We start from the raw sequence: 113,548 nt of genomic DNA, 5'->3' as shown, positions 1-113,548 counted from the left end.
GAAGGATGATTTAGATTTAGAGAATCAATTGGATCAAGAAGAAAATCGAGATGAACTGCATTTTATTTTGCTTTTGCTAATTCTGCTGATACGTCAATTGTCTTTTGAAGGAAATCTATTTGATCTCAGACGCCAGCTTGTATTTGCAAAAGAACATGGTGTACCGGTTTCAGCGGTTCATCTGTCGAATGGAAATATGCTTTAAAGCGTCATCGCAAAAGAGGTTCTGACAGATGTGGTTGTTTTTCAAAACCCGTTAAATAACATGGGATCTAATCTCGCACTCTCAAGTGGTAAGCTGGGGTGCTTTTTAAATGATGTCAGATGCTCTGCTTACAGCAGAGCTGTTTTTATGTTTGACGATGGGGGGCTGTATAGGTGGGAGAGAAAGTGTCTATTATTTTAACAAGTTACAACAAACCTGATTATCTGCAAAAAGCGATTGAAAGCGTCATGAAGCAAACTCATGATCTCTGGGAGCTTTTTATTATGGATGATCATTCTAATGAAGAAACGACTGCGGTGATTCACAAGTACCTTCATGACCGGCGCATTCGTTATCAAAACAGTTTTATACATCCTGCTGAACGATTAAAAACAACCCGTTATGCCACATTAATCAATGCCGCACTCCCATTTACTGACGGCGATTACATTTCCTATCTCACTGATGACACTGTTTATCATCCAGAGAGGCTGAGCCGGATGGTGCAGACGTTTTCAGATAAGCCTGAGGCACAGGCAGTCTATTCAAAACAGAAAGTTGTACATGTAAACGAACGGGGAGAGGAAATCTCATATTTCTATAGAAATGCCAATACAGTGCTTCATCAGGCTGCATTTCAAGTCGATCACTGCTCAGTTATGCACCGTCGTTCGTTACTTGATCGTATTCACCATAAATATGGAAACTATTGGGATGATGATATGAAGCATTGGAATCATGGGGACTCAATTTTTTGGTCCAGGATCAACAACTTTGCCCCCTTTCTGCCGATAAATGAAGTATTAGATATAACCTATAAAACCCCTGATTCATTTCAAAATGCTTATCGGTTTCTGCCCGCCGATTTGATTGACGGCTCTTTTGTAAAAGGTTCAGATCAACATGTGTATTTTTTTGATCAGGGTGTCAGGCATCCTGTCGGGGAAAGATGGGGTTCATTGTATCTAAATCGGACTGTGGCAGTTCCAGATCCATATTTATTCCAATATAGGATCGGGAAAATTTTAAACATTCCGAATTATATTGTAGTGAAGGAAGCTGACCAGCCCGCAATATTTTATATCGAAGCCGGAAAAAAAAGGCGGATTGCCGGTCAGTATGCTTTTCAGTTTTATCAATTTAAAAGAAAAGACATACTGACAATTGAAAAAGAAGAACTAGCGGCGCTGCCGGAAGGGCTGCCAATTACGCGGGAACGCTCTGAATTGATTGAAAATCCGCCTGGACGAAGGCTGTTTTTCATAGAGCGTGAGCCGTTTTTATTTTTAAACGGCGTATTTCACCCGATTAGTAAACAAGTAGCAAGGAAGTTCTTTTTACATCATAAGCCAATCTCCGCTTCTTTCCGAAATATTCAGCAATTTCCAATTGGAAAGCCGTTTGATCCGGTGTACGATGAGATTATAAAGAAATTAAATATTGCAACTGAATAAAGGGATAGGTCATAAAAAGGAGACGTTCATGACAGGACATTATTCAAAAACGGAACATCAATATATATTGTTAACGTCTGAATTAGAATCGTTTGATCATTACAGTGTTTATAGAGATTCGAAGCTTCCGCAAATTTTTTCTCATAATTTTGTGCAGCTCCATGATACGTTTCCGTTGGAGCGGCTACTGGATTTTTTGCCATCCGTACCAAAGCTGCTTGATGCGAATTATCTCCATTTAAAAGCGTCGCCAAAGCATGTTTTTCCGCTCGGTTTGAAGCAATCGCTAGTGAAAAACGGGTTTGTCGTCGAGGATGAGCTGTTATATGACATGAAGCTTATTGACTGGAAGGAGCAGGTGGGTCATCCGATAACGGCATGGGGGACAGCAAAAAGCCTTAGTGATGGATCTTCTATTATGAAAATTTACGATTCGATTTATATAGGAGAAGCGATCGCTCAACAAAAATTAAAAAGAAAATATCCTTTTTACGAAGCGGGAACGATCATCCTTGTTGTTTGTTACAGCGACGAGGCTCAGAAGATTCCCATCGGGTGCGGCGAGCTGTTCATTCATCCACAAGAGAAAACAGCTAAAATCGAAGAAGTGGCCATTTTGGATCAGTTTCAAAGGAAGGGCTATGGCAGTATCTTAGTGAAAGAAATGCTGTCCATCGCCAAGTCACTAGGAATGGAAGCAGCCTATTTAGTGGCTACAAGTACTGATGGCGCTACCCATTTTTATGAAAAGCTGACGTTTAAAAAATATGAGCGGGTGCATACTGTTTTTCATTATTTCCTTACATGAAATAGGCGATTGCACAAACCATTTGGGACTTGGCCCGCATAAAATGCCGTATATCGTGATAAGAAAGGATGAAACCAGCATGTATGGATACCCTGGATACGGTTACGGGTGTGGCTGCGGGATAAATACATTTGTATTGATTGTTGTCTTGTTTATTTTACTAATTATTGTCGGAGCCACTTTCATTTGCTAGATGATGATATTCAAAAGGAGTCTTTCTATTCAGGAGGGCTCCTTTTTGTATGAAAAAGTTTTTGCGGGGAACGTCATGACGCAATTTGGACACTCATACAATAGATCAAAATGGTTTTTGAGGTGGGAACATGAGCAGTTATTTGATTAAGCCCGAGCTTAGTTCGGCCTATCCGGTTGTCAGTTATGCAAAGGGTTCATATGTTTATGACCAGACCGGAAAAAGATATCTTGACGGCTCATCAGGTGCGGTGACATGCAATATCGGCCACGGGGTTCGTGATGTGACTGAGAAGCTGAAAGAACAGCTTGATCAGGTGTCTTTTGCTTATCGCTCACAGTTTACGAGCGAGCCTGCCGAGCAATTAGCCGCACTCTTGGCCGAGGAGCTGCCGGGAGACGTGAATTGGTCTTTTTTTGTCAACAGCGGATCGGAAGCGATAGAAACAGCTATGAAAATCGCCATTCAGTATTGGCAGGAAAAAAAGCAGACACAAAAATCCATCTTTTTGTCACGATGGAGCAGTTACCACGGAATAACTTTGGGAGCGCTTTCATTATCGGGCTTTTATGAAAGGAGATACCGGTTCACCCATCTCATTGAGCGGTATCCAGCTATCTCAGTTCCACACATGTATCGGCTGAATCATGGGGCAGAAGAAAACCTTGTTCAGACTGCAGCTGATGAACTGGAAACTGCGATCAAAAGAATCGGGAGCCAATTTATCGCCGGCTTTGTGGCTGAGCCTATTATTGGGGCAGCTGGAGCAGCGATCACTCCGCCTCCGGGATACTATGAAAGATTAAGTGAAGTATGCCGCACGCATGATGTGCTCTTTATTGCAGACGAGGTGATGACAGGGGTTGGAAGAACAGGAAAAATGCTCGCGACAGAGCATTGGCACACTGTTCCTGATATTGCTGTACTGGGGAAAGGGCTAGGCGCCGGGTATGCGCCTATTGCTGCTGCCGTTGTATCTGATCCTATTATTGAAACGATCAAACAAGGTTCAGGTGTGATTATGAGCGGCCACACGTATAGTGCACATCCCTATTCGGCCAAAGCTGCTTTAGAAGTTTTGCGGTATGTGTTAAAGCATGGCTTGATCAAACAATCAGAAAAAAAGGGAGCTGTGCTGAAGAAGAAGCTTATAGATGCGGCTTCTCAAAGCGAAATCATAGGTGATGTGCGCGGAAAAGGTCTGTTATTAGGCGTTGAATTTGTTGCAGACAAGAAAACGAAGAAAGTGTTCCCGCCAGAACGGGCAATTACCCAGTTTATTGTCGGTGAGGCGAAAAAACGCGGACTGATAGTATATCCTGCCAAAGCAGGAATAGACAGCGGGGAAGGAGATGCTGTTATAATTGCTCCTCCTTTTACGATTTCAGATGATGAAATGAAAGAACTTATATCTATTTTTTCAGAAATAGTTGCAGCGGTCGAAAAAAAACTGAAAAAGGGTTGAAATGAAATGGCGCCATTTCGAAAAACGATCAGCATCGAAACAGCAATTGCGGATGTTCAGGACGGATCCGTCCTGATGTTTGGCGGTTTTGGGGGAGTCGGCTCGCCTCCTTCATTGATTGAAGCTATATTGGACAGCGGTGTAACAGATTTAACCGTCATTTGCAATGATGCCGGTTTTCCGGAAATAGGGATCGGTCCGCTTATTGTCAATCAACGGGTCAAAACCCTGATCGCATCGCATATCGGTTCTAATCCTGTAGCCGGAAAACAGATGACAGACGGAATATTAGAGGTCCAATTTTCACCGCAGGGAACGCTTGCAGAACGGATTCGCGCCGGCGGAGCGGGACTCGGCGGCATTTTAACCGATGTCGGTATTGATAATCAAATGGTCTGTGAAAAAAAGGACATCGTGACTGTGGCAGGAAAGCGATACTTGGTTGAAGAGGCGCTGACGGCAGATTTTGCCTTCATCAATGCGCACATTGCCGATGAATTCGGCAATGTGACGTATGACAAAACAGCGCGCAATATGAACCCGCTTATGGCAATGGCCGCCAGGAGAACCTTTGCCGAAGCTGAGCGTATCGTCCCGATGGGAGAAATCTCCGAAGAAATGATTGTTACACCGGGGGTTTTTATCGAGGGGGTTGTGAGAAGCGAAGGAGTGAAGTGGAAATGGGCTTGGGAGTAACAGAGAGAGAACAGATTGCGAAAAGGGCCGCTTCTGAAATCAAGCAGGGCATGATTGTGAATCTCGGCATCGGCATCCCATCCTTAGTGCCGAACTTTTTGCCGTCTGATATGCAGGTCATGCTTCAGGCGGAAAACGGTGTGCTCGGGATTGGCGAAAGCCCTCATCAGGGGGAAGAGGATAAACATTTATGCAACGCCGCAGGATATCCTGTCCGTGCTGTAAAAGGGGCATCTTATTTTGATACAACGATGTCTTTTGCGATGATCAGAAAAGGCAAAATCGACATTACGATTTTAGGAGCCCTGCAGGTGAGCCGCTCAGGCGATTTGGCAAATTGGCTCGTCCCGGGAAAAAAGGTGCCGGGCATGGGCGGGGCGATGGAACTGGCCCAAAAGGCGAAAAAAGTGGTTGTCGTCATGAGTCATACTGATCAAAAGGGAAGACCTAAATTAACGGAGACATGCACGCTTCCTTTAACTGCAGCAGGCTGTGTAGATTTGATCATTACTGAAAAAGCGGTTTTTGAGGTTGACGGCTATCATTTTATTTTAAAAGAGCTGATGAACGGCTCGACAATCGACGAGGTGACGAAGCTGACTGAAGCTGAAATCAAAATAGATATGCCTTTTTCTTAAAAGGGGGAATGAGGATGGAAGAGATTGAGAGAAAAGTAATCGGGTGGCTTGATCAGCATTCAGCCAAAGCCATTCGTCTTCTCAAAAGGCTGATCGGAGAAAAAAGCACATTGGGCTCAGAGTTTAACGCTCAAGCAGTCGTGCTTGAAAAGCTCCGGCAATTTCAGATGGACATTGACGTGTGGGAGCCAAGCCTAAAGCAATTAAAACAGCATCCCTACTTTAAATCGGATCGTTCTGATTTTCATGAAAGCCCGAACATTGTTGCCAAAAAAACGGGAGCGGGCGGGGGCAGGTCACTGATTTTAAACGGTCATATCGATGTTGTGCCTGAAGGCAGTCTAAAGGATTGGACGTATGAGCCATTTCAAGCTGTCGAAGAAAACGGTAAAATATACGGCCGCGGCTCAACGGATATGAAGGGAGGCAATACAGCCCTTCTTTTTGCTTTAGAAGCTCTGCACGCCTGCGATGTCAAATTGAAGGGGGATGTATTGTTTCAAAGTGTTATAGATGAAGAGTGCGGCGGTGCAGGAACACTGTCTGCCATCATGAGAGGCTATCGTGCTGACGGCGCGCTGATTCCGGAACCCACGAATATGAAACTTTTTATAAAGCAGCAGGGCTCAATGTGGTTTCGGATCACAGTGAAGGGATTGGCGGCACATGGAGGCACACGCTATGAGGGAGTAAGCGCGATTGAAAAAAGCATGCACGTGATCACAGCCATACAAGAGCTGGAGAAAGTCCGCAATGCGAGAATATCAGATCCGCTGTATGACAATGTCCCCATACCAGTACCGGTGAATATCGGCACTATCTCAGGCGGTGCATGGCCATCTTCCGTTGCAGACCGTGTCGTTATTGAAGGAAGATGCGGAATTGCTCCCCATGAACAACCAGAAGCCGTAAAACTTGAATTGGAAAACTGGCTGAAGGATTTAGAATACCGTGACGAATGGTTTAAACGCCACCCGGTAAAAGTGGAATGGTTCGGCGCTCAATGGCTGCCAAATGATTTACCTGATGATCATCCTTTAATTTCAGTGCTGCAATCAGCCTATCAAAAAATGAAACGGACAGCGCCAATCACCGAGGCCTCGCCATGGGGAACGGACGGAGGGCTTTTATATCATGCGGGAGATACGCCAGTGATTGTATTCGGGCCTGGGGAAACAAAAACAGCCCATCAGGCAAATGAATACATTGAGGTTGAAGCCATGATAGAATCTGCTAAAATTATTGCGCTTTTTGTTATGGATTGGTGCGGGGTTCATACAGACGGGGAGGATGCGGATGCTAAAGTCGATAAAGAGTAACGGGGTCACAGCTGTTCTGGACCATGACGGATTTAATAAACGAATCAGAGTGGTTCATTATGACGGAGCCATTGAGAAGGCTCTGCCTGAAATCGTGGCAGCAGCAAAAGAAGAGGAGGCGGAAAAAATCATCGTCTATGCGAAACAGCATGATGAGACAGGGCTTGCCAAGCAATTGTTTGCGCCGGAGGGTTTTCTCAAGGGCTATTATCTCGGCCATCCGGCATGTGTCATGGTCCGTTATCTCACAGAAAACCGGAGGCAAACAGATTCTTATGTAAAGGAACATGAGATGATAGAAGCTTTATATCGCACAGCGCCTCGCCTCCGAAGTGAAAATAAACCGGATTTTACGATAAGAAAAGCAGAAGCAAATGACATGTATCAGCTATCGATGCTGTATAAAAAAGTATTCCGTACGTATCCGACCCCAGTATTTGATCCAGCTTATATTGAACAGACGATGAATGAAAATACGATATATTATGTCATGTTTGATCATGACAGTCTAATCAGCGCAGCAAGCGCAGATATCAATCCAGAGCTGGGTCATGCTGAAATAACCGACTGCGCTGTGCTTCCGGAATATCGCGGATGTTCGCTGACGAGCTTTTTAATCGAAGCATTAGAAAAAGAAATGGCAGAGCAGGAAATCTTTAATGTGTTTTCTCTCGCCCGTGCTGCGTCTTTTGGGATGAATGCTGTGTTGTACCATTCCGGTTATCAATACGGCGGAAGGCTAATCAATAACTGCTATATATCCGAAGGTCTTGAAAACATGAATATATGGTGCAAGCACCTGTAAGTGAAAACGTTGCGCGAGGAGGAATTCATTTGGAAAGCAAATGGTATAAACCGAAACGGCATTGGAAGGAGATCGAGTTATGGAAGGACGTTCCGGAAGAGAAATGGAACGATTGGCTTTGGCAGCTGACACATACGGTAAGAACGTTAGATGATTTAAAAAAAGTCATTAATTTGACCGAAGATGAAGAGGAAGGCGTCAGAATTTCAACCAAAACGATCCCCTTAAATATTACACCTTACTATGCTTCCTTAATGGACCCCGACAATCCGAGATGCCCGATCCGCATGCAGTCTGTACCGCTTTCTGAAGAAATGCACAAAACAAAATACGATCTGGAAGACCCGCTCCATGAGGATGAAGATTCACCGGTGCCAGGTTTGACGCACCGCTATCCCGACCGTGTGCTGTTTCTTGTCACGAATCAATGTTCCATGTACTGCCGCTACTGCACAAGAAGGCGTTTTTCCGGACAAATCGGAATGGGTGTCCCTAAAAAACAGCTTGATGCTGCGATTGCTTATATCCGCGCAACACCCGAAATCCGTGATTGTTTGATTTCAGGCGGTGACGGGCTGCTAATCAATGACCAAATTTTAGAATACATTTTAAAAGAGCTCCGCAGCATTCCGCATCTGGAAGTCATCAGAATCGGAACAAGGGCGCCTGTCGTCTTTCCGCAGCGCATTACCGATCAGCTGTGCGAAATACTGAAAAAATATCATCCGGTCTGGCTGAACACCCATTTCAACACAAGCATCGAAATGACAGAGGAATCCGTTGAAGCCTGTGAAAAGCTGGTGAACGCAGGAGTGCCGGTCGGAAATCAGGCCGTCGTGTTAGCGGGTATTAATGATTCGGTCCCCATCATGAAAAAGCTCATGCACGACTTGGTAAAAATCAGAGTCCGCCCATATTATATTTATCAATGTGATCTGTCAGAAGGGATCGGGCATTTCAGAGCCCCTGTTTCCAAAGGTTTGGAGATCATTGAAGGGCTGAGAGGCCATACCTCAGGCTATGCGGTTCCTACCTTTGTTGTTGACGCACCGGGCGGCGGAGGGAAAATCGCCCTGCAGCCAAACTATGTCCTGTCGCAAAGCCCTGACAAAGTCATCTTGAGAAATTTTGAAGGTGTGATTACGTCATATCCGGAGCCGGAAAATTATATTCCTAACCAGGCTGACGCCTATTTTGAGTCCGTTTATCCTGAAATCGCTGACAAAAAGGAGCCGATCGGGCTGAGTGCTATTTTTGCTGACAAAGATGTCTCATTCACACCGGAAAATGTAGCCCGAATCAAAAGAAGAGAGGCATATATAGCGAATCCGGAGCATGAAACATTAAAAGACCGGCGTGAGAAAAGAGACCAGCTAAAAGAAAAGAAATATTTGGCGCAGCAAAAAAAGCAGAAAGGCGCTGAAAACGGAGGCGATTCTTCATGAGAACATGCGAATGGTGCGGCGAGCTTAAAGCGGTACCCGGCAGGAACACGGTATACTGGGAGCTCCCTGATGGAACAAGAGCTATAGAACTGACAGACACCCCCGCCATGGTGTGTGCTTCCTGCGGAATGACCTATCAGGAGGAAGCCACAATAAAGGAGGTTGAGGATCAGCTGCTTTTGATTCAAACAAAAAAACTGCCCGAAAGCCTGACGTATCAGCAGCTCATGGAGACAGAAAAGATTCTGAAACGCAATTATTTTGACTTCTCCTGAATGATTGTTCGGTATTCTTTTGTTGTAATTTTACACTTGAATTGTATAATAGAACAACAAAAGACAGACACCAGGAGGGGAAACCCATGAAATCCTTTTATCACTATTTATTGAAATACAGACACCCGAAGCCGCAGGACAGCATCAGTGAATTTGCCAATCAAGCTTATGAGGATCACAGCTTCCCAAAAACCTCAACTGATTATCATGAAATCAGTTCATATTTAGAGCTGAACGCAGATTATCTTCATACGATGGCCACGTTTGATGAAGCTTGGGATCAATACGAGGCTGAAGTGCACGGCAGATAGTAGCTGGTTCATCCGCAGATCACTGCGGATTTTTTTATGCCCTCACCCATATATAATTGGATATTTCCTTTGGTTTTCATGCCCATGCGAATCGGAGTCACCCGGCATACGATAGCGTATGAGAAATGTTGCGGCGAGGGGGAGACACCATGAAGCAAAATAAACCGAAATTCCAAGTAGGGGATGTTGTAGTCGTTATAATGTATGGAACAGTCGGCACCATTACAAAAGTACACCAAATTGATAAACACTATCTTTATGAAGTGAATCATAATGAAGTCCTATACTTTGAATCGTCCATTCAGCTTTATAAAGATTATGAGGGTGTCATTGTCGACATGGAAAAACTTGATATTGAGTATGAATTCCTTATTGGAGACGTTGTTTATGTAAAAGATTATGGAAAAGAACTCTTTCGCATTATCGGCCACAGAACAGAAATTTGGAGATATTTAGAAGACGGATGGGAAGATATTATTTATGAGCTGACCCGTTTAAAGGATGGAGAGTGGCTTGAAACGGAGGAAGAGGATCTCACGCTGGTTCTAAGAAAATATGAAATGGACCAGTTTGTACATCAGCTGTTGTTTGTCCACTATGTCGGAGAAACTGGCCATGAGATCGGCGAAGATATCGCATCGTCTGCTCTTCTTCAGTTTGAAGGCGATGATGAAGATCAAGATACCCTTCACATCCTTGCTGTATCAATTGTTGATGAGCTTCTGGATATTTATAATGACTACAAAATTTTGTACGAAATGTTTCAAGATGAAGAGTATAAAGATATGATGATGTTTGTTTTGGAAAGTTTAAAAGAGCATTTCAGTTAGTTTGTGAACAAACGGATTAAAATATATAAAAAATAAGGCAGACAGCCCCATATCATGACATGCGTCATTCCTTTGAGCGTTTTTTCCATTATGATATCAAATCGTTCTCCGTCCAGTGCTTCCATCATTTTAGCAATCATTGGCGTCAGCCTCCTATGGCTTGTTTTTTATTCAATGTATATGATTGAAAGAATTGTTTAGAACACAGGGTATAATTCAGCCTGTTTTTTCATAAAACATAAAAAAGGAGGCGGTACGGAGATGAAAGAAATAGATCTTGTAATTGATACGGAAGAAATCGCTGAATTTTTTTACAGAGAGCTTGCAAGACGGGGCTACATACCGAGTGAGGATGAACTGTTTGAAATCGCTGATATTACCTTTGATTATTTGATAGAAAAATGTATGATAGATGAAGAGCTGGATGAAGAGGATTGAGGCTTAAAACCGGAGCGGTCAGCTCCGGTTTTATTATTCGTGTTCTATGACTTATGTGAAAATCGAGGTGGTTACATGTACAAGCCCTTTAGTCTGTTTCTTTTCTTTCTTTTTCTCGCTGCAGCCATTCATGCAAATGCTGTTCAATCAGCAGATGAAACGATAAGCAAGGCAGCTATTTTAATCCGTCAGCCATGGCTGAATGATGTCATGACAGGGATCACGTATCTTGGTACTTCTTCTTTTTTGCTTCCTCTTATCGTAATGATTGGGGCTGTGCTGTTTTTTTACAGAAAAACATGGGACGGGCTTTTGATGCTCTTCGTATTCGGCGCCGATCGGCTGTTAAACAAAGTCTTAAAAGAATGGATCGAACGAGTGAGGCCTGATTTTGCTCCGCTGGTTCATGAATCATCCTTCAGCTTTCCGAGCGGCCACTCCATGAACACTGCCTGTGTCTATCCTGTCATTGCCTACTTTTTAGTGAAACACCTCCCGTTTTTCTCTAAATATAAAAAAACGGTATACACCATAGCTGGAGTCATCACAGTTTTGGTCGGCATAAGCAGAGTCTATCTGGGCGTTCATTTTGTGACCGACGTGCTGGGAGGCTTTAGTCTCGGCTTGCTTCTGTTTTTCCTGGTAAAAGGTTTTGACGAAAAGATAAAGCGGTTTCGACAAAAATAGAGAGAGGAAAACGTGGCAAAAACGCCAATATGTAAAAGAAATAAAAGGGAGGGGATCTTGATGATGTTATCCGTGTTTAAAAAGAAGTCTTGTTCCTATGACGTGACAATATTCCAAACACCCCGGTTTGGCGAAAAAAAAGGCTACAGAGCCGTCTATCGAACTGAACTGAACGGGAGCGATCATCAAGACGTGCTGAAAAGAGCATTCTCTGTGTTTAATGTATTTGACACCGTTCCAAGTGATTATGATGCGAGATTTATGGCCACTGGGGACGTGATTCTGATTGATGAAGGCAGAAAAGGGAAAACATACTACAAACTGCTCCCCGCCGGATGGAGAAAAATCAATCGTCTGATTGTACAAACGACATAACGAAAAGAAAACTGCGGATTTCCGCAGTTTTCTGCAGTTTAAGGCTTGCGCTTGGCAGCAGAATACTCTTTCCCGTGCGCCTCTTCAGCTGCAATGACATCTTTTGCGGGTATATGATTGTTCTTTTTTTGGCCGGTGATCCTGTTGCGCTGTTTTTTACCCATGTCTCATCCCTCCTTCCTGCGGTTAGGTTTTCAAATAAACACCTCGATTATCCCGTTTTTCTCAGGAAGTGCCCAAACGGCTCCGGAACATTTCTTTTTTGGCGATATTCCTTTATAATCAATGACTGAAGTTTGTCTCATTATGACTTTCGTTGTAAAATGAACGGACTGAATGATAATTTAGATTTACAGGAGGATATGAGATGAGTGTACATATAGGTGCTGAAAAAGGACAAATTGCAGATACAGTGCTTTTGCCGGGAGATCCTCTCAGAGCAAAATTTATTGCTGAAACGTATCTTGAAAATGTAGAATGCTACAATGAAGTCAGAGGTATGTATGGATTTACGGGTACATATAAAGGCAAAAAAATCTCCGTGCAAGGCACGGGAATGGGCGTTCCGTCTATTTCGATTTATGTAAATGAATTAATACAAAGCTACGGCGTGCAAAATCTAATAAGAGTAGGTTCTTGCGGGGCTATCCGTAAAGATGTTAAAGTGAGAGACGTCATTTTGGCGATGACTTCCTCAACTGATTCACAAATGAACAGAGTCGCTTTCGGAAGCATTGATTTTGCGCCATGCGCCGATTTCGAGCTTTTGAAAAATGCTTATGATGCCGCAAAAGATAAAGGTGTGCCGGTAACGGTAGGAAGCGTATTTACAGCTGATCAGTTTTACAACGACGATTCGCAAATTGAAAAGCTTGCAAATTACGGAGTGCTTGGCGTTGAGATGGAAACAACTGCATTGTATACATTAGCAGCGAAGCACGGAAGAAAAGCGCTGTCAATTCTCACCGTGAGCGATCATGTATTAACAGGAGAAGAAACGACAGCGGAAGAGCGTCAAACCACATTTCATGATATGATAGAAGTGGCTTTGCATTCTGTGTCACAATAAAATAAATCAAGAGGCGTGCTGGGTGCCGGCAGCCTCTTCTTTATGGATGCGGAAACGATTGATAAAAGGAAGGTAATGTATGTATGATGAAAAAGTCTGGTAAATGGTTCTCACTGGCTGCCGCTCTGAGTGTAACGGCAATAGTCGGAGCCGGCTGCAGCATGTCAAATGGAGATGCTCAAAAAGATACGAAAACCACAGCAGAAACTAAGCAATCAGAACAAAAAACAACTGATGCGAAAAACACAAACACCCAGAACAGTGAGTTTTCATTGGAAAGCAAGTATTTCAATGATATTAAAAAAGTGGATGGTCTGGAAACCATTCAAAATCCAGAAAATATACTGGCGCTTGTCAATAAACAATACGCGCTGCCCGGAAACTATGAACCTAGCGATCTTGTCATACCTGATGTAGAGTTTTCTTTTGAAGAAAAGATTCAAAAACGTTACATCAGAAAGGAAGCGGCCGACGCATTAAAAACGATGTTCGATGCTGCGAAAAAGGAAGGCTATGAACTGGCAGCTGTCTCAGGCTACCGTGCGTATGACAGACAGAAAGTCATTTTTGACAATGAAGTAAGCCTTAAAGGGGAAAAGAAGGCAAAAGAAGCGGTCGCTTATCCGGGTGAAAGCGAGCACCAAACAGGCCTTGCGATGGACATTTCCAGCCGAAGCAACGGCTTTGAGCTAAATGAAGCGTTCGGAAGCACGGCAGACGGAAAATGGGTGCAGGACAATGCTTATCAATATGGCTTTATTATTCGCTATCCGAAAAATAAAGAGGATATCACGAAATATGAATATGAGCCATGGCATCTGCGCTATGTCGGCAAAAAGGCTGCAAAAGTTATCCACGATAATGATTTAACGCTGGAAGAGTATTTTGAAAAAGTGAAGAAAATTTAAAAGGAAAAGCCCGCTTACTCTAGATAAGCGGGCTTCATTGTGTCTGGTGAATCTAGTGCTGGTTCTTACCAGAAGAATAAACCAGCAAGAGCGACCCCTGTAATTAAACCGAGGGAAATACCGTAAGCTGCTCCAAATCCCCAAGAACCGCCCCAATATCCGTAACCGAAACCTCTTGGCCCTCCGCCGGTCGGAGCTATAAAAACTCTGTTTCTGGTTACATGGGTAATTCTGCCGACGTGAACTCTCCCGCCTCTTTCTGTAATTCTGACGACTTTACCTTGATGGTTTCTGCAAAGGTGGTAATATCTTTCCAATATTGTTTCCCTCCTATACTGACTTTCTATCAGCATATGATAGATGGGAGAAAAAGGTTGGACGAAAACAGGGGGCAAAACGCCGTTTTACTTATAAGCAATAAAGATACAATGACCCATGTACTCTCTATACATCTGCATGAGTTCATAATGTGTTTGAAGCGTATCGTAATACATAGGGTCAATCGTTTGCGATAAATCCATCTCTGTGGTTGGCTCAAATTCCATGTCATCAGGGAGAAGTGACATCGCTTCCGTTTTATGGAACCCGTATGATTTCAGGAGCTTATGCCACTCGGATTCTTCATGTAAACAAGTAAAACCGTAAAAATCCAGCATTTGCTTCTTTTCTGCAGGCGGCATCGGTTTTTTTAAAGCCGCTTCGATACCAATCAGCATCCCGCCGGGCTTCAATACTCTTGCAATTTCTTGAAGAGAGGATGTCAGATGGGAAAAACTGAGGACGGATTCTGACAAGACGCAGGAAAAGGACTCAGAAGAAAACGGGAGGTGTTCTAGTTCCGCCTGATATGCAGGGATGGCAAGCCCTTCATTTGCAAATCTTCTTTTCGCTTTCTCAAGCATGATAGGATCTTTATCAACGACTGTTACAGGATACAGCAAATGTCCTAAATAAGCCGCTGTTTGCCCCGTTCCGCATCCGGCATCAAGAATCGGCTGATTCGGGGAGGGCGCAGCCTTTTGCAGGACCGCTTTTGAAAAAGCCAAACCGCCAGGATGCGCTCCTGCGACACCGAATAAGGACAGCATTTCTAAATATCGGCTCAATATCAAATCCTCCTTTTTCTTTATCATATGTCGTATAAAGACATAGGTTTATGAAAAGCGAAAGAAGGGCGTTTCTCTTTCATTTCTGCTCCGAGTTGACGAATAAGAATTCGTCCATGATAATAATGTAAGAAGAAAAAGGTGGTGTTTAATTGAAACGGCAATTAAAACTGTTTTTTATTGTGCTGATCACTGCAGTTGTCGCTTCAGCGCTTACTTTATTTATTACGGGCAATTCCAGCATCCTGGGCCAAAAATCAGCAGGCGCGGGAGACAGCAAGTTCGACAAATTAAATAAAGCGTATGAGCAAATCAAAAGTGATTATTACCAAAAAACAGATGATGACAAATTAGTAGACGGAGCAATTAAAGGAATGATTCAATCTCTGGGTGATCCGTATTCCACATATATGGATCAAGAGGAAGCAAAATCATTCGACCAAACGATCTCTGCTTCCTTTGAAGGGATCGGAGCCCAAGTAGAGGAGAAAGACGGTGAAATCCTTATTGTGTCGCCGATTAAAGGTTCACCTGCTGAAAAAGCCGGAATCAAACCGAGGGACCAAATCCTTAAAGTGGACGGAAAAAGCGTCAAGGGCATGAATGTAAATGAGGCCGTCGCTTTAATCCGAGGTAAAAAGGGCACAAAAGTGAAGCTTGAGCTGAACAGAGCGGGAGTCGGAAATATTGATCTTTCCATTAAGCGCGATACCATCCCTGTAGAAACCGTCTATTCAGAGATGAAAGCCAATAACATCGGTGAAATTCAAATCACTTCTTTCTCTGAAACCACTGGTAAAGAGCTGAAAGATGCGATTGACAGTTTAGAGAAAAAAGGCGCCAAAGGCTATATTTTAGACTTAAGAGGCAACCCGGGGGGCTTAATGGAGCAGGCGATTACAATGAGTAACCTGTTCATTGACAAGGGTAAAAACATCATGCAGGTTGAATACAAAAATGGTACTAAAGAAGTTATGAAAGCTGAAAAAGAACGAAAAGTCACGAAGCCGACCGTCGTTTTAGTCAATGACGGAACAGCCAGCGCCGCGGAAATTATGTCTGCTGCCCTTCATGAATCGTCAGGCATACCGTTAATCGGCGAAACGACATTTGGCAAAGGCACAGTGCAGACAGCAAAAGAATATGATGATGGTTCCAACGTCAAACTGACAGTTGCCAAATGGCTGACTGCCGATGGTGAGTGGATTCACAAAAAAGGCATCAAGCCTCAAGTGAAAGCAGAGCTGCCTAATTACGCAAAGCTGCCTTATTTGGACGCGGATAAAACGTACAAATCAGGTGATTCAGGCACAAACGTCAAAGTAGCTCAACAAATGCTCAGAGCACTTGGCTACAAGGTAAAGGTCAACAGTACATATGACCAAAATTTCGTATCTGCCGTCAAACAATTCCAGAAAAAAGAGAAGCTGAAAGAAACAGGCGTACTGACTGGCGATACAACAACGAAATTAATGACAGAACTTCAAAAGAAGCTGTCTCATAATGATACACAGATGAAAAAGGCTATTGAAACGCTGAAAAAACAAATGTGAAAAAAACCATACGCGGCAGCCGCGTATGGTTTTTTTATGCACCCTTTTGATTCGGGTTAGCGTCTTGTTTTTTACCAAATAATCCTTCAATGACAGGATTGGATCCTGCCTTTTTGACGAACAGCGGATTCAGAATAACCACAGCAATGATGTTTGCGGCCAATCCCCAGAATCCTTCATAAATGCCATGTGCGGATTGAGTGGTATACACAATAAACGTAACCGCAAGGCCGGCTAATAATCCGATAACTGTCGCTTCTTTCGTTTGGCGCTTCCAGAATAGACTGACAGCAATCGCCGGGAAGATTTGCACCATGCCGGATACACCTAATAGCTGGAGTGTCACTAAGGCAGTCGGGAACAGCATTCCAAACAGAAGCGCGAGACCGATCACAACAAACACCATTGAGCGTGTGATAAGGGTCAGCTTGCTTTGAGACACATTTGGATGAATCAAATCCCGATATAGGTTGTTAGCGAATAAATTCGATGCCCCAATTGCCATAATGGAACATGGTATTAATGAAGCAAGAGCGATCGTGGCATATGCAAAACCTTGTGCCACGCCGCCGTAAGATGTTTGAATCAAATGCAGCAGCGCCAATCTTGGATTTGTATCTTCCGGCAGGACAAGAAAGGCGATAAAGCCAAGAAAAATGACCAAAATTAATACAATATTATAAAGCGGCAAAAACATGCTGTTTTTTCTTATTGCATCCGCGCTTTTCGCCGTGAAAACACCTGTGGCGGCATGTGCCCACATAAAAAGTGCGAGAGCGGAAACGATAGATGCTGTAATAAACCAAGGAATGCCTTTTGGCCCTTCTGTTGGTATTGTCAGCATTTGCGGCGCTTCCTTCACTAACGTGTCAATCATCGGTGTCCAGCCGTTAAAATGAATGAGAGGGAGGGACACCACCATAAATAGCATAATCACCCAGACTAAAATGTCTTTAATGATCGCTGTAAATGTAGGACCTTTAATCCCGCTGAAGAATGTGTAAAGAGCAACTAGAAAAAATGAGATGATGACAACGAATTTTACATTAATATAGCCGGTGCCGGCAACCTGAAGCGTATCTTGAATGCCGCTCAGCTGAAGGCATATGTACGGAATCAGCATCAGCACACCGATGATGGCGACGAGGCTGGCTAAAAGTTTACTGTCAAAACGTTCCCGGGCATAATCCGCAAGTGTTGTTAATTTGTGAATTTTCGCAACTTTCCAAAGTTTCGGCAAGAAGAAGTAGGCGATAAAGTAAGCCAGCACAGAATAAGGAATGGCGAAAAATGCAACACTTCCGCCCGTATATGCGGTACTGGTTAACCCTAAGAAAGTATAAGCAGTATAGAGGTCAGCGCCTACTAAAAACCAGACGAGAAGACCGCCGAAGCGTCTGCCGCCCACTGACCATTCTTCTACTGAGGTTCGTGAAGATTTGTCCCTTCCGGCGAGAAATCCGATACAGACAACGGTTAAAACGATAATAGCTGTAATAAGAAGTGCAGTGAGATTCCCTTGCATTATTCAAATCCTCCATCTTTTTTTTGCATCTGATAAATCCCAAACGAGCAAAATGGCGTAATGATAACCCACAACAGCAGCCAAAAGTGGAAAAACGGAAGACCGAACATAATCGGATCGATTCGATTCACAAGCGGCAATAGCGCAAGCTGAGCGAATGGCAAAAGAATGAGAATAACAATAAGTGCTTTTTTAACCATTTACTTTCCTCCTGAAACATGATAATGCTCACTATAATAGCAGTTGTTAGAAAAGATCACAAGATAATTATTAGAAAAAAATGATTTTTTCAATTATTTAATGCAAACACATGGTTTGCATCCTTCTCAATAAAGGTTTAAAATAATAAACATCTTGAAATCGAGATAAATAGGAGTGGGAAAATGAAAACAGAAGGATTGCACCATGTCACAGCATTCGCCAAAAATCCGCAGGAAAACTTGCGGTTTTATACAGAAGTGCTTGGGCTCAGACTTGTCAAAAAAACAGTAAACTTTGATGATCCCGGAACGTATCATTTTTACTTCGGGAATCAAAATGGAGATCCCGGTACAATTATAACCTTTTTTCCGTTTCAAGGAAGCGGACAGGGAACGGTAGGAAAAGGCCAAGCGGGCCGGGTGTACTTTTCAGTTCCTAAGGGCTCCCTGTCTTTTTGGAAGGAACGTCTTGAGACAAACGGACTAAATCTTGAGGAGATAACGTTATTCGGTGAAAAGGCTCTTATGTTTGATGATACGGAAGACCTTCCGCTAGCGATCATGGAGGATGCAAAAAGCGGCAAAAGCGAGTGGACGCCTGAGGGCATTTCCGAACATGAAGCAATTATTGGAATGAAAGGCGTGCTGCTGTATTCCTATGACCCGCAGGCGACCATACAATTTTTAACCGAAAGCTTTGGATACGTCAAAGCGGGGGAAGAAGACCAGATTGTCAGACTGACATCCTCAGCTGCAATCGGCAATGTCATTGACGTACATTTACACACTGAAAAAAGAGGTGTGGGAGGTTATGGAACTGTACACCACGTAGCATTTCGGACAACAAAAGAGGAACAGGCGAAATGGCTGCCGGTTATTGCGGAAAACCATCTTCCTTCGTCAGAAATCCTTGATAGAGAATACTTTACATCCGTTTATTTTAGAGAGAAAGGCGGTATCTTATTTGAAATCGCCACAGATGAACCGGGCTTTATGACAGATGAAATGTTTGATGAGCTTGGGACTTCATTAAAACTGCCTGAATGGCTGGAGAAACATAGACGACAAATTACAGACGTTTTGCCTGAACTTTAGAAAGGGGAATTTATAATGAAGCATATTTATGAAAAAGGAACATCAGACAACGTACTTTTGCTGTTACATGGCACTGGCGGAAATGAACACGACCTGCTTTCGTTGGGGCGGTTTATAGACCCTCATGCCCATCTGCTTGGAGTCAGAGGCTCGGTGCTTGAAAATGGAATGCCGCGTTTTTTCAAACGTCTGAGTGAAGGTGTCTTTGATGAAAAGGACCTCGTGGAACGGACAAGGGAATTGAAAGATTTTATCGACGAGGCTGCAGAAACACATCAATTTGATCGCGACAGAGTCATTGCGGTCGGTTATTCAAACGGAGCAAATATTGCGGCAAGCTTGCTTTTTCACTATAAAGATATCTTAAAAGGGGCTATCCTGCATCATCCAATGGTTCCGCTTCGCGGTCTTAAGCTGCCTGATATGTCGGGACTTCCCGTTTTTATCGGTGCCGGGAAATACGATCCTCTCTGTACGAAGGAAGAATCAGAAGAGCTTTACGGCTATTTGCGTGACAGCGGGGCAGCAGCCTCCGTATTCTGGCAGGATGGAGGCCATCAGCTGACACAGCATGAAGCTGAACAGGCTCGCGATTGGTACAAAACTGCGATTGTATAATAAAAAAACCTTAGTCCGACATACGGACTAAGGTTTTTCATATCCTTACAGCCAAGTTGACATTTTTGAAAGCGGCAAACGGTTGCTTTGGTGGGCTGGTTTTACGGCTTTTCCGATTGAAATAAGCATAACAGGAACGTAGCGCTCACTGATATCAAATTGTTTTTGGAACTGCTCTTTGTTAAATCCGCCGATTGCGCAAGTGTCATAACCTTTTGCTTTTGCGGCAATCATAAGCTGCATAGCGGCTAATGAAGCATTTAAGAAAGCGGAATCACGCGCGAATTGTTCGCTTTGGTAAGCACCGTTGATTTGGCCGAGCAATGTTTGTTTGATTTCATCTGTAACATAGCCTTGGCTTACTAATTCAGCGTAAACTTCTTCACCGTTTTCATTTGCTTTTAAATCGCCTAAAATGGCAACAACAGCAGAAGACTCAACGATTTGTTTTTGATTATACGCTACAGGGAGAAGCGACGCTTTTGACTCATCGCTGTGGAATACTGTGAAATGCCAATGCTGAAGGTTCCAAGCTGAAGGCGCTTTAGCGGCCAGGTCCAATAACTCAGTCAGTTCCTCCTTAGAGATGGGGGCATTTGTGTCATATTCCTTTACAGATGCACGTGCTTTTAAAACATCCAGAGTATTCGTCATAGTGTTTCCTCCTTCGGATAAACGTGGTATGATAATAGAAAAGTTAGAAACTTACTAAATGTAACTTGAAAGATTATTGTAATGGATCATTGAATACATGTCAATCAATAGATGAAGGGATGGAGACTTGTGGGAAATACAATGTGTCCTAAAATGGAATCCGCTTTCTCATTGCTGGGAAAACGATGGAATGGTCTGATCATCCACGTGCTGATAGATGGACCGAAACGGTTTAAAGAGATAACGGAAACAATACCGATGATCAGCCAAAAAATGCTGGCGGAGCGCCTGAAGGAGCTAGAGCAAAACAAGATCGTCGAACGGCAGGTTCTCCCTGAAACGCCGGTCAAAGTCATCTATACGCTGACTGAAAAAGGAACAGCACTTCAAGCTGTTTTTCAAGAGATGCAGGCGTGGGCCGATCAATTTTGCGAGCCGGGTGAAACGATGTGTGACAAAGAGAAATAAGAACAAAGGCGTCCGGGAAAGAGCCTTTGTTTCGATGATAAAGTCATGTAAATGGTGGATCATACCGTTTACATGACTTTTTATGTTTAACAGAGTGAGCCGCCTGAGCTCGCGGTTCTTTTACGGATTTGCAGCAATATGAAGAGAAGGTTATTTGTGGGAAATAGGAAATGGTGAATCCGTGAAAAAGTGGAGGATAAATAAGAGAACCTCTGATAAAGCTCTCTTTTTTTACTGTTTTATGGTTTTATCGTTTTCTATTCCATGACTCAGTGCGTAGCCCAATCGTTTTTCGTGCTTGTTGAATACTTTACGTATAGGCAGACATAAAGGAGGAAAAATCATGTACCCTCATTTTTCATATTATCGCGGGGATCCAGGTCCAGCGGGATACCCGGCGCGCAGTCCTTTCTTGTTTGGCGCTCCTTTAGTCGGCGGTTTAATAGGCGGTTTTCTTGGGAGTGCTCTCTTTAACTATGCCCGTCCCTATGCCTTTCCGCCTGGCCCCTATGGATATGGAGGCGGGCCGTATGGCTTTGGTGCCGGCGTGCCATACGGGGGATATCCCGGCTTCTATTAATAAAAAACGGCCTGCCTCAGTGCAGGCCGTTTTTTATCGGATGATTTCTACCTCGGACATATTGTAATCTTGCTGCTTTTGAAACATGATTTCCAAAAGGCCATCCTTATAGACGGCTTTTGTTCCTTTCCGTTTGACTAAACAAGGAAGGTTTACTTTTTTTGGATGATCTGAATTCGGGAAGTTTTCTAACAATAATTCGTGCGATGTGTGTTTGATCCTCACCTGTTCGAGCTGGCCTTCGCTGATTGGCATCTTTACAAACACATGATCTGCTGTTTCGATTATATCTATATCAGGTTTAGCGTCTGGTTTTGCATCAGGTTTGGCGGGCTGTTCTTTTTGGGGAAGCGGATCTCGAAAAGGAAATTGAGCCGCATAATCACTGCCGAATACACTTTCCATCACACGATTTACATAGGTCTCTACTTCTTTTGGATCAGCTTTTTTTAACGCTTCCTTAGAAAATTGATTGTGGAAAGGAAAGTACTTGTTCCACTCAAACATCGTCGTCACACCCTTTCTTCATGGACAAAATAGTATATGCCCGCCAGATCTTTCACGTGATATAATATAAGATGCTCTAAAGAAAGGCGGGATTTACATGCAATATTCAGAAACAAAAAAAGGCGTTCTTTATACAGCCGTTTCCTTTATCTTGTGGGGGCTGTTTCCTCTTTATTGGAAGCTTCTTGAACAGCTGCCGGCTCTTGATATTTTGGCTCACCGTATTATATGGTCTTTTGTTTTTATGTGTATCGTTCTTTTTTTCTTGCGGCAATGGAAAACAGGATGGCAGGAGCTGCGATCTTTGAAACAGAAAGGCGGCATCCTTTCTTTATTTCTCGCTTCAATCCTGATTTCGGTTAACTGGTTTGTATACATATGGGCTGTCAACCATGGCTTTTTGCTTGAGGCTAGTCTTGGCTATTATATTAATCCGCTTGTATCAGTGCTCCTTGGGATATTCTTTTTAAAGGAAAAACTGAATCGCCTGCAAGTGGCGGCGGTTTCGATTGCGGCGGCCGGCGTCATCATTTCGGCGTTCCAATACGGCTCCATTCCTTATATTGCGCTTCTGCTTGCATTCAGCTTCGGGCTGTACGGGTTTAGCAAAAAAAGAACAAGCTTGCCGAGCGCTATCGGTTTAACACTGGAAACATTTATGATTACGCCGATTGCGTTGGGATATTTGCTGCTGAGCGGCCATGTTCAGCCCGCGGGTGCAGAAAGCGGAGGGACGTGGATGCTTCTCTTTTTTGCCGGTGTGTTTACGGCGCTGCCGCTATTATTGTTTGCGGAAGGAGCGAAACGGCTGCCGCTGTATCAAGTTGGTATCTTGCAATATATTGCACCGACTATTACTTTGCTGATCGGGCTCTTTGTTTATCATGAGCCATTTTCAAGCTCGAAGGCTTTTACATTCAGCTGTATATGGGCTGCATTGCTCTTGTTTACGTTTTCACAAGTGAAGTGGAAACGGGCGTCAAAAAGCCACTGAGGCCTTTGGCTTTTCAGTTGAAGCATATATTATGTATAATCATTTCATGTATGTAAGACATAAAGGAGCAAGACGATGGACAATGATAAAGAGATAGTGAAAGCCTATGCTTCACTTTGGAACAATCGATCTTTCGCAAGTGATGACGCAGAAGCGGTAGCGGAGGCGATAGATCTTGAGCTCTTGGATAAACGAACACATCCGAGGCTCCGAAAACCGATGCTGGAAAAATATTTTGCCGCGGTCCAGCGTATTGTGAATTCACAGCTCGAACCGGCAGTGAAATACCGGCTGGTCAAATTACATACAGAACGTGCAGAGCATTTAAAAGAAGAAAGAGGGGAGCAATCATGAAAGCAATCATAAAAGAAGATGTGCAAGCATCTTTAGAACGATATGCGGACCGCCCTGTATATATCCATTTAGAAACCACAACAGGTTCTTATTCAGCGCACTTAAATGAAAAAAACATGACGGTTGTTGCGTACATCCGCAATGCAAAAGTCACCTATCACCAGGCAAAAATCAAAGGCAGCGGACCTTACCGCGTCGGTTTGAAAACAGAAGAAGGCTGGATTTATGCTGAAGGCTTGACTGAATACACTGTAGACGAAGAGAACCGTTTGTTAATGGCGGGACACCTGCCGGGCGGTAAACTGGCTATTTCTCTGCAAATCAGTGAAAAACCGTTCACAGTTTAAAGAAAAGGGTGAAAATCGAATGAAAGAACATGTACTTGTAATCCTGCCTCACCCTGATGACGAATCATACGGAGTGGCAGGCCTCATTGCCTTAAACAGAAAAAAAGACATTCCCGTTACGTACGCCTGCGCGACGTTAGGTGAAATGGGCAGAAATATGGGCGATCCATTTTTCGCGAATCGGGAAACGTTGCCGCTCTTAAGAAAACAAGAGCTCATTAACGCTTGCAAAGAAATGGATATCAACGACCTTCGGATGCTTGGGCTCCGTGATAAAACGCTTGAATTCGAAGACGATGAGTATTTAGCTGATATCATGGAAGAGATTATAGATGATGTAAAACCAAGTTTAATTGTCACATTTTATCCAGAGCACGGCGTACACCCTGACCATGATGCATGCGGAGAAGCGGTTATCCGCGCATTGTACCGCAAAAAGAAAGAAGATCGTCCGCGCACAATCTGTATGGCCATTACGCGCAACAGAGAAGAGGTGCTCGGTGAAGCAGATGTCGTCCTTGATATCAAAGAAGTAGCGGATATTAAAATGAATGCGTTAAGAGCTCACCGCACTCAAACAGAAGGCATGCTTAGAGAGCTTGAAGAAAAATTGAAAAACAATGAACCTGTTATGGCAACATGGTTTGAAGAAGAACGCTATTGGACGTACCAATGGAATGATTAATCAAAAAGGTATAAGGCCTTTAAGCCTTATACCTTTTTTAATTTTAAATCAGATGCAATTGCTGAAGCGAGGGTGGACCTCAAGGAAATATCTTCGAAAGACAAACCAAGCTGAACCGCGGTTTGCGCAATTTCGGGTCGGATTCCCGACAAAGTTGATGAAACGCCGATTAAACGCAGCGCCTCAATTAAACTGAACAGCTGGTGGGCAACCATCGTATCAATAACAACTACCCCCGATAAATCAATATACAGCTGCGTCACTTTTTTCTTCGCACATTGATGCAGTGTGTTTTCCATAATCAGTTTTGCGCGGACCGTATCAATATCGCCGATTAAAGGCAGCAGCCCAACGCTGTGAAACAGGACAATGACCGGTGCGCTTAATTCAGTAATCATATCTTTTTGAGCCTGAAGCTGAAGACTTGTGTTTTTGTACATTTCTTCTATAAAAATATGAATGACAAGATCGAATGCTTTTATAAGGGAGTGATATAGATCTTCGGCTTCTTCGCCTTTCACAGTCTCATGATTGAGATGGACAAATTCTTTCACATAAGAAATATATAGATCTCTCACTCTGACAAACTCACGGATAATATAGTGGATAGGAGTCTTTAAATGCTCCGGATCCTGTGTCACTTCAAAGGCCCATTCTTTCAGTATAGGCAGGTACACATCTTCGTCCTCTATAAAAATACGGTTAATCTTATAGTTGAAGGCAAGATTCTGGCTCTTTAAATTTTGAATGACAGCAGGGTCTGTTGATGCATAAATGGAATTCGGATCTGTCTCCTCGATTGTTTCATACCATGTTGAACTGATGGTCTCCGCATGCTGAGACAGATATTCGTATAATTTCTTGTTTTTTGCCATGATTGATCACCTCTTTTAGATGTATTGTTTTTGTGAATAACGTTTTTGCAGTTTTGCCAGCCTGAAAAACAGCCCAACTGCTCCGGCAGCAAGCCCTGTAATTAATCCGATCCAATAGCCGAACGCTCCGAGGCTTGTAAAGGTGCCGACCGCATAACCGACCGGCAGCCCGATGACCCAGTAAGAGACAAAAGCGGCAGCAAGCGTGTAGTTCACATCTTTGTACCCTCGAAGCGCTCCCTGAATCGGCGCGGCGACAGCATCAGAAAGCTGAAAAAACAGCGCGAAAATTAAAAAGTGCTGTGTCAGCCGAAGCACATCGGGATCAGAAGTGTACATGCCGGCAATTTGCTCTCTGAACAAAAGGATACAGGCAGCAGTTAATAAAGAAAAGCCGATCGCCATCATGATCCCGATTAAGCTGTATGAGCGCGCATCCTTAAAACGGGCTGCACCGGCTTCAAAACCGACCACAATAGTTAAAGCCATGGATACGCTGAGCGGCAGCATATATAAAAGCGAAGCAAAGTTCATGGCTGCCTGATGGGATGCGATGGTCACTGTATCAAAATGGCTCATCAAAAGCGTGACAGCTGCGAAAATGCTCGTTTCAAAAAATACAGCGAATCCAATAGGCAGCCCGATTTTGAGCATATTTTTGCATGCGTTCCAGGAGAATTTATACATTGTACGGAAAATCCCATATTCGGAAAACGGCGTGGATTTACGAATAATGAAAAAACTGATGATGCAGATACACCAATATGTAAGCGCAGACGCTAGCCCGGCACCGACGCCGCCAAGAGCCGGCATTCCGAATTTCCCGAAGATGAAAACGTAATTCAATACAAAATTGATCGGCAGAGAACTGAGTGTAATCATCATTGTGACTTTCGTTTTCCCTAATGAGTCAATGAATGATCTCAAAACAGTGTAAACAAATAAAGGGAAAATCCCTAGCGATAAAAAGCCTAAAAAGTGTTTAGCAATCTGGTGTACGTGTATCTCAAGGTGCAATCGCCCGAGAATAAGGTCCACTGCAGCATATCCAATCGCTAAAACGGCGATGCTAAGAAGCGCGGCCACGTACACAGCCTGTAAAACAGTAAAGGGAATTTTTTGTTTTTTTCCAGCGCCTAATAACTGAGCGACAATCGGGGTGACTGCCATTAATATGCCTGCAAGTCCTGTGTAAACAGGGGTCCAAAGACTCGAGCCAATAGCCACACCGGCTAAATCAGCGGGGCTGACTTTCCCTGACATTACGGTATCTAAAAACGTCATCAGGGAAAGCCCCGCCTGGGTAATAAATATTGGAATGAATATGTGCAAAAGCTGTTTGATCTTTTGCCTGGCGTTTTGAGTTTCTTTCATACATTGATCTCCGTTTCTTTTTCATAACGAGAGAAATTATAACATTTTATGTATAAAAAGCAATGAACGCCGGACCTATTCTTTTTTTGTCGGTTTCGTTTTTCGAAACATTTGGGCATAAATAAAAGAAAGTGAGATCACGCCTAAAAAGGTGCAAACATACTGAATGATTCTTTCGATTTCCATTCTTTACATCCCTCCTTACCAATAGAATGTGCATCATTAAGACAAGCATGCGTGAAAAGTTGGAGAAATTTGAATAGGAGATGAAGGGCTATGCGTTATGAGCAAATGTCAGAAAATGCATTCAAGGGAAAAATACAAGTGTATTTAGAGCAAATACTAGGTGATGCGTCACTCATCTTAAAAACGCTTCACGAAAAAGACCAGTGCCTTCTATGTGAATTAGATGATTTAGGCCACATTTTTCAAGATATGCAGGGCATCGCATCGTCCTTTTATTTGCAGTCATACATTGAACAATTCACGCCGGCATTTATTGAATTGGCCAAGGCGATCAAAGCACTTTCGGAACATAAACATGGTGCTTTAATAGTGATTGAAAGAGCAGATCCGGTTGAACATTTTATACAAAAAGGGACTTCCCTTCATGCAGAGATCAGCGCTTCATTAATTGAGAGCATTTTTTTTCCGGGAAACCCTCTTCATGACGGCGCTTTATTGGTTAGGGAAAATAAACTTGTGTCAGCAGCCAATGTACTCCCGCTGACAACAAAAGAAGTGGATGTCCATTTGGGAACCCGGCACCGCGCGGCTCTTGGTATGTCGGGTCATACAGATGCGCTTGTGCTCGTTGTTTCAGAAGAGACGGGGAAGATGTCGTTTGCGAAAGACGGCGTATTATATCCGGTGATTTCGCCAAGAACGTAAAAATAATGAAAAGGACCTGACTAAAAATCCTGTCATGCGACAAAATGACTACATTCGGATCTTTTTTAAAGCATTCACTTTAAGCTGAATGCTTTTTGTTTTGAAGACAGGAAATATAAACCGGTAGAAAAGTTATATTAAATTAATATTCATAAAGTTAAATACTTTACCTGATTTTGTATTTGTAGTACCGTATAAAATATTACATAAATTTTAAAGGAAGGGTGCTGCCGCATGGCTAATGTATTAATGATTGGGTTTCCCGGTGAGGGACATATTAATCCATCTATCGGTGTGATGAAAGAGCTGAAATCCCGAGGAGAAAACATTACTTACTACGCAGTGGAGGAATACAAAGAAAAAATCACAGCTCTTGATATTGAGTTTCGTCAGTATCATGATTTCAGGGGAGATTACTTCGGCAAAAACGCAACCGGAGATGAGGAAAGAGATTTCACAGAAATGATCTGCGCCTTTTTGAAAGCCTGTAAGGATATCGCGGCTCATATTTATGATGAGGTCAAGCATGAATCGTATGATTATGTCATTTACGATCATCATCTTCTGGCCGGCAAAATCATTGCCAACTTGCTGAAGCTGCCGAGATTTTCAATGTGTACAACCTTTGCGATGAATGAGGAATTTCTAAAGGAAATGATGGGCACTTACATGAATGGCTCATTTGAAGATTCGCCTCATTATGAAACTTATCAACAGCTTGCAGAAACATTAAATGCTGATTATCAAGCAGGGATTAAGAAGCCGTTTGATGTTTTTTCTTCAGAGGGGGACTTGACGATTGTCTTCACATCAAGGGAATTTCAGCCAATGGCTGAGCAATTCGGCGAGCGGTATATATTTGTCGGCCCTTCCATTACAGAAAGAGCCGGAATCAATGATTTCCCATTTGATCAGATTGATAATGAAAACGTGCTGTTTATTTCGATGGGAACCATTTTTAACAATCAAAAACAGTTTTTTAATCAATGTCTCGAGGTATGCAAAGACTTTGACGGCAAAGTTGTGCTTTCCATCGGCAAGCATATTAAGGCAAGCGAGTTAAACGACATTCCGGCAAATTTCATTGTGCGCCCTTACGTCCCACAGCTTGAGATTCTAAAAAGAGCCAGCTTATTTGTGACCCACGGCGGAATGAACAGCACAAGTGAAGGTTTGTATTTTGAAACCCCGCTCGTTGTTATTCCGATGGGAGCTGACCAATTTGTCGTCGGAAACCAGGCGGAAAAAATCGGTGCAGGAAAAGTGCTGAAAAAAGAACAATTATCTGAAAACCTTTTGAAAGAAACGATTCAAGAGGTGATGAACAATTCAGTGTATGCTGAAAAGGCGAAAGAAATTGGGCAATCACTGAAAGCGGCAGGCGGTTCTAAAAAAGCGGCCGATAGTATTCTTGAATTCTTGAAATACAAAAAGAAATCAGTTAACGCATAGGGAAAAGCCTGTTCTGATCAATAGAACAGGCTTTATATTTTTTCGTGAAGGGATTTGGCATGCCGATAGAGAATGATAAGAAAAACAGACAAGAAAGGAGGAAAATCTGCTCCATTCATCAATAGAAAACCATCATTTTTACCCCTGCTTAAATAGTGCCTTAGACCTTCGAAAAATACATACGGCTTATGTAAAATGTTAGGTGTTTATTTGAAAGTTTAAGGTCGAACATTGCTGACATATAATGCCGAATGATTGAAAAGGGTGTAACTCGTTAAAAAAGTGACGATAAAATTGATGTGTGCCATTTTTGGAAACAAAATACTAGCTGTTTATGCAAAAAACGGTTTAGGAGGTTGAATGAATGAAAAAGAAGATTGTAGCCGGTTTGGCAGTTTCTGCAGTTGTTGGGTCATCGATGGCCGCAGCACCCGCGGAAGCAAAAACGATAAAAGTAAAAAGCGGTGACTCTCTTTGGAAACTTTCCCGCCAATATGATACGACAATATCCAAACTGAAATCCGAAAATAAATTGAAATCAACGGTGCTTTATGTCGGTCAAAGCCTTAAGATTCCTGAACAGGGCAAAAAAAGTACGCCATCCTCATCAAGCTCAAGCAAAACGTCTACATACACGGTTGCATATGGTGATTCGCTATGGATGATTGCGAAAAATCATAAAATGAGTGTATCCGAGCTTAAAAGCTTAAACAGCCTGACGAGCGACCTGATTCGTCCCGGACAAAAGCTTAAAATCAAAGGGACAAGCAGTTCACGCGGTACAAACGAACCGAAGAAAAATAGCGGCGGCTCCGATTCTTCCGGCTCTTCGAAAAGTACATATACCGTTAAGCTTGGTGACTCATTGTGGAAAATTGCAAACAGCTTACATATGACTGTAGCTGAATTGAAAACCTTAAATGGTTTAACATCTGATACGCTTTACCCTAAGCAAGTACTCAAAATAAAAGGGAACAGTTCATCTAAGACCGGGAACAGCGGTTCCAAGAAGCCGTCAAACGGCAATCCCTCAAAAACAACTGCATACAAGGTGAAAGCAGGCGATTCGCTGTGGAAAATCGCGAATCAGCTCGGAGTCACTGTGCAAAGCATCCGGGATAAAAACAATTTATCATCTGATGTGCTGCAAATCGGACAGGTTCTGACGATTTCGGGAACAACAAAGTCTGACAATTCGAAACAGACAAAGCCAAAAGACAACTCAGGATCAAACGTTCAAATAGGATCAAAGATTGACAGAATGATAACAGAAGCGAAAAAATATGTCGGGGTGCCGTACCGCTGGGGCGGAAACACGCCTGCAGGGTTTGATTGCAGCGGTTTCATTTATTACCTCATTAATAATGTATCATCTATATCAAGATTGAGTACGGCGGGGTATTGGAATGTCATGCAAAAAGTCAGTCAGCCTTCAGTCGGAGATTTTGTCTTCTTTACCACATATAAATCCGGCCCGTCTCACATGGGGATTTATCTAGGCGGAGGAGACTTTATTCATGCAAGTTCATCGGGTGTTGACATTTCCAATCTCAGCAATTCTTATTGGAAACAACGCTACTTGGGCGCAAGAAGTTATTTTTAAAAATGAGTATGATGAAAAAGCCTTTTATATAGGCTTTTTTGTTTATTTCGGACAATGATTGACCACACTGTTAGAAAAAACAAGGGGGAGACAGTATGTACCGTCTCTTGCTGTTGATGATGCTGACGGCACTGGGAGTTGCGGGATGCGGACAAAAAAAACCTCCGGACCCTCCTAAGCGGGTGCCGGAAAAAAAGGCGGTTGAAACATCCGCATTTGGTCATCATGTCCAGCTGGTCAATCGTGAAGGCAAAGCAATCGGTTTTATAGAAATTAAAGAATCAGATGACGAAGGCCTCGATATTCACATCTCCGCAAACAGCTTGCGCCCCGGCGCTTCTCTCGGTTTTCATATTTATGAGAAAGGGTCATGTGTCAGGCCGGATTTTGAATCAGCCGGAGGCCCCTTTAATCCGCTGAACAATGAACACGGCTTCAACAATCCGATGGGGCATCATGCCGGAGATTTGCCGAACCTTGAAGTCGGTGCTGATGGAAAAGTAGATGTGATTATGAATGCGCCGGATACCTCTTTGAAAAAAGGAAGTAAACTAAATATTCTCGACCGAGACGGGAGTGCGTTTATTATTCATGAACATGCCGATGATTATTTGACAAACCCAAGCGGCAATTCAGGCGCGCGTATCGTCTGCGGAGCCCTTTCCGGCAATCATGAGAAGCAGTAATATCATCCAAGCCCTTTTGTATTGAGCATACAAGGGCTTTTTTAGTATACTCGTTAATGGAATACGAATAGGAAAGGGAACCTGTCTATGACAACTCAATTACAGCACTTAACATTGCCGGAAGATATACAGCAAAAGCTTTTAGCATATAAAGACCAGCCAATTTCTCCAGAGTTCCAGTCGCTCATCGGGACGTCAGGATATGAGGCGGAGGATGAAGCGATTTTATTTGACGCCATAATCGCATTAGCCATGGGAAAAAATGTCCTGCTGAAAGGGCCTACAGGCTCAGGAAAAACAAAACTGGCAGAAACATTATCCGGTTATTTCCATAAACCGATGCACAGTGTCAACTGTTCAGTTGACTTGGACGCTGAAGCCTTGGTCGGCTATAAAACGATTGAAAACCAATCTGGCCAGGCGACAATCGAGTTTGTTTCAGGGCCAGTCACAAAAGCAATGAAGGAAGGCCATTTTCTTTATATAGATGAAATCAATATGGCAAAGCCGGAAACACTGCCTATTTTAAACGGTGTATTAGATTACAGAAAAATGATGACAAATCCGTTTACAGGCGAGGTTATCAGGGCAAAAGGAGGATTCGGGGTCATTGCAGCCATCAATGAAGGCTATGTAGGAACTGTTCCGCTGAATGAAGCATTGAAAAACCGTTTTGTCATCATTGATGTGCCTTATATTAAAGGCGAGCTGCTGAAACAAGTGCTCATGTCTCAGTCAGCCCTGAAAGACGAGAAATTGATCGACAGATTTATCACGCTTTCCTCTGACTTGATCGTTCAGACCAATAACGGACAGGTGTCTGAAGAAGCAGCATCCATCAGAGCTTTAATCGATACATGTGATTTAGCCGCTTATATTCCGCCGCGTCGTGCTATTGAGCGGGGAATTGTAGAGAAGCTTGATGATGACCGGGAAAAGGCGGCCGTCCGAAATATCGCAGAAACTCTGTTTGAATGAGGGAGCTGCGATGAAATTTATCAAATTTAACGACAGCACAATTGATTCGTTTTTATTTATGATGCTGACTGACTTGGCCAAAACACTCACCAAGAGTGAAGCGGTAGAAGTGGAGTATGGCGTTCAGTCCTATTACAATCCATTCGAAAAGAAAATCTATATGAGCCACTTTTGGAAAGACAGGGTTGCTGAGGACATGGAAGCGGGTTTGAAAAGCGATGTCTACCTGCGTTCAGTCGGAACGAGATATAGTTCACTGCACGAGTTTGCGAGCTTTTTGAATGATATCCATCGGCGTCTTCGTTTTAAAAGCTTTGCCAAGCAGCTGTTTATGCTGCTTGAGGACATCAGAATTGAGGAATGCATCAAACACGAGCGCCCGGGTACGAAACATGTATTTGCGAAGAGAAAAGACATGTACAGAAAATATTTCTCCACCCAGCTGACCTTAAATTTGGAACGGAGCATTTTTACGGATGCGCTCTTTTGCGCGATTTATGTCAAACTGACTGCGGAATCGCCGCTCGAAACCCTTCCGTCTATGCGTGAAGATATTGATCTGATGCGCCCGTATATTGAGCAGCAGCTCCTGCGTGTGTATGAAGCACATTCGACACGGCAGGTTCTGAAAATTGTGGAAGACATCATGGACGGGCTTGAAGAGGTGCTCGATAAAGACATGCTGAACGCCTACTTCTTTTTGCCTGAGCTTGATTACGCAAAAGCTGCAGAACAGCCGTTATTTGAAGAAGAGAAGAAAGCGCCGAAGCTGAGTGATGACATCACGCTTCCTAAAAAATCAGACGGTGATGAGGACATACATGAGGAAGACATGCCGACGTGGCACCGGGAAACAGAAGCACCGGCTAAAAGCTTCCTGCAATTTGATATTGAACACGGGGCGAAATCAGATTTAGGGAAAGACGCTTCAAGGGAAGGCGACGATGGGGACCAAGCTCTTGGCTCTGTCCAAGGATCAGCCAGACAAACAAAACGGAAAGATTATTCCAAGCTGGAGGCGCTGGAGTCCCAGAAAGACCAGCCAAACGGAGCGGGTATGGCTGACGGCAAAGAAAATAAATACGCATTTCCAATTTACAAAGAACCGCAGCCGGCAACAGGAGAAGAAGAGTTTTCTTATAAGCAGCAGGCAAAAACGATTGAATCGTATCAAAAGCGATTGAAACAGATGATTCAAAAAACGCTGGAGCATAAAAAAACATCGCCAAGAACAGACCTTCATGCAGGACGGCTGAACAATAAGCTTCTCCGCTACTTCACTGAACGAAATCCGCGTCTTTTCTACAAAAAGCAAGAACCATCTTCAGAAATTGACGCGGTTTTTACATTGCTGGTTGACTGTTCTGCCAGCATGTTCGACAAAATGGACGAAACAAAGCGGGGAATCGTGCTGTTCCACGAAGCGTTGAAATCGGTAGCAGTTCCGCATCAGATTGTCGGCTTCTGGGAGGACACAAACGATGCGACAGAAACAAGCCAGCCAAACTATTTCAATATGGTTATTCCTTTTCAATCATCATTAAGACAAGAGGCAGGGCCGGCAATTATGCAACTTGAGCCTGAGGAAGACAACCGTGACGGCTACGCGATCCGGCAAATGACGAAAACAATGCTGCGACGCAGCGAGGCACAAAAGTTCCTAATCGTTTTCTCAGATGGAGAGCCGGCAGCATTTGGCTATGAACAAAATGGGATTGTCGATACAAGTGAAGCGGTTATTGAAGCCCGAAAAAGAGGAATTGAAGTGATCAATGTTTTTCTCTCCAATTCAGAAATTGAAGAATCGCAAATGAAGACCATCCAGAATATGTACGGAAAATTCAGTATATTTGTTCCGGATGTCGATCAGCTCCCGGATGTTTTGTATCCGCTGTTGAAAAAACTGCTCCATAAAAGCATAGGATAGCCCTTTATCCTATGCTTTTTGGCGTTTCTTTTTTTAAATGATTAAATTTTTTGTTTTTTATAAAGGTTTTTTACTGTTTTGCGAACAATCAAGGTAGAATCAAATTGAAAACAGTGGTAAAATATCGTTGGAAGCGTTTTTATTACATAATTTTGGACACAGCGTTCGAAAGTTATTTTAAGATAGTGAATCATTCACTTGATTATCTAAGTTGGGGGTAATATTCAAATGTTTCAAAATAGTATGAAACAACGAATGAATTGGGAAGATTTTTACGGTCCGAACCTCGGCTATGCGCTGGAGCTTTACGATCAGTATACCCAGGATCCGACTAGCGTTGATCCGGATCTAAAGGAAATGTTCGACGAGCTCGGTGCTCCGCCAAGCGATATAAAAGAGGCCTCGGGAACAAAAGAAAAGGGACATGTTACAGCCGATCTGATTCAAAAGATCGCATCCGCAGTCAGACTTGCAGAAGATATCCGAACCTATGGCCATTTAAACGCTTCCGTCAATCCGCTCAGAAAGGATGGGGAAAAGAGCGAACTCTTTCCATTATCCGACTACGGGCTAACAGAAGAGGAAATAAAAACAATACCTGCGTCCGTGATTTGCAAAGACGCTCCTAAAAACATTACGAACGGTTTAGAAGCCATTCAGTATTTACGAAATACGTATAAAAGAACCATCTCATTTGAATTTGACCATGTGCATGACTTCAAAGAGCGCGAGTGGCTGACGAAAATGATTGAATCCGGAGAGCTGTTCCTGAAAAGCTCAGCTGAAAAGCTGTCGGCTGTGCTGGAAAGGCTGACAGAAGTAGAAGGCTTCGAGCAGTTTTTGCACCGCACGTTCGTCGGACAGAAACGTTTTTCCATCGAGGGCTTGGACGCTCTTGTTCCAGTGCTTGATGACATTATCGCGCAATCTGTTAAATCTGGCACGACGAGTGTCAACATCGGGATGGCGCACAGGGGGCGCCTGAATGTCTTGGCACACGTCCTCGGCAAACCGTATGAAATCATTTTCTCTGAATTCCAGCATGCGCCGAACAAAGATCTAGTCCCGTCTGAGGGATCAATCGGAATCAGCTACGGATGGACAGGGGATGTCAAATACCACCTCGGGGCGAATCGGGAGCTTCAAGACGCTGAAACAAAATCAGCGCGCATTACGTTAGCAAACAACCCGAGCCACTTGGAATTTATCAATCCGATTGTCGAAGGAAGCACAAGAGCGGCACAGGAAACGAGAACACAAAGCGGATACCCGGTGCAGGATGAAACAAAATCGCTAGCTATTTTAATTCATGGAGACGCTGCATTCCCTGGGGAAGGAATTGTCGCTGAAACATTGAATTTAAGCTCTTTAAAGGGGTATCAAGTAGGCGGCGCGATCCATATTATCGCCAATAACATGATCGGATTCACAACAGAAAGCGCTGAATCAAGATCAACAAAATACGCCAGTGACCTGGCAAAAGGCTATGAAATTCCGATTGTCCATGTGAATGCGGACGATCCTGAAGCTTGTCTTTCAGCAGTTAAGTTTGCGGTCGAATACCGAAAAACGTTCAACAAGGATTTTCTGATTGACTTAATCGGGTACAGACGCTACGGGCACAACGAAATGGATGAGCCGTCAACCACTCAGCCGATGCTGTATGACGCTGTCAGAAAGCATCCGACCGTCAAACAAATTTTCGCCGAAAAGCTCGTAAACGAAGGTATGCTTACCGAGGAAGTTGTTCAAAACATCGAAAAATCAGTAACAAAGCGCATTGAAGATGCTTATCAGAAAGTGCCGGCTAAAAAGGAACAAGTCGCAAGTGAAATTGAACTTCCAGAGCCTGTTTCAAACGGTTTTCCTGATGTCGATACATCCATTGATTTTGATGTGCTCCGCAAGCTGAATGGCGAATTGGTCAACTGGCCGGAGTCATTTAACGTTTTCGGCAAGCTGAAGCGCATTTTAGAAAGACGTGCCAAGGCATTTGATGATGACAGAAAAGTGGAATGGTCTTTAGCAGAATCACTTGCCTTTGCGTCAATTTTGAAAGACGGAACACCGATTCGTTTAACAGGACAGGATTCGGAGCGCGGAACGTTCGCCCAAAGAAACCTCGTGCTCCATGACAGTGAGACGGGCGAAGAATTTGTGCCGCTTCATCACTTATCTGACTGCAGCACATCATTTGCTGTCCACAACAGTCCGCTGTCCGAAGGATCGGTTCTCGGCTTTGAATACGGCTATAATGTGCATTCACCGGAAACGCTTGTCATGTGGGAAGCGCAGTACGGAGATTTTGCCAACGCAGCACAAGTGTATTTTGACCAATTTATTTCAGCCGGCCGCGCGAAATGGGGGCAAAAATCCGGATTGGTTATGCTTCTTCCGCACGGTTACGAGGGACAGGGGCCTGAGCACTCAAGCGGAAGAATCGAGCGGTTTCTGCAGCTTGCAGCGGAAAACAACTGGACGGTCGCCAACCTGACAAGCGCCGCACAATATTTCCATATTTTAAGAAGACAGGCGAAAATGCTGCTTCGTGAAGAGATCAGACCGCTCGTCATCATGACGCCGAAGAGCCTTCTTCGCAACCCGAATACAGTTTCGGAGGTGCAAGAGCTCAGCGAAAGCCGCTTCCAGCCTGTATACGAACAGTCCGGACTTTCTCATAACTATGAAAAAGTAACCAGACTGGTATTGTCCAGCGGTAAAGTGTCCATAGACATCAGCGATCATTTCAATAAGTTAGAAGACGATAAAGAGTGGCTTCACATTGCGAGAATTGAACAGCTGTATCCATTCCCGGCAAAAGGAGTCAAAGAATTATTTGCAAAACTTCCGAACCTGAAAGAAATTGTTTGGGTGCAGGAAGAGCCGCAGAACATGGGGGCGTGGAGTTATATCAGCCCGTATTTGACAGAAATTGCACCAAAGGGAGTAAGTGTTCAATATATTGGACGAAGAAGACGATCCAGCCCTGCAGAGGGTGATCCGACAGTTCATAAAAAAGAACAGGAACGTATCGTATCTGATAGCTTGACTCGCAAAAACTAAGGGGGAAATGAAAAAATGGCGGAAATTAAGGTACCTGAATTAGCAGAATCAATCTCAGAAGGAACAATAGCCCAATGGTTGAAGCAGCCTGGTGATTATGTAGAACAGGGTGAATATCTGCTTGAACTAGAAACGGACAAAGTAAATGTTGAATTAACAGCAGAAGAATCGGGTGTACTTCAAGAGGTATTGAAAGATTCGGGTGATACCGTCCAGGTTGGAGAAATTATCGGCACGATTTCAGAAGGCGCGGGTGAAAGTTCTGCCCCTGCTCCTTCAGAGAAAGCAGAAAGCAAGGAAGAAAAGCAAGCTGAACCAGCGGCACAAGAGGTGAGCGAAGAAGCGCAAACTGAAGCAAAATCACGGACGATCGCTTCTCCTTCAGCACGTAAGCTGGCGAGAGAGAAAGGAATAGATCTGTCTCAGATTCCAACGGGAGATCCGCTGGGACGCGTGCGCAAGCATGATGTCGAAGCGTATGAAAAACCAGCGTCAAAACCGGCTCATCAACAAAAACAGCAGCCGCCTCAGGCTCAAAAAGGACAGCAAAGCTTTGACAAACCTGTAGAAGTGCAAAAAATGTCACGCCGCAGACAAACGATTGCAAAACGCCTTGTAGAAGTTCAGCAAACATCAGCGATGCTGACTACATTTAATGAAGTAGACATGTCGGCTGTCATGAATCTCAGAAAACGCCGCAAAGATCAATTCTTTGAGCAAAACGAAGTGAAGCTCGGCTTCATGTCTTTCTTTACAAAAGCGGTCGTCGCTGCATTGAAAAAATATCCGCTCTTAAATGCGGAAATTCAAGGCGATGAGCTGATTGTTAAGAAATTCTACGATATCGGAATTGCTGTTGCGGCTGATGAAGGTCTTGTCGTTCCGGTTGTACGGGATGCGGACCGCCTGACATTTGCAGGAATCGAAAAAGAAATCGGCGAGCTTGCGAAAAAAGCAAGAAACAATAAATTGACGCTTAGCGAGCTTCAGGGGGGCTCTTTCACCATTACAAACGGAGGGACTTTCGGTTCACTGATGTCAACTCCGATTTTAAACAGCCCTCAAGTCGGTATACTGGGCATGCATAAAATTCAGCTGCGCCCTGTGGCAATTGATGAAGAGCGTTTCGAAAACCGCCCGATGATGTATCTCGCTTTATCTTATGATCACCGGATTGTAGACGGGAAAGAAGCGGTTGGTTTCCTAGTGACAATTAAAAATTTACTGGAAGACCCTGAGCAGCTTTTATTAGAAGGTTAATAAAAAAGGTACATCACGATAAAGTGATGTACCTTTTTTGATGCTTATTTAAAGAGGGAGATTGCTGCTTTCAGATGCTGCTGCATTCTTTTTCGCTTTTTTTGACCAATATGTCGCAAGCATAGAACCCGAAAGGTTATGCCACACGCTGAATATCGCGCTTGGTACAGCGGATAGCGGTGAGAAATGAGCCGTGGCAAGTGCCGCCCCAAGTCCTGAATTTTGCATACCGACTTCGATCGCAATCGCTTTTTGAGAAGGGTAATCCATTTTTAAAAGCTTTGCGCAAAGAAACCCAAGCAAATAACCGAAACCGTTATGCAGGATGACAACTGAAAAAATGAGCAAACCCGATTGAAGCAGATTTTCCCGGTTGCCGCTGACGACAGCTGAGACAATCGCAACGATGCCAATAACAGAAACAAGCGGAAGGGCATGCACGGCTTTTGCCACTTGTTTTTTGAAAAACATTTTGACGATTACGCCTGCGAGAATTGGAAATAAAACAGCCTGTAAGATTGAAGTAAACAAAGACCCCGGCGAGACAGGAAGCCATTCCTTGGCAAACAGCATAATCAAAACCGGAGTCAGTACAGGTGCCAATAAGGTAGAAATGGTTGTAACCGCAACAGAAAGAGCCGTATTTCCTTTTGCTAAAAATGTCATGACATTAGATGCAGTTCCTCCGGGGCAGCAGCCCACAAGAATAACACCCACTGCAATTTCAGCTGGAAGATGCAGCCCAAATGCCAATCCAAAAGCAACGAGCGGCATGATGGTATACTGGGCAATCACCCCAATAATGACCTGCCAAGGTTTTCTGAGCAGCTCTTTGAAATCAGCGGCTTGCAGTGTGAGTCCCATCCCAAACATGATAATACCAAGAAAAATCGTTATATAAGAACTGATCCAAGTGAAAAAAGACGGGAAAGAAAATCCCAGCACAGCAAACACAATGACCCATATGCCAAAGGTTTGTCCAGCGAAATGACTTATTTTTCTAATGATGTCCATAAAAACACTCCTAACACATTAATCAAGAACTTCAGCAGAAATTCTCACAGATGTTAAACATTCTTTTATTATAATTAATTTTCAGAATAATTCAATATCATCATTGAACTAGCTTTTTATCATAGATGATAAATATATTATGTAAACTAATTAAAATGTTCTTGACTATATAGGAAGATATTCTTACAATGAATCTTTATAATGGTTAGATCAAATAGGAGTGATAGGGTGAAGGAAGCGAATCAATGGTCTTCGAAGCTGGGCTTTATTTTAGCCGCGGCAGGATCAGCTATCGGGCTTGGCGCGATATGGAAGTTTCCATATGTAGCGGGAACCAGCGGAGGAGGCGCATTTTTACTTATTTTTATTTTATTTACGGTTTTAATCGGCCTGCCTTTATTGTTAGGTGAATTCATCATAGGCAGAAAAACACAGAAAGATGCCGTACAATCCTATAAAGCACTTGCTCCAGGAACGAAGTGGCATTGGATCGGTTATTTAGGCATGGCGACGTGCTTTATTCTATTATCTTTTTACAGCGTCGTCGGCGGGTGGATTTTAATTTATATTATAAAAGGCTTCACTGGCGGTTTATCGCAAACATCTGGTTTTGATGCGATATTTACAAGTACGATTTCAAATCCTTATTTGGCTGTAGGAGGCCAGCTGCTCTTTATGGTGGTGACCATTTTAGTAGTTGCAAAAGGAGTAAGCAGCGGAATTGAAAAAGCAAGCCAAGTATTAATGCCGGCGCTCTTTATATTATTTATGATTTTAATGGTGCGTTCCGTTACGCTTGATGGCGCGATGGAAGGGCTCACATTTTTCCTGATGCCTGATTTTTCAGCGATTGACGCCAATACGATTTTGTACGCGATGGGCCAGTCCTTTTTCTTATTAAGTGTGGGTGTATCCGTCATGGTAACGTATAGCTCTTATTTAGAGAAACAGGAAAATCTGGTGCAGTCCGCTGTATCAGTGACTGTATTGAACGTGCTTGTTGCTGTTATGGCAGGAATCGCGATTTTTCCAGCTGTCTTTTCATTTGGTCTCAAACCAGACCAAGGGCCGGTCCTGTTATTTAATGTGCTGCCGACCGTGTTTAATCAAATGCCGTTCGGAATTATCTTTTTATTAGCATTTTTACTTCTATTTTTATTTGCAGCGCTGACATCCGCTTTCTCTATGTTGGAAATTTTGGTCGCGGTGCTTTCAAAAGGTGATGTCAATAAGAGAAAACGATTCGCTTGGATAGGCGGTATTGCTATATTTATTGTCGGGGTGCCGTCTGCATTATCATATGGTGTTTTAAGTGATGTCTCTATATTTCACTTGTCCATTTTTGACGCGGCAGACTATCTTGTAAGCAATATTTTAATGCCGTTAGGCGCGTTATTGATTTCGATTTTTGTTCCGTTAAAAATACCGAAACAGGATTTGTTCGACGAGCTGAAAAGCGGTTCCAATCTCAAACGAAAGTGGTTTGCGGTTTGGCTGCTCCTCATTCGTTATCTATCTCCTGTTGCCATCATTATCGTGTTTTTGCATGTGGTAGGCATTTTTTAAAACACAAAGCCCCCGGGGAAAAGGGGGCTTTTTTTAATAGAGTTTCCAAACGACTTCTTTTGCCTGATCGAAACGTTTTTCTGCTTCACGCCAATCCACAATATTCCACCAATGATCGACATAGCTTGCCCGGTCATTTTTATATTGCAAATAGTAGGCATGTTCCCATACGTCAAGCGGTAAGAGGGGGATCACATCCCATTGGCTGAAGAACTGGTGCTTCTCTGCCGTTAAAATCTCCAGTCGTCCCGATCGAGGAGCCCACACCAGTATGGCCCAGCCGACACCTTCCACTTTTTTAGCGGCCTGGGTAAAGTGTTCTTTAAAGGCCGAGTAGCTTCCAAATGAAATTTCAATCATGTGGAACAATGGACCAGTAGGACGCCTTTTTCCGTTTGGATGCATCGAAAACCAGAAAATACTGTGCAAATAATGGCCTGCTCCATGGAATGCAAGTTCTCTTTCCCAATGAGTGATGAAATCAAAATTTTTTGAGGCTCTCGCTTTTTTTAGCTCTGTTTCTGCTTTGTTTAGCCCGTCAACATAGCTCTGGTGGTGCTTCGTATGATGAAGGACCATAATGTCCCGAGATATATAAGGTTCTAAGGCAGAATAATTGTATGGAAGCTTTGGGAGCACGTGTTTCCCAATAGGAACATAGGCACGTCTTTCGCTTGCATCACCTGATTCTGTCACATCCCGATAAAGGGCAGCGGCCTGTTTATACCAATCTTCTTCTGTTGTTTGATCATCTTCCAGTGCTTTCATCATCTTGTCAATTTGATCTTCAAATTGTTCAAGCTGCCCACGCTTTTGAATCTGATTCTTCAGGGCTTCACACCAATTGAACATCTCTGTTTGATAAGATTCACGTTTCATTTGCTGTCTCCTTTTCAATAGAATTCAAATACTTTCCGACAGCCAGCAAAGAGAAGACATATGGATAACTGTGATAGCGGATATAAAACTGCTTTGGCAATCCGATTCCCGCTGGATAGGCCAAATTTTCGGCACGATGAGAACTGCTGTCAGTAAGGTATTGCATACCTTTCACAACAGACGGGTGTTCGGGATTTTCGTATGTGAGCAAAGCGTCTAAAGCCCACGCTGTTTGCACAATTGTTCCTGTATGCAGAGGTACGTACGTTTTGATTTCAGCGCTTTTGCAGGATTCTCCCCAGCTGCCGTCATCATTTTGTATAGATTTGAGCCAGCGCAATGCCTTTTGTATAGCAGGATGTTTTCTGTCGACTCCGCAGGCATGCATACCTGTAAGAGCAGCCCATGTGCCGTAAATGTAGCAAACACCCCATCTCCCGTACCATGACCCATTTTGTTCTTGATGTTTGAATAGCCAGTTCACTGCGCGCTGAATAGGTTGATGTTTTTCAGTGAAACCGGCTTTCTCGCCTAAAAAATGCAGTACACGCCCGGTGAGATCGGCGGTTGAAGGGTCAACTGCCGCGTCCTCGGCGGATTCAAGAGGGAGAAGGCGAATCAGTGGGTGGTTCACATTTTTTTCAAACGCAGAAAATCCTCCGTCACTGTTTTGCATCGATAAAAGCCAAGACACCCCTCGCTCCCAAGCTGAAGGAGAAAAACGGCGGGGAATCGCTTTTAATACGGCGGCAGTGTCGTCACAGTCAGGATTATTTGTATTGATGTTTGAAAAACCCCAGCCGCCGGGAGCTGCATTCTGATTTTTGACAGACCAATCTGCTATTTTGGTATGCTGGCGTTCCAGCAAAAAGGCGGCTGCTTTTGTAATAGAGCCGTCTGTTTCGGTTACGCCGTTTTCCTGAAGGGCATAGCTGATCAGAGCCGTGTCCCAAACAGTTGAAGTAGAGTTTTCCAAATAAGGCACCCCGCTGCAATTTGTCACTAGCGATTTCATGCCGTAAATGGCTTTTCTAATGACAGGAGAGTGTTGCGACACACCAAGTGACAGAAGGCTGTAAACCATAAAAATGGTCGCGCTCGCATAGCTGTATAATGTTCCGTCTTTTTCAATCCGGTCCAGCATATATGTTTTAGCTGTCTGTAAGCCAAGCTGCTGAAAAGCAAATGGTGCATGAAAAACGCGCTTCCAATGTGACCAAATAGGTGTCAGGTCTCTTTCTTCAAAAGCATCAGATCGAAGCCAAGTAAAAGGGTTTTTTGTCATGTGCGGATCGAGATGGCGAAGAGATGGAATATTGCGGTTTTTAAGAACGAATCGCCGATTGAGTGTTACAGCCATAGGAGCAAAATGAATTCGGGCATATGTGCTGAACTGATAGAAATGAACCGGCAATGTCGGGGGGAGCGCCATAAGTGCTAATGGTAAATACAAAACAGGCCAAGGATACAGCCCGTTCGCGGCAAGCATCCATTTTGTCATGAAATGAACATGTCTCAAACCGCCATGTGAGATGATAAATTGTTCAGCTTTCTTCATGTGAGGGTCAGATCTCTGAAAACATCCTGAAGCCAGCATTCCTACATATCCTTGGACGGTAGCGGTTATATTTCCGCTCGTTTCATCAGGATAGTTGATGAATGAGCCATCTGGCAGCTGTTTTTCGCGAATGCCGGCTGCAAGCGCTGATATCAGTTCTTTTTCATTCTCGCGCTCATCTAGTGAGGTAAGAAGCAAAATAAAAAAGGAATTTGTCATGATTGGTCCTTCAAAGCAAAATGTCCACGAGCCGTCAGCATTTTGCCTGGCTTTTAATTCTGCAATGGTTTTGTTTTGATAACGCCTCACTTTCTCCTGAAGTGTGCTCACCACGCTCAACTCCTTCAGAAACATATATATTCAGCATCTTTTGCCGCCATTACAGAAAAAAACTGCTGGCAGGCAGCAGTTTTTTTGACATGCAAATTAATCCTCGAGATTAATCCATACACTTTTGACTTCTGTGTAGTTATTTAAGGCATATGATCCCATTTCTCTTCCGAGTCCTGACTGTTTATAGCCGCCAAACGGTGACGCCGCATCAAACACATTATAGCAGTTCACCCAGATGGTTCCGGCCTGAAGACGGTCAGCAATATAGTGGGCATGCTTGACGTTTTCGGTCCATAGCCCGGCTGCGAGTCCATATTCCGAAGAATTTGCCCGTTTAATGACTTCATCGACTGTTTCGTACGGAATGGCAGTCAGTACCGGTCCGAAAATTTCTTCTTTTGCGATGGTCATCTCGTCTTCAACATGCGCAAACACAGTCGGTTCGACAAAATATCCTTCTTCAAAAGGACAGCTTCCGCCAGTCACTGCTTTTGCTCCTTCGTCTTTTCCTTTTTGAATATAGGAAAGAACGCGTTCGTGCTGTTCCTTGCTCACGAGAGGCCCGATTTGTGTTTCCTTATGAAGGCCCGCTCCTTGGCGGAGTGATTTGGCATAAGACACCATCTCATTGACCACTTCATCATACTGGTCTTTATGAATAAAAACGCGCGATCCCGCACAGCAGACTTGGCCTTGGTTAAACATCACTCCGTTTAATGCGCCTGGGATCGCTTTTTTCAAATTCGCATCCGGCAGAAGGATATTAGGCGATTTTCCGCCAAGCTCCAATGTAACACGCTTCATGCTTTTCGCAGCGGTAGACATAATTTTCTTTCCGATTTCAGTGGAACCGGTAAAGGCAATTTTATTAACCGCTTCGTGGTTTGTCAGCGCTTCTCCCGCATCTCCGCCGAATCCAGGAATGATATTGATGACGCCGTCTGGAAAACCGGCCTGGTCAATTAATTCCGCCAAATAAAGCGCTGAAAGCGGTGTTTGTTCAGCAGGCTTGAGCACGATTGTACAACCTGTTGCAAGAGCTGCGCCCATTTTCCACATCGCCATCAGGAGCGGGAAATTCCATGGAATGATCTGTCCGACGACGCCGACAGGCTCATGGCGCGTGTAATTGAAATAAGCGCCGGAAACCGGGATCGTCTGTCCTGTTATTTTTGTACACCAGCCGGCGTAATAGCGCATATGCTCAATAGCCAGCGGAATATCTCCATTCGTCGTTTCATTGATCGGTTTTCCGTTATCAAGCGTTTCAAGCTGAGCAAGCTCAGTTTTATGCTCCTCCATTAAGTCTGCCAGCTTATACATCAGTCTGCTTCTTGAAGCTGGAGACATTGTTCTCCATTCGCCTTGGTCAAAGGCTTTCCGGGCAGCTTTAACCGCTTTGTCCACATCCGCAGCCTGAGCTTCATACAGCGACATCAAGGTTTCGCCGGTAGCTGGGTTGGGCGTGTCAAAGGTAGCCCCTGAGGCACTCGGAACAAACTTTCCATCAATATAAAGCTTCTTTGTTCCCTGTAAAAATGTCTCCAGCCTATTCGTCACTTGCATCGTTAAAGAACTCATCTGTAACAAACCTCCAGTCAATTTTTATGGTCTGTTCTGAGATTCTGGGTGATGATACATTCATTTTTTGATTGAATAGCAGAAATAAGCTGTGTGAATTACTGTAGAAGTAAGCGCATACAAACATTCTATAATAGAAATCATGGTAAAATCAATGAATAACTGATATTGCAATTTACAAAAGAAAAAAGCTACAATAAGCTTATAGATAAGTAAAGGAGATTTTATCATGATTCATAACAATTGGCTTGAAAAAGAAACAATCAAAAAGGTGAAATGTGTGCAGACAAACGCTAAAAAATATATCGTGAACCGCGTGCTAACGCCGGGAAAAGAATATGAAGTGAAAAATGAAACAGAGGAGTTTCTTTTTGTGATCGACAATACGAATAAAGTCGGCGGCTACTATAAAGAATACTTCGAAGAGGTTTAACCCCTGAATTCTCGCAGCAGGCATGCAAAAGGTTCTCTAAGCAAATGATACAAAAAACCGCACCGTGAGCTGCGGTTTTTTGTATGGTTAAAACAGAAAAAATAAAACAAAATCAATGATAACATTAAGAATCCTCTTTTTTAAAAAAACATTGCTGAATATTGAAACTTTTTTCTCTGTACGTGCGTATTACTTGATGACAACAGCACAAAAGACGAAAAACAACTAAAAATTTGAAAAATGTAATCTGTTCGTAATGGTTTAAATGTCGTCTATGTCGTATTCTTATATAGGGATAAAGGACTTATTTTTATATAGTGAATGATATAACAAATAGATAAATGCAGAAAGAGGGGTTCTTCATTGGGTATTTTTTCTGTTAGCAGATCAACGGACGCCAAGAAGCTTGAAGCTTTGCTCGTTGAGGGGGAAAGAATAGAATCGATTTATAAGCTCCGAGTGGACCAAATTTGCTTTACAAATAAGCGGATCATTTTCTTTGACAATAAAATGTTTTCTAAAAAGAAGGTTCGTGTATTTCTTCCATATAAATCCATTGAAAGCTTTGCGATCCAAGAAGCGGGAATGTTTGATCCGGACACCGGGCTTTTATTGATGACCAGGAGCAAAACGTTCGAATTAGAATTTGCGAAAGACACCGATTTAAGCGAAGTTCAAGCGGTGCTGACAAAGCACTTGTGCAGCTGAATATTTGATGAGCCAGCCGTTCAAAAATGGTTAGGCTTTTTTTATATACAAAAGAACAGGGCATATGCGCCCTGTTCTTTTTACACGACACTGTTTTTCGCTGAGTTCGAATCAACAACATCAGCATCTAACACATTCGAAATGGGTATGACAAGCGGGGCAAAGTCACCATTTTCTTCTCCGAAGCCTTGATTTATTTTAGCTGATAAAAAATAATCGACCTGCTGATACGGACCGAGCGTTAAAGAGGAGCCGCGGTCCATTGTATTGATTTTAAATCCGCCGACATTCACGACGGAGGGCGAAAAGAACATCTCATCACTTCCTTTTAATCGAGTTGACCGCATCACTTTCAAAAGATGCAGGAGAATCAATTTGGTCCCTGTCATCCACGTGGCTTTTCGTGCCCATAAAGCCGCTCGCATCTCCAAAGTTCTGGCCGTAGCCTTGATTTTTTTTATCTGAATTTTGCCAGTCTGCCAGTAAATTTTGTCCTACGTTTACCGCTGAAGCATTTTCAAAGGAATTAATTTTCAGCATGAAAATATTAATATTGATATACGGAGTTGGTTGAACCACAGGAAAACCTCCTTTCTATAGTTGTATGCGGGTGGTTGTAAAGTATGTTAAGACAGGGGGCTTCAAATGGATTTCGAAAAGATGAAGCAGTGGATGGAATTCGCGCAGCAGATGTACGGCGGTGACTTTTGGAAACAGGTATTTGATGAAGATCAGAAAACCCCTTTTATGACAAATGGCCAATCTCCGTTTCCGTTTTCGCAGCAGGATCAGCGAGGGAAAGAAGAGAGTTCATTTCCAAGCATGGATATTGTAGATACTGTTACGGAAGTACAGTTTTTAATTTATCTTCCAGGCTACCGTAAGCAGGATGTTCACATCTTATCTTACGGAGATTATTTAGTGGTGAAGGGGCAGCGCTTTTCCTATTTTAATGAACAGGATTTTCGCCAAAAAGAAGGGAAATACGGAAGTTTTGAAAAGAAAATTCCGCTTTCCGACCATTTACATGGAAAGATGGGCGCCATTTTTAAGGACGGAATCTTATACATCACCATTCAAAAAGACGAGGGTCAAGCGAAGACCATTGTTATTGATGATTGATTTTCATACTAAGTGCATCAGCCCCATCGCGATCATCAATTGATTCAATTGGAATCACCATGACAACAAAATCTGCATTTTGTTCCCCAAAACCGTTATTTCTTTTAATCGCAGAGCACCTGTTTCTCACCTCCGCAGAACCAAAGGTAAGGGATGAGCCGGTGCCTATTGTGTTATTTTTGAAATGCGATATGTTGATGTAAGTCGGAAGCATGAAAACCTCTCCTTTCCAAGGGATATACCTCATTATATATGTAAACGAAACAGGAGTATGCAAAGGTCGTGATGTCATGAAAAAAATGCTCCGATCGCTGATCAGGCATTGTATAAAACCAGAACTTGACAAATTGCATAAATATGAAGAAAGACTTTCACTGCTTGAAAAACAGAAACAAAGCTGCAAACACGAGTCTGAAGAAACCTATATACATATTGAAACGCTGAATGTCGAAAAAATTGATTATCATCTTGAATTCGGCGAGCTGACCATTGATGAACTGAGCGGAAGATTAAATATAGGAGCAACATATTATATACCGCCAGAACAGAAGGATAAAAAGTGCCAAAGAAAGCCCGATACCCCATCATCGCCGACGGTCACGATTCGTTCAAAAAAAGAGTAGCTCATCTTTCTATCAAAGTTCCCATGTTTGACAGGGTGCAAAACGGGAAACAGGATAGAAAGGAGAGGATACACATGGCACTGACAAAAGAACAAACACAACATCTCTATCATAAATTGCTTGATATGCAAAAAGAATTGTCCGGCGAAAAAAAAGAAACAGAATCAATGACAGAAGAAGTGGGAGAGCTTTCAAATGGAGTTGACAACCATATGGCAGACCACGGCACGATCGTCACCGACCGGATGACAGACCAAACGGTGAGAGAGATTGACCGAGAGCTGTTAGAAGAGGTCAACCACGCATTACAAAAAATGAAAGACGGGACTTACGGCGTGTGTGAAAAAACAGGCCGAGACATTCCTTACGAAAGGCTTGAAGCTGTTCCCTACGCAAGAATGACAGTTGAGGCTCAAGCTGATATGGAGGATGATCTGGAGACAGATGCTCCTTCATATGAAAGAGAGTTTCATCAACAGGTAAAAGATCTATCCAATAAAGAAACGATTGATCAAAAAAGCTCACAGACGTATGAAATTTTAGATCGTGAACAAGATTCGAAGTAAAAATGGCAAGCAAGTACACCGATATTAGGTGTACTTGCTTTTTTTTGAAAAAAAATCTCATATTCAAAATAAAGTGATTGACTTTGAGTAAAAAAGAAAGTAACATACTATTTGTAAGTAAATATAAAAAGTTTACCGGGAGGAATACAAATGTCTACAGTTCTATTTGTAAAATCAAGCGACCGTACAGCTGAAGAAGGCGTTTCAACTAAACTTTACGATGCTTTCTTAGCTGCTTATAAAGAAAATAACCCTAGTGATGAAGTGGTTGAATTAGATCTTCATAAAGAAAATCTTCCTTACCTTGGAAGAGATATGATTAACGGAACATTTAAAGCAGGCCAAGGAATGGAAATGACTGAAGAAGAGAAAAAACAAGCGGCAATTGCCGACAAATATCTGAATCAGTTTGTAAAAGCTGACAAAGTTGTTTTCGCATTCCCGCTTTGGAACTTCACAGTGCCAGCAGTGCTTCATACTTATGTTGATTACCTGTCTCGCGCAGGCGTTACATTCAAATACACACAAGAAGGTCCAGTTGGTTTAATGGGCGGCAAAAAAGTTGCGCTTCTTAACGCTCGCGGCGGCGTTTACTCTGAAGGACCAATGGCTTCACTTGAAATGTCATTAAACTTCATGAAAACTGTTCTTGGTTTCTGGGGTGTTCAAGACTTGCACACAGTTGTCATCGAAGGACATAATGCAGCGCCTGACCAAGCACAAGAAATCATTGAAAAAGGTTTACAAGAAGCAAAAGATCTTGCTGCAAAATTCTAATGAAACAAAGACTCCTATCATTGGGCGATAGGAGTTTTTTTGTATACATATTATAATAGAAGAAAGTGATGAATCCTCTTTGCGAAAAAAGGCTGTTTTTTTATTGTAATATATTTTTGACTTGTCGAATCTCCAGATATAATAGCGAAAAATCGTTTTTATCGGCTGGAAAAAGTTTTTCTAAACAATTGTTCTGGTCTCTTGATAAAAAGCCGCTGATGGTGTACTATATAAAAGAAGCTACTTTGTGCGTATTGTTAATTAAGTTTTAACCTTTAAGCTGTAATAGGGAGTTTTATATCGAAGCCGGAATGTCATGCCTCCATTGCAGAGGACGACAGGAACGTTTCTGCAAACACCCACTTTGAGGAGTGGTGGTTTAAAACTTTCTTACTTGTATACGGCAAGACGTAGCGAAAGCCATTTCCTTTTGGGAATGGCTTTTTATTTTATTTAAAAAGGTTTGGTATAGCAAAAATTCAATTTCTGTATGGAAGAAATAAAGACCGTTTTTTTATGATATGATGGGAGAAATTCAAGGAAAAGCGAGGTTTATACGTTATGTTACATAGAGCCCAATCCCTTCTGGCCCATTATTTCGGCTATGAAAAGCTCCGCAATGGCCAAGAAGAAGCGATCCGCTCGGTGACGGAAGAAAGACGAAATACCGTCTGCATTATGCCGACGGGAGGAGGCAAATCAATTTGCTATCAAATTCCGGCACTCATGTTCGAAGGGACTACGATCGTTATTTCGCCGTTGATTTCCTTGATGAAGGATCAAGTCGATGCGTTAGAAGAAGCGGGGATTAAGGCCGCGTACATTAACAGCACACAATCGAGTCAGGAAATATATGAAAGGCTGACTGGGCTTAAAGAAGGGGCCTATAAGCTATTTTACATTACACCGGAGCGATTAACGTCACCGGAGTTTATTCGGATTTTGCAGGGCATTGATGTCCCTTTGGTTGCAATCGACGAGGCGCACTGTATTTCTCAATGGGGTCATGATTTCAGGCCAAGCTACAGAAATATTGAAATTTTATTTCGTGAATTACATGACAATCCTGTCATCATGGCATTAACAGCAACAGCAACCCCTGAGGTACACGAGGATATCTGCAAACAGCTGCACATACAAAAAGAAAACACCGTATATACCGGATTTTCCCGAGACAATTTAACCTTTAAAGTAGCAAAAGGAGAAAATAAGGATCGTTTTATTGACGAGTATGTTCAAAACAACAAACATGAAGCTGGCATTATCTATACAGCGACCAGAAAAGAAGCTGACCGGATTTATGAGCGATTAAAAAGAAATCGGGTCAATGCAGGGCGGTATCACGGAGGCTTGGCTGATGATGTGAGAAAAGAGCAGCAGGAAAGGTTTCTTAATGATGAGCTGCAAGTGATGGTGGCAACCTCTGCTTTCGGAATGGGCATTGATAAATCAAATATCAGATTTGTTCTGCATGCACAAATTCCGAAAGATATGGAAAGCTACTATCAAGAGGCCGGACGAGCTGGACGGGACGGTCTTGACAGCGAATGCATTCTCCTGTTTTCACCACAGGATATTATGGTGCAGCGTTTTTTAATTGAACAATCAGAACATGAAGAGAAACAAAAGCAGGATTTAAAAAAGCTGAGGCAAATGGTCGACTATTGTCACACGGAAGACTGTCTGCAGCGTTTTATCCTTATGTACTTCGGAGAAAAGGAGCCTGATGCGTGCGGCCAGTGCGGAAACTGCACTGATACAAGGATGGCTCATGACGTGACACGGGAGGCGCAAATGGTCTTATCGTGTATGATTCGCATGAAGGAGCGCTTTGGCAAGATGATGGTTGCCCAGGTGCTCGCCGGATCTAAAAATAAAAAAGTTCTTGAAAACGGCTTTGCCGATCTCTCAACATATGGGATATTAAAACATCAATCCGTAGGGGAAATCAGTGATTTTATCGAATTTCTTATTTCTGACGATTTCATCAGGATGTCAGACGGAACGTTTCCGACTCTTTTTGTCAGCAGTAAAGGAAGGAATGTGCTGAGAGGAGAATTATCAGTAACGAGAAAAGAAGCGCTAAAAGCGGCCTCGATTACTGAAAATGACGAGCTGTTTGAACGATTGCGTACGGTTCGCAAAGAAATTGCGGCAGAGCAGGGGGTTCCGCCTTTTGTCGTTTTCTCTGACCAAACGTTAAAAGAAATGTCAGGAAAACAGCCCGTCAATGATGAGGAACTTTTGTCTATAAAAGGAGTCGGAGAACAAAAAAGAGCAAAATACGGCCGGCTTTTTTTACAAGAAATACAAGCTTATGCAAGGGTCACAGACTAAAAAAAAGAAAATCAAGCTTTTTTTCTATAAAAAACACATTTTATTTTCTCTTTTTTGTCTCAAAATAAAAAGACTTGTGAAGCCTTTTATATCAAGGGTTCAGCAAGTCTTTCCAACAGAGAGAAATCCTTCATGTAAAGGAACTGTAATCTAAATCATATCTTTTTGTTATTGATTTGACATTTGCGTGTGTTACGATATCACCTGTTAGCCGCCAATAAAAAGCTAACAAGGGAGGATTTACTTATGAAGAAGACGATTATGTCCTTTGTAGCAGTTGCTGCACTTTCATCAACTGCATTCGGAGCTCACGCTTCTGCAAAAGAAATCACGGTGCAAAAGGGTGATACGCTCTGGGGAATCTCTCAGAAAAACGGAGTGAACCTAAAGGACCTAAAAGAATGGAACAAGTTAGCTTCTGATCAAATCATTGCAGGAGATAAACTGACCATTTCTTCAGAAGAAACAGCCACTACTGGGCAATATACAATTAAAGCGGGAGACACGCTGACAAAGATTGCTCAACAATTCGGAACAACAGTCAATAACTTGAAAGTTTGGAATAACCTAAGCTCTGACATGATCTATGCTGGATCAACACTTTCAGTAAAAGGTCAGGCAACAGCAGCAAACACAGTTACTGAGAATACGCAAACTAGCGCGCCTCAAACTGAAACAAAACAAGAAGCTGTGCAAAAAGAGCAACCTAAACAAGAAACAGCTCAACCACAACCAAAACAAGAAACAAAGGCTGCAGCAGAAACTTCTGTTCCTACAGAAGAAAAGGCTGTTCAATCAAATACAAATAATCAAGAAGCATCAAAACAACTCACAGTTACTGCTACTGCTTACACTGCTAATGACGGCGGCATTTCCGGCGTTACAGCAACAGGCATTGACTTAAATAAGAACCCGAATGCGAAAGTCATCGCGGTTGACCCTAATGTGATTCCGCTAGGTTCTAAAGTCTATGTTGAAGGTTACGGTGAAGCAACAGCAGCAGACACTGGCGGCGCTATTAAAGGAAATAAAATCGACGTATTTGTACCAAGTAAAAGTGATGCATCTAATTGGGGCGTCAAAACTGTAAGTGTAAAAGTTTTAAACTAATAAATTGTGATGAAAGACGCGAGCTTTTGGCTTGTGTCTTTTTTTGTTCTGTTTAGAGATGTATATATGATATGCCTGATTTAAGAAAAGTGATCGCGATGTTTTTAAATGTGAAAAAAGGTTTTTTTGGAGGTAAGGTTATCTATCGGAAGCTCGCAGCTATAGAGGCAGAGCTGTACAACAGCCGGCTTTACATACTCGGATATCAAGAGGTCGGATGAATGTGCCGGTGCGGGAGATTGTAACTGAATCATCTTTTTATTGTTCAGCCGGCATGAGGAGCGAAAACGCCAAGCGGGGAATATGATCCAGTCCGATTGTGGTGTAGCGAGGCTCTTCATTAGGAATTGCTGGTTAACAAAAGGATCCTGGCATTTGCCAAGATCCTTTTTATTTAAACCAGCCTTTTTCCTTTGACCGAGTAATAGCTTCTATTCGGTTTTTCACTTCAAGCTTTTCTAGAATCATTGAGATATAATTTCGTACCGTCCCGCTTTTGATGCTGAGTTCCTGAGCAATTTCTTTTGTGTTTTTACCGTCAGCCACAAGTTCAAGCACTTCTTTTTCTCTATCTGTAAGAGGATTAGCCTCGCTGTATATGTCCTCCATCAGCTCAGGTGCATAGATGCGTTTTCCGTTCATGACGCTTCGGATGGCGCTTGCAAGCTCTTCGCTCGGACTGTCTTTTAACAAATAGCCTTTAACGCCTGCTTTAATGGCTCTCTGAAAGTAGCCGGGCCTGGCAAAGGTGGTTAAGATGATAATTTTGCAGCCTGTACCCTTTAACTCCTCAGCAGCTTCGAGCCCCGTTTTTCCGGGCATTTCAATGTCCATCACACATACATCAGGCTGATGTTTTTTGACAAAATCGACAGCATCTTGGCCGGTTGTACCTTTGCCTGTGACTTCCATATCGTCTTCTAGGTTTAGAAGTGATCCTAAAGCGCCTAATAGCATCTGCTGATCTTCTGCAATAAATATACTAATCATGTAAGCCATCCTTTATGTTTATTTTGAATTATTAGGAATTGCCATGGTAAGCTTGGTGCCGTTTTCGGTATTGATGTGAAGGCTACCGTTTGCAAATTCAAGCCGTTCTCTCATCCCGAGTAAGCCATGGCCTTTTGAAAAGAATTTTTCTTCTCCTTGAAATGTTCCATCGTCAGACACAGTAATGACAACTTCCTTCCACAGCTGCTGAATGTCAATCCGGCAAGTTTTAGCCTGACTGTGTTTGACGACATTTGTGACAGCTTCTTTTAAGCACATGCTTAAAATGTTTTCATTAAGCAATGAAATGTTATCAGGCCATTTCTCTTCTTCATAGATAAACGTGATGTCAGCTGCTTCGAGAATTTGTTTAATGTTGATCAGTTCATCCTTGAGCCGGATGCCTTTCATGGAGGATACGATCTTTCTTACTTCATTTAAAGACGTTCTCGCTGTTTGCTGAACACTTTTCAGTTCACGCGCTGCTTGGTCGGGATCCTTGTATATCAATTTTCGCGCCAAGTCGCTTTTTAAACCGATGAGAGAAAGCTTTTGCCCAAGCGTATCGTGGAGGTCGCGGGCAATTCGCTGCCGCTCTTCTAATTTCACCAGCTCGGCAATCCGTTCATTTGCATCCTCGAGTTTTTCTTCCAGCCGTTCGCGCTCCTTACGGCTTCTTATACTAAAAGGCAATAAAATCGCGCTGATGAGGGTAATGACGACAAAAGGAATTTGAGTCAGAAAAAATTCCTTTTTTAATACGAGACTGAAATTAGCTGCAATGGCTGCGCTTATTAAATGGACGTAATATAAAATATGAAAGGGGACGCGTTCCTTTATGTTTCCAATAAAATAAGCGATAAAAAAAGCAAAATAAATATAACTGTACATAGTAATGGAGGCGGTTGAAATGCCAATTAACAAAAACGCCCACAAATAAATGGCCCAGCCTTTTGAGACAAACGCAAATCGATATGCCAAAAAAAACAAAAGCGTCAAAATGATACCGACAATAATAACAATTGTTGATGATGATTTCCAAATAAAGTAGAAGGGGAGGATGAAAAATATCGTCCATATATAGGGTGTAATCCCGTTTAGTTTTTGAAATGTAAAAGGCTTTTTAATCATGATCTTACCTCGTTTTCAGCTTTTCATCTTACTTGTAACTTTATCATTGTGACAGCCAGAATGCATCCTCCAACAATAAAAAGGAAGCCTTCTAGTATGTTAGAAGACCTCCTTCATCATCAGGCGTTCTTCCGCAGATTCTGTTTTTCTGGTGAATCAGGCGGAAGGATTAAAGGTATATGTTTGATATCCCGAAATGACACAAACTGTTTGTTCTCTTCATCCCATAGACGGAATGCGAGTGATTGCAGGCTTGTTTTTAAGGTGATTGTCGGTACGTTTTTTAATGGTTCGTGATGTTCATGAGCAACTTCAAGCTTGTAGTTAGGCACCTTTGGACTCAAATGATGAACGTGGTGGTAGCCGATATTGCCTGTCAGCCATTGAAGCAGTTTCGGGAGTTTATAAAATGAACTGCCTTCAACAGCAGCCTGAACGTAGCTCCAGTTTTCATCTGCTTCAAAATAAGAATCTTCAAATGTGTGCTGAACATAAAACAGCCACACCCCGATTGAACCTGAAATCAGAAAAATGGGGCCTTGCACCAGCAAAAACGATTGCCAGCCAAAGATCAGACAGCAAGCAGCAGCCAAAGCGGCAATTGCCAGATTCGTAAGGTATGTGTTTATACGCTCCTTGCGTCTTGCACCTTTTTTGTTAAAACGGTTGGTGATCAGAAAAACATAAATCGGTCCGAGAATAAACATAACAAACGGGTTTCTATAAAGTCTGTATGCAAGCTTTGTTCGTCTGGATGCAGCTTTATATTCGTTAACTGTTAACATCCAGATGTCTCCTGTTCCGCGTTTATCCAGATTGCTGCTTGTCGCGTGATGGATCGAATGGCTGTGCTGCCATTGAAGATACGGAAATAAAGTCAGAACACCTGTCAGAAAGCCGAGAATATGGTTATAGCGCTTTTGTTTAAAAAATGATTGATGACAGCAGTCATGAAAGATAATAAAAATTCTTGTCAAAAACCCTGCAGCAATCACAGTAAATGCTAACGTAAGGAGATAGGAGACGTTGAGGCTGAGAAAAGCCAAAAACCACAGTCCGAAGAAAGGAATAAACGTGTTCAAAAGCTGAATCAGGCTGTTTTTTGTTTCGGGCTGAGCAAAAGCAGCGACTTGCTTTGTCAGCTGTTTTTGTTTTTGCGCAACGGTTTGTTCAGTCATGGTAAGTATCCTCTCATTGTGTGTCTCAGTTAAGTATACGCGAATGAGAGAAGTTCTTTGTAGTAGCACACATCATACACCGTACATGACATTTGTCATGTCGAACAGCTTGCATCACTGTTTGCGCTAAAAAAGCTTGTAAAAAAAATTTACAAGCTGGTTAATGTTTATCGATCCATATTTGTGATACACCTGAAACAGCTTCAATCCTGCATGTTCCCCCTATGGGAAAGGTGGCAATTGGGGAGGTGTGTCCGGCATTTATATTTGCGATGACCGGAAGTCCGGATAATTCTTTTTTTGTTCCAATCATGGCTTTCACAAGATCGATTGATACGTTTGATGCTTTTTGAAATCTGCCGATCAAAATCGCTTTCACATCAGAAAAAGCGGGGAGGTGGATGAGTGATTGCAGATCGCGGTCAAACATGTGGATGTCTGACATATAATCATCTTCAATCAATAAAATAGTATTTTCTGTTTCTGGAAAATACTCCGTTCCCTGCAGCAAATTAAGCGTGCATAGGTTTCCGCCAATCAAGGTCCCTTCCGCATAACCCTCCTGGATCACAACAGGGCCGTTATTAGGGTGGAAGCTCCTGTTTTCTTGATCCGAAAACCAGGGGTCATCGCTCCACTCGCTAGAAGGATGAATCTCAAACGGGTCGTCCGAAGTGCAGCAAGAAAGAAAATATTCTTCTGTATAATCAAGTCCTTTTTTCATTGCAAATGTTGAAAAGTGGGGACCTGAATACGTAACAAGACCCGTTTTTTGATAAATGGCGTTGCAAAGAGCCGTTATATCCGAATAGCCGCATAGAATTTTTGGATGCTGTTTGATTTTTTTGTAATCAAGATAGCGCAGCAGCTGATTTGAATTGAAACCGCCCAGTGTCGTTAAAATTGCTTTGACATTGGGGTCGAAAAAGGCAGCGTGCAGATCATGGACTCTTGACTCAATAGAAGAAGAATCAAATTCGTTACATTCATTTGCGTGTTCAGAGATGGTTACTCGATAACCTAAGCGTTCTAACGCCGTTTTTGCTTGGATTTTTGCTTCATTTGATAATGTAGACATGCTGGTCGCGGGAGACACGATCCGGATTTCGTCTCCCTTTTTCAGTTTTGAGGCGAACATAGAACCCTCCATCAATGGTTTTATACCATTACAGCATATCTTGGCTCTTTCATCCAGACCTTTTTACAAATCAACCCACTTTATGCTGCCTGACTGTGTATCATGATCGATGCATACTTCGAATTGATGTTTTTCATAAAAATGAATCAGCCGGTCTACATGATTCCAATCACGTTTGGCGATATCGCCGGTGACTTTCGGAATATTGCGGTCTCTGGCGATATCTTTTAAATATTTCATGCAAATGGAACCAAACCCGTGATTCGGAGGGCCTTTGATGTCTCCGATATGAATGGCATCGTCCTTATAAGACGCTACAAGTGAAAAACATCCTATTCCTCGGTATGCCGTTTTACAATCAGTAAGCATAATTTTGCATGTTTGGCCATCATCAATCGAGGAGACAATCAACCACTCTTCATGTTTCGATTGATCAATACCAAGCACTTTTGCATCTTTAGATAGATCCTTCATATTCTCCTGCATGCGGTACATTTGAAATTCCAAATCATTTAATTCTTCCTCAAGTTCTTGACGATTTTTTTCTTTAACAGTAAACAAGATCAAACTCCTTTCAAAAATCAGCTTAGAAACACAGTTTCCAATTGTATTAGATGAGAGGAGCAATGTAAATAACAAATCCAATATTACTAGAAATTAGCGTAAAGGAAGGTTTGATCGTTTTTAAGAGAGGAAAAAGAAAACTAACCTGTGAAAAAGGAGGAATCGGAATGGCGATTGATTCATTGATTAACAAATTACAGTATGTCCAATTGGAACCGCCGGATAAAATTCTCTCCCTGTATCTCAATACAGACATGAGAGATCCAGATCAGCAGGGGGGAGAATGGAAAATTGCCCTAAAGTCAGGATTCGGCCGATTAAAGGAGTATCTGGCTGCAAGTGATCCAGAGGAAGGGAAGTGTCTGGCCAGGATTAAAATGAAAATTGATCAATACGTAAATGAAATGGGAATAGACATGCCCCGCAGTCTCGTATTTTTTGTTTCAGACAGCGGCATATGGGAACCGATTAAGCTTCAAATCCCTGTCGAAACAAGATTTTACTGGGAAGAAGCAGCTGTACTGGATCAGTTGAAGGGTTTGCGCCAAACGTACCCAAGCACGGCATTTATTTTAACTCAGCAGCATGAAGTGAAAATTATTGAAACCATTTTAGGCAAAATAGAGGCGGTTGAGCATTATGAATACGATATGATCAATGAGTCTTGGGAGAATTGCCATTCCTCCGCAAACAAAGCAGCACCATTTGATGAGAACCGAATGAGGGAACATGTTACAGAGAACCAAACAAGACTGTATAAGCGGCTGGCTGCCAATCTTGATCAAAAAGCTGCTGTGAAAAAATGGGAACGAATGGTCATTGCCGGTGATAAAGAAACAGCCGATTTATTGGATCAGCATATGAATAAACCGATTTACTCGAAAATCCAAAAGAACCTGCTGAATGAAAACGAACATAAGGCTGTTGAGCATTTGATCAAAGAGGCGTAAAATTACCAGGGCCGGGGCTAAAAGCCGCCGGCCTTTGAAGTGTGTCTAATTTCTGACGAAGCAATCGAAAACGTTGACATCTTCTTTGAATTTGCATACGATTTGGATAGCCAGTACAAATTAGGAGAGGTCACCAAATGAATCAAACAGAAAATAAACCGAAAAATTATACGGGGATTGTCCTTACACTGACAGTTCTGATTAACGGTTTAATCGCAGTGCTGTTTTTTATGCCTAAATTAGATCAGTTCAGCCATGCGAATATTCACATTCTGCCAATGCTGAATGCGATATTCAACAGCTTTACGTTTATCTTCTTATTGGCCGCGCTGATTATGATTAAACAGAAAAATATTAAAGCTCATAAACGCTTTATTTTAGCCGCATTCACAACAACTTTGCTATTTTTGATTTGTTATGTGGTTTACCATTCGATTGCGGAGAACACGCTTTATGGCGGAGAAGGGATTATGCGCCCGATTTACTTCTTTATTTTAATAACGCATATCTGCCTTTCCGCGATCATTGTGCCGCTTGCGCTTTTTACGCTGATCAGAGGCTTCAGCATGCAGGTGGAGCGCCACAAAAAAATTGCCAGATGGACAATGCCTCTATGGCTGTATGTAAGCCTTACAGGCGTTATTGTATATCTGATGATTTCACCGTATTATTAAAAGCCATACTCTGTATGGCTTTTTAGCATGTAAACATGACAAAAGCCCAAATTCATTTTTGGGCTTGTCAGTAAATTGATAGACTCCTAATTACGAGTCTTAGGTTCCATGGTTTCAAGTGTTGCAACCTGCAAAGATTCTTCAACAGTTTTTGTTTTTTCTTTTACTTTTTCTGCATACGTGTAATCGCCGTAGCAATAAGGATAGCGAAAATTGTTCGCGTTTCCCCCGCAAGTATACAGATCAGGATTTTTTTTGACTTGCTGCTCGGAGTATTGTTTTGCCAATTCCTCAGTATGCGTTCCTCCATGTTCAGCTACAAAATCAATGTAACCTGCCCCCATGTTGTAGCTTTGAATAATGGTATCCAAATCCACGCCTTTTTCCTTGCCAGTCTTGTACATGAGGGTAAATTGCTTGACGCCTTGTTTAACACTGAGTTGAGGGTCTGTTATCTCATTGCGTTTTAACCCCAGAGATTCAGAGGACTGCATGGGATCATTGCCTTTTCCTTTTGACTCCTGATACATCATGCCAAGTATGAGTGATGTATAATTAGAGAGTCCTTGATTATCTAGCTCGTCTTCCACCAGCGGTTTATAATCGGTTAAACGTTCCAAAACAATCGTTTTCGTATCGATCGGAAGTTTTTTGATTAAATCCCGGTTGGAAAAAAGCAAGACTAATAAAAAAGAGGCGATGACAAAGACAAAAATCATCATAAAACCCGCAGCAGCGAAACAGCCTTTTCTCTTTTTCTTCACTGTGTTTCACCCTCAATGTTTGGAGCAGTATGACTTTTTTATTATGACACAGAACCATATATCAGACCAAGTAAAAACCTGATTTGAAACATAAATTTAAACTATGAGATTGAATTGGAACACAAGCAAGCTGGTTTGCACCCAAGCATAATTGTTATATGATAAAAGTATGTATAAAGAAAGGTGATACAGATGACTGAATTTAAAGAAACGGAACGGACGGCTGCTGACCTGGACGAGGAGACGCTGTTTTTAGTCGCGCAAACATTCAAAGCGCTTTCTGATCCTACCAGAATCAGAATTCTCCATTTGTTATCTCAGGGTGAACATGCAGTAAACGGAATTGCAGAAAAGCTGGATTTACTGCAATCCACAGTGTCCCACCAGCTCAGATTTTTAAAAAATCTCCGGCTTGTCAAATCGCGGAGAGAAGGAACATCCATATATTACTCACCGGAGGATGAACATGTTTTAGATGTTCTTCAGCAAATGATCCATCATACACAACATGATTAAAAAAAGACATCCTTGCATAATCGCACTTAGCGGGCAAGGATGTCTTTTTCTTTATTGTGTCTGATCTGTTCGCGTTCTTTTCTGCTGAGCTTGATGACAAAAGAAGAAAAGCCGATATAATAAACAGCTATCAGAAAAAAGACGCCAACTGTCAGAGGGTCTGTGCCGATTGACTGACTGTAAGATTCAAGGCTGTTTAGATCAGGCGAGGTAAGATAAAGCTCTGTTACTCGATACAGAAATCTTGATAAAAACAAGGTTAAGAGAATCACTTCTACCCAAATATGAGTCCGAAAATAAATTTTCCCTCTGCGTTTTTCAAAGGAGATGTTCTTCTTAGCGAAAAAGACAAGTAACCATCCGCCAAGAATGCCGAAAATGAGATATCCATATAAAAAAGGGTGAATCACGCTGAATATCGAAAGTCCACAGGCAAACAGCGAGAAAAGAATCATACGGGTGAACAGCCAGCGGGGCTTCAGCGGCTGGTATCCGATGGACCTTTTAATTTTTTTATACAGAAAAAAGATGATAATCATGGCAGGATAAACGCTCTGAAGTGTAAGATGCATGATGTGAAATCCCCTCCGTTGAGAAGTGTATGCTTATCCGGTTTGAAATAGTAGCTGAAATCAATACTGAACACAAAAAAGAAGGGGAAACCCCTGTAACCATAACATATGCAAGAGGTATTTGGGCCGCATAATAGATATGCCCAAGCTTTATCAAAATGTTATGATTATGCTGTTGGAAAATTAAAGAAGAAAAGGTGCGAAGAATGAAACTGGAACGTTTATTGGCGATGGTTGTATTATTAATCAGCAAAAAACAAGTGCAGGCCGCTGAACTTGCTGAGCTGTTTGAAGTATCAGTCAGAACAATTTACCGTGATATTGAGACGATCAATAGAGCAGGTATTCCGATTGTAACCTCACAGGGCTCCGGAGGCGGAATTGGCATTATGGAAACGTATCGGCTTGAGAGAGAGTGGCTGAAAGAGGAGGAGCTGTTTGCGATCGCTTCCGCTTTGCAGAGTGTCTCATCCATGTATGAACCCGTTTCTCACAGCACAGCCTATCAAAAAATCAAGCACCTCGTACCGGAACAGTCTGCTGAAGCATTTAAGCACCAAACAGAAAAATGGTTTATTGATATGACGGCTTGGGGCCATTCTGAGGATCAAAAGGCGCTTCGTGAGAGAATCAGTACAGCCATCGATCAATTGTCAACGATATCATTCACATATACAAACGCAAGCGGAGAAACACTTTATCGTGAAACGGAGCCTTACACATTGGTTTGCAAAACAGGGCACTGGTATTTATACGCCTATTGCCTGGTGAGAAACGATTTTCGCTTTTTTAAACTTACCCGAATGAAGGATATGACCATCTTACATCAGTCCTTTATCAGAAAAGACATTCAACTGGAGACTTTGCCGTGGGAAAAGAATTGGTACCAAAAAGACCGTTTAACTGAACTGGTCATTCTTGTTCAGCCGGCAGCACGTCAGCGCATATGTGAATGGTTCGGAAATGAAGTTCTTCATTGTGATGAAGATGAAACCTGCTGGGCAATGATTTCTCTTCCGGAAGATCAATGGCTGATCGGCTTTTTGCTGCAGTTCGGAAAGGATATTGAGGTTCTGAAGCCTCTTCATATACGGGATAAAGTAAAAGATACCATTCATCAGATGCAAAAAGTTTATGAAACCTGACATACTGCTGTCAGGTTTCTTTTTTTATAATCTAGGTAAAAAGGAGGGATCGTATGGGTTTTTCACATATGACACATTTAGAACAGAAACGGTTTGCCGGACTGTCACAACGGACCAGCAACGCATTGGAAATGGCGGGAGAACGGCGGATCCCGGCTCTGTGGAACCAATTCTGGAAGCAGGATATGAGCGCTCTAGTTTCGCAAGCTGAGAAAGATCAAAGCATTATCGCTTTATATTCCAATTACGAACAGGAGACGAATGGGCTTTACACGTTTTCAATCGGAACGTTTCAGGAGGAGAGCGGCACTCTTCCGGAACTCTATGAAAATATTGATTTGCCTGCTTCCGATTATGCCGTTTTCACTTCCAGAATCGGCCCTATTGAAGAAGTTGTGCTTGAAACGTGGAAGGAAATTTGGACGTGGGATAAACGTCATCTGCGTACCTTTACAGGTGACTTTGAGATGTATGATCAAAGGGCAGCAGTACCTCAGCGGGCACAAGTTAATATTTATATAGCCATAAAAAAATAATAACTCTTGATAAACTAATGGTGTTAGTTAATAATGAAACTAACGCCATTAGTTTTTATTAGGAGGAATGAAAAGATGAGAGTTACTCAATACCAAACCGTTTGGCAGCTGACTTTTTATCCAGCATTGTTTCCGGTTAATTGCTATTTAGTCGAGGAAGAAAACGAAGTCACCCTGATTGATGCCGCACTTCCGGGCAGCTATAAAGGAATCATTCAAGCTGTCAATCAGCTGGGAAAACCGCTTCAGCGTATTTTACTGACCCACGCCCATGGTGATCATGTCGGATCACTGGATGCATTGACACAAGCATTTCCTCACGCAAAGGTGATGATCTCAGAACGGGATTCTCTCCTGCTGCAAGGCGATACATCCTTGCGTCATGATGAGCCGCAGACACCTATTAAAGGAGGCATTCCGAAACACGTGCAAACAAAGCCTCACCAACTGCTGAGGGGAGGCGAAACAATAGGTTCACTGCTTGCAATTTCTACACCGGGCCATACACCGGGCAGCATGTCATTTCTTGATACGAGAAACGGAACTGTAATTGCAGGAGATGCGTTTCAATTGCGCGGAGGAATCGCTGTATCAGGACAGATAAAATGGTCATTCCCTTTTCCAGCCTTCGCGACATGGAATAAGGAGGAAGCCATTAAAAGCGCACAATTGCTCGCCGACAAGGCGCCTTCGTGTCTCGCGGTCGGACATGGACATTTCCTGAGATCACCCGCAGAGCGGATGAAACAGGCGATCCAAAAAGCAAAGAAAGGATGATGAACATGTCACCGAGAATAGGGTTAAGCCAAAAAATGATTGTAGATGCAGCAGCGGAGATTGCCGATCAGGAAGGCTTGAATCGTGTTACGCTTGCTGCACTGTCTAAAAAAATGAATGTTCGCCCTCCATCGCTGTATAATCATATCAACGGGCTCAAAGCGATCAGAACAGAGCTTGCTGTCAGCGGACTGACAAAGCTTTATGAACAAATGGCAGTCTCCGTAACCGAACAAAAGGGAGATGCCGCTCTGCTTGCTTTAGCCCATGCTTATGTTGATTTTGCAGTTGAAAATCCGGGATATTATGAGGCGTCTTTGCTTAAGGTTCAGGACGAAAGGGCAGAAATCGTCTCAGACCAAATTGTCAGGCTTGTGACGAAGCTGCTCATTGAAAACGGCTATGCAAGCGAAAAGACTGCCATTCACGCGACAAGGGGGCTCAGAAGCCTGTTGCATGGCTTTACGGCTTTAATGGCAAAAGAAGCATTTGAACGTCAAGAGGATATTTCAGAAAGTCTGTCATACTCAATCCGCACGTTTTTGTCAGGCTTGATAATAAACAATAAAAATATTATGTAAACAAATAAAAAGATGTCCTATATTTCTGAATATTGATATAATATTACGGTAGTATACATAGGGGAGAGACATTAGGAAATGAATGACATTCACAAAATTGAGCGGTTAGCGGCAGCTTCATGGCCGTCATATATTCAGAAACGCTTGGGACAATGGCTTCTCAGAGCGAATTTTGGCGTAACCAAAAGGGCGAACAGCGTGTGGACATCAGCGGAAATGCCTGAAGGAGACTTCCGGGAAGAAGCCGAGCATTTTTATAAAAGCTTGGGCTTGCCCGTTTGTTTTCATATCAGCAATGCAACTCCGAAAGGACTAGATGCTGCATTGGCAGACAGCGGTTATGAAAAGGCGGACGAGTGCTTTCAAATGACAGCATTATGCCGGGATATTATGAACCATACTGAAGAAAACAGCAGCTTTACATACAAATGGGAGCATGAGCCGTCATCTGTTTGGATTGATGAATTTATTCGATTGGAAGGATTTTCGCAGGAGCGGCATCAAGGCTACACAAACATTTTCAAGCGCATGCCGCCGTGTAAAACCTTTTTCACGATGTATGACCAAGGAAGCCTGACAGCGCTTGGAACGGTTTCTGTCATTGATGGTTATGGCGGACTTAGTAATATCGTTGTAGCCGAGGAGCACAGAGGAAAAGGGGCAGGAACCCAAGTCATCAGACTGTTGACTGATTGGGCAATAAACAACGGAGCGGAATGCATGTTTTTACAAGTGATGAAAGAAAATCTGGCGGCAGTTTCTTTATATAAAAAAATTGGATTTTCGCCTATATCAGAACACCATTACCGGATCAAAAGATAACCAAAGGAAGGTGCTTGACGATGGACTCGCTTCAAGAGATTATATGCGAAAAACGGACATATACACGCCTTTATCATTCACATAAGCACGCGTACAGCCAATTTCTTTTTCCGCTTGAAGGGAGTATTGATCTTGAGACGGAGGGGCGCGAGGTGAAATTAAAGCCGGATCGGTTTTTATATATTCCGCCTGAATGCGAACATCGTTTCCGTTCAATCGGCAGAAATGAATGTCTTGTGCTGGATGTTCCGCTTGATGCGATGAAAATTGATGAATATGATGCAGGGGCGGGAATCGAAGCTGGACTTGATCCTTATTGGTCTTCAATTAAGTACTTATTGACGGAGGAAGCAAAGGCCGGCACAGCAAACTCGCTGCATATGCTTGTTCAATACATAAAAGAAAAGCTGCAATCCCATACCTACGCCTCAATTGCCTACATTCACAGCCATTTATTTGAGCGGCTGACGATTAAAAAGCTGGCAGAAATCGAGCATTACCACCCAGCCTATTATTCAAACTGGTTCAAGAAGCAGACGGGGAAGTCGCCGCAAAACTATATCGCTGACCTTCGGCTTGAGGAAGCGAAACGAATGGTGATAGAGAAAAAGGAAACCCTTACTGTCGTGAGTGAGGCGCTGGGTTTTCAAAATCTTTCTTCATTTACAAGATGGTTCACAAAAAATACAGGCATGCCGCCCCGCCTCTATCGAAACACCTTATATTCGGATAAAAAGTGATGGTCCTTTGGTTAAAACGAATCTAGGATATCTCTTTTATAATAGAAGAAAAAGGAGTTATTGATATGGCAGTCATTGAGGACTTTGAGAAATTGGATATCAGAACAGGCACTATTGTAAAAGCGGAGGAATTTCCTGAAGCAAGAGTTCCGGCGATTAAGCTTGTGATTGATTTTGGAGCAGAAATCGGCATAAAACAATCAAGCGCGCAAATCACGAAGCGTTATCAGCCAGAGGATCTTATTAACAAACAAATCATAGCAGTCGTCAACTTTCCGCCGCGCCGGATCGCGGGGTTCAAGTCAGAAGTTTTGGTGCTTGGAGGCATTCCCAGCCATGGTGATGTCGTCCTATTGCAGCCGGGTCAGCCCGTTCCAAACGGCACAAAAATCGGATAACACAAAAAAGACGTTTGCCCTTAGGCAAACGTCTTTGCGTATTGAGGCGATGCACCACACGCCACATTCGTGTGCGCCCAAAGGCACGTACATCGGCTTACACAATTCAGCTCATCGCTATATGAATATAGCATGGCGGGTGAAGGAATGCAAGGATAACTTTGTAAATGTGAGTGAGATAGTTATAAAACTTATCTTATTTTGTCTGTTTTTGTCGAAAATAAGTGAAAACACACAATTCCAATTATAATATTGTTAATTTGTATGACGATAATAAGTTTGCGTTTTATCATTCAAACTTAGAAAAGTGACTTATCTGTGGCCTAAGTGTGACCTGAAACACCGTTTTGTGAATGTGAATAAATGCTGTTAAATCAACGAAAACCTAGTAAATAATAAGGTGAATACAGGATGGTGTGCTTATCTATGAAACGATTCGTACTGAAGCATAACAACGCTAGAATGTGAATAAAGGTGTTTCACAGACATTGAAATCATATCACCTTGTAGGCCAGGCTTTAGACTTTGTTGCCAACTAGTGGTTATTCTAAATCTGATACTAAATGGAGCGGCTATTGTGCTGCAGATATTAAGAAATTTATTGCTTATGCAAATCAATTGGATTTGAATAGGGAGGAGACTAGAAAGGATTTGTTGATCAGCCACACCTTCAATTTAACACAAAGGCTATAGCACAGATACCTTTGTAAAAAAGCATCCTCTAAACCTTCAAAATCACAAATTCAGGTATAAAACAATCAGTCGGTAAGATCAAAATTGTCGGTGTATCAAACGCTGCAATTATCATGGACAAACCAGATCGAATTAACGCTAAGAATGTTGGTACAAATGGGCTTGGAAAGACAAAATTGATATCGCTGGTCTGTTAGAGGTTCAAATAATTCTAAGGGATACTGGGGGATTATTCATATCGGTAAACGCCGATATGTGTCTGGTCAGCACGGCAAAATGGTTTAAGTAAATAAATAGTTCCCTTAAAAATTTTCGAGGGAATTCTTTTATTTACTTTTTAATTAAACCCGATTAAAACAGTTCTCTAAATAATAGGTGTACCGGGAGTTTTTGTGTGAGATGTTTTTTTGGTGTCAAATCCTTCTTCAATGATTAGTTCTTTTTCCTTTTTAGATAAGTATTTATGGAATATAGGGGCTGAAAAATCATAAAATTCTTTGCTGCCTATCACCTCATCAACCCATTCTTGTACTTCATCAGTTATTTCAGTTGTTACCTTGTAGTTTTCTCTTTTTTCAAGCTTACGTCCTGGCATACGATAATCCTCCTTGCTAGATTATCGTTTATAGTTCTTTTGGAATCCATGCTTAAATTATTCCAATCAAAGGAAAGTATATCTGAAGACGGTATTAAGGTTCAGATCTTGGAGTTCAATAATCATCCGTCACACCATAAAAAAGACCCCCTCACAACTGTGAAGGGGCCTTTTTTAATACTCGCATACTTTATCTTCGCACTCAGGCTTCTCGGTTGCATCCACAGTAAATACTCCAACTTCATCATTTGCCTTATCGTATATTCCCCAAATTTTTTTGTCTTTGTTTTCGTTTAAATAGCCATTAATTGAAATACCACCCATTGGATTTATTTCATAATCATTGGTGTATTCAATTGACTGGATATCTTTATAGTTTGTTTCAATAAAATCATTCATTCTTTTTTTAGCCAAAGAATACAATTCTTCTTTTTTTGCTTCTTGCGTTTCGATTTTTCTGTCATGTTGTTCTTTCATGTAAAGTCCTGCAAGTGTTATGAGAGCCAGAGTAGTAAGTATAATTATGGCTTTCTTCATTAAATCATCCTTAAACGCTTTAGCATTTTTAGTATCGTTTTGTCTTCCTTTTAAGAAGGAGATAACATAGCTGCATATTCATGGTTTTCTGGCTCAGTGATTTGAAGCGACTTATAAAAGTGAAAAAATGCTTTATCAAGTTCTACCATTTGATTATAACATAATCCAATATTAAACAGTGCTGAACGTATCAAATGCCCACGATTCTTCTCATTTTTATTCAGTTCTTCTGCTTCTTGATAAGCTTTATATGCTCTTTTTAACGCCTCATCAAACTTCATGATATCCAGTAAATTCCCAAATATGACGAATTGGCAACATACTTTTTGTACCCCGTATGTAGAGTTTCCATGAACAACAGGTTGCTTTTTAAAAATATTATAGGCTCTTATGGCATAATTCATTGAAAAATAAGTCTGTTTCATGTGGTAATACACTTCTGACAATTTAAAATAAAATTCAGCTTTTTCAACTTCAATATCTTCGCTATCGATTGAGTCCAAATATTTCTCCGCTTGTCTATAGTGGCTAAGGGAGAACGTTAAGTCTTTTTGTCTAAAATAGAACATGCCCATGAAAAAATAATAGTAATATTCGAGCATTCCTGTTAAGTTTTTATGACCTTCATATTCTTTTAACTCACCATATTTTTTCTCAATGTTCTTTATGACGTTAGGATACATATACGACAGCATTAATTTATGCCTAAATTCGAGTAGGGAGTAGTTTAGCAAGACATCTTGATTCTCTTCCATATTCTTTATTTCTTGCATAACTTCTTTTCGCATTTTTCTGCTCTACCGACCCAATTCTTTTTAATTGCCACATACCAATGATTCATTTTTGTCGCTACTAAGTCATAGGGGATGACTTTTTCCGTTTTCAAGTTTCAAACTCCTTGATCTCGACTGACTAACCTTATATGCAATATAAGATATGGCAAAGTAATGGTTATTACTCAGCGGTAACAGAAGAGAAGGAATTAGGGAAAGCATTTGATTTCATACATAAGAGACTACAAGGCAAAGAGTTAAAACTCTTTACCATGAGGTGTTTTCCTTAACCGGTTCGCAATTAACTTCATTAAATTTACTGCAATAGACACCAAAGCAATAATCAAAGCGATTTCAAGTAAGATGATAAGTCCGATATTTAAGTTAAGCCTATCAAAGTAATCACCGGTAAAGGAAATGAGTTGATAAATACCTAGCATTAGAGCTATAAAGATTGCTCCTAAAACAATTAGAGACTTTTTAGAAAAATCTTTAGCATGTTCAAAATGATAAATGATTAAGAATACAAATAGACAAGCCATAGCAATCTCATGAGTCAACGAATCACTTGCTGAAAATTCTTGCACAATTAAGGAAGTGATTATTCCGATCATTCCGATTATTTTATTCAAGACACCACCTGCTTTGCATTTTTCTAGGTGTCAGCTTACCAATTAAAAGAGAATTTCTCAAGACGATGTACTTTAAAGTTAACTTAAAATCGTGAATTTATTTAAACCCCAAGGAGTTGAGTTAATGAGTACATATGTAGTCGACAACAGTAAATATAAATGCATTTATGCGGGAACTAACAAAGAAGCTGCTTTTGACAATGATTTTGAAGATGGAACAAGAGTAAGAGTTTGGTTCGAAGGCCATCACATAAAAACATTTGAGAAAGAATAAAAGGAAGTCTGTGGAGCGGAAGAATGGATCCTGAAGTATGATGCTGCTACTGAATTGCAAAAGGAAGTAGATCGTTTGGAAAAGACATACTTCAAGAAGAAAGAGTTGTTAGATACTATTAGACAAGCTGTACAAGTCTAGATAAAAGATAGTTTTTAACTAAACATATAAGGATGGATCGTTATCGGTAAAAGTACACGTATCGATAACGATCGCAGAAGGGGATGTTAATCTCTATAGCGGCGTCTTTTCTGAAATAATCTGGATAATTATTCTGCTTTGATCTGAATTTAAATACAAACCAAATTGCAAGAGCAAACATATAAACCAGGACTTTATCAAAAGTCCAGTTTGTGAAAAGATCCAGAAAAAAATTCATTAGTTTCCACCTCCGAGACAAAAATGTCCTATCTCTCTTAGATGGCATGTGTATGACACGCCTCTATATATAAAAGAGTGAATCCAATATGAAAATCAAAAAAGAATTGAAAAAAACATAAAAAAATATAAAGGGTGCAGTAAATGAGGGAAACTAAAGCGAACGCAAATGTAAAGATTCACGTACTGGCTGACGAAACACTTAGCGGCATCAAGCTCGAATACGTAGAGGTCGATCGTAAAACGAAGGTTGGCGAGAAGATCATTATTGTTGATAAAAATGATCCAGATGATGAGTACGAGAAAGGAGCTAATTTAATATGGATTTTCAATTTTCAAAATTGTAAGGTTAACTTATCTACCCGGAGGTGATGTTATGTATATAGGAAATGGCCATTACTGTTATTCAAATTCAACTGCAATGTTTCTTTCATCAATAGGAGAAAATGTATCTCCTCAACTTGTAGAAATATTAACTGGTGTTGGGTTAGGTGCCATGATAGAAAATGAAAAAAACCTTTATTTTAGTATGAGAGATCCTGATGATGGTATCAATTATGCTTTAAACATCCTTGGATTTACTGCAGAAGAACATCAGCAAGCTAGTGACTTAGATGACCCATTTCCGTTATTAAAACAGCAAATCAAACAAAACCCTGTCATTCTAGGCCCTTTAGATATGGGGGAGCTAACATACCATCCGAATCATAAAAATTTAAATGGTTCTGACCATTTTGTTCTAGGTTACCAAATGGATAATGAAAATATTTATGTGCAAGATCCAGCTGGCTTTCCATTTGTTCCATTATCACTGGACCAATTTAAGAAGGCTTGGATGGCGGAAAGGATTCCGTATAGGAAAGGGATCAATAAATATTGGTCTACAGCAAAAAAGGTTGTCACATTAGACAATAACGAAATATACGAGAGAGCAATTGATTATTTTAAGAGAACTTATCGGAAATTCGAAAAAGTGGATATAGGGTTAATTGGAAGGGAAGCAATTTGTTTTTATGCTGATCAATTATTAAATGCCCCTATTACAGCTGATACTATAGGGCATACAACATTCTTCCTTTTCCAATTAAGTGCAAGAAGGGCCAACGATTATGCAATGTATTTTAAAGATAGGCATTCACATTTATCAGTGTTGAAGACTGAACAGGCTAAGGTGTTTGGGATGTGTCATTCTATGTCTGTAAATAAAGATTGGAAAGGTATATCGGAGAAGTTAATGAAGCTAGCCGATTTAGAGGATAATTTTAGATTGGAACTTTTAAAAGTCGGCTATTAATTATAGAGATTTCCACTTTAACAAACGGGGCGTTTATTAAATAAAGGTCTCAATACATATTATAAATATCAACTATGTATGAGCCCTTATTTTAATTTTAGCCTTGAGAATTTGAGCTCAGTGATATAGTTCTCGTCGCCACGATAGCAATCCAAACTAGTGGGTACCAAGATGCATGTACTTCTGCAGTATTCACATTAAACTCTTCCCCAGTTTTCGAATCAGTTACAGTTGCAATGAAATCTCCATCATCATTTATATCTTGTAAATCAACATTAAATTTGCCATTAAAAACTTCTGCAGAAACAACCATACTACTCGTGTCTAAATCTAGTTCTAATTCACCATCGACAGATAGATCATCTATTTCAATATTTGTTTGGATTATTGCTTCATTACCAGTAATCTCGCTTTCTAATTCGACATTACTGTCATCATTTGATTCCCCAAAAATCTCTTTTGTTTCTGAATCAATTTGGTCATTATCAAGTATTTCTGTTGGTGTTCCATTAGTATTGATTAATTCTTCTTCATTGATGTTTGTTTGATTTGTTGTTGCAGAAACAAACTCTGTTCCTACGCTATAAAATACAAATACTGCGAGTAAAAAGCTAATAAGATATTTAATTTATTTCTCCCTTTTATTGTGAGTGTAATTGTATTAAACCATAATTACATCTTCATGTAAGTAAAGAGTGTAAGCCAATGAAACGATGAATAAAAAATACGAAGTATAAGAAATTGCTTTTGAAGAGATTGTTTTATGTCTTTGGAATGTATAGATAAGTGCAAAACCTAGGAAGAAAAGTGTTACAAACCAAGAAGTGTATTGTGGAAAGATAGCAACCAGCAAAACCATGATTGTTGAAAAAACAAATGAAGAGTAATGAGTAACTTTATGTTCATTATTCAAAGAAATCACCTCTACAGATTTTTACCCAATTCAGTGTGTATTAAAACAAAAAGGAGATTGGAAACATGCCAAACATTATTTCTAAAGAACAGGATGAAGCGATTAAATACTTTAGAAACAAATTAAATTTATCAGACAAAGATTTATACATACCATTAATTAATTTCGAACTACTTAGAGACAAAAACGAACAATATGCAAACATTCTTTATGAGCTGTATAAAAATGATCCTTATTTGTTTATTAGGGCTTTAAAGGAAGGTTATGATGGTTAATCAACCTATTGAATTTGATGAGGCCATTGTACATTTCTTTAATGGTGAAGAACTAGCTATTGTACATAAAACAACCGGCAGAAGATACAATGTAAATGTGAAAATGAAGCAGCTGCCTGATGGCTTTACATTGCAAACAATGGATATGTGGTTGTGGAGTGAGATTGTATAATTATAGCAAACTACTTACCTATATAATGAAAATATGATAGAATATAGAAGAACTTTATAATTGAGGAGATGTTTTTGTGGAATTTAAAGTTGGACAAGACGTGTCAGAAATTTGGAATATTCATGGATCGATTCTTCCGGAAGTTTTAATGTATATGTTCCCCAATTCAGACGAAACTGATGATTGGGAATTTGTAAATGATAACGGGAGACATATGTTTACTGCATGGAGAAAAAGTGAACCTATTCCTACAGTAGAGGAAATTGAAAAAGCAGCAATTGAGCTTGAAGAGAAGAATAATGCACCTAAGCCAAAAACTCTCGAAGAAAGAGTTGCTGAATTAGAAAAACAAGTAGCTTACTTAACAAGTAAGGTTGAAGGCACAAACTAACAAAGAGTCCCTTATTGGGGCTTTTTATTTTAAATAAAACAACAATTTTAATCAGAATGGAGAGAGTGAAAAATGACTGAACAAGCATTTATTGGTGTAATAAATGTGATCGAGTAATTCAGTTTAATAGAGATAAAGATTATGAAATACATAATGAAGCCCTAAAATTTAAAGAAGAAACAATTGTAGTAGAGGTTAAGAAACCTATTTGTCCAAATTGTAAAGCAGAAGTATATTATGAAGAGTACGCTAATGAAGTCATGCAAAAAGCTGTAGACCTCTGGTTGCATAATTAAGGTAAGATGAACGAAAGAAGGCAATATTTTTTTGTTCTAAATACTTTGATAAGGAGAAATAATTATGAAGCAATTTCGATTTAAGGGTACAGTGGTGTTATTAGATAATGAATTGTGGTGTCTAAAAGATGAAAATGGCGTAATTCAAGATGCAGGTGAGTTATTAACCGGAATAGATATATTGATGGAAAACAATGTACCAGGCAGCTTTGAACCCATTGTTGGTGATGAAGTTGAAGTCATTGTTAAAAGAAAATAGAGTTGAATTTTCATATTAATCAATAAAACATGTATTTTAGTCTAAAGAAAGAGATGTAAACAATGGTAAATATCTTAACTAATATCTTGAAAAGTGACAGATCGGATGAATATCCATTATTTCAAAAGTTCTGCTCCCTCAAAGAAAAAGGGTTACGTAAGGAATCCTTTAAAGAATTATCTTCCTTTATTGATGAAGCAAAGACGTGGGATAATAATGCACAACAGAAGTTTGCTTGTTGGCTATTTGCTTTATTTGAAACTTCAGATGATATTCACCATGTACTCGTTCATCCTTTGGAAGAGAAACTTTTAAAGCCTTTACTTGAGGGATGGATGAAGAGTAATCCGGAAGATTCAAGACCATATAGGTGGTATGGCGTGTTTTTGAATACTGAGAAACGTGTCGATTACTTACAAAATGCGCTTAGACTTGGTGGCGGCAAGGAACAATTATCCTTATTAACGCTAATCGATATTAATTTGAACGCCCTTTGGTATTCATTTCATCATATATCTGAAGATTTGTATCTTGGCGATATTAAAGAAGATACAGCACTTATTATTAAGTCACTGCAGTTAAACAACAAGGTAGAATGTCAACAAACAAGAAATAATAATAACGAAGCACTTAACTATTATCAAGACCTGTTGAATGACTGGGTGTTGTTTACAGGAAAACAATCAAAGGGATTTATTGAATGGTGTAAAAATAAGGGTAGAAATTATCATTGGGTCAAATCCTATTATTACGAAAAACATTGAGCTCAGCTAGTGAAGCTCGTTATGAGTCGAAAAGAATCCTGATTGTGGGGACGTAAAAATCAAAGGCAAATATGGGTTTGGCCCATGATGAGCCTGAAGATTATCCATTTTAAGCTACTTTAGGGTCAAGGCAAATTGAAAGCCTTGGCCATTACTAAAAAATTAATGATCATTTTAAATGATCAAGACTGAGGTGAGAACACTGATTAAATCGAATTTAAAGCTCATAATAGACGAAAGAAAGATGCAGCTATCCAGAGATGTTGTTCATGAATATCCGACTGTCAGAAAGCTTTATCATGACGAAATGGAGCGGTATCAAAGAGATCTGTTAGATAAAGTCTGTACATACCTAAACATTGAGTTGCAGGAATTGCTGATATTCGAAAAAGGTCATAATCATATCGATCACTCAGGATGAAAATGATATACTAAAGTTACAATAATAGGAAGTAATTACAAGTTTTCTAGGTCTGCATAAAATCGTATTTTTATTGAAATGGAGAAATACATGGAGATTAATAGAGGAAATGTAAAGCTGATTAGGTCCCATAATAATGGTTTTAATACAACTCCTTATAACTCATCAACCTTTTGTCACTCACTCCCGTGGTCTAATGCTGTTATTTCTCAATTATAGCCCTCAAGAAGCAATTTTCTAAGATTATCTGCTGGCTTGTGATTATTTTTTTGGTATTCTTAATCAAAAAGCTGCCGTTTATACTTACGCAATAAGAAGGAAGGTAAATTAGGGTAAATTAGAAGCCATCTTATTTTTTGGGGAAACTTGTGTTCTAAAAGCAGGAGATGCGAAACATGAGCGAAAGGAGGACAACACTGTGTGGAAAGCTCTAATACAGTTACTCAAGAATCAGAAAAATCAAAGTCCAATCGATGATGGTTATATACAGATTCCAGAAAAGGATTTTAATTTAGAATTAAAACAAATGATATTTGAGCTGGAGAGTCTGGGGGAAGCAGTGTCTGAAAAGCTGCAAAATAAGTATATAGATGTTTTTGAAGCTCAGGGTAAACCAAATCTTAGCATCAAAGTTTGTAGAGACATAGATGGAGATGTAATAAATGATTTAACAGCTGAGAGATGTTTGGAAAAAGAATACCGTTCACAAATAACAATGAATTATGATCAATTTGCAAAAGCCTATGATAAAGATATAGACTGTTGCACAATGGATTTGTGGTATTACTACGGTGGCTTTATAGGGAGCGGTTGTGGAACATTATTCGATTTAAATAATAATGACTTAGAAAAAGAAATTGAAGAGACGCTACTTTTTATACTCAATGATAAACAATCCGATAATTAAAAAAGAAAGCCACAATAGTTGTCATGGATCCCTGCCCATTTTAGATTGATAATAAGCAGGGCGGGAGTTAGGAACACCATTCGGATATGTCTTTCTTAACTCTGTACAATTTTGAAATGTTTCAGTTTCTCCGATGACGCTTCATTTTCACTTGCAGCAGAACGGTCATTCATACCTTAGAAGTTGCCGGCTGCGTTGCACTCGCATGTGATTCTATCATTTTAAAGATTGTGTTAAAATTTCACATAATCCATTGTTAAAAGGGAAGTTATTATGCTGGGGAGTAAAATTGAAAAATCAAATGAAAACTTAATTATTAATTAGCAACTATCCAAAATTGAAATCCCAATCAAAGACATTAACGATGTGCTCCTTGACCCAAACTATGGCGGAGAGGAAAAAAGCGCAGTAAGGATTGGATTTCCTTATGGCTCTACCACAGGGTAGTGATTAAAACAGCTAATACCAAATATATTTTGTTCACTACTAATGCTGCTTCAATTATGAGTAAAATTGTTAATACTTAAACATTAAAGATCATTTGCCATGTGTTTCGTGATAATAAAAAGCATTTATATATGGGGTGATTTATTTGACTAACTTTGTTCATAAGACAGTCAACGGTTTAAAAAGTCTCTTAGATGAAAAAGGGGCCATTAAATTATTTTGTTCTGAAGGATATATCATGGAGTTCCTTGTTACATTTTCAGAGGACAAAGCAACCCTAAATGACCTCCAAAGCTTTGAGGCTAAACACCAGCTTACCCTTCCAAAGGATTATCAGAAGTTCATGACACTACATAATGGTGCGAAAATTTTTCAAATTCTTTCTGATGGGGAGAATATAGGTGGAGGACTTTATTTATTTAGCCTTGAAGAGATTGAAGAGGAACTAAAATATGAGGCTTTATTTGAAGGTATTAATGGCATCCCAATTGGTCATTTATTAGAAGGTTGTCATTTGATGATCGACAAAGATAAATTGGATAAAGGTGATCCCAACTATCTGTTTATATTACAATTAGGAGAGTATACACCATTAAATTTAAACTTTGAGATATTTCTAGATCGGTATATAGAATCCAATGGGGCGACTTTTTGGGAATGGCGCTACTATACCGCAGAAAATTATTATAGAACACGATCGCACGATGTATAAGGCAGTCACTTTTCGGCTGCCTTTTTCTGTTATTCAAGCAAATGGTTGTGGTAAAATTCAACAATCGGTTTTAATCCGATTGTTTTGTTGCTTCATAAGGAGGAAAAAATGAAAAGACTAAAGGCCCTTTTTATTCTGATGTGTAATCTTATAGTCACATGCTCTTGTGATTTACAACCGACAGGGAATAAGACAGAAAGGAACAACAATAAAACTGAATTAAAAAATATAAGTAAAAGGAGATTTTATTGTTGGATTTTCACACACATTAGACAGAGGTTCTGAGTTAGCAATATATAAAGATGATGGATCAGTAGAGGATAGCATTATGTTAAAGGACGGAATTAATCTTAAATTTTATTAATTTTAAATTCTTACACAAAAAATTTTGATTTAGTAGAAGCAGCTCAGAGCCATCAGAAGGCTGCTGATGCATTGTGGATAATAAGAGAGGAATATGTATCTTTACTAACAGATTTTGAATTACTTGATTCATCAGTAATAAGAGAAAGAAGAGACGAATTACAAAAAAGGACTGCTGAAATATATACACATTCACCAAAAACAGATACGAAAAGCTACAAGGCAGCTCAAAAGGCACTTAAAACAGATGAAGAGCAAACTTTTTCAGATAAAGAAATAGATGTAATGCTACCAAATTCAATTAGAAGAGAAAATAGAAAAATTACTAATTGATTAACAATAGTTTTAAGGGATGGCTTAGTTACATGAACGTTTTAAAACCCTTCTCTATGAGAAGGGCTAAACATTAAACATTAAACTTGGCCGGTTGAATATAAGTAATATTCCTTTTAGCCTCATGGAACTCTTTGTCATTCGAGGATGAAAAGCCACTAAAAATTGCTAATCCAACGACAACTGACAAGGTGGCTAATGCAAGTTTAAATTTCATATAAACACTCTCCTCTTTGTATTTGGATTCGGGCATCCACCATAACGTCAAAAAAGGTGGTTGAGTTTTCAAATTGCCCTATCTCCTTACAATAATTAGCCGTGTCGAGTGCTAATTCCTCTAAATCTGGATACATTACATTATCTTTTAGTACAGAAAAAGTTCGAAAAACTGTGCGTTTATCTATAGAGTCGATATATAAAGCCTTTAAGTAATTAAACTCAGCAACCAAGACATCATCGTTAATGGCTTGTGCTTTCTCGATTCCTTTTTTATAAATAATAAAGGCTTTTTCAATATCCTTCATTTTGAAGTAAATTTGTGTCAGTGTAAATAACGGATGAGGGAGAAGATCACTTTTATCGTTTTCGTACAATGAAACTGCTTGTTCAATATATTCAGCAGCTTTGTCATACTCTTTCATTTTATAATAACAGTTCCCTAAATTATATAATGATGCCCCAATTAGCTTGTGCTTGTTTATAGCTTTCGAGTCTTTTAATGCTCTTTGAAGATGTGGAACTGCTTTTTCATGACTTTACAAATCATCAAAGTTCCCAGCTACAACAAAAGCACATTGAATTCGACGAACAGTATAAGTTTTTTGGTCTTTATAAATATTAAGCGCAGCTTCAGCATAGTGCATTGATACATGGGTTTGTTTCATGTGATAATACACTTCAGCCATTTTGAAATAAAACTCAGCACGTTCAATTTCGTCTGTTACTAGAGCGAGCTTTTTCAGCAATTTTATATGACCTTATTGCTTTTATATATTCCTTTTGTGATTTTTGGATGTCATTCACTTATGAGTAAATGATATTACCTTAAAATCGCTAAAATGCATGGAATTGGATATATAATATGTGTTATGGTTCTATTGAAAGGAGGGACATATTATAAAATGCCTACAACAGGTTTAATCAACATAGAAGGCTCTATTATCAATTAAAAAAGGAGCTTTTACTATGGGAAAATTTAAAAAATCACTCTTTTCTATTTTAGGTTTCGTGTTAATTCTGTCATCTTTCACATTTGCCACTGAAAGTAAAACAGCAAGTGCGAGCGAAAAGAATGAGATCAATTCAATTCAGGAATATCAAGATTTGCTTTTAGTTACCCTTAAAATCTCTAATCCTCAAGATGAAGAACAATTAGAAAATGCAGTAGATCAATTCAATTCTAAAAACGAATTCACTGAAAATGCTTTGACAAAATATTATGTTGAAACTAACAGCAAAACAATACTACCCAATGTTGACAACACAAAAAAAGAACTTGATATGGATAAGTACATCCAATCAAACGTTGATATAGGTCAATTCACCACACACAAACTTAATGAAAACATCTCCGTTACATTCACAAATACTCCAGTTTACTTCATTGAGTCAACCACCGAAGAAGACACACCGCCAACTTCATCTGATGTAGAAATCGCAGCAGCAAAATACAAAAACACAAAAACATACACACATAGCTATACTGCCAAAAACTTTTTAAATATGAAGCTTTTCACTGTTAAGACAAAGGGATATTTCCAATATAATGGTACCGATGTTAAACCGAAGCTAAATGATGCATGGTATACGAGAGGCTTCTTATCCATCTGGCAAGTTTCTAACTGGCAAAAGAGCACATATAAAAAAGGATCTAATTACGCTGAGGTATACGGAAGAGGAAATTTCCACTTTGGTCTCGAAATTAATGGTTATGGCTTGGTAGTCCAAGATCAATATATCAAAGTTTATTTAACAGGCAATAAAAAAGGAACAGTTTATAAGAAAACAAGCGTAAAATAAACAAAGGAGGTGATATTTTATGAAACAGTTTTTTCTTTCTAAATCCTTCACAGTGTCTTTTCTGTTTTTCGCTTTGTTTTTTGGGTTCCAATTAAACACTGATGGATTACAAGCCATTTCAATTTTGAATTTGTTGTTGGTCAGCTTGATATGTTCATCGGTGTTCACCTTTGTCATACGATTATTCAAAAGTAAAAGGCCCATAGCGAATTAGCAACCAAAGAAAGGGGGATGCATTAAACGTTCCTCTTTCTTATTTTATGTCTGGAGATAATTTTTTTAGAGATTTTAAAAGAAGTTTTAAATTTAATGGATTGAAATCTTGACCAGACAAGGGGAATTCTTTTCTTATGAATTAAATATACTCGGTCATGGGAAAGTCTCTGCAAGAGTTGTGACAGTTACTGAGGAATATAGAAGTCATTATGATTTAAGTGACGGTATGATAGTAATAGAGTACATTGATGAATTTTCTTATTGTCTTGATAAAACAAAATGGAAAACGGCGAATGTCCAGTAATTGTTTGGGCAAATGAAGCTGGTTATGGAGACACATTTGCAGATGATTTTTTTCAGTTTTTCATGGAAGAGCTTGAAGAAGCAAAAGAAAACTGGGATGAGGATTTGGAAGATTAAAACGCAAGAAAGTCTTTATTGAATGAGATGATGACTTACTAAACGGTTAAGGCAAAGTATGGAGATAACTGGAGGAGAGGTTAAAATGGCAGTTACTTATTGGACAGGGGAAAATCTTACACTACGAGCAATTCAACCTGAAGATATCGTTATATTTGATTCATTAGATGATGAAATTCTGCGAAATATGGATTCGCTTCATTTTCCTCGTTCGGCTAATAGCATGAGAGAATGGGTAGAAGAACAATTAGAAAAAGATGAATTCCGTTTTATTGCAGTTGATAGAGATAATAATATTGTAGGTATGATTGAAACCTTTGATTGTGATAGGAAAAATGGAACCTTTGATTACTATTTGGCTGTATTTGAGCCATATAGGGGGAAAGGGTATGCCAAAGAAATGATCCTGATGGTTCTTCGCTTCTTCTTTTTGGAACTTGCTTATCAAAAAGTAAATACAACTGTTTATTCTTTTAACAATCCATCCATGCGATTGCATGAAAAATTAGGTTTCATGAAAGAGGGACAACTAAGAAATATCATTTTCACTAAAGGAGCCTATTATGATGGTATTTGCTTTGGGATGACAAGAGAAGAATTTGAACGGAATCATGGATAATATCACTTGTGCACCGATAAAGTACTGCGTTCCGATATGGGGGATGAGTAAGATCCCCTTGAGTGAGCAAACTTAATATGCAGGAAATATTGTTTATACATAAATGCCCTTATCGTTAAAAACTCTCAATAAATTAACAACGGGAAAGAAACTTGCGAAATGCAGGTTCTTTTTTTGTATTCTGTTGTTAAATCATTCGAGTGATTGTCGATATTTAACATGTGTATAAATGGAAAAGGTGCTACATCATAAAAAGCTCTGAGAGGATTGTGATGATCGGTGGTAAATGTAAACTCAAGTGATCTTATTTATGATCCAAAATTCTTAGCATTTTGCAGCTTGGCTACAGAAGGGTATGGAGGAAATAACTCAGCGCCAAGTAGATCTATAGGTTTTACTGAATTCTGTGAAAAACTTGAGAAAAATGAAGTAGTTAAACCTGAGAACAAAAAAAGCTCACTTGACCTAAATAAGTCTTTAGATTATTGGAAATCAAGATTTAATCCAGGAGGCAATCTTTCTGCGTTAGATTCGCAGGTATTAGATATTATCAAAAAAGCTTACAACTTAGGCATGGTTAACAAAGATAATATGCTGTTGCGAAATGAAGCAATTAACGCTTATAAAAATTCAATCTAAATTAAATTGATAAAACCCCTTTATCCAAAAACGGAAAGGGGCTTTATCAATTGTGTGGACCTATCATCAAGGGTTAATCTAAAATCAAAAAGTCTTGTACTTTTGTTGTTTCTTCAGGTAAATTGAATTCCTTAAGTTTCTTTTTAGTACGTATATCAAAAATCCCCATATAACCTCCAATACCTTTTTTGTTTTCCTCTTGCGAAATTACATAAAGTTTTTGATCTTTAAATTGTGCATTCATATATGGAAATTTCAAATCGTATATTTCAAAAGAAAAATCTTTATTAATCTCAAGTAAACCTGTGTTACCAGACTTATTTATATATGTAACGTAAAATTTTCCGCTTATTTTGTCATAATGCACAGCGTCTGCTTGCTCAAGATCATCAGGGTATTTTAGGAATTTTGATTTCCATGAGCCTTTTTCAATTACGGTCAGTTCATGGTCTGAGCTTGCTACAATATCATTGTCAGAGTGATCAAATAAATCTGCATAGGAGGCTAATCCTAGGTTTTTAATAATCTCCTCTGTTTTTCTATCAATAACATAAATAGACATGCTTTGAATTACATAAATGTATTTACCATCGTTTGCACCCATTGTCACTAGAGAGGGTAATGTTAAGCTATATTTTTTGTTAAACTGTTTATCCTTAATTTTCAACTCATTCCCATTAGTGTCGACATTATAGGCTTTTACAGAAACATTCTTTCCTTCATACCAAAAAGCGAATGGATTAGATAATCTATGTTCCTTAATTTTGTTGTTATTTAATGTATAATAGTATGGTTCGTGTTCTGCTAATAAGACAATATCGTTTGAAGAATCGGCTTTTTTCTGGATATAAGGTATATCTGGAACGTTAAAATATCGTTTGTTGAATTTTTCTCCTTGTGACGTGGATATCAGTGCACTTTTCTTGATGAGTGGATTTGAATAGATAAAGAAGATTTTATCCTCGATTGGGTCAATTTTAGAAGCATTTACAGATTGCTCACCTTTATTAATAAAGAAAATATTGATTAGCAATACCGCAGCGATACCAATTAGAATACCCGAACCTCCATATAAAAGATAAGACTTTTTCATACGACTCTCCTTTCTTATAGAGAATAAAAAGACATTTGCAGAAAAAATCTGCAAGTAAGTAAAAATATTTTAGTAGCTAACAGTTTTTGATGAAAGATCATTATCACAGTAGCAATTTATTTATACATTTGCAGGTATTCCGCTTCACAGAGCATGATGACTGGTGGATACAAATCATAAAAAATAACCCCCTTCAAAATATGGAGGGGGATAGAAAAACGTATTAAGAAGTATGACCTCTACTACCTGCAACTTCATACGAATGGCCATCAGTATAACCAATACTGGCTGTATGTCCTCTGCGTGCTTCTTGGACATCTTTTTGCGTGTTAGTTAAATAAATGCTAACAAATCCAATTAAAACAATGGCTAAAATAAAGACTGACGCATGCTTAAGTTTCATAAAGACAATCCCCTCTCTGAATTTGTTTACGGGCATAAAGCACTTTCTCATAAAAAGTAACAGCCACTTTATGGTCTTCTATTTCATCATAATACTTCGCCGCATCTGATGCTAAATCCTCCACATCGGATAACATTGACTTAAACTCTAAATAATTTAGAATCGAATGTAATTTTTCTTTGTCGTTATCTACATATAAGACATGAATGAATTCAAACATTTTTGCCATCATCTCATCGTTTAAAGTGTTGGACAAAGACAAACCATGTGCACACCAAGGAATTCCTTCTGATTCATTCCTCATTTTGAATGTGGTTTTTGTCAACATCAGTAAGATGTCTAATAAACGATTTGAGTGCTCATACCCATTATTCTGGTATACTCTTATTCCCTCCTTAAAGTACTCAGCTGCCTCTTCATAATTTTCCTCAGCAAATGAACATAAGCCAAGATTGTACAGAGATGATCCGATTAATCGTCCCATATCGATTTCTCTGGCCTTGTCTAGAGCATCCTTAAAATGAGGGATCGCTTTTTCAGGGCAGTCCATATCTAAATAGTTTAGACCGATAACAAACGAGCATTGAATTACTCTTACAGTGTAGTTTTCATGTGCTTTATAACTATCGATTGCTTGAACAATGTGATGCATCGACATATGTGTTTGCCTCATATGATAATAAATTTCTGCAACTTTGTAGTGGAATTCTGCGCGTTCAATTTCATCTGCAACAAGTGATAATTTTCTCTCTGCTTGCTTATAGAAGCTTATGGCCTTAAGATATTCGTATTGTTCAAATTCATGCATTCCGCGGAAAAAGTTAAAATAATATTCAAGAATCCCTTTCAAATCAGTTTGGCTGCTTTCGATCTTTTCTAATAAGTCAGAAATTTTAGGGCGCTCTTCACTCAAGGACTTAGGTTCAAGGTAATCCAGCATTAACTCATGGCGAAAACACATGAGAGAATAGTACAGCAATAAATCTTGATCTTCTTTCATATGCCTAATTTCTTTCTCAACCTCAGCTTTCAATAGTTCTGAATCTGGGACACTAAATAATCTTATGTATTTATACCACTCATTTATTTTCACTCCGACTTTAGAAGAAGAGATCATTTGCTCCAACACAAGCCCTCCTATATTAAATATCAAAATATGTAATATTTTATCATATTTAAGGGAATAAGGAAGATTAATGTTTTCTTAAAAAATACCCTCCTCAATTAAGAGAAGGAAAGGGGTTTTATCGCGGTGAACTATAATCCATTGCTTGTTCGCTATCAAAAATGAGTTGTTGGGACGATACCCCTTGCTGTTAAAAAGGTTAGAAGTGCATTAAAGTTCTCTGTCAAATTGTCAATCTTGTCTTTAATAATAAAGGTGGAGCATCCATTGTTTTTTCAGTATAAGGAGTCTTTTATTTTAGACGAATTTTAGAAGGAATTAGAGAAAGTTGATATCGCAATTGATTGCCTACATAAGAGACCACATAGAAAGGGGTTGTTGGCATAAGGTAAATAATTAAAACTCTTTACTGTGAGGGGTTTTCCTTAACCGATTCGCAATAAACTTCATTAAATTTACCGCAATAGATACCAAAACAATGATCAAAGCGATCTCAAGTAAGATGATAAGTCTCATATTTAAGTTTAGCTTGTCAAAGTAATCACCGATCAAGGAAATGAGTTGATAAATCCCTAGCATTAGAGCTGTAAAGATTGCTCCTAAAACAATTAGAGATTTTTTAGAAAAATCTTTAGCATATTCAAAATGATAAATGATTAAGGATACAAAAAGACAAGCCATAGCAATCTCATGAGTCAACGAATCATTCGCTGAAAATTCTTGCACAATTAAGGAAGTAATGATTCCGATCATTCCGATTATTTGATTCAAGACACCACCTGCTTTGCATTTTTCTAGGTGTCAGCTTACCAATTACAGAGGAATTTCTCAAGATGATACACTTTAATGTTAACTTAAAATAGTGAATTTATCAGGGAGCGGAGGTAATGAAAACCTATGTATCAACTAAGAAACGGATGACTTAACTTCTGAATCAGGAAAAGAGATAATCTATGTGGTCACTAATAAAATGCTTTCAGCTGAATTAGTGAAGATCCAAGCATCAGGATTTAAAACATATAGCAGAGCCTATACGGAATGGCGATTGGCTTTAAATAAATTAGGAATCGCCAAGAAAGAAGTTGAGAACTACAGAAGAAAACTAAAAAATCACAAGACCTTGTAGAAATGCTGGAGAGAGATGAATAAGTCAAAAATAGATCTTCATTTCACCTTTATTAATGAAAAACAGCTTGTCGTACGCATGCCATATAAAATTTCAAACTTTACTTGTTTCATAGAGTGGAAGAAGGAATTTTTGGTGTGCCGGTCATCAGAACTTCGATGTAATCATAAGTGATTATTTACAGCAAATTATGTGAATGTTAATTAATTTCATAAGGGGAATCGGCTTTCTTGAGCACGATTCTCTCTGAATTTTTTTCTTTAGCCAAGTCAAAGTAGAGCTAGTCCGTTGCTATGAATTTCTTCGATTACAAAGGCATAAGGATGATTCAGTTCAAGTGAGCCCAAAACTATCTTACCGCCAGTCAGTTGAGTTGACTGGTCGTCTTTGAAGATAACATCAACGACACAGTAAACGATCTTATGAGCTGATTTTTTGGACATGAAACGTCCATGACAGCTTCAAGGTCAGGAGCACCATCTGGGGCAGCTACAATGACTTTACTATCTGTAGTATATATAAAATGGTTCGAATGGGGTATTACTCCTTCAGAATTAGAAACAAGCATTCTGATTCTATGAAAAAAGGATCAGACTATAGCAGGACAACACCACTTATCATATGATCTTTAGGTATTTGTAATTAAATTACAAATATTATTAATGTCCACTCACAGATTCGTGATAATATATTGAAGGGAACGATCAAAAGCTTTGGTCATTAGTCATTAAGAATGTAAGAATGTTTTACATGTATACGAGTGCTACCTCATGTCAAAGTCAGAAAAAATATTATAGGAGGTAACATATGTTTAAGTTTAAAAAGAACTTTTTAGTTGGATTAACGGCAGCTTTAATGAGTATTAGCTTGTTTTCGACAACCGCTTCTGCAGCTGGCACAGACTACTGGCAAAATTGGACTGATGGGGGCGGAATCGTAAACGCCGTCAATGGGTCTGGCGGGAATTACAGTGTTAATTGGTCTAATACCGGAAATTTTGTTGTTGGTAAAGGTTGGACTACAGGTTCGCCTTTTAGGACAATAAACTATAATGCCGGAGTTTGGGCGCCGAATGGCAATGGATATTTGACATTATATGGCTGGACGAGATCACCTCTCATCGAATATTATGTAGTGGATTCATGGGGCACTTACAGACCTACCGGAGCGTATAAAGGTACTGTAAAAAGTGATGGAGGTACATATGACATCTATACAACGACACGTTATAACGCACCTTCCATTGATGGCGATAACACTACTTTTACGCAATACTGGAGTGTCCGTCAGACAAAGAGACCAACTGGAAGCAACGCTACAATCACTTTCAGCAATCATGTTAACGCATGGAAGAGCCATGGAATGAATCTGGGCAGTAATTGGGCTTATCAAGTCTTAGCGACAGAGGGATATCAAAGTAGCGGAAGTTCTAACGTAACAGTGTGGTAACAGATCATCTGTAATCATGGGTAGCTAACGGGCTGCTGATCGTTCCTTGAGCCATTTTATAATCATTAGTAATGATTAAAGGCCATTTCAACTGGGCAAACGGCCTTGGCTTTGCTGGAGATAGGGTATCCCTATCAGGTTTTATAACTTTCCGTATGAGATTAACGGAGTAGTAATGAGAATGCTAGCAATTTATTGTTTAATAGCGATATTTTTTGTCAGCAGCGCTTGCTCACAACAGACACCTTCACATAATCCTTCTTCTTAAAAACTTAGTACCCCATTTACTTTACTCGTTTGGTTCTGGGTTTCACTATTTCTAGAGCGATAGACTTGAGCAAGCTAGAGCCGCACTTGTTGCAGCTCCAACAAAGCATTTTGAGAATAAGAAAACATATTCCTTTAATTACCAATCCCTATTATAATTGAGGAAAGGGGGAGTATTGATGAAAAGGTTAATCGTATTGACTTTAGTTTGCTTTGGTTTACTCTCAGGTTTTAATGTTCAAGTTGCCGGCGCCAAGATTACTACTGAATCCACGAAAGTAAGCTTCACTATGACCGAACAATCCACGGAGTTTTCAATGTCTGATGATAATAATTGGCAATATTACCCCACTGAGCTGTGGTACAAGTTCACTATATTCAATGCAGAGGGCTGCACTCTAAAAATGACAATATACAGAATAACACTCTCTGGCTGGGAATTTCCACGAAGTGTAAAAGAATTCACAGGAAACCATTTTGATTTTTCTGCAACAGATCGAGCAGAAGGAGATCCATATAGAAATCATTCGTTAGTGATTGAAAAAAATCCTGGATGTGGAGACGTAAAAATCAAAGGCAAATATGGGATTGACCACGACGAGCCTGATGATTATCCTTTTTAAGTTTTTAAAAAAGCCAAGGTTATTTGTAGACCTTGGCCCTTTTATAGATGTTAAGTAATCAAAAGTAACCAGAGGTAACAACACTGATTAAAGCAAATGTAACACCCATATTGGCACAAACTGAGGAAATTCTACATAGCTGTTATACAATTTAATGAACCGGGGGATGGAAATCCGCTAAGCTATAAAAGTAGCTTTTTCGGCAAAAAGAACAGCTGAGAAAATAATGATTTATTTGATTGCACTTTAAACGGCATCATCACTGCCATTTGTTTGCTCAATATACCTTTTTGAATCATTCTTCTTATGAACGAGCTTAATTGCTTTCTTCTTCAGTTCTTCGTCACACCTTTCTTCATCAGACAATTTAATTCACCTCTTAGCCTCAATACTTTAGCTGCAGATTCCAGTCAAATCTTAATCTTTCTGATAATTATCATTGTTTTTTATTTGAATTATTCCGCGAAAAAAGAGCCTTAATCTGGTTCTAACGAGAGAATTCTTCCGCCTCTTGTCCTGTCGAAATTTCTTTTATTGATTTTACAGCTACTTGTCTATAAATTTATGTAAGGGTTTTCAAAAGTGAATAACTGTGCTAAATTGTAACATGAGGATTAATTTCCCAGAGGTTCTGAAAGGGGTGTATGTTTGTGAAGGCAGTAGTAGCAGCGAAAGGCAAAAGTATAGCGATCGTACAAAAAGAATTGCGTCCTTTGCAACATGGTGAAGCCAAAGTGAAGATGGAATACTGTGGTGTATGTCATACTGACTTACATGTTAAAAACGCTGATTTTGGTGATGTTACAGGTATCACTTTAGGGCATGAAGGAATAGGCATTGTAACCGAGCTTGGTAAAGGTGTAACAAATCTGCAAAAGGGAGACCGCGTTTCTATTGCGTGGATGTTTGAAAGCTGCGCTCGCTGTGAATATTGCTTAACAGGCCGTGAAACACTGTGCCGTGATGTGAAAAATGCTGGTTATACAGTCGATGGAGCAATGGCTGAAGAAGCAATCGTAAAGGCTGATTATGCAGTGAAAGTGCCTGAAAATTTAGATCCAGCAGCAGCAAGCAGTATTACTTGTGCAGGTGTAACAACTTATAAAGCAGTAAAAGTCAGTGAAATTAAGCCTGGTCAATGGATCGGTGTATTTGGTGTCGGCGGTTTGGGCAACTTGGCTGTACAATATGCTAAAAATGTATTTAACGCGAAAGTTATAGCTTTCGATATTAGTAATGAAAAATTAGATTTTGCTAAGAGCTTAGGCGCTGATATCATTGTAAACAGTTTACATGAAGACCCTGTAGCCAAGGCTAAGGAAGTGACAAACGATTTAGGTCTTGATGCTACGGTCATTACCGCTGTTGCTAAAACCCCTTTTAACCAAGCAATTGATGTTGTAAAAGCTGGTGCGCGTGTAGTTGCTGTTGGTTTACCGATAGACAAGATGGACTTAGAAATTCCTCGCCTTGTGCTAGATGGAATTCAAGTTGTAGGATCTTTAGTAGGTACGAGAGAAGACCTGAAGGAAGCTTTCCGATTTGCTGCAGACGGTCAGGTTGTACCTAAAGTGACAAAGCGCCCAATCCAAGATGTTAATGATATTTTTGAAGAAATGGAGCAAGGCAAAGTTACCGGCCGTATGGTTATAGATTTTACTGAGTAATAGATAAAGAATAAGAGTCAAATCAATATCGGCAGCCTTTGAGCTAAAAGTTAAAGAGCTCTTTAAAGGCCTCTTCGTGACTTTATTTTTTGCTTCAAGGACTCCTCACAAGATCTCAAGCAGGATCTAAGCTAAACGATTGACTTCATACGCGGCACGGATTGCTGATTCGATCGCGCCTTCCATCCACGCGTGAGTGAGTGAGACATGTTCTCCAGCGAAATGAATTCTTCCCTCGGGGACAGGGATATAGGGATTCAGCTCTAATTCCTGTCCGGGTTCTAAAGCAGTAAAGGCACCCGCCGAATAAGGGTTTTGACTCCAACTAAAAGAAGCGCCGGACACAAATTCAGACCATACAATATCGCCATATATTTCAGATAAATTCAGTAAGGTATACTGGATACGCTCTCCTTCTGAAAGACTATCCCACTTCAATGCCTCGTCCGCCCATGTATAACTCGCCAAAACAACAGCATGTCCATCTGCTCCAATATCAGTGCTTGGATAATACGAAAATCGAATCGGAAGATCAGTAATAGATTTGCCGCCGCGCTGCCCGGTTTTTTCCCAAAATCGGCTTTTAAACTCTATGCCGGTTTTTGTTGCGCTCATATAGTTTAGTTCGCGGATTGCCCTCCTTTTATAGGAGGAAAAAGAATGGTATGGTTCGATTTTTACAAATCGCAATGTTGAAAAAGGAATGGTTACAATAGCCAGATCAGCTGTGAACGTTTCATGCGCTGCTGTTTGTTGATGCTGACAATGAATCGTTACATTGTGCTCATTTTGAGAAATTTTCATCATTTTTTGATGGTATAGCATATTCGTTTTTAATTGAGGAAGAAATGCATGAGGAAGCCGATCCATGCCGCCTGTTATCTCATAAAAGTGAGAGGGTGATATATAATAGCCAGATTCCCGTAACACTTCAACAAGCGACATACCCATATATGCTTCCATATCAAGGAGTGTACCAATCATGTCGATCGCACCGTATGAAAAGAACGTGTTTAAAAAAGAGCTTAACGAATTATTCTTGTATTGTTTTTCAACAATTCGCCAATTTTTTGCAGGATCTTGATTAATAAATTGTAATATGGGCTGCAATACAGAAAGCATTAGCTCTTCAGCCGATTTCCCTTGTTCGTTCGGTGCAACGGGGTACCCTAGTACCTGAGGATTTCGTTCGAAAATGTGGAGACGTGTTTTGATTCCATTCGTATAAATGATGTCCATCGGGGTTCTGTTGATAAATACATTTGTCGGCAGCCTGAACTGTTTTATATATTCCAAAGTAAGCAAATGGTTATTCGGTATGCGCATCGGACCAACATTAAAATACAACCCGTCGCTAAAGGGAGACCTCAAAGTGCAGACACGGCCGCCTGCTCTGCCGCTCGCTTCGAGAATCGTTACCCTATGACCGGCACTCTTTAGCAAAGATGCTGATACAAGCCCGGCCAATCCAGCTCCAACAATCATAATGTGCTTTGGACGATGTATTCGGTGAAGGCCATTCCTAATGATCTTCAGCATGTCATCATTCATGAGAGAATTCACTTGTGTGAGGCACCTCTTTTTTGAATTTATTGCATTATATTCAGTGAAAAGGGCAGCTATCACGATCTCTTCACATCTTTTGGAATTTTACTCACTTTACAAGAACAATAGTGGGGTGATGGAAACGACTAACTTTGTTTATAAGAGTGTAAGGGTTTGAAGAATCTCTAAAAAAAGGCGCTGTTCAATTGTTTTGTTCTGAAGGGGATATCGTGGATTGCTTTGTTACTTTTTCTCCGGACAAAGCAGCCTTTACCGAAATTCATAACTTTGAGCTTGGAAATTTTTGAGCTAGATTCTTTAAGATGATGAAAATATCAGTGAATGACTTCATTTATTCAACCTTGAAGAGATTGAAGCAGAATTGAAATGCGAGGACTTGTTTGAAGGCAACAACAGCATCCCGATTGGCGACTTACTGGAAGAATGACAGACAGGGGAAAAGTGGATCAAGTGACCATAATTGATCTCTTTATATTAGAAAGCGGCATAGAATATAAACCACTAAACCTAAACTTTGAGAAAGTTTTAGGCCGATATATATACTGGCCTATGAAAGAGCCTTTTTGGGATTGGCGTTATACACCAGAAGATGATCACAGAACACGATAGCTTATGTATAAGAAGTTAGATTTGGCAGTCTTTTTATTTTTCCAAATCAATGATTAGTGAAGTTTACATAGAGTGAGCTTGGAAGGAAAATGATATGAAGGATTCCTATATCTAAACCATTCTGAGTCTAAAGGTCGGGACATAAAGAACCCAATCTTAGAAATCCTTAGGTGATTATGCAGGAAGGGCGGGGGATCGGGAAATTAAGAAAGAACCTGATGAAAATGTTCAGGTTCTTTTTGAGTTGCACAAAAAAAGACGCAATGATATAATCAGATCACGTCTGCTTTCCCTTATATAAAGTTATAGTTACCCATCTTATAATTTTATTATATCAAGCTGGAAAGCTCTTGTCAAATTTTTTTTCGAAGGAGAGATGTAGAATGGGTTCTTTGGTGCTCGGTTTTCACGAAATGGAAAAAACACAGCTTTTGCTCGTTGGGGGAAAAGGGCTACATTTAGGGGAATTATCAAAAATTCAAGGGATACAAGTGCCAGAAGGATTTTGTGTGACAACAGTGGGGTACCAAAAAGCAATTGAACAAAACGAAACGTATCATGTTTTGTTGGAACGATTAGCCATGCTAAAAATAGAGGATCGAGATCAAATTGGTGAAATCAGCAGGGAGATTCGGCAAATCATTATGAAAGTGGAAATTCCTTCTGACGTTGTAAAAGCAGTTACTCAATCTCTCTCTAAATTAGGCGAGGAACATGCCTACGCAGTGCGGTCCAGTGCGACGGCTGAGGATTTACCACATGCCTCTTTCGCCGGTCAGCAAGACACCTATTTAAATATTATCGGCAAAGATGCGATCTTACAGCATATCAGCAAATGCTGGGCTTCCCTGTTCACGGAGCGCGCGGTAATTTACCGTATGCAGAATGGTTTCGATCACAGGCAAGTTTATTTATCAGTTATCGTTCAAAAGATGGTCTTTCCGCAGGCTTCGGGGATTTTATTTACCTCTGATCCAATCACCTCCAATCGAAAGCTTGTATCCATCGATGCCGGTTTTGGTCTTGGGGAAGCGTTGGTCTCTGGTTTGGTATCTGCCGATAATTATAAAGTTCGTGATGAGGAAATCGTTGAGAGGAGGATAGCAACCAAAAAATGGGCTATTTATGGACGTAAAGAAGGCGGAACAGAGAGAAGGCAGATTGATCCTGATCAACAAATAACTCAAACCCTTACTGAAGAACAAATTTTACAATTGGCATGTATCGGAAGGCAGATCGAAGCTTATTTCGGTCAGCCGCAAGATATCGAATGGTGTTTGGCTGATGATACATTTTACATTGTCCAGAGTCGGCCAATCACGACTTTATACCCTATCCCTGAAACGGAAGATCAAGAAAATCACGTCTATATCTCTGTCGGTCACCAGCAAATGATGACAGATCCCATAAAACCATTGGGATTGTCTTTTTACCTGTTAATTACTCCTGCACCTATGCGTAAAGCCGGTGGGAGGTTATTTGTTGATGTTGCACATTGGCTGGCTACAACTGTCGGCCGGGACACTTTATTAAATACCATGGAATCCGATCCGCTCATAAAAGGCGCACTCATGACCATAATAGAGCGGGATTTTATAAAATTGTTACCAAATGATAAAAAGGAACAAATTCCTGGTCAAAGCCGTAAAGGCATTCCGTTTGCGGGTTCTCAAGCACAAATCGAGAACGATCCGGCCATCGTCTCTGATTTGATTAAGCGCAGTCAAACATCGTTAGACGAGTTAAAACAAACGATCCAAACGAAATCGGGAGCCGATTTATTTGATTTTATCCTGACAGATCTCCAGCAATTAAAGAAGATTTTATTTGACCCGCAAAGTTCGGCTGTGATTAAGTCAGCTATGGATGCATCAATATGGATTAATGAACACATGAACAAGTGGTTGGGCGAAAAAAACGCAGCAGATACGCTTTCTCAATCTGTGCCAGGCAATATTACTTCAGAAATGGGTCTGGCGTTATTGGATGTCGCAGATGTGATTCGCCCTTATCCGGAAGTCATTGAGTATTTACAACGTGTAGAAGAGGATGACTTTTTAGATGAACTGCATCAACTAGAGGGTGGACAAGAGGCTCAGGATGCTATCTATGATTATCTCAGCAAATATGGAATGCGATGTGCCGGAGAAATTGATATTTCCAGAGCTCGCTGGAGTGAAAAGCCAATTACACTTGTCCCTATGATTCTTAATAATATTAAGAACTTTGAGCCTCATGCCAGCCATCAAAAATTTGAGCAAGGGCGGCAGGAGGCTTTGAAGAAAGAACAAGAGTTATTAGACCGATTGAAGCAATTACCGGAGGGTGAACAAAAAGCCAAAGAAACCAAACGAATGATCGACATTATCCGGAATTTCAGCGGTTACCGGGAATATCCAAAGTACGGCATGGTTCAGCGCTACTTCGTTTATAAGCAGGCTTTACTGAAAGAAGCCGAACGACTCGTACAAGCGGGACTTATCCATGAAAAAGAAGATATATTTGATCTTACGTTTGAAGAACTTCACCAAGCTGTACGCACCAATCAAATGGATGACCAGATCATCAGAAAACGAAAAGAGGAGTACAAATTATATGAAAAACTGACTCCGCCGCGTGTGATCACTTCTGACGGTGAAATCATTACAGGGGAGTATAATCGAGAAAATCTCCCAGCTGATGCCATGGCAGGCCTGGCTGTTTCTTCAGGAGTGATTGAGGGGCGCGCGCGTGTCATCTTAAACATGGAAGATGCTGTTCTAGAGGACGGAGATATATTAGTCACCTCCTATACTGATCCTAGCTGGACACCATTGTTTGTATCCATAAAAGGCCTGGTTACCGAAGTTGGCGGATTGATGACCCATGGAGCAGTTATAGCGCGTGAATATGGTTTACCGGCAGTTGTTGGAGTTGAAAATGCTACCCAGCTGATAAAAGATGGGCAACAAATTCGCCTTCATGGAACTGATGGCTACATTGAAATATTATAATAGCCGGTGGAGGGTAGGGAGCCAACAGAATTCTCCCATCAGCCCCTAACTGGGAGTGGCGGGCTGACGGGATTAGCAGTTCCCATTGATTCAACAAAAATCGATAGCACAATAAGAAAAGCTGGAACCTCTTAGAGGAGGAATCCGGCTTTTTTAGTAAGTGAATAATGGATCTTAAAAGGTGAAATCTTGATTATAAAGGGGGCTGAGATACAGAACACATAGGTGGCAGACGACATTATGATAAACGTATGCTGGAACAAAATATGAATTGAAAAACGGAACAAGAGTAAGGATATGGTGCGTAGGCAACCACATACAAACATTTGAAAAAAAGTTTTGGGTGGGACTCTAAAGTATGATGCTGACTGAAAAGAAAGAGAGAAGTAATACTGAGAATATAAAAGAACCGTTCAAAAAGAATGAACGGTGGGTTTAAAAGCAGAGTTTTTTCCTTCGGGGCAAAAGGCTGAACATCAAAGCTCAATATGGTGTTTCAAGCTCTTTATTTAAGATCGTTAAGGACGGCTTTTGCTGCCTCTGCGATAAGAGCATTATCATAATTAGCATCTTTCGTAAACCGATTTGATAGGATGGCCAAAACAATAGGAGCTCTGTTAGGCGGCCAAACGATAGCAATGTCATTTCGTGTCCCGTAACTTCCGGCTCCGGATTTATCGCCGACTTCCCATCCAATTGGAGCACCTGCCCGAATCAGTTCGTCTCCGGTCGCATTGCCCCTCATCCAATCGGTTAAGATCGTGCGCTTGTCAATTGTGAGAGTGTTGTCCAAAGTAAAAGCTTTAAGATCGGTTGCCAGTGCTTTTGCAGTGCTTGTGTCACGAATATCACCAGGAATCGCAGTGTTTAAATCAGTCTCGAATCGATTTGCTTTCGTTACATGATCGCCCATTTGTTTCAGTGACTTTTCAAAACCTTTAGGGCCGCCAAGTTGCTGCAGCAATATGTTCCCAGCGGTATTATCGCTGTAACGGATAGCCGCTTCAGAGATTTCTTTTAGACTCATGCCTGTATCTAGGTGTTTCTCTGTGATTGGAGAATATGTAACAAGATCGTCTTTGCTGTAGTGGATGACTTCATTAAGTTTTTCAATTGAGTTTTTCTTCAGGACAGCAGCTGCGGCCAGAACTTTATAGGTTGAGGCGTAAGCAAATCGTTCATGCGGCCGATAAGAGATTGTCTTGTTTGAACCTGTATCAATTGCATAAACGCCAAGCCTCGCATCAAACTTTTTCTCAAGCTGAACAAATTTTTTATTCGTTATACAGCTTGTCACTTTTGTGTCTTCTATGGATTTTGCTTCAGCATGTGTTGGGCTGTATAAAGGATACAAACCAGCAAAGCTTAGACATAAAAGTCCAACACATATTCCGAATTTTATTGACGCTGCGTTCTTCAACGTAACCACGCCTCCTCATCCAATTAACATCATAAAATCAGGAAAAAATTGATGACGTTTCCCATGAGAGTTAGTGTAACAAAACCTATTAAGCTCGTAAACATAAAATCAAATTCATCTCACTTTTCGATTTTTAATCATAAACAAGACAATTTATTTTTAGAATGAACAATACGCAGAATATTACATTACTTTTAATAGGAAAAGGTTCAGGGTGTATTTCTATAATTGTTTTGCTGCCACCCATATGTCATTATGAAAAGGGGTTTAATATGACATATCAAACCAGTAAATCCAAAAATGAACTGATGCAGCTGTACGGAAGTCATCTGTTAGAAAGCTTTATCAATTGATTGTGATAGGAGTGTTAATCAATGAAAACAAGGAACGTTTATCTTTATGTTTTTCATACAATGTCAGATTGGGAATATGGATATTTAATTGCTGAACTAAACTCAGGGAGATATTTTAAAAAAGATCGATCACCATTAAAAGTAGTTACAGTAGGAGCTAATAAAGAACCGGTTGCGACGATGGGAGGAATAAGCATCAAACCAGATATTTCCCTTAATGAGTGTACTCTTGAGAGTCATGACCTTGTCATTTTACCCGGAGGAAATACGTGGGGAGAAGATATTCATCAGCCGATCTTGAAAAAAGCTGGCGAAGCTTTGAAGCTTGGCACGATTGTTGCTGCTATTTGCGGTGCAACCCTTGGTCTCGCGAATGAAGGAATCTTAGATTCTAGAAAGCATACAAGCAATGACTTAGAGTATTTGAAAATGGTCTGCCCTGCTTATAAAGGAGAAGAGTTATATGAAAAGGGACCTTCAATATCTGATGAAAATTTGGTAACTGCTTCAGGAATAGCTCCCCTGGAATTTGCGATGGAAGTACTGAAAAAATTGGATGTGTTTGCACCTGATACATTGCACTCATGGTATAAGCTAAATAAAACTCATAAACCTGAATATTTCTTCGAGCTGATGAATACATTAAATGGAAATTAAGAACCATTTAACTAAGTGTCCCTGAACTTATGGGGCATTTTTTTATGCAATTCTAATAACCTGAGATACTCGTTTGTCAGAAAGAAAGCGGTGCAGCAGATAGCAGATCGTTTTTTTTGTACTGAATTTCATCAGAAGGCAGCAAGTTGATGCATAAATGTGAAACAATAACAACATTTGGATCGTAATGTAACCATAAAGTTGAATCAAGTTGCACAATTTATTTTCTTGTTTAGTGCATATTTTCATGAGATGAAAGGGGTATCCAAATGGCACAGATTCATCATATCCAAAGCGGGCATAGCAATCATCCCAAATGGTCAGTCACTATTTTGCTCAGCTGGGGATCATTCGTATTCGCTTTGTTTTTTGCTACATTAGTCGGTACAATGGCCAGTCAAGCAGGGGCTTCCAAGCTCTTGCAGCACAGTATCCAAGCAGGTTTAGTGACTTTAATTAATGTCCCGTTGCTCTACATTCTGCTTAAACGGTCGTCTAGTAGACCATTCTGCTCTATCGGACTGTCTGGGTGGCGGCAAGCCATTCCTAAAGCCATGATGGGGGCAATATATGTGATTGTTCTATCCGGATCTGGATTCACGATCGCCCATTTATTGGGCTGGATTAAAATTACACAATTTCACTTTTCTGGACATTTAGTGACATCATTGCTCTTAAATATGATGATCGCTTTCTTTTATGAAGCTTTTCCAGAGGAATTAACGTTTCGAGGGACGGTGTATTCAGCTCTAAACAGGCGATTTAATGGTTTCACAGGCTTACTCCTGCAGCCGATCCTGTTTGTCCTTGCACCATTAACTGTAAGCGGGTTGCAATATATAGCTGGAATTGAAACATCCGCTATTACATTAGGTTACATCATTTTATTGTTGTCTTTTGGAATTATCCTTCAACTTTTGCGAATGGTAACGGGAAGCCTATGGACGTCTATCGCCTTTCATTTAGCCTTTCTCGAAAATTCTCGGTTTTTCGTCCGGCAGGGGGAGGAACGCTTTATTACCTATGAAGAAATTGTGCCGGGTACTGGAACTCTGTTTGTGATCTTTTTTATGTTGCTTATTGTTGGCACGCTCCTATTAATACCTGCAGTTATAGCTCGCTGGCGGGGTAAGAATAAGAGAAACGAGAAAGATGTGGAAGTATGATAAGTGTGACGCTTGGGCTAATCTTTGGTCCGTATATATTTGTTCCTCGGGTTTTATGGCAGTCATTCCATTTAATTCAAATCGTGTATTTTACTATGTTCACACCAAGAATAAAGGCTGCTGAACCAAACAGTAAATATCCAGACCATTTTTGTTTACTTGATATTGCTTGAAATCCGACTAAAGATAAGAGGATTGCAACGAATAATTGCGTGATCAGCATGAATAATTCATTTTGATTAAATAGCGAATATACACAAAAAATCAATGCGATGCAAGAGACCGAAATTTTCGCGATTTTTAACAAAGTACCACTCCTTATGCAGTCATAAAATAACGTTAACATACCAAACATCTTAATCGGAGAGCAATAAGAATCAAGGTTAAAGAAATATTTTGAATAAAATGTAAACAGAGCAAATGAACCTAAATGCCCTGTTCTATTCCGCATTGCCGGCGTGAATGGCAGAATCCAGCCTTTTTACAGACTTATAAACTATAAACCAATTGTCGTAGTGTTCTTCATGAGAGAAAGGTTAATATTGACTTGGATAAAAATATTTAGTAACTCTAGAGTGGGGATACGATACTTGAAAATGAATGAAAAGGATTAAAAGGGGTGATAAGCTATAAAAAAACGAATCGTGCTTTCCAGTATGATAGGCATCCTGTTATCCATCCTTGGCCAATTATTCGGAATCTTATCTGATTTCTTTCTTTCGGGTAATGCTCGGTTTATAGGCATTTTAGCGGGATTTGTTGTGTTATTCAGTTTAAAGGCAAGAAGTATAGATATGCAATCCTTTATCGTAGGTTCAAGTACGGCGATAGGAATAATGGGCGCAGGGATTTTATACTTTCCTGCTGCGCTTATCAATATCTCCATTGGTTTTGAACTTAACAAAAAGAGACGAGAAGAAAACAAACCGATCTAAGCAGACTGCTTTTGTGTAGGAATATCATAGAAAATGACAGTATTAATATAACAATTGTTTGGTGAGGCTGATATGGATATAAAATTTTACAGGCTTCTTAGCACAAATGAAGTCGAGTTTTTTCAGGTCATTGCTTAACTGAAGAAAGATATCATGAACACTTCATAGCTGATACCTATTCTTTTATAGATGATCTGTTAAACATGAAACCTGATTGCAACTTCTTTATTAAATAACAGATGTATAAATCAGATTCTGAGTTGCTGGAATTTGATTTTCCATTTGATACAAGAGGTAAACGAAGACATTAATCTAAATAACATGAGCAATAGTGATTTTAATTACCTATCACAAAAATAATTTTTGAAAAAGAAGATGACATTTTTACTCATTCAGAATTACTCGGTTTTATTTAGAAAGGGGTCGAGTAAGATGGATAAGAAAAAGGATGAAATTCAAAGAAAATATAGAGAACAGATGAGGGAGAAGGAAGAACGAGAAAATGAAGATGGAAGTTCACATACTTTTGAGATTGTTGTTGTACTAGCCATCATCATCTTGATGTTTTTCTTTAATCAAGTGTTTAAGGCTTTTTAGAGAAAAGATATCTTTTGAAAGCTAAAGCGAGGTGGGGAAAATAAAGCAATTAGATGGTGATAGGACCCCGGATTGCTGTGTTGCCTGTCTACACGACCTAATTGCCCGTCATGAAAGCTAGTGTCTCACATGCAGACATTAGCTTTTCGTTGTTACATCAGTTAGGCCAAACTGCCGTGCTAAGCGGGAGGGTGAGAATTGGTTCATTTCGCAGGTGATTCAGATCAAACTACCCGCTGATCCATATAGAGTTGGCGAGGGGACTTCTGAGCTGTGTAAAATGCCGAAAGCTTGATCAAAATGGTCAAAAAACAACCAGAGTCACATAAAAGAAAAAAGCAACGATTCGATCGCTGCTTTTTCATTTTATTCATTCACTTTCATACGCTAAGGGAACTTTAATCCAGACTCTGTTTTTGCGGGACTCAGTTTCTTAACTTGTTTTAACGTCGCTACTATAAGAAAGCTAACAATCACTAACAAGAGCCATGAGCTCACTTTTCCTAGATGAACGAGGCTCCATGCCTCGGTTTGGTTTGGGTAAGTCCAAGCTCCAAAAAACGTTGCGATATTTTCGGCTATCCATATGAAAAATCCGATAAGCACAAAGGAAAGTGCAAGCGGCATACGGTAGCGAATTCCATTCACCTCATATATAACCCATGATTGCCAAAAGACAATGATGACAAGGCCAGATAACCACCAGCGAATGTCAATCGAATAATGGTGGATGAAAAAATTCAAATAAATCGCAGCCGCAAGCGGTACGACCGCAAAAAAAGGCGGCCACTTAACCAGTTCAATATTAAGTCTCCTCCACGCCTGGCATAGATAACTGGCTACACTTGCGTACATGAAGCCGCTATACAAAGGCACCCCGAATATTTTGGAATACCCTTCCTCTGGATATGACCAGGAGCCCATATGGACTTTGAAAAGTTCAAGAGCGAGCCCAATGAGGTGGAACAAGGTGATCACTTTTAATTCATCCCGTGTTTCTAGACCGGAACGAACCATCCCCCACTGCATGAGAACGCAGATGATGAGCAGCCAGTCATACCTTGGCAAGAAGGGAAGAGGAATGATTTGTGTAATAGCTAATGAGGCAAAAATAACGACAGGAAACAAACATGAAAGGGCCTGTTCCCAACCAAAACGAATGAGTTGTTTTAGGGCTCTCATGATGTGTGCCTCCAAAGGTTATTTCTGCATATATGCAAGGCACGCATAGATGGATATAGGGTTATGTTCATAGGGTCACCGCCAAATCTGTTTATTGTTCTTTTGTCCTGTTTATGACTCCTGTGTGTCTTTATCACTTCGGTATTCTAAAATATCTCCGGGCTGACATTCTAAAGCCTTGCAAATTGCTTCTAAGGTTGATAATCGAATGGCCTTTGCTTTTCCGTTTTTCAATATCGAAAGATTAGCCATTGTTATGCCGACCCTCTCCGAAAGCTCTGTTACGCTCATTTTTCTTTTAGCAAGCATCACATCAATATTGATAATAATTGCCATGTTCATCACCTCAGACCGTTAAGTCATTTTCTGATTTTATATCAATCGCTTCTTTTAACAGTTTTTGAAGAACAGCAGCAAAGACCGCAATTACCATTGAAGCAAAAATAATGACAAAACCTATGACGATGATACCTGAGGCGTCGTCTGTCTCGGCAACAAAATAAAAGGCTGGCACGCCGGCTGCAAACAAGACGCTGATAGTGACCGCGCAGTATGTAATATTTTTTAAAGCTTTTACAGCCATATTAGAAAAAGCTTCGTTCTTGTCAATGTAGTTTAACAATTTAAACGCTTGATAAAGAGCAAAGTAAAATGGTATCGCCGCTGCATACAAAAAGATACAAACGAGATATTGTATATAAGCCATATTCGGAAATAATTCTGCAGTATAATTGGCTATCTTAGGAACCGCAAAAATACACAAAGCTAGAATCGGAATCCCAATAAGAATAACAGCTATCCTTAAAAAGAGTGTTGATACTCGATTCATGAAAAGCACCTCACTTATTATTGTCCATTTGAATGTACCATACGTTTTATCGTTTCTCAATAAAAAAATATCGAAATGGATTATTTTATTATTGCTATAAAAGATACTTTTTTCATTTAGATAAGACAAAAAGCATTTCTCATTCCGGAGAGATGCTCTATAGTTTTACACTTTTGCGACTAAATGAACGTTGTGCATGAGTGAGCCCAGAGATTCGGAGATATAGCTCTTTATAAGGGCTTTTTTATTGCTCAAAATATGCAGCAACTCTACAAAGCAAACTAACGAGGGAAGACATACATCAAAAAATAAGCCGCTGTTCATACTAATGCTCAGGAGGTAAACCGACTTATGATACACATTTGGATCACTGGCCTTTTATTATTGGCTCAACCGAGCGAGCCGCCTGACAGCTTAACGGTCACACAACAAGGACGGACGATTGCCACTGTTAACCGTGAGAACTTTACGATGCCTCTTCCCGGCACCCCGATGATTGACCATGAAAAGTACCGTACATTTATCGAACAGCTCAATAAGCAAATTTATCGGGAGCCGATCAACGCCAAGCTTAATAATCAAGGAGTGATCATCCCGGGCAGGATTGGCTTCAAACTGTATCAGCAGGCGTTTAAGGAAAAATTTTATACTTATTTCTATGGGCAAGGCCCTTCCAAGGTAGAAGTGCCGGAATTGAACATTTATCCGAAAGTTGACAGCGAAATGCTTGCTCACATCAGTACGCAGCAGCTTGGTCAGTACGTAACATATTTTAATTCGAATAATAAAAGCCGTTCACATAATATTTCCCTTTCCGCAGAAGCAATTGACAATTATGTTGTTTTCCCTAATGAAACATTTTCATTTAATAAAGTTGTTGGAATGAGGACTCGGCACAAAGGATACAAAAGCGCGCCTATTATTGTGAAAGGTGAATTGTCCGAAGGTGTGGGCGGAGGAATTTGCCAGGTATCATCAACATTATTTAATGCAGTTGATCGCGCAGGGCTGCGAATTGTTCAGCGTTATTCCCATACAAGAAGCGTACCATATGTTCCGCCCGGACGTGATGCCACAGTAAGCTGGGGTGGTCCTGATTTTCGATTTAAAAATCAATATAACCAGCCAATATTAATTCGGGCAAAACGATATGGAGGAAGTATGATTGTTTCGCTTTATTCTTCTGATGTGATCAATAACAAACTGAGAATAGTTCCTAAAGCGCCCTCTCAAATACCTAAGGAAATAAAAACCGACCGGCAGTAGATATTATTTTTGGACAGAACTAATGAAAAAGGAAGAAGGGACAAATAAGTGAAGAGAGTATTATTTTGCATATGCGGTTTATTATTTGCATGTACTTTTGTTCAATCAAAAGCGCTCGCCCTGACTTTTACGGTATTGCCCATTACACAACAAACAGACCAGTGGTCAGTAGAAGTAAGTGAAGCAAAAGAAGGAAAAGAATTTGCGGCACCTAAGGAAGGAAAATATAATGTATATTCCTTGGAAGTCAAAAACATAGGAAAAGAAGCGGCTACGGTGGATGTGCAATTGTATAGAAATGATCCTGATTCAATGACAAGGTTTTCACTTTTTGGATGTCCCGATGAAAATTGCGTAAAACAAAGAGAGGATGCTAAAACCTTAGCTGAAAGTTTAAACGATGGCTCCCCAATGAGGTTTAATCATTTTTTGCTGGCAGAAAAGGCCTCTGAATTAGAAGTTGTGATTATTTGGACGCAAAAAGGGCAGGAAGGACGCCAGTTAAAACAGACCTTTACATTCACTGAAAATGGTGTTAATTAAGCTGTAAAGCAAATTGCTATTATCCCTGCTGCGGAGGAAGGGAGGGGGAGAGTCAAATAAATATGATAGGATGGTTTTGATGATTAGGTCCATTATTTTGCCAGAGGAAAAAACGAAAATAACTGTTGGAAAACCAATCAAAGATGAGTCAAACGTCAAAGTGACTGCGATTTATGACTACAGAGAAGAACCAGAGGAAGCCTTTTGGATACACTTGTCCGATGGAAGTGAATTGTTTGTTGATGATCACAAAGTTTTTATTGAATACGAATAGAAAGTATTGAAATGAACAAGCAGTTAAATCACCTCCTCGCATGTAAGCTTAAAAAGATTTATGCGGCTGCATCTTTGAAAAAATGCAGCTCAGTTAAAGCCCTCAATTTTCAAAGTTTTCTAGATTGAGACATGAATATAACCTTTTCGCCAAATCTAATTCCCCTTTACTCACTGTATTTATAACATATACTCATATTGTTCTGAGTTCATCATTCTATAAAGCAAAACGAAGGATAACTAGTGCTCTGGAGAGATACCAAGAGGAAACCGCTTTGGATTTGATTTTCAAAAGTAAGAATATAGGAAGGTTTTTTTATTTAATTGGCAAAATGAAAGAGAAGAAGTATTCGAGATGGGATGGGTATTCAAAGGAGGGGAGAAGAGGACATGAGCTACATTGAAATCACAAAGGAGAATATTGAAGACAATCATATTTGCTGTGCATTGGGTGCGAAACAGTATGAGCATGCGGTCAATGAAAAGAAGCGATGGCTCAAAGCCCGCATGGATGAAGGATTGGTATTCTATCGCTTAGATGAACGGGCAAAAGTCTTTATTGAATACTTACCTGCAGGTGAGGCATGGGTGCCAATCAATGCACCTAATTTTATGTATATTAATTGCCTTTGGGTATCAGGCAGATATAAAAATAACGGTCATGCGAGACGATTGTTGGACAAGTGTATAGCAGATGCGAAAGCACGCGGAATGGATGGGATTGTCCATATCACAGGAAAGAAAAAACTTCCTTATTTAAGCGATAAGCATTTCTTTGAGCATATGGGATTTACTTTGCTTGATGAAGCCTGCCCTTATTTTCAATTAATGGCTTTAACATGGAATGGCCTTGCTGCTTCACCTGCATTTAAGCAACAGGTGAAAAGTGATTTTGTGAATGACAAGGGGATTACGATTTACTATACAGCTCAGTGTCCATTTGCAGTGGGCGTGTTAGAAGATTTGCGGGAATTGACTGCAAAGAAAGCGATTCCATTTCAGTCAATTCGGTTATCATCGAAAGAAGAGGCGCAAAAATCGCCAGCCATTTGGACGACTTTTAGTGTTTTTTTTGATGGGAAATTTGTGACTCATGAGATCATGAGTGTAAATAAATTTGAAAAATTACTTAATAGACTATCAATAGTTTGATTAAAAAAACAAAAGCCCACTTCACATGAGGCGGCTATATTCTTTGAGCTTTTTTCTTACTCTCCGATCGGTCTTTCAGCGACTTGTATGCTAGACGGTGATTCTGTACCAGTTAAAAAAGACACGCAAAGCAATCGTTTTGAGGGTGATTGACTCAATGAAACAAAGATGCATGTAAAGGCATGTTATAAGCTTCAGCTTTGTCTCTGTAACACTGTAATTTAAGCTCAAAAGTGTAAAGCAGCGATCTGTTGTTGTATCACTGGCACTTTTTTATTCTCTTTTCAGTAACATTTTCAACCCATTATCCTACTAAAAGAGAAGAAAGTGAGGAAAAACATGAGAAAAAAGAGCAACATGAAAAAATGGCTAGTGGTGATTGCTGCATTTTTGATGATCTGCATTGTATCGACCTTTGTTACGGTGTCAGGAAAGAAAGTGAAATATGAGGGCAGCGGGAAAAGCGGATTATGGGTTTCTAACCTTGAAAAATCGGACAAAACTTCAATTGGGCCTAATTACTTTTTGAATTTGTATTGGCAGGGGAGTAAGACAGACGAAAAAAGGACTGTTGTTGGGAAAATCACTTTATACATAGATGGCCAAAAGTATGATGATAGGGAAGGTTATGATTTATCAGAGTATACAGGCGAAGAAATGCCAGGCGGAGGACAAATGGAAGACCACATTGCTACCTTTGATTATATGCCTGAGGATGAAGTGATCGGGCATGACGTTTTGGTGAAAGTAGAGTGGAAAACAGGCGGCGGAAAAAAACAAACAGATGAAATCAAATTATATCAGAAGCCATGGTATAAAAGTTAGTTCATTTGATAAGCAGGTGATCACATCAGTGGTCACTTTTTTATTTGCGATCTCAAGGCACAGCAATATGAGGCCTTGCATAGGCTGAAATAAAAACCTGTAATTTTTTAAACGAGGTGTTTGCTGTTGGAAAAACAATCAATCCATCATGAAGACAGAAACGTGCCGCAGCCTATTCGGAGTGACGGAGCCGGAGCGATTGATGCGGGTCCGCGAAATGTGATGCGGGATATTCAAAATCCGAATATACTTGTTCCGCCTGTTACAGATGAAGGCATGATTCCGAACTTGAGATTTTCATTCTCAGATGCTCCCATGAAATTAAATCACGGCGGCTGGTCGCGTGAAATCACCGTCAGGCAGCTGCCGATTTCGACCGCCATTGCAGGAGTAAATATGAGCTTAACCGCTGGAGGCGTACGTGAACTTCATTGGCATAAGCAAGCGGAATGGGCTTATATGCTTTTAGGACGGGCCCGTATCACCGCGGTCGACCAAGAGGGACGAAATTTCATCGCTGATATTGGCCCAGGCGATCTTTGGTACTTTCCAGCAGGGGTTCCGCATTCGATTCAAGGATTGGAACATTGCGAATTTCTGCTCGTCTTCGATGATGGGAATTTTTCTGAGTTTTCAACGTTAACCATTTCAGATTGGCTTGCACATACACCCAAAGATGTTCTGTCTGCAAATTTTGGTGTCCCAGAGAATGCTTTTCACTCTCTTCCTTCTGAACAAGTCTATATCTATCAAGGGAATGTCCCGGGATCAGTCGCCAGTGAAGATGTACAGTCACCATACGGAAAAGTCCCCTTGACCTTCAAATATGAGTTGTTGAATCAACCCCCTATCCAAACGCCAGGGGGGAGCGTCCGAATTGTGGATTCTTCTAACTTCCCGATTTCCAAAAACATAGCAGCAGCACTTGTTCAGATTGAGCCTGGCGCGATGAGAGAGCTTCATTGGCATCCCAATAGCGATGAGTGGCAGTATTATCTGACAGGACAGGGACGCATGACCGTATTTACCGGAAATGGCACTGCCCGCACATTTGATTACAGAGCAGGTGACGTTGGATACGTGCCTTCTAATGCTGGGCATTATATACAAAACACTGGTACAGAAACGTTATGGTTTTTGGAAATGTTCAAAAGTGACCGCTATGAAGATGTGTCACTTAATCAGTGGATGGCATTAACACCTAAAGAACTGGTGCAGAGCAACTTGAATGCCGGAACAGTCATGCTCGACTCTCTGCGTAAAAAGAAAGTGCCTGTTGTGAAATATCCCGGCACATAAATGATCAAGTTAAATACTCAGAGGCTGAATTTAGTCCTAAGCATTTCAATAGAATACGATATTAAATCCCTATGTATATTACGTTATGTAGGGTTTTTCTGATTGCATCGTATTGAGATAGGCCTTAACATGTTTATATGGAGATGATAACCATTGTTAATTGACCATTTATAGGATGGTTTAAAATTCTATCAATACGGAGGACGAGAATGAAAACACTCACATTCTTATCCAGTTTGACGGCTATTGGAGTCTCAATCTTGGGGCAATGGCTAGGAGTGCTGGATGATTCTTATGCTGTTGGTAATGCTTGGTTTGTAGGTGTTTTAGCTGGTTTGATTACACTTCTTATTTTGATTGACAGTCAAGTGATGACAAAAAATTTCATCGTAAGTTTAAGTACAATTTCAGGTGTTCTGGGAGTAGGATTTTTATATTTTCCAGCTGCAATCATCAACATTTTTTTAAGCATTAATTTGGACAAGAAAAAGGACCTTACGTGAGGATAAAAGATTCTTTAATGTATTTCTTAGGAGGGGAATCGCATGGATTTACCCACATGGGCTTATATCATATTTACAATCATGGGTGCTGCAGGTTTTCTAAGTTTAATGTGGTTCAGTTATTTTTCTGACAAAGCTGAAAAGTAAAGTGTGATTTTAAAACCCTTGCATTTCTGTAAAGGGTTAATAAGTTTACATAACAATATTATTTTAAACAAAAAAATCAATCAACCAATTGATCTGTGTACTAAATATTCATTTTAACTAGAATAGGATGGCACTAAGAAAAAGAACTTCTTTACATCATATTAAAATCGAGACTCAATCACTGCATATGATACTGTTCATCCAAAAAGATTAGTCAATAGATATTCAGCATCATGACAAGATCCAAGACCTTATTGATTGACGTTTATATTGATCAAAGTCTCCAATCAAAAGGGCGGGGGAAACGATATGAAAAAGTTTTTACTCACTACAATTAAGTCTGAAGGGCATTGATTCAAGTGTTTTAGGTTATATAGAGCGGGTAGAAATTTAATATTAGCGCCAAGCTTTCTTTTGTCTTTGCTGAATGATGCAGAGACAACATGATTTGTTAAAATAAATATAGAGTCACAATCACTCATTGCGAAAGGGGAATGTTTATGTCCAAGACAGCGATCGTTACAGGTTCTGCAGGCGGATTAGGGAGAGGCATCGCAGAGAGACTATGTAAAGATGGTTTTCGTGTAGTGCTGCATGACATCAATGAAGCAGTGCTGAATGAAACGGTTTCGGCATTCAAAGAAAAACACTTTCATGTGATTGGAGTGAAAGGTGATGTTTCGAAACGCGATGACCAATTCAATTTGGTTAAAGAGGCAGTAAATCAGTTTGGCCGTTTAGATGTTTTTATAAACAATGCGGGTATTGAAGCTGTTTCACCATTTTTAGAGATATCAGAAGAGCAGCTGAATAAATTATTTCAGGTTAACGTGAATGGAGTTGTCTTTGGCACTCAAGCAGCTGCTGACCAGTTTATGCAACAAAAAACAAAGGGGAAAATTATTAACGCATGCAGCATAGCGGGGCACGAGTCATTTGAAATGCTGGGCGCATATTCAGCGACAAAGCATGCGGTGAAGTCTTTTACACATTCAGCTGCTAAGGAGCTGGCGAAGTATAATATAACAGTGAATGCATATTGTCCGGGAATCGCCAAAACGAAAATGTGGGACAGAATTGATGAGGAAATGGTAAAACACAGTGATGATTTGCAGCCAGGGGAGGCTTTTGAAAAATTTTCTTCCAATATAGCTCTTAAAAGATATCAAACACCTGAGGATGTTGCTAATTTGGTATCATTCTTAGCTTCAGATGCTTCGGATTACATTACCGGTCAAGCAATATTAACTGATGGCGGCCTAGTTTATAGATAACATAAAACTACTTGCGATAAACTGTTATAATAAGAAAGCCGATTGAGACGTTATCATGAAAAGGCAAATACGCTTTTTGGTAAGTATGGTTTGACCTGCCTGGACTTGATGGGGTGTAACAAGATCCCTTAAATATAGCCAGTACAAAAAGAGGCTCGGCGTTTGTTGCGCAAGCCTCTTTTGTGTCAGTAGCCGAATACCAGAGTTGTACTTTGTGATCCGGCAAATTTCGTGACAAATTCTTTTGTATATTCCGGCGTTTGAACTCGGTAACTGTAATTAGAACCGGGATTCCAGAAGGTCAGCGGAGAGGTTTGCTTATTGAGAGACGGGTAGCTGCCTGTATCCTTAAAATAACCAGTACCTTTGTCATCGAGGATTCCGCCTTTTTCACTGCCTTTGCCAAAGTAATTATACTCGGAATATATTCTGGCTTTTGTAGCAATCGTAATCGCCTGATTAAAATTGTTGCTGTAATTGTTTTTAACATGAAAGTATCCGTATCTCATGAGACCCGGGCCTCTTACATACAAGTTCTCAAAATAATTATTGGCAATTGTCATGTGGGGATAGCCATCATATTGATGCTGCGAATCATCTGGGTATCCTAAAATCAAACCATATTTATGATTTGCGAATTTTGAGTTGCTGATCGTGATATAATCTGCTGATTTTCCGATATACAGGAGTTTGTCCAAGTCATTTCCGCTTGCATTATAGCTGTGGCCTGAGAATGTGACATGGTCAATCCAATAGTTGGTACCGGAATCTAAATAAAGCTGGATATCATTATTTCCGTTAATCTGCGGACTGTGTTCAAATGTAAGGTTTTGAAAAATGACGTTGCCGGATGAATATGAAGCGGTTAAATAAATATTTTTAAGGGTTTTTTTCGCGAAAGAGCCTACGAGTGTTTTATTTGAGCCAATGGCAACTGTTGTTTTCGAAGATGCAGAAAGGTCATTTTGAAGCACTAAAATTTTCGGAGTGGATCCTCCTAGATGGACTTTTAAATCGTTTACGCTTTGAATGTAAACGATCTGACCGTTTTTGCCGCCCGTTGTGCTCGCTTTAGAAATGCCTTTTTCGTTTTTAGCATTTCCGGCAAACCCTAAAAGCCCATTCGTTGAGGTGTTTGGAAAATCGACGGCACCTAACGCTTTTCCAGGCAAGAGAATGAATAACAAACTGAACATGGCGAACCATAAACAACATCGTTTCATCACAATATGCTCCTTTTCGATTTTTTAATCATTTCTTTGCGAGGATAATTATTACAATAAACAGGCGGGAAAGATAGGTTCGATTTTCCTGATTAATTCCTTATAACCTAAAAATATACATATTGTGCTAAAAGTCACATCAACAATTGTAGAAAGGATTGATACATCGTTGACTGCAGCTGCGTATCGAAACATCTTGCTTTCACTTTTATGTTTAACAGCTGGAATTGTGGATGTAATCGGGTATTTAAGCCTGGGACACGTGTTTACAGCTAATATGACTGGAAATATCGTATTATTGGGGTTAGCTATCGGCAAATCTCTTCAAGTCACCGTTTTTAATTCTTTGACTGCGCTAATCGGATTTATGTGCGGTGTGGTTATTTCAACACTGATGGTCGGAAAGGCAGAAAATACGCTTTGGCCGTCTGCTGTGACAAAAGCGCTGGCGCTAGAAGCATTTATTTTGTTCGTCTTTGCTTGCCTATCTTTTTATTCGGCTTTTGTTCCTGTATACATTCTTATTACTCTTTTGAGCATTTCCATGGGGATTCAAACAATAGCAGCCAAAAAGCTGGGGGTCGCAGGTATTTCTTCAACTGTGCTGACCGGGACATTGGCATCTCTTTTAGAGGATTTGTCCGGGCGTTTGTTTTTTAAGAAGCAGAAGAAGACATTCATAAGAGATACGGTGTTAAGAGCGCTGGCGATTATCTTGTATTGTGTGGGGGCTATTATTGTAGCTTTAGCCGTGCCTGATTTATATGACGTCATCATTTGGGTTCCGATCGTGCTGATATTTGGCATCATGATGACAGCTAAGCTGAAACTAAGGCGGGGAAAATAATATCTCTTAACACGCCAACAGCCCGTTTCTTTTTCGTTTAAGGCCATACAATACAGTCAGCAAATCAAAATAAGACATTCGGCTGACGGGCATACTCATTCATTCGTATGGTCTGTTTCATAAAAACCCTTCCTTTGATATATGAATGGTAGTGAATATGTCTTAAAATTATCTATGAATCTATTTCCTCTTTCAAACCAGATGGATTGAGTTTTATAATGATAATGATTCTCATTTGAAATCTGGGTTGAGGAGGATATGTATGAAAAAGAAAATCAGTGCGATTGTTGGTGTGGTTTTATTGATGATTCTTTGTTTTTCCCCGCAAGCTTCGGCAGCCTATGAAAGTATGCACGAAGGTTATGCCACGTATACAGGGTCAGGGTATTCAGGAGGAGCTTTCCTGCTGGATCCTATTCCTTCCGATATGGAGATTGCTGCAATCAATCCGGCAGATCTCAATTACAAGGGAGTGAAAGCGGCACTCGCAGGCTCTTATTTGGAAGTGCAAGGGCCAAAAGGAAAAACAATTGTTTACGTTACCGATCTGTATCCTGAAGGCGCCCGGGGAGCTCTTGACCTGTCACCTAATGCCTTCCGAAAAATCGGCAATATGAAAGACGGAAAAATCAATATTAAATGGCGTGTTGTCAAAGCCCCGATTACCGGTAAATTCACATATCGAATCAAAGAAGGCAGCAGCAGGTGGTGGGCTGCCATCCAAGTCAGAAATCACAAATATCCTGTTATGAAAATGGAATATGCTAAAGACGGAAAGTGGATCAACATGGAGAAAATGGACTATAACCATTTTGTCAGCTCGAATGTAGGGACAGGCTCTCTCACAGTCAGAATCACTGACATCCGCGGAAAAGTTGTGAAAGACACCATTCCGCAGCTGCCTGAAAGCGGAACGTCCAATGCATATACAATACCGGGGCATGTACAATTTCCTGAATAAAAAATACGAAACAGCGGACTTTTTTCCGCTGTTTTTCATATGAACAGATATCAATCATCAGCATCTCCATGCAAAAATGCTTTAATCATGTTCACCTGCTGCTGCATTGGATAGCTGTTATACAGCCTGCTTGAAATCCGAATGGGATCTCCGAAAAAGAATCTTTCGTAGTGAGTTTGCCTTGTTCCAAATGAACTCATCGTTAAATCCCACGCCAAGCGGAAGATTTTCACACGCTCCTCAGCATCTGTATTGGTTGCTTGAAGGTATTGGTCAAGATCTTCCCGTATCTCTGAGTCAAACGCATTTTCTGTCGGCAGCGTCACCATTCCGCTGGCACCAATTAACTGAATGATTTCAGTAAAACGAGGATATAGAGTTGGAATGATTGTACTGATGACTTGAAGAGGAATTAAACTGGGACGCATATAGCCGGTTTCATCTAATTGTGCGTCATTTTCTGATTTGTCAATGAGTGCTTTGATTGTCTCCAATCCGACAATGATTTCGGAGAGCTTTTCATGTATATGCTGATATTCAGAAACATTAATGGTATCGACCAAAAGCTGTGCAACGCCTAATAGAAATTCAATTTTGACCATTTGCCTAATGACGACCTGATGAAAGGTAAAGGCATGAAAAGAGCTTCTCGCCATAAAATCATTAGCTACTTCAACATTATCGTAAAAAAATACACGATTCCAGGGTACCAACACGTGATCAAAAACGACGATTGAATCCATTTCTTCATACCTTGAGCTTAAGGGGTGATTAAAGGCAGATTCACTTAATACAAACGATTCTCTTGTGATGAATTTCACACCTTTTGTGTTAGAGGGAATCGAAAAGGCAAAAGCTTCATCCTTTTCAAAATAAAATTTCGGTGCCGAAAAAACCAAGATTTCATCAGTTAATCCACCTTGAGTTGCAAGCAGACGTGCGCCTTGAATGATCAATCCTTTTTCCGTTCTATCAATGACTTTAGCGGATATCGGCTTTTCACTGATTCCAAAATAGGACTGTGACCGGTCCA

The 113,548-nt window shown here is 40.4% G+C and carries 127 protein-coding genes, 1 other RNA gene and 11 pseudogenes (2 of these 139 running past the window's edge); 91 read left to right on the top strand and 48 right to left on the bottom strand.

Annotation, left to right across the window (positions count from 1 at the left end):
- The 13 genes and pseudogenes from cgeC to G4P54_RS11330 all read left to right on the top strand — a co-directional run.
- Positions 1 to 314, top strand: a pseudogene (cgeC, locus tag G4P54_RS11390) (spore maturation protein CgeC); it begins 8 nt to the left of the window's first position.
- Between the two features lie 64 nt (positions 315 to 378).
- The gene (gene cgeD / locus G4P54_RS11385; RefSeq protein ID WP_024715339.1) at positions 379 to 1,659 is read left to right on the top strand and encodes a spore maturation glycosyltransferase CgeD; all 1,281 of its coding nucleotides are present in this window, start codon (positions 379 to 381) and stop codon (positions 1,657 to 1,659) included.
- Positions 1,660 to 1,687: 28 nt separating this feature from the next.
- Entirely contained in the window at positions 1,688 to 2,467 is a 780-nt protein-coding gene (cgeE, locus tag G4P54_RS11380; RefSeq protein WP_167872717.1) for a spore maturation N-acetyltransferase CgeE, read from the top strand.
- Between the two features lie 79 nt (positions 2,468 to 2,546).
- The gene (locus tag G4P54_RS21655; protein WP_032682117.1) at positions 2,547 to 2,660 is read left to right on the top strand and encodes a YjcZ family sporulation protein; all 114 of its coding nucleotides are present in this window, start codon (positions 2,547 to 2,549) and stop codon (positions 2,658 to 2,660) included.
- 130 nt (positions 2,661 to 2,790) lie between these two features.
- Positions 2,791 to 4,125 (top strand): aspartate aminotransferase family protein, encoded by a 1,335-nt coding sequence (locus G4P54_RS11370; protein ID WP_167872716.1) that lies wholly within the window; start codon positions 2,791 to 2,793, stop codon positions 4,123 to 4,125.
- Positions 4,126 to 4,131: 6 nt separating this feature from the next.
- On the top strand, positions 4,132 to 4,821 hold the full coding sequence (locus tag G4P54_RS11365; protein WP_167872715.1) for a CoA transferase subunit A: 690 nt from the start codon (positions 4,132 to 4,134) through the stop codon (positions 4,819 to 4,821).
- Positions 4,806 to 5,459 carry a 3-oxoacid CoA-transferase subunit B gene (locus G4P54_RS11360; RefSeq protein WP_167872714.1) on the top strand — a complete coding sequence of 218 codons (654 nt, stop codon included), beginning with the start codon at positions 4,806 to 4,808 and terminating at the stop codon, positions 5,457 to 5,459. Before G4P54_RS11365 ends, G4P54_RS11360 begins: the two co-directional genes overlap by 16 nt.
- 8 nt (positions 5,460 to 5,467) lie before the next feature.
- Positions 5,468 to 6,778: a peptidase gene (locus tag G4P54_RS11355; protein WP_167872713.1), complete on the top strand. Its 1,311-nt coding sequence runs from the start codon at positions 5,468 to 5,470 to the stop codon at positions 6,776 to 6,778.
- Positions 6,756 to 7,583 carry a putative beta-lysine N-acetyltransferase gene (gene ablB / locus G4P54_RS11350; protein ID WP_167872712.1) on the top strand — a complete coding sequence of 276 codons (828 nt, stop codon included), beginning with the start codon at positions 6,756 to 6,758 and terminating at the stop codon, positions 7,581 to 7,583. The genes G4P54_RS11355 and ablB overlap by 23 nt, the downstream gene beginning before the upstream one ends.
- A gap of 29 nt (positions 7,584 to 7,612) precedes the next feature.
- Positions 7,613 to 9,028: a lysine 2,3-aminomutase gene (gene kamA / locus G4P54_RS11345; protein ID WP_167872711.1), complete on the top strand. Its 1,416-nt coding sequence runs from the start codon at positions 7,613 to 7,615 to the stop codon at positions 9,026 to 9,028.
- Entirely contained in the window at positions 9,025 to 9,303 is a 279-nt protein-coding gene (locus G4P54_RS11340) for a YokU family protein (RefSeq protein ID WP_167872710.1), read from the top strand. The genes kamA and G4P54_RS11340 overlap by 4 nt, the downstream gene beginning before the upstream one ends.
- Positions 9,304 to 9,389: 86 nt before the next feature.
- The gene (locus tag G4P54_RS11335; protein WP_010331315.1) at positions 9,390 to 9,614 is read left to right on the top strand and encodes a YozE family protein; all 225 of its coding nucleotides are present in this window, start codon (positions 9,390 to 9,392) and stop codon (positions 9,612 to 9,614) included.
- 149 nt (positions 9,615 to 9,763) lie between these two features.
- A complete protein-coding gene (locus G4P54_RS11330) occupies positions 9,764 to 10,444 on the top strand; it encodes a germination protein YodN (protein WP_024715348.1) in 681 nt (226 codons plus the stop codon).
- Here the strand turns inward: G4P54_RS11330 and G4P54_RS11325 are convergent.
- The gene (locus tag G4P54_RS11325) at positions 10,441 to 10,584 is read right to left on the bottom strand and encodes a hypothetical protein (protein ID WP_024715349.1); all 144 of its coding nucleotides are present in this window, start codon (positions 10,582 to 10,584) and stop codon (positions 10,441 to 10,443) included. The two genes, G4P54_RS11330 and G4P54_RS11325, sit on opposite strands and share 4 nt — an antisense overlap.
- A gap of 121 nt (positions 10,585 to 10,705) precedes the next feature.
- Here G4P54_RS11325 and G4P54_RS11320 point away from each other — a divergent pair, with 121 nt between their 5' ends.
- From G4P54_RS11320 to yodL, 3 genes are all read left to right on the top strand, one after another.
- A complete protein-coding gene (locus tag G4P54_RS11320) occupies positions 10,706 to 10,882 on the top strand; it encodes a YozD family protein (protein ID WP_167872709.1) in 177 nt (58 codons plus the stop codon).
- Between the two features lie 75 nt (positions 10,883 to 10,957).
- Complete coding sequence (locus G4P54_RS11315; protein WP_167872708.1) at positions 10,958 to 11,569, top strand: phosphatase PAP2 family protein; 612 nt, start codon at positions 10,958 to 10,960, stop codon at positions 11,567 to 11,569.
- Positions 11,570 to 11,629: 60 nt separating this feature from the next.
- Positions 11,630 to 11,944: a shape determination protein YodL gene (yodL, locus tag G4P54_RS11310; protein WP_167872707.1), complete on the top strand. Its 315-nt coding sequence runs from the start codon at positions 11,630 to 11,632 to the stop codon at positions 11,942 to 11,944.
- Between the two features lie 38 nt (positions 11,945 to 11,982).
- On the opposite strand, the gene G4P54_RS11305 is transcribed toward yodL, so the two are convergent.
- Positions 11,983 to 12,108: a hypothetical protein gene (locus G4P54_RS11305; RefSeq protein ID WP_003218142.1), complete on the bottom strand. Its 126-nt coding sequence runs from the start codon at positions 12,106 to 12,108 to the stop codon at positions 11,983 to 11,985.
- 203 nt (positions 12,109 to 12,311) lie between these two features.
- Between G4P54_RS11305 and deoD the strand changes: the two genes are divergently transcribed.
- Together deoD and ldcB are read left to right on the top strand one after the other, a co-directional pair.
- Positions 12,312 to 13,013 (top strand): purine-nucleoside phosphorylase, encoded by a 702-nt coding sequence (deoD, locus tag G4P54_RS11300; protein WP_024715352.1) that lies wholly within the window; start codon positions 12,312 to 12,314, stop codon positions 13,011 to 13,013.
- A gap of 86 nt (positions 13,014 to 13,099) precedes the next feature.
- Positions 13,100 to 13,921: an LD-carboxypeptidase LdcB gene (ldcB, locus tag G4P54_RS11295; RefSeq protein ID WP_024715353.1), complete on the top strand. Its 822-nt coding sequence runs from the start codon at positions 13,100 to 13,102 to the stop codon at positions 13,919 to 13,921.
- A 65-nt stretch (positions 13,922 to 13,986) separates the two neighbouring features.
- Here ldcB and G4P54_RS11290 read toward each other — a convergent pair whose 3' ends face one another.
- Both G4P54_RS11290 and G4P54_RS11285 read right to left on the bottom strand, forming a co-directional pair.
- Positions 13,987 to 14,238 carry a hypothetical protein gene (locus G4P54_RS11290; RefSeq protein WP_024715354.1) on the bottom strand — a complete coding sequence of 84 codons (252 nt, stop codon included), beginning with the start codon at positions 14,236 to 14,238 and terminating at the stop codon, positions 13,987 to 13,989.
- Between the two features lie 87 nt (positions 14,239 to 14,325).
- The gene (locus tag G4P54_RS11285) at positions 14,326 to 15,027 is read right to left on the bottom strand and encodes a class I SAM-dependent methyltransferase (protein WP_024715355.1); all 702 of its coding nucleotides are present in this window, start codon (positions 15,025 to 15,027) and stop codon (positions 14,326 to 14,328) included.
- A gap of 152 nt (positions 15,028 to 15,179) precedes the next feature.
- Here G4P54_RS11285 and ctpA point away from each other — a divergent pair, with 152 nt between their 5' ends.
- A complete protein-coding gene (ctpA, locus tag G4P54_RS11280) occupies positions 15,180 to 16,580 on the top strand; it encodes a carboxy-terminal processing protease CtpA (protein ID WP_167872706.1) in 1,401 nt (466 codons plus the stop codon).
- Positions 16,581 to 16,614: 34 nt separating this feature from the next.
- Here the strand turns inward: ctpA and G4P54_RS11275 are convergent, their stop codons facing one another.
- Both G4P54_RS11275 and G4P54_RS11270 read right to left on the bottom strand, forming a co-directional pair.
- Positions 16,615 to 18,105, bottom strand: coding sequence for a sodium:solute symporter family protein (locus G4P54_RS11275; RefSeq protein ID WP_024715357.1), 1,491 nt, complete (start codon positions 18,103 to 18,105; stop codon positions 16,615 to 16,617).
- Positions 18,105 to 18,305, bottom strand: coding sequence for a DUF3311 domain-containing protein (locus G4P54_RS11270; RefSeq protein WP_167872705.1), 201 nt, complete (start codon positions 18,303 to 18,305; stop codon positions 18,105 to 18,107). The genes G4P54_RS11275 and G4P54_RS11270 overlap by 1 nt, the downstream gene beginning before the upstream one ends.
- A 183-nt stretch (positions 18,306 to 18,488) precedes the next feature.
- Here G4P54_RS11270 and G4P54_RS11265 point away from each other — a divergent pair, with 183 nt between their 5' ends.
- Complete coding sequence (locus G4P54_RS11265; protein WP_167872704.1) at positions 18,489 to 19,400, top strand: ring-cleaving dioxygenase; 912 nt, start codon at positions 18,489 to 18,491, stop codon at positions 19,398 to 19,400.
- A 15-nt stretch (positions 19,401 to 19,415) separates the two neighbouring features.
- Positions 19,416 to 20,018, top strand: coding sequence for an alpha/beta hydrolase (locus tag G4P54_RS11260; protein WP_167872703.1), 603 nt, complete (start codon positions 19,416 to 19,418; stop codon positions 20,016 to 20,018).
- 45 nt (positions 20,019 to 20,063) lie between these two features.
- Here the strand turns inward: G4P54_RS11260 and G4P54_RS11255 are convergent, their stop codons facing one another.
- Positions 20,064 to 20,672, bottom strand: a complete 609-nt coding sequence (locus tag G4P54_RS11255; protein WP_024715361.1) for a nitroreductase family protein — start codon at positions 20,670 to 20,672, stop codon at positions 20,064 to 20,066.
- A 129-nt stretch (positions 20,673 to 20,801) separates the two neighbouring features.
- Between G4P54_RS11255 and yodB the strand changes: the two genes are divergently transcribed.
- Positions 20,802 to 21,140, top strand: a complete 339-nt coding sequence (gene yodB / locus G4P54_RS11250; protein WP_024715362.1) for a transcriptional regulator YodB — start codon at positions 20,802 to 20,804, stop codon at positions 21,138 to 21,140.
- A 343-nt stretch (positions 21,141 to 21,483) separates the two neighbouring features.
- Positions 21,484 to 21,720: a hypothetical protein gene (locus G4P54_RS11245; protein ID WP_167872702.1), complete on the top strand. Its 237-nt coding sequence runs from the start codon at positions 21,484 to 21,486 to the stop codon at positions 21,718 to 21,720.
- A 33-nt stretch (positions 21,721 to 21,753) separates the two neighbouring features.
- Here the strand turns inward: G4P54_RS11245 and G4P54_RS11240 are convergent, their stop codons facing one another.
- On the bottom strand, positions 21,754 to 22,227 hold the full coding sequence (locus G4P54_RS11240) for an Hsp20/alpha crystallin family protein (protein ID WP_024715364.1): 474 nt from the start codon (positions 22,225 to 22,227) through the stop codon (positions 21,754 to 21,756).
- Positions 22,228 to 22,324: 97 nt separating this feature from the next.
- On the opposite strand from G4P54_RS11240, the gene rarD reads away from it, so the two are divergent.
- The 4 genes from rarD to bshB2 all read left to right on the top strand — a co-directional run bounded on the left by rarD (position 22,325) and on the right by bshB2 (position 24,607).
- A complete protein-coding gene (gene rarD / locus G4P54_RS11235) occupies positions 22,325 to 23,221 on the top strand; it encodes an EamA family transporter RarD (protein WP_024715365.1) in 897 nt (298 codons plus the stop codon).
- 75 nt (positions 23,222 to 23,296) lie between these two features.
- A complete protein-coding gene (locus G4P54_RS11230) occupies positions 23,297 to 23,575 on the top strand; it encodes a hypothetical protein (protein WP_024715366.1) in 279 nt (92 codons plus the stop codon).
- Entirely contained in the window at positions 23,572 to 23,922 is a 351-nt protein-coding gene (locus tag G4P54_RS11225; RefSeq protein WP_010334594.1) for a YojF family protein, read from the top strand. The genes G4P54_RS11230 and G4P54_RS11225 overlap by 4 nt, the downstream gene beginning before the upstream one ends.
- Before the next feature lie 19 nt (positions 23,923 to 23,941).
- Positions 23,942 to 24,607, top strand: a complete 666-nt coding sequence (bshB2, locus tag G4P54_RS11220; RefSeq protein ID WP_024715367.1) for a bacillithiol biosynthesis deacetylase BshB2 — start codon at positions 23,942 to 23,944, stop codon at positions 24,605 to 24,607.
- A gap of 26 nt (positions 24,608 to 24,633) precedes the next feature.
- Here the strand turns inward: bshB2 and rsbRC are convergent, their stop codons facing one another.
- Positions 24,634 to 25,482, bottom strand: coding sequence for an RsbT co-antagonist RsbRC (rsbRC, locus tag G4P54_RS11215; RefSeq protein WP_024715368.1), 849 nt, complete (start codon positions 25,480 to 25,482; stop codon positions 24,634 to 24,636).
- Positions 25,483 to 25,497: 15 nt separating this feature from the next.
- A complete protein-coding gene (locus G4P54_RS11210) occupies positions 25,498 to 26,856 on the bottom strand; it encodes an MATE family efflux transporter (RefSeq protein WP_167872701.1) in 1,359 nt (452 codons plus the stop codon).
- Between the two features lie 276 nt (positions 26,857 to 27,132).
- On the opposite strand from G4P54_RS11210, the gene cdaS reads away from it, so the two are divergent.
- The 8 genes from cdaS (at position 27,133) to odhB (ending at position 38,716) form a co-directional block, all read left to right on the top strand.
- Complete coding sequence (gene cdaS, locus G4P54_RS11205; RefSeq protein WP_024715370.1) at positions 27,133 to 27,747, top strand: cyclic di-AMP synthase CdaS; 615 nt, start codon at positions 27,133 to 27,135, stop codon at positions 27,745 to 27,747.
- A 234-nt stretch (positions 27,748 to 27,981) separates the two neighbouring features.
- Complete coding sequence (locus G4P54_RS11200) at positions 27,982 to 29,199, top strand: macrolide family glycosyltransferase (protein ID WP_167872700.1); 1,218 nt, start codon at positions 27,982 to 27,984, stop codon at positions 29,197 to 29,199.
- 364 nt (positions 29,200 to 29,563) lie between these two features.
- Positions 29,564 to 30,802 carry a C40 family peptidase gene (locus tag G4P54_RS11195; RefSeq protein WP_024715372.1) on the top strand — a complete coding sequence of 413 codons (1,239 nt, stop codon included), beginning with the start codon at positions 29,564 to 29,566 and terminating at the stop codon, positions 30,800 to 30,802.
- A 95-nt stretch (positions 30,803 to 30,897) separates the two neighbouring features.
- The gene (locus G4P54_RS11190) at positions 30,898 to 31,488 is read left to right on the top strand and encodes a superoxide dismutase family protein (protein WP_024715373.1); all 591 of its coding nucleotides are present in this window, start codon (positions 30,898 to 30,900) and stop codon (positions 31,486 to 31,488) included.
- Between the two features lie 87 nt (positions 31,489 to 31,575).
- Positions 31,576 to 32,466 carry an AAA family ATPase gene (locus tag G4P54_RS11185; protein WP_024715374.1) on the top strand — a complete coding sequence of 297 codons (891 nt, stop codon included), beginning with the start codon at positions 31,576 to 31,578 and terminating at the stop codon, positions 32,464 to 32,466.
- A gap of 10 nt (positions 32,467 to 32,476) precedes the next feature.
- Positions 32,477 to 34,393, top strand: a complete 1,917-nt coding sequence (locus tag G4P54_RS11180) for a vWA domain-containing protein (protein ID WP_167872699.1) — start codon at positions 32,477 to 32,479, stop codon at positions 34,391 to 34,393.
- 228 nt (positions 34,394 to 34,621) lie between these two features.
- Positions 34,622 to 37,456, top strand: coding sequence for a 2-oxoglutarate dehydrogenase E1 component (gene sucA, locus G4P54_RS11175; protein WP_167872698.1), 2,835 nt, complete (start codon positions 34,622 to 34,624; stop codon positions 37,454 to 37,456).
- A gap of 15 nt (positions 37,457 to 37,471) precedes the next feature.
- Positions 37,472 to 38,716, top strand: coding sequence for a 2-oxoglutarate dehydrogenase complex dihydrolipoyllysine-residue succinyltransferase (odhB, locus tag G4P54_RS11170; protein WP_167872697.1), 1,245 nt, complete (start codon positions 37,472 to 37,474; stop codon positions 38,714 to 38,716).
- A 48-nt stretch (positions 38,717 to 38,764) separates the two neighbouring features.
- Here the strand turns inward: odhB and G4P54_RS11165 are convergent, their stop codons facing one another.
- On the bottom strand, positions 38,765 to 39,730 hold the full coding sequence (locus G4P54_RS11165; protein WP_167872696.1) for a bile acid:sodium symporter family transporter: 966 nt from the start codon (positions 39,728 to 39,730) through the stop codon (positions 38,765 to 38,767).
- 228 nt (positions 39,731 to 39,958) lie between these two features.
- Here G4P54_RS11165 and G4P54_RS11160 point away from each other — a divergent pair, with 228 nt between their 5' ends.
- On the top strand, positions 39,959 to 41,296 hold the full coding sequence (locus tag G4P54_RS11160) for a sodium-dependent transporter (protein ID WP_167872695.1): 1,338 nt from the start codon (positions 39,959 to 39,961) through the stop codon (positions 41,294 to 41,296).
- A 33-nt stretch (positions 41,297 to 41,329) separates the two neighbouring features.
- On the opposite strand, the gene G4P54_RS11155 is transcribed toward G4P54_RS11160, so the two are convergent.
- The 3 genes from G4P54_RS11155 to dhaS all read right to left on the bottom strand — a co-directional run bounded on the left by G4P54_RS11155 (position 41,330) and on the right by dhaS (position 45,647).
- On the bottom strand, positions 41,330 to 42,175 hold the full coding sequence (locus tag G4P54_RS11155; protein ID WP_167872694.1) for a superoxide dismutase: 846 nt from the start codon (positions 42,173 to 42,175) through the stop codon (positions 41,330 to 41,332).
- Positions 42,165 to 44,063, bottom strand: a complete 1,899-nt coding sequence (locus tag G4P54_RS11150; protein ID WP_167872693.1) for a terpene cyclase/mutase family protein — start codon at positions 44,061 to 44,063, stop codon at positions 42,165 to 42,167. Before G4P54_RS11150 ends, G4P54_RS11155 begins: the two co-directional genes overlap by 11 nt.
- Before the next feature lie 96 nt (positions 44,064 to 44,159).
- Positions 44,160 to 45,647 carry an aldehyde dehydrogenase DhaS gene (gene dhaS / locus G4P54_RS11145; protein ID WP_167872692.1) on the bottom strand — a complete coding sequence of 496 codons (1,488 nt, stop codon included), beginning with the start codon at positions 45,645 to 45,647 and terminating at the stop codon, positions 44,160 to 44,162.
- A 229-nt stretch (positions 45,648 to 45,876) separates the two neighbouring features.
- On the opposite strand from dhaS, the gene G4P54_RS11140 reads away from it, so the two are divergent.
- Together G4P54_RS11140 and G4P54_RS11135 are read left to right on the top strand one after the other, a co-directional pair.
- Entirely contained in the window at positions 45,877 to 46,080 is a 204-nt protein-coding gene (locus tag G4P54_RS11140; protein WP_003241656.1) for a DUF6501 family protein, read from the top strand.
- Between the two features lie 363 nt (positions 46,081 to 46,443).
- On the top strand, positions 46,444 to 46,788 hold the full coding sequence (locus G4P54_RS11135; protein WP_024715383.1) for a PH domain-containing protein: 345 nt from the start codon (positions 46,444 to 46,446) through the stop codon (positions 46,786 to 46,788).
- Positions 46,789 to 46,868: 80 nt separating this feature from the next.
- Here G4P54_RS11135 and G4P54_RS11130 read toward each other — a convergent pair whose 3' ends face one another.
- Both G4P54_RS11130 and G4P54_RS11125 read right to left on the bottom strand, forming a co-directional pair.
- Positions 46,869 to 47,102, bottom strand: coding sequence for a hypothetical protein (locus tag G4P54_RS11130; RefSeq protein ID WP_024715384.1), 234 nt, complete (start codon positions 47,100 to 47,102; stop codon positions 46,869 to 46,871).
- A gap of 4 nt (positions 47,103 to 47,106) precedes the next feature.
- Complete coding sequence (locus G4P54_RS11125) at positions 47,107 to 47,367, bottom strand: hypothetical protein (RefSeq protein WP_024715385.1); 261 nt, start codon at positions 47,365 to 47,367, stop codon at positions 47,107 to 47,109.
- Positions 47,368 to 47,433: 66 nt separating this feature from the next.
- Here G4P54_RS11125 and yocM point away from each other — a divergent pair, with 66 nt between their 5' ends.
- Positions 47,434 to 47,910, top strand: coding sequence for a salt stress-responsive protein YocM (gene yocM / locus G4P54_RS11120; RefSeq protein ID WP_167872691.1), 477 nt, complete (start codon positions 47,434 to 47,436; stop codon positions 47,908 to 47,910).
- On the opposite strand, the gene G4P54_RS11115 is transcribed toward yocM, so the two are convergent.
- Complete coding sequence (locus tag G4P54_RS11115; protein WP_041333659.1) at positions 47,897 to 48,124, bottom strand: hypothetical protein; 228 nt, start codon at positions 48,122 to 48,124, stop codon at positions 47,897 to 47,899. The genes yocM and G4P54_RS11115 overlap by 14 nt on opposite strands.
- A gap of 76 nt (positions 48,125 to 48,200) precedes the next feature.
- On the opposite strand from G4P54_RS11115, the gene G4P54_RS11110 reads away from it, so the two are divergent.
- The 7 genes from G4P54_RS11110 to G4P54_RS11080 all read left to right on the top strand — a co-directional run bounded on the left by G4P54_RS11110 (position 48,201) and on the right by G4P54_RS11080 (position 53,544).
- Positions 48,201 to 48,533, top strand: a complete 333-nt coding sequence (locus G4P54_RS11110; protein WP_167872690.1) for a hypothetical protein — start codon at positions 48,201 to 48,203, stop codon at positions 48,531 to 48,533.
- 74 nt (positions 48,534 to 48,607) lie between these two features.
- Positions 48,608 to 49,099: a TraR/DksA family transcriptional regulator gene (locus tag G4P54_RS11105; protein ID WP_167872689.1), complete on the top strand. Its 492-nt coding sequence runs from the start codon at positions 48,608 to 48,610 to the stop codon at positions 49,097 to 49,099.
- A 150-nt stretch (positions 49,100 to 49,249) separates the two neighbouring features.
- The gene (gene azoJ, locus G4P54_RS11100; protein ID WP_167872688.1) at positions 49,250 to 49,876 is read left to right on the top strand and encodes an FMN-dependent NADH-azoreductase AzoJ; all 627 of its coding nucleotides are present in this window, start codon (positions 49,250 to 49,252) and stop codon (positions 49,874 to 49,876) included.
- A gap of 234 nt (positions 49,877 to 50,110) precedes the next feature.
- A non-coding RNA gene (gene ssrS, locus G4P54_RS11095) (6S RNA) lies at positions 50,111 to 50,297 on the top strand.
- Between the two features lie 140 nt (positions 50,298 to 50,437).
- Positions 50,438 to 52,213 (top strand): DNA helicase RecQ, encoded by a 1,776-nt coding sequence (gene recQ, locus G4P54_RS11090; RefSeq protein WP_167872687.1) that lies wholly within the window; start codon positions 50,438 to 50,440, stop codon positions 52,211 to 52,213.
- A gap of 246 nt (positions 52,214 to 52,459) precedes the next feature.
- Complete coding sequence (locus G4P54_RS11085) at positions 52,460 to 53,323, top strand: 3D domain-containing protein (RefSeq protein WP_167872686.1); 864 nt, start codon at positions 52,460 to 52,462, stop codon at positions 53,321 to 53,323.
- 71 nt (positions 53,324 to 53,394) lie between these two features.
- Positions 53,395 to 53,544 carry a hypothetical protein gene (locus G4P54_RS11080; protein WP_167872685.1) on the top strand — a complete coding sequence of 50 codons (150 nt, stop codon included), beginning with the start codon at positions 53,395 to 53,397 and terminating at the stop codon, positions 53,542 to 53,544.
- A 169-nt stretch (positions 53,545 to 53,713) separates the two neighbouring features.
- Here the strand turns inward: G4P54_RS11080 and desR are convergent, their stop codons facing one another.
- The 5 genes from desR to G4P54_RS11055 all read right to left on the bottom strand — a co-directional run bounded on the left by desR (position 53,714) and on the right by G4P54_RS11055 (position 58,321).
- Complete coding sequence (desR, locus tag G4P54_RS11075; RefSeq protein WP_024715393.1) at positions 53,714 to 54,313, bottom strand: two-component system response regulator DesR; 600 nt, start codon at positions 54,311 to 54,313, stop codon at positions 53,714 to 53,716.
- 18 nt (positions 54,314 to 54,331) lie between these two features.
- Complete coding sequence (gene desK / locus G4P54_RS11070) at positions 54,332 to 55,444, bottom strand: two-component sensor histidine kinase DesK (RefSeq protein ID WP_024715394.1); 1,113 nt, start codon at positions 55,442 to 55,444, stop codon at positions 54,332 to 54,334.
- 119 nt (positions 55,445 to 55,563) lie between these two features.
- Positions 55,564 to 56,622 carry a Delta(5) desaturase DesA gene (desA, locus tag G4P54_RS11065; RefSeq protein WP_167872684.1) on the bottom strand — a complete coding sequence of 353 codons (1,059 nt, stop codon included), beginning with the start codon at positions 56,620 to 56,622 and terminating at the stop codon, positions 55,564 to 55,566.
- Between the two features lie 160 nt (positions 56,623 to 56,782).
- On the bottom strand, positions 56,783 to 57,760 hold the full coding sequence (locus G4P54_RS11060; protein ID WP_167872683.1) for a S66 family peptidase: 978 nt from the start codon (positions 57,758 to 57,760) through the stop codon (positions 56,783 to 56,785).
- Between the two features lie 63 nt (positions 57,761 to 57,823).
- Positions 57,824 to 58,321, bottom strand: a complete 498-nt coding sequence (locus tag G4P54_RS11055; protein WP_167872682.1) for a GNAT family N-acetyltransferase — start codon at positions 58,319 to 58,321, stop codon at positions 57,824 to 57,826.
- 170 nt (positions 58,322 to 58,491) lie between these two features.
- On the opposite strand from G4P54_RS11055, the gene G4P54_RS11050 reads away from it, so the two are divergent.
- Together G4P54_RS11050 and G4P54_RS11045 are read left to right on the top strand one after the other, a co-directional pair.
- Complete coding sequence (locus G4P54_RS11050; RefSeq protein WP_167872681.1) at positions 58,492 to 59,274, top strand: VLRF1 family aeRF1-type release factor; 783 nt, start codon at positions 58,492 to 58,494, stop codon at positions 59,272 to 59,274.
- Between the two features lie 137 nt (positions 59,275 to 59,411).
- Positions 59,412 to 59,948 carry a DUF420 domain-containing protein gene (locus G4P54_RS11045; RefSeq protein ID WP_019714625.1) on the top strand — a complete coding sequence of 179 codons (537 nt, stop codon included), beginning with the start codon at positions 59,412 to 59,414 and terminating at the stop codon, positions 59,946 to 59,948.
- Between the two features lie 86 nt (positions 59,949 to 60,034).
- Here the strand turns inward: G4P54_RS11045 and G4P54_RS11040 are convergent, their stop codons facing one another.
- Entirely contained in the window at positions 60,035 to 60,712 is a 678-nt protein-coding gene (locus tag G4P54_RS11040) for a lysozyme family protein (protein WP_167872680.1), read from the bottom strand.
- Positions 60,713 to 60,904: 192 nt separating this feature from the next.
- Between G4P54_RS11040 and czrA the strand changes: the two genes are divergently transcribed.
- Positions 60,905 to 61,228, top strand: a complete 324-nt coding sequence (czrA, locus tag G4P54_RS11035) for a Zn(II)-responsive metalloregulatory transcriptional repressor CzrA (RefSeq protein WP_024715400.1) — start codon at positions 60,905 to 60,907, stop codon at positions 61,226 to 61,228.
- A 26-nt stretch (positions 61,229 to 61,254) separates the two neighbouring features.
- On the opposite strand, the gene csk22 is transcribed toward czrA, so the two are convergent.
- A complete protein-coding gene (gene csk22 / locus G4P54_RS11030) occupies positions 61,255 to 61,800 on the bottom strand; it encodes a mother cell-specific sporulation protein Csk22 (protein WP_024715401.1) in 546 nt (181 codons plus the stop codon).
- Between the two features lie 206 nt (positions 61,801 to 62,006).
- On the opposite strand from csk22, the gene G4P54_RS11025 reads away from it, so the two are divergent.
- The 9 genes and pseudogenes from G4P54_RS11025 to G4P54_RS21355 all read left to right on the top strand — a co-directional run.
- Complete coding sequence (locus G4P54_RS11025) at positions 62,007 to 62,945, top strand: helix-turn-helix transcriptional regulator (protein WP_167872679.1); 939 nt, start codon at positions 62,007 to 62,009, stop codon at positions 62,943 to 62,945.
- Between the two features lie 53 nt (positions 62,946 to 62,998).
- Entirely contained in the window at positions 62,999 to 63,481 is a 483-nt protein-coding gene (locus G4P54_RS11020; protein WP_167872678.1) for a GyrI-like domain-containing protein, read from the top strand.
- Between the two features lie 75 nt (positions 63,482 to 63,556).
- Entirely contained in the window at positions 63,557 to 64,258 is a 702-nt protein-coding gene (locus G4P54_RS11015) for an MBL fold metallo-hydrolase (RefSeq protein WP_167872677.1), read from the top strand.
- A 5-nt stretch (positions 64,259 to 64,263) separates the two neighbouring features.
- Positions 64,264 to 64,839, top strand: coding sequence for a TetR/AcrR family transcriptional regulator (locus G4P54_RS11010; protein ID WP_024715405.1), 576 nt, complete (start codon positions 64,264 to 64,266; stop codon positions 64,837 to 64,839).
- A 78-nt stretch (positions 64,840 to 64,917) separates the two neighbouring features.
- On the top strand, positions 64,918 to 65,661 hold the full coding sequence (locus tag G4P54_RS11005; RefSeq protein WP_167872676.1) for a GNAT family N-acetyltransferase: 744 nt from the start codon (positions 64,918 to 64,920) through the stop codon (positions 65,659 to 65,661).
- Between the two features lie 14 nt (positions 65,662 to 65,675).
- Positions 65,676 to 66,401 carry an AraC family transcriptional regulator gene (locus tag G4P54_RS11000; protein WP_167872675.1) on the top strand — a complete coding sequence of 242 codons (726 nt, stop codon included), beginning with the start codon at positions 65,676 to 65,678 and terminating at the stop codon, positions 66,399 to 66,401.
- Between the two features lie 65 nt (positions 66,402 to 66,466).
- Positions 66,467 to 66,799, top strand: a complete 333-nt coding sequence (csaA, locus tag G4P54_RS10995; RefSeq protein WP_024715408.1) for a chaperone CsaA — start codon at positions 66,467 to 66,469, stop codon at positions 66,797 to 66,799.
- 416 nt (positions 66,800 to 67,215) lie between these two features.
- Positions 67,216 to 67,511, top strand: a pseudogene (locus G4P54_RS21360) (M15 family metallopeptidase); the annotation flags it as partial.
- Positions 67,512 to 67,542: 31 nt separating this feature from the next.
- Positions 67,543 to 67,777, top strand: a pseudogene (locus tag G4P54_RS21355) (M15 family peptidase); the annotation flags it as partial.
- A 79-nt stretch (positions 67,778 to 67,856) separates the two neighbouring features.
- On the opposite strand, the gene G4P54_RS10985 reads toward G4P54_RS21355, so the two are convergent.
- The 4 genes from G4P54_RS10985 to G4P54_RS10970 all read right to left on the bottom strand — a co-directional run bounded on the left by G4P54_RS10985 (position 67,857) and on the right by G4P54_RS10970 (position 70,029).
- Positions 67,857 to 68,087, bottom strand: a complete 231-nt coding sequence (locus G4P54_RS10985) for a hypothetical protein (protein WP_167872674.1) — start codon at positions 68,085 to 68,087, stop codon at positions 67,857 to 67,859.
- Positions 68,088 to 68,261: 174 nt separating this feature from the next.
- The gene (locus tag G4P54_RS10980; protein ID WP_167873868.1) at positions 68,262 to 68,624 is read right to left on the bottom strand and encodes a DUF1433 domain-containing protein; all 363 of its coding nucleotides are present in this window, start codon (positions 68,622 to 68,624) and stop codon (positions 68,262 to 68,264) included.
- A 50-nt stretch (positions 68,625 to 68,674) separates the two neighbouring features.
- Positions 68,675 to 69,412 (bottom strand): response regulator aspartate phosphatase, encoded by a 738-nt coding sequence (locus G4P54_RS10975; protein ID WP_240939662.1) that lies wholly within the window; start codon positions 69,410 to 69,412, stop codon positions 68,675 to 68,677.
- 242 nt (positions 69,413 to 69,654) lie between these two features.
- Positions 69,655 to 70,029, bottom strand: coding sequence for a YoqO family protein (locus G4P54_RS10970; RefSeq protein ID WP_167872673.1), 375 nt, complete (start codon positions 70,027 to 70,029; stop codon positions 69,655 to 69,657).
- 124 nt (positions 70,030 to 70,153) lie between these two features.
- Here G4P54_RS10970 and G4P54_RS10965 point away from each other — a divergent pair.
- A pseudogene (locus G4P54_RS10965) lies at positions 70,154 to 70,444 on the top strand (hypothetical protein).
- Between the two features lie 14 nt (positions 70,445 to 70,458).
- On the opposite strand, the pseudogene G4P54_RS10960 reads toward G4P54_RS10965, so the two are convergent.
- Positions 70,459 to 70,682 (bottom strand): annotated as a pseudogene (locus G4P54_RS10960) (hypothetical protein).
- A gap of 143 nt (positions 70,683 to 70,825) precedes the next feature.
- Here G4P54_RS10960 and G4P54_RS10955 point away from each other — a divergent pair.
- Both G4P54_RS10955 and G4P54_RS10950 read left to right on the top strand, forming a co-directional pair.
- Positions 70,826 to 70,993: pseudogene (locus G4P54_RS10955) on the top strand (hypothetical protein); the annotation flags it as partial.
- A 64-nt stretch (positions 70,994 to 71,057) separates the two neighbouring features.
- A complete protein-coding gene (locus G4P54_RS10950; RefSeq protein WP_167872671.1) occupies positions 71,058 to 71,975 on the top strand; it encodes a cysteine peptidase family C39 domain-containing protein in 918 nt (305 codons plus the stop codon).
- Between the two features lie 130 nt (positions 71,976 to 72,105).
- Here the strand turns inward: G4P54_RS10950 and G4P54_RS21350 are convergent.
- Both G4P54_RS21350 and G4P54_RS21345 read right to left on the bottom strand, forming a co-directional pair.
- Positions 72,106 to 72,603 (bottom strand): annotated as a pseudogene (locus tag G4P54_RS21350) (SAR2788 family putative toxin); the annotation flags it as partial.
- A 33-nt stretch (positions 72,604 to 72,636) separates the two neighbouring features.
- The gene (locus G4P54_RS21345) at positions 72,637 to 72,888 is read right to left on the bottom strand and encodes a hypothetical protein (protein WP_240939661.1); all 252 of its coding nucleotides are present in this window, start codon (positions 72,886 to 72,888) and stop codon (positions 72,637 to 72,639) included.
- Between the two features lie 65 nt (positions 72,889 to 72,953).
- Here G4P54_RS21345 and G4P54_RS21130 point away from each other — a divergent pair.
- The 9 genes and pseudogenes from G4P54_RS21130 (at position 72,954) to G4P54_RS10895 (ending at position 78,228) form a co-directional block, all read left to right on the top strand.
- Positions 72,954 to 73,335 (top strand): annotated as a pseudogene (locus tag G4P54_RS21130) (hypothetical protein).
- Positions 73,336 to 73,411: 76 nt separating this feature from the next.
- Positions 73,412 to 73,726, top strand: a complete 315-nt coding sequence (locus tag G4P54_RS10935; protein WP_167872668.1) for an XkdW family protein — start codon at positions 73,412 to 73,414, stop codon at positions 73,724 to 73,726.
- A gap of 360 nt (positions 73,727 to 74,086) precedes the next feature.
- Positions 74,087 to 74,281, top strand: a complete 195-nt coding sequence (locus G4P54_RS10930; RefSeq protein WP_167872667.1) for a hypothetical protein — start codon at positions 74,087 to 74,089, stop codon at positions 74,279 to 74,281.
- Between the two features lie 62 nt (positions 74,282 to 74,343).
- The gene (locus G4P54_RS10925) at positions 74,344 to 75,045 is read left to right on the top strand and encodes a hypothetical protein (protein WP_167872666.1); all 702 of its coding nucleotides are present in this window, start codon (positions 74,344 to 74,346) and stop codon (positions 75,043 to 75,045) included.
- 202 nt (positions 75,046 to 75,247) lie between these two features.
- Positions 75,248 to 75,466: a helix-turn-helix domain-containing protein gene (locus G4P54_RS10920; RefSeq protein ID WP_167873867.1), complete on the top strand. Its 219-nt coding sequence runs from the start codon at positions 75,248 to 75,250 to the stop codon at positions 75,464 to 75,466.
- Between the two features lie 418 nt (positions 75,467 to 75,884).
- Complete coding sequence (locus G4P54_RS21650) at positions 75,885 to 76,373, top strand: hypothetical protein (protein WP_167872665.1); 489 nt, start codon at positions 75,885 to 75,887, stop codon at positions 76,371 to 76,373.
- Between the two features lie 273 nt (positions 76,374 to 76,646).
- Positions 76,647 to 76,900, top strand: a pseudogene (locus G4P54_RS10905) (SunI/YnzG family protein).
- Between the two features lie 65 nt (positions 76,901 to 76,965).
- Positions 76,966 to 77,532 (top strand): SMI1/KNR4 family protein, encoded by a 567-nt coding sequence (locus G4P54_RS10900; RefSeq protein ID WP_167872664.1) that lies wholly within the window; start codon positions 76,966 to 76,968, stop codon positions 77,530 to 77,532.
- 354 nt (positions 77,533 to 77,886) lie between these two features.
- Positions 77,887 to 78,228, top strand: a complete 342-nt coding sequence (locus G4P54_RS10895) for an SLATT domain-containing protein (RefSeq protein WP_167873865.1) — start codon at positions 77,887 to 77,889, stop codon at positions 78,226 to 78,228.
- A 73-nt stretch (positions 78,229 to 78,301) separates the two neighbouring features.
- Here G4P54_RS10895 and G4P54_RS10890 read toward each other — a convergent pair whose 3' ends face one another.
- From G4P54_RS10890 to G4P54_RS21320, 4 genes and pseudogenes are all read right to left on the bottom strand, one after another.
- The gene (locus G4P54_RS10890) at positions 78,302 to 78,445 is read right to left on the bottom strand and encodes a hypothetical protein (RefSeq protein ID WP_167872663.1); all 144 of its coding nucleotides are present in this window, start codon (positions 78,443 to 78,445) and stop codon (positions 78,302 to 78,304) included.
- Positions 78,435 to 78,869 (bottom strand): tetratricopeptide repeat protein, encoded by a 435-nt coding sequence (locus G4P54_RS21330; protein WP_240939660.1) that lies wholly within the window; start codon positions 78,867 to 78,869, stop codon positions 78,435 to 78,437. Before G4P54_RS21330 ends, G4P54_RS10890 begins: the two co-directional genes overlap by 11 nt.
- 3 nt (positions 78,870 to 78,872) lie before the next feature.
- Positions 78,873 to 78,929: pseudogene (locus G4P54_RS21325) on the bottom strand (hypothetical protein); the annotation flags it as partial.
- Between the two features lie 54 nt (positions 78,930 to 78,983).
- On the bottom strand, positions 78,984 to 79,193 hold the full coding sequence (locus tag G4P54_RS21320) for a hypothetical protein (RefSeq protein WP_240939658.1): 210 nt from the start codon (positions 79,191 to 79,193) through the stop codon (positions 78,984 to 78,986).
- A 220-nt stretch (positions 79,194 to 79,413) separates the two neighbouring features.
- Between G4P54_RS21320 and G4P54_RS10880 the strand changes: the two genes are divergently transcribed.
- From G4P54_RS10880 to G4P54_RS10865, 4 genes are all read left to right on the top strand, one after another.
- Positions 79,414 to 80,247, top strand: a complete 834-nt coding sequence (locus G4P54_RS10880; RefSeq protein ID WP_167872662.1) for a hypothetical protein — start codon at positions 79,414 to 79,416, stop codon at positions 80,245 to 80,247.
- A gap of 495 nt (positions 80,248 to 80,742) precedes the next feature.
- Positions 80,743 to 80,883 (top strand): hypothetical protein, encoded by a 141-nt coding sequence (locus G4P54_RS21310; RefSeq protein ID WP_240939656.1) that lies wholly within the window; start codon positions 80,743 to 80,745, stop codon positions 80,881 to 80,883.
- A gap of 85 nt (positions 80,884 to 80,968) precedes the next feature.
- Positions 80,969 to 81,502, top strand: a complete 534-nt coding sequence (locus tag G4P54_RS10870) for a GNAT family N-acetyltransferase (RefSeq protein ID WP_024715412.1) — start codon at positions 80,969 to 80,971, stop codon at positions 81,500 to 81,502.
- Positions 81,503 to 81,781: 279 nt separating this feature from the next.
- Positions 81,782 to 82,141 carry a hypothetical protein gene (locus tag G4P54_RS10865; RefSeq protein ID WP_024715413.1) on the top strand — a complete coding sequence of 120 codons (360 nt, stop codon included), beginning with the start codon at positions 81,782 to 81,784 and terminating at the stop codon, positions 82,139 to 82,141.
- Positions 82,142 to 82,214: 73 nt separating this feature from the next.
- Here the strand turns inward: G4P54_RS10865 and G4P54_RS10860 are convergent, their stop codons facing one another.
- From G4P54_RS10860 to G4P54_RS21575, 5 genes and pseudogenes are all read right to left on the bottom strand, one after another.
- Positions 82,215 to 83,234 carry a hypothetical protein gene (locus tag G4P54_RS10860; RefSeq protein ID WP_167872661.1) on the bottom strand — a complete coding sequence of 340 codons (1,020 nt, stop codon included), beginning with the start codon at positions 83,232 to 83,234 and terminating at the stop codon, positions 82,215 to 82,217.
- 223 nt (positions 83,235 to 83,457) lie between these two features.
- Positions 83,458 to 83,637 (bottom strand): hypothetical protein, encoded by a 180-nt coding sequence (locus G4P54_RS10855; protein WP_024715415.1) that lies wholly within the window; start codon positions 83,635 to 83,637, stop codon positions 83,458 to 83,460.
- Entirely contained in the window at positions 83,627 to 84,763 is a 1,137-nt protein-coding gene (locus G4P54_RS10850) for a response regulator aspartate phosphatase (protein WP_024715416.1), read from the bottom strand. Before G4P54_RS10850 ends, G4P54_RS10855 begins: the two co-directional genes overlap by 11 nt.
- Before the next feature lie 396 nt (positions 84,764 to 85,159).
- Positions 85,160 to 85,534, bottom strand: a complete 375-nt coding sequence (locus G4P54_RS10845) for a YoqO family protein (RefSeq protein WP_167872660.1) — start codon at positions 85,532 to 85,534, stop codon at positions 85,160 to 85,162.
- 536 nt (positions 85,535 to 86,070) lie between these two features.
- Positions 86,071 to 86,397: pseudogene (locus G4P54_RS21575) on the bottom strand (ATP-dependent DNA ligase); the annotation flags it as partial.
- A gap of 299 nt (positions 86,398 to 86,696) precedes the next feature.
- Here G4P54_RS21575 and xynA point away from each other — a divergent pair.
- The 3 genes from xynA to adhP all read left to right on the top strand — a co-directional run bounded on the left by xynA (position 86,697) and on the right by adhP (position 89,895).
- A complete protein-coding gene (gene xynA, locus G4P54_RS10840) occupies positions 86,697 to 87,338 on the top strand; it encodes an endo-1,4-beta-xylanase XynA (protein WP_024715418.1) in 642 nt (213 codons plus the stop codon).
- Positions 87,339 to 87,784: 446 nt separating this feature from the next.
- Complete coding sequence (locus tag G4P54_RS10835) at positions 87,785 to 88,228, top strand: hypothetical protein (protein WP_024715419.1); 444 nt, start codon at positions 87,785 to 87,787, stop codon at positions 88,226 to 88,228.
- A 650-nt stretch (positions 88,229 to 88,878) separates the two neighbouring features.
- On the top strand, positions 88,879 to 89,895 hold the full coding sequence (adhP, locus tag G4P54_RS10830) for an alcohol dehydrogenase AdhP (protein ID WP_167872659.1): 1,017 nt from the start codon (positions 88,879 to 88,881) through the stop codon (positions 89,893 to 89,895).
- 126 nt (positions 89,896 to 90,021) lie between these two features.
- Here adhP and G4P54_RS10825 read toward each other — a convergent pair whose 3' ends face one another.
- Positions 90,022 to 91,458, bottom strand: a complete 1,437-nt coding sequence (locus tag G4P54_RS10825) for a flavin monoamine oxidase family protein (RefSeq protein WP_167872658.1) — start codon at positions 91,456 to 91,458, stop codon at positions 90,022 to 90,024.
- A gap of 995 nt (positions 91,459 to 92,453) precedes the next feature.
- Between G4P54_RS10825 and ppsA the strand changes: the two genes are divergently transcribed.
- Positions 92,454 to 95,063 carry a phosphoenolpyruvate synthase gene (ppsA, locus tag G4P54_RS10820; protein WP_167872657.1) on the top strand — a complete coding sequence of 870 codons (2,610 nt, stop codon included), beginning with the start codon at positions 92,454 to 92,456 and terminating at the stop codon, positions 95,061 to 95,063.
- Between the two features lie 505 nt (positions 95,064 to 95,568).
- On the opposite strand, the gene bla is transcribed toward ppsA, so the two are convergent.
- A complete protein-coding gene (gene bla, locus G4P54_RS10815; RefSeq protein WP_420809517.1) occupies positions 95,569 to 96,483 on the bottom strand; it encodes a class A beta-lactamase in 915 nt (304 codons plus the stop codon).
- Positions 96,484 to 96,857: 374 nt separating this feature from the next.
- Here bla and G4P54_RS10810 point away from each other — a divergent pair, with 374 nt between their 5' ends.
- Both G4P54_RS10810 and G4P54_RS10805 read left to right on the top strand, forming a co-directional pair.
- A complete protein-coding gene (locus G4P54_RS10810) occupies positions 96,858 to 97,493 on the top strand; it encodes a type 1 glutamine amidotransferase family protein (protein WP_167872655.1) in 636 nt (211 codons plus the stop codon).
- Positions 97,494 to 97,762: 269 nt separating this feature from the next.
- Positions 97,763 to 98,659: a CPBP family intramembrane glutamic endopeptidase gene (locus tag G4P54_RS10805; protein WP_167872654.1), complete on the top strand. Its 897-nt coding sequence runs from the start codon at positions 97,763 to 97,765 to the stop codon at positions 98,657 to 98,659.
- A 76-nt stretch (positions 98,660 to 98,735) separates the two neighbouring features.
- Here the strand turns inward: G4P54_RS10805 and G4P54_RS21300 are convergent, their stop codons facing one another.
- The gene (locus G4P54_RS21300; protein ID WP_240939653.1) at positions 98,736 to 98,966 is read right to left on the bottom strand and encodes a hypothetical protein; all 231 of its coding nucleotides are present in this window, start codon (positions 98,964 to 98,966) and stop codon (positions 98,736 to 98,738) included.
- Positions 98,967 to 100,026: 1,060 nt separating this feature from the next.
- Here G4P54_RS21300 and G4P54_RS10800 point away from each other — a divergent pair.
- The gene (locus G4P54_RS10800; RefSeq protein WP_024715428.1) at positions 100,027 to 100,191 is read left to right on the top strand and encodes a hypothetical protein; all 165 of its coding nucleotides are present in this window, start codon (positions 100,027 to 100,029) and stop codon (positions 100,189 to 100,191) included.
- A 387-nt stretch (positions 100,192 to 100,578) separates the two neighbouring features.
- Here the strand turns inward: G4P54_RS10800 and G4P54_RS10795 are convergent, their stop codons facing one another.
- The 3 genes from G4P54_RS10795 to G4P54_RS10785 form a co-directional block, all read right to left on the bottom strand.
- Positions 100,579 to 101,373, bottom strand: a complete 795-nt coding sequence (locus G4P54_RS10795) for a DUF817 domain-containing protein (RefSeq protein ID WP_167872653.1) — start codon at positions 101,371 to 101,373, stop codon at positions 100,579 to 100,581.
- Between the two features lie 111 nt (positions 101,374 to 101,484).
- Positions 101,485 to 101,709, bottom strand: coding sequence for a helix-turn-helix domain-containing protein (locus G4P54_RS10790; RefSeq protein ID WP_024715430.1), 225 nt, complete (start codon positions 101,707 to 101,709; stop codon positions 101,485 to 101,487).
- A gap of 10 nt (positions 101,710 to 101,719) precedes the next feature.
- Positions 101,720 to 102,202, bottom strand: coding sequence for a DUF2975 domain-containing protein (locus tag G4P54_RS10785; protein ID WP_167872652.1), 483 nt, complete (start codon positions 102,200 to 102,202; stop codon positions 101,720 to 101,722).
- 351 nt (positions 102,203 to 102,553) lie between these two features.
- Between G4P54_RS10785 and G4P54_RS10780 the strand changes: the two genes are divergently transcribed.
- The 8 genes from G4P54_RS10780 (at position 102,554) to G4P54_RS10745 (ending at position 109,484) form a co-directional block, all read left to right on the top strand.
- On the top strand, positions 102,554 to 103,468 hold the full coding sequence (locus G4P54_RS10780; protein WP_167872651.1) for a VanW family protein: 915 nt from the start codon (positions 102,554 to 102,556) through the stop codon (positions 103,466 to 103,468).
- A gap of 48 nt (positions 103,469 to 103,516) precedes the next feature.
- Entirely contained in the window at positions 103,517 to 104,011 is a 495-nt protein-coding gene (locus G4P54_RS10775; RefSeq protein WP_167872650.1) for a YozF family protein, read from the top strand.
- Between the two features lie 79 nt (positions 104,012 to 104,090).
- The gene (locus tag G4P54_RS10770) at positions 104,091 to 104,285 is read left to right on the top strand and encodes a hypothetical protein (protein WP_024715434.1); all 195 of its coding nucleotides are present in this window, start codon (positions 104,091 to 104,093) and stop codon (positions 104,283 to 104,285) included.
- Between the two features lie 389 nt (positions 104,286 to 104,674).
- Positions 104,675 to 105,436, top strand: a complete 762-nt coding sequence (locus tag G4P54_RS10765; protein WP_167872649.1) for an N-acetyltransferase — start codon at positions 104,675 to 104,677, stop codon at positions 105,434 to 105,436.
- Positions 105,437 to 105,775: 339 nt separating this feature from the next.
- Positions 105,776 to 106,261, top strand: a complete 486-nt coding sequence (locus tag G4P54_RS10760; RefSeq protein ID WP_167872648.1) for a DUF4944 domain-containing protein — start codon at positions 105,776 to 105,778, stop codon at positions 106,259 to 106,261.
- 120 nt (positions 106,262 to 106,381) lie between these two features.
- Positions 106,382 to 107,560 (top strand): oxalate decarboxylase, encoded by a 1,179-nt coding sequence (gene oxdD / locus G4P54_RS10755; protein ID WP_167872647.1) that lies wholly within the window; start codon positions 106,382 to 106,384, stop codon positions 107,558 to 107,560.
- Positions 107,561 to 107,769: 209 nt separating this feature from the next.
- On the top strand, positions 107,770 to 108,063 hold the full coding sequence (locus G4P54_RS10750) for a hypothetical protein (protein ID WP_024715439.1): 294 nt from the start codon (positions 107,770 to 107,772) through the stop codon (positions 108,061 to 108,063).
- 647 nt (positions 108,064 to 108,710) lie between these two features.
- Complete coding sequence (locus G4P54_RS10745; protein WP_167872646.1) at positions 108,711 to 109,484, top strand: acetoin reductase; 774 nt, start codon at positions 108,711 to 108,713, stop codon at positions 109,482 to 109,484.
- Positions 109,485 to 109,669: 185 nt separating this feature from the next.
- Here G4P54_RS10745 and G4P54_RS10740 read toward each other — a convergent pair whose 3' ends face one another.
- Entirely contained in the window at positions 109,670 to 110,707 is a 1,038-nt protein-coding gene (locus G4P54_RS10740) for a polysaccharide lyase family 1 protein (protein ID WP_167872645.1), read from the bottom strand.
- A gap of 169 nt (positions 110,708 to 110,876) precedes the next feature.
- Here G4P54_RS10740 and G4P54_RS10735 point away from each other — a divergent pair, with 169 nt between their 5' ends.
- Together G4P54_RS10735 and exlX are read left to right on the top strand one after the other, a co-directional pair.
- Positions 110,877 to 111,554, top strand: a complete 678-nt coding sequence (locus G4P54_RS10735; protein WP_167872644.1) for a YoaK family protein — start codon at positions 110,877 to 110,879, stop codon at positions 111,552 to 111,554.
- A 262-nt stretch (positions 111,555 to 111,816) separates the two neighbouring features.
- Positions 111,817 to 112,515 (top strand): expansin ExlX, encoded by a 699-nt coding sequence (gene exlX, locus G4P54_RS10730; protein ID WP_167872643.1) that lies wholly within the window; start codon positions 111,817 to 111,819, stop codon positions 112,513 to 112,515.
- A 50-nt stretch (positions 112,516 to 112,565) separates the two neighbouring features.
- Here the strand turns inward: exlX and hpaB are convergent, their stop codons facing one another.
- Positions 112,566 to 113,548 carry the 3' portion of a 4-hydroxyphenylacetate 3-monooxygenase, oxygenase component gene (gene hpaB, locus G4P54_RS10725; protein WP_167872642.1) on the bottom strand. The gene runs 469 nt beyond the window's last position, so only the last 983 of its 1,452 coding nucleotides appear in the window; its start codon lies off the right edge, out of view; it ends in the stop codon at positions 112,566 to 112,568.

Source organism: Bacillus tequilensis, from assembly GCF_012225885.1.
In the GTDB taxonomy this organism is placed as follows: Bacteria; Bacillota; Bacilli; order Bacillales; family Bacillaceae; genus Bacillus; species Bacillus tequilensis.
This window is presented reverse-complemented; position numbering and strand designations above follow the sequence as displayed.

Coding starts and splice junctions, on each gene's coding strand:
- cgeE (WP_167872717.1), top strand. CDS start 1,688: ATGACAGGACATTATTCAAAAACGGAACATCAATATATATTGTTAACG.
- G4P54_RS21655 (WP_032682117.1), top strand. CDS start 2,547: ATGTATGGATACCCTGGATACGGTTACGGGTGTGGCTGCGGGATAAAT.
- G4P54_RS11370 (WP_167872716.1), top strand. CDS start 2,791: ATGAGCAGTTATTTGATTAAGCCCGAGCTTAGTTCGGCCTATCCGGTT.
- G4P54_RS11365 (WP_167872715.1), top strand. CDS start 4,132: ATGGCGCCATTTCGAAAAACGATCAGCATCGAAACAGCAATTGCGGAT.
- G4P54_RS11360 (WP_167872714.1), top strand. CDS start 4,806: ATGGGCTTGGGAGTAACAGAGAGAGAACAGATTGCGAAAAGGGCCGCT.
- G4P54_RS11355 (WP_167872713.1), top strand. CDS start 5,468: ATGAGGATGGAAGAGATTGAGAGAAAAGTAATCGGGTGGCTTGATCAG.
- ablB (WP_167872712.1), top strand. CDS start 6,756: ATGCTAAAGTCGATAAAGAGTAACGGGGTCACAGCTGTTCTGGACCAT.
- G4P54_RS11340 (WP_167872710.1), top strand. CDS start 9,025: ATGAGAACATGCGAATGGTGCGGCGAGCTTAAAGCGGTACCCGGCAGG.
- G4P54_RS11335 (WP_010331315.1), top strand. CDS start 9,390: ATGAAATCCTTTTATCACTATTTATTGAAATACAGACACCCGAAGCCG.
- G4P54_RS11330 (WP_024715348.1), top strand. CDS start 9,764: ATGAAGCAAAATAAACCGAAATTCCAAGTAGGGGATGTTGTAGTCGTT.
- G4P54_RS11325 (WP_024715349.1), bottom strand. CDS start 10,584: ATGATTGCTAAAATGATGGAAGCACTGGACGGAGAACGATTTGATATC.
- G4P54_RS11320 (WP_167872709.1), top strand. CDS start 10,706: ATGAAAGAAATAGATCTTGTAATTGATACGGAAGAAATCGCTGAATTT.
- G4P54_RS11315 (WP_167872708.1), top strand. CDS start 10,958: ATGTACAAGCCCTTTAGTCTGTTTCTTTTCTTTCTTTTTCTCGCTGCA.
- yodL (WP_167872707.1), top strand. CDS start 11,630: ATGATGTTATCCGTGTTTAAAAAGAAGTCTTGTTCCTATGACGTGACA.
- G4P54_RS11305 (WP_003218142.1), bottom strand. CDS start 12,108: ATGGGTAAAAAACAGCGCAACAGGATCACCGGCCAAAAAAAGAACAAT.
- deoD (WP_024715352.1), top strand. CDS start 12,312: ATGAGTGTACATATAGGTGCTGAAAAAGGACAAATTGCAGATACAGTG.
- ldcB (WP_024715353.1), top strand. CDS start 13,100: ATGAAAAAGTCTGGTAAATGGTTCTCACTGGCTGCCGCTCTGAGTGTA.
- G4P54_RS11275 (WP_024715357.1), bottom strand. CDS start 18,105: ATGCAAGGGAATCTCACTGCACTTCTTATTACAGCTATTATCGTTTTA.
- G4P54_RS11270 (WP_167872705.1), bottom strand. CDS start 18,305: ATGGTTAAAAAAGCACTTATTGTTATTCTCATTCTTTTGCCATTCGCT.
- G4P54_RS11265 (WP_167872704.1), top strand. CDS start 18,489: ATGAAAACAGAAGGATTGCACCATGTCACAGCATTCGCCAAAAATCCG.
- G4P54_RS11260 (WP_167872703.1), top strand. CDS start 19,416: ATGAAGCATATTTATGAAAAAGGAACATCAGACAACGTACTTTTGCTG.
- G4P54_RS11255 (WP_024715361.1), bottom strand. CDS start 20,672: ATGACGAATACTCTGGATGTTTTAAAAGCACGTGCATCTGTAAAGGAA.
- G4P54_RS11245 (WP_167872702.1), top strand. CDS start 21,484: ATGTACCCTCATTTTTCATATTATCGCGGGGATCCAGGTCCAGCGGGA.
- G4P54_RS11240 (WP_024715364.1), bottom strand. CDS start 22,227: ATGTTTGAGTGGAACAAGTACTTTCCTTTCCACAATCAATTTTCTAAG.
- rarD (WP_024715365.1), top strand. CDS start 22,325: ATGCAATATTCAGAAACAAAAAAAGGCGTTCTTTATACAGCCGTTTCC.
- G4P54_RS11230 (WP_024715366.1), top strand. CDS start 23,297: ATGGACAATGATAAAGAGATAGTGAAAGCCTATGCTTCACTTTGGAAC.
- G4P54_RS11225 (WP_010334594.1), top strand. CDS start 23,572: ATGAAAGCAATCATAAAAGAAGATGTGCAAGCATCTTTAGAACGATAT.
- bshB2 (WP_024715367.1), top strand. CDS start 23,942: ATGAAAGAACATGTACTTGTAATCCTGCCTCACCCTGATGACGAATCA.
- rsbRC (WP_024715368.1), bottom strand. CDS start 25,482: ATGGCAAAAAACAAGAAATTATACGAATATCTGTCTCAGCATGCGGAG.
- G4P54_RS11210 (WP_167872701.1), bottom strand. CDS start 26,856: ATGAAAGAAACTCAAAACGCCAGGCAAAAGATCAAACAGCTTTTGCAC.
- cdaS (WP_024715370.1), top strand. CDS start 27,133: ATGCGTTATGAGCAAATGTCAGAAAATGCATTCAAGGGAAAAATACAA.
- G4P54_RS11200 (WP_167872700.1), top strand. CDS start 27,982: ATGGCTAATGTATTAATGATTGGGTTTCCCGGTGAGGGACATATTAAT.
- G4P54_RS11195 (WP_024715372.1), top strand. CDS start 29,564: ATGAAAAAGAAGATTGTAGCCGGTTTGGCAGTTTCTGCAGTTGTTGGG.
- G4P54_RS11190 (WP_024715373.1), top strand. CDS start 30,898: ATGTACCGTCTCTTGCTGTTGATGATGCTGACGGCACTGGGAGTTGCG.
- G4P54_RS11185 (WP_024715374.1), top strand. CDS start 31,576: ATGACAACTCAATTACAGCACTTAACATTGCCGGAAGATATACAGCAA.
- G4P54_RS11180 (WP_167872699.1), top strand. CDS start 32,477: ATGAAATTTATCAAATTTAACGACAGCACAATTGATTCGTTTTTATTT.
- sucA (WP_167872698.1), top strand. CDS start 34,622: ATGTTTCAAAATAGTATGAAACAACGAATGAATTGGGAAGATTTTTAC.
- odhB (WP_167872697.1), top strand. CDS start 37,472: ATGGCGGAAATTAAGGTACCTGAATTAGCAGAATCAATCTCAGAAGGA.
- G4P54_RS11165 (WP_167872696.1), bottom strand. CDS start 39,730: ATGGACATCATTAGAAAAATAAGTCATTTCGCTGGACAAACCTTTGGC.
- G4P54_RS11155 (WP_167872694.1), bottom strand. CDS start 42,175: ATGAAACGTGAATCTTATCAAACAGAGATGTTCAATTGGTGTGAAGCC.
- dhaS (WP_167872692.1), bottom strand. CDS start 45,647: ATGAGTTCTTTAACGATGCAAGTGACGAATAGGCTGGAGACATTTTTA.
- G4P54_RS11140 (WP_003241656.1), top strand. CDS start 45,877: ATGATTCATAACAATTGGCTTGAAAAAGAAACAATCAAAAAGGTGAAA.
- G4P54_RS11130 (WP_024715384.1), bottom strand. CDS start 47,102: ATGTTCTTTTCGCCCTCCGTCGTGAATGTCGGCGGATTTAAAATCAAT.
- yocM (WP_167872691.1), top strand. CDS start 47,434: ATGGATTTCGAAAAGATGAAGCAGTGGATGGAATTCGCGCAGCAGATG.
- G4P54_RS11115 (WP_041333659.1), bottom strand. CDS start 48,124: ATGCTTCCGACTTACATCAACATATCGCATTTCAAAAATAACACAATA.
- G4P54_RS11110 (WP_167872690.1), top strand. CDS start 48,201: ATGAAAAAAATGCTCCGATCGCTGATCAGGCATTGTATAAAACCAGAA.
- G4P54_RS11105 (WP_167872689.1), top strand. CDS start 48,608: ATGGCACTGACAAAAGAACAAACACAACATCTCTATCATAAATTGCTT.
- azoJ (WP_167872688.1), top strand. CDS start 49,250: ATGTCTACAGTTCTATTTGTAAAATCAAGCGACCGTACAGCTGAAGAA.
- recQ (WP_167872687.1), top strand. CDS start 50,438: ATGTTACATAGAGCCCAATCCCTTCTGGCCCATTATTTCGGCTATGAA.
- G4P54_RS11085 (WP_167872686.1), top strand. CDS start 52,460: ATGAAGAAGACGATTATGTCCTTTGTAGCAGTTGCTGCACTTTCATCA.
- G4P54_RS11080 (WP_167872685.1), top strand. CDS start 53,395: ATGCCTGATTTAAGAAAAGTGATCGCGATGTTTTTAAATGTGAAAAAA.
- desR (WP_024715393.1), bottom strand. CDS start 54,313: ATGATTAGTATATTTATTGCAGAAGATCAGCAGATGCTATTAGGCGCT.
- desK (WP_024715394.1), bottom strand. CDS start 55,444: ATGATTAAAAAGCCTTTTACATTTCAAAAACTAAACGGGATTACACCC.
- desA (WP_167872684.1), bottom strand. CDS start 56,622: ATGACTGAACAAACCGTTGCGCAAAAACAAAAACAGCTGACAAAGCAA.
- G4P54_RS11060 (WP_167872683.1), bottom strand. CDS start 57,760: ATGTTCGCCTCAAAACTGAAAAAGGGAGACGAAATCCGGATCGTGTCT.
- G4P54_RS11050 (WP_167872681.1), top strand. CDS start 58,492: ATGGCGATTGATTCATTGATTAACAAATTACAGTATGTCCAATTGGAA.
- G4P54_RS11045 (WP_019714625.1), top strand. CDS start 59,412: ATGAATCAAACAGAAAATAAACCGAAAAATTATACGGGGATTGTCCTT.
- czrA (WP_024715400.1), top strand. CDS start 60,905: ATGACTGAATTTAAAGAAACGGAACGGACGGCTGCTGACCTGGACGAG.
- csk22 (WP_024715401.1), bottom strand. CDS start 61,800: ATGCATCTTACACTTCAGAGCGTTTATCCTGCCATGATTATCATCTTT.
- G4P54_RS11025 (WP_167872679.1), top strand. CDS start 62,007: ATGAAACTGGAACGTTTATTGGCGATGGTTGTATTATTAATCAGCAAA.
- G4P54_RS11020 (WP_167872678.1), top strand. CDS start 62,999: ATGGGTTTTTCACATATGACACATTTAGAACAGAAACGGTTTGCCGGA.
- G4P54_RS11015 (WP_167872677.1), top strand. CDS start 63,557: ATGAGAGTTACTCAATACCAAACCGTTTGGCAGCTGACTTTTTATCCA.
- G4P54_RS11010 (WP_024715405.1), top strand. CDS start 64,264: ATGTCACCGAGAATAGGGTTAAGCCAAAAAATGATTGTAGATGCAGCA.
- G4P54_RS11005 (WP_167872676.1), top strand. CDS start 64,918: ATGAATGACATTCACAAAATTGAGCGGTTAGCGGCAGCTTCATGGCCG.
- csaA (WP_024715408.1), top strand. CDS start 66,467: ATGGCAGTCATTGAGGACTTTGAGAAATTGGATATCAGAACAGGCACT.
- G4P54_RS10985 (WP_167872674.1), bottom strand. CDS start 68,087: ATGCCAGGACGTAAGCTTGAAAAAAGAGAAAACTACAAGGTAACAACT.
- G4P54_RS10980 (WP_167873868.1), bottom strand. CDS start 68,624: ATGAAGAAAGCCATAATTATACTTACTACTCTGGCTCTCATAACACTT.
- G4P54_RS10975 (WP_240939662.1), bottom strand. CDS start 69,412: ATGCGAAAAGAAGTTATGCAAGAAATAAAGAATATGGAAGAGAATCAA.
- G4P54_RS10950 (WP_167872671.1), top strand. CDS start 71,058: ATGTATATAGGAAATGGCCATTACTGTTATTCAAATTCAACTGCAATG.
- G4P54_RS10930 (WP_167872667.1), top strand. CDS start 74,087: ATGAAGCAATTTCGATTTAAGGGTACAGTGGTGTTATTAGATAATGAA.
- G4P54_RS10925 (WP_167872666.1), top strand. CDS start 74,344: ATGGTAAATATCTTAACTAATATCTTGAAAAGTGACAGATCGGATGAA.
- G4P54_RS10890 (WP_167872663.1), bottom strand. CDS start 78,445: ATGAAATTTAAACTTGCATTAGCCACCTTGTCAGTTGTCGTTGGATTA.
- G4P54_RS21330 (WP_240939660.1), bottom strand. CDS start 78,869: ATGAAAGAGTATGACAAAGCTGCTGAATATATTGAACAAGCAGTTTCA.
- G4P54_RS10880 (WP_167872662.1), top strand. CDS start 79,414: ATGGGAAAATTTAAAAAATCACTCTTTTCTATTTTAGGTTTCGTGTTA.
- G4P54_RS21310 (WP_240939656.1), top strand. CDS start 80,743: ATGGAAAACGGCGAATGTCCAGTAATTGTTTGGGCAAATGAAGCTGGT.
- G4P54_RS10870 (WP_024715412.1), top strand. CDS start 80,969: ATGGCAGTTACTTATTGGACAGGGGAAAATCTTACACTACGAGCAATT.
- G4P54_RS10860 (WP_167872661.1), bottom strand. CDS start 83,234: ATGAAAAAGTCTTATCTTTTATATGGAGGTTCGGGTATTCTAATTGGT.
- G4P54_RS10855 (WP_024715415.1), bottom strand. CDS start 83,637: ATGAAACTTAAGCATGCGTCAGTCTTTATTTTAGCCATTGTTTTAATT.
- xynA (WP_024715418.1), top strand. CDS start 86,697: ATGTTTAAGTTTAAAAAGAACTTTTTAGTTGGATTAACGGCAGCTTTA.
- G4P54_RS10835 (WP_024715419.1), top strand. CDS start 87,785: ATGAAAAGGTTAATCGTATTGACTTTAGTTTGCTTTGGTTTACTCTCA.
- ppsA (WP_167872657.1), top strand. CDS start 92,454: ATGGGTTCTTTGGTGCTCGGTTTTCACGAAATGGAAAAAACACAGCTT.
- G4P54_RS10810 (WP_167872655.1), top strand. CDS start 96,858: ATGAAAACAAGGAACGTTTATCTTTATGTTTTTCATACAATGTCAGAT.
- G4P54_RS10805 (WP_167872654.1), top strand. CDS start 97,763: ATGGCACAGATTCATCATATCCAAAGCGGGCATAGCAATCATCCCAAA.
- G4P54_RS10800 (WP_024715428.1), top strand. CDS start 100,027: ATGGATAAGAAAAAGGATGAAATTCAAAGAAAATATAGAGAACAGATG.
- G4P54_RS10795 (WP_167872653.1), bottom strand. CDS start 101,373: ATGAGAGCCCTAAAACAACTCATTCGTTTTGGTTGGGAACAGGCCCTT.
- G4P54_RS10790 (WP_024715430.1), bottom strand. CDS start 101,709: ATGGCAATTATTATCAATATTGATGTGATGCTTGCTAAAAGAAAAATG.
- G4P54_RS10785 (WP_167872652.1), bottom strand. CDS start 102,202: ATGAATCGAGTATCAACACTCTTTTTAAGGATAGCTGTTATTCTTATT.
- G4P54_RS10780 (WP_167872651.1), top strand. CDS start 102,554: ATGATACACATTTGGATCACTGGCCTTTTATTATTGGCTCAACCGAGC.
- G4P54_RS10770 (WP_024715434.1), top strand. CDS start 104,091: ATGATTAGGTCCATTATTTTGCCAGAGGAAAAAACGAAAATAACTGTT.
- G4P54_RS10765 (WP_167872649.1), top strand. CDS start 104,675: ATGAGCTACATTGAAATCACAAAGGAGAATATTGAAGACAATCATATT.
- G4P54_RS10760 (WP_167872648.1), top strand. CDS start 105,776: ATGAGAAAAAAGAGCAACATGAAAAAATGGCTAGTGGTGATTGCTGCA.
- G4P54_RS10750 (WP_024715439.1), top strand. CDS start 107,770: ATGAAAACACTCACATTCTTATCCAGTTTGACGGCTATTGGAGTCTCA.
- G4P54_RS10745 (WP_167872646.1), top strand. CDS start 108,711: ATGTCCAAGACAGCGATCGTTACAGGTTCTGCAGGCGGATTAGGGAGA.
- G4P54_RS10740 (WP_167872645.1), bottom strand. CDS start 110,707: ATGAAACGATGTTGTTTATGGTTCGCCATGTTCAGTTTGTTATTCATT.
- exlX (WP_167872643.1), top strand. CDS start 111,817: ATGAAAAAGAAAATCAGTGCGATTGTTGGTGTGGTTTTATTGATGATT.